At 71.4% G+C, this 109971-nt stretch carries 103 protein-coding genes, 1 tRNA gene and 1 pseudogene (2 of these 105 cut by a window edge); 51 read left to right on the top strand and 54 right to left on the bottom strand.

The annotated features are described in order from the left end of the window. From rpmF to GWK16_RS00775, 6 genes and pseudogenes are all read left to right on the top strand, one after another. Positions 1 to 169, top strand: partial view of a 50S ribosomal protein L32 gene (rpmF, locus tag GWK16_RS00800; protein WP_170052077.1) — the 3' portion only. The gene continues 32 nt to the left of window position 1, outside the view; 169 of the gene's 201 nt are visible here — the last part of the coding sequence; the start codon falls outside the window, past its left edge; its stop codon occupies positions 167 to 169. Between the two features lie 32 nt (positions 170 to 201). Next, on the top strand, positions 202 to 1260 hold the full coding sequence (gene plsX, locus GWK16_RS00795) for a phosphate acyltransferase PlsX (protein ID WP_277613546.1): 1059 nt from the start codon (positions 202 to 204) through the stop codon (positions 1258 to 1260). 16 nt (positions 1261 to 1276) lie between these two features. Further along, entirely contained in the window at positions 1277 to 2257 is a 981-nt protein-coding gene (locus GWK16_RS00790) for a beta-ketoacyl-ACP synthase III (protein ID WP_170052076.1), read from the top strand. A 69-nt stretch (positions 2258 to 2326) separates the two neighbouring features. Beyond that, positions 2327 to 2635 carry an integration host factor subunit alpha gene (locus GWK16_RS00785; RefSeq protein WP_209442159.1) on the top strand — a complete coding sequence of 103 codons (309 nt, stop codon included), beginning with the start codon at positions 2327 to 2329 and terminating at the stop codon, positions 2633 to 2635. Next, positions 2632 to 2991: pseudogene (locus tag GWK16_RS00780) on the top strand (MerR family transcriptional regulator); the annotation flags it as partial. The gene GWK16_RS00785 and the pseudogene GWK16_RS00780, both read left to right, overlap by 4 nt. A gap of 112 nt (positions 2992 to 3103) precedes the next feature. Continuing rightward, a tRNA-Pro gene (locus GWK16_RS00775) sits at positions 3104 to 3180 on the top strand. A 22-nt stretch (positions 3181 to 3202) separates the two neighbouring features. Here the strand turns inward: GWK16_RS00775 and GWK16_RS00770 are convergent. After that, a complete protein-coding gene (locus tag GWK16_RS00770) occupies positions 3203 to 3400 on the bottom strand; it encodes a DUF1127 domain-containing protein (protein ID WP_170052074.1) in 198 nt (65 codons plus the stop codon). Continuing rightward, complete coding sequence (locus GWK16_RS00765) at positions 3397 to 3792, bottom strand: tautomerase family protein (RefSeq protein ID WP_170052073.1); 396 nt, start codon at positions 3790 to 3792, stop codon at positions 3397 to 3399. Before GWK16_RS00765 ends, GWK16_RS00770 begins: the two co-directional genes overlap by 4 nt. A gap of 81 nt (positions 3793 to 3873) precedes the next feature. Here GWK16_RS00765 and GWK16_RS00760 point away from each other — a divergent pair, with 81 nt between their 5' ends. Then, entirely contained in the window at positions 3874 to 4794 is a 921-nt protein-coding gene (locus GWK16_RS00760; RefSeq protein ID WP_211187010.1) for a LysR family transcriptional regulator, read from the top strand. Here the strand turns inward: GWK16_RS00760 and GWK16_RS00755 are convergent. The 6 genes from GWK16_RS00755 to GWK16_RS00730 form a co-directional block, all read right to left on the bottom strand. Further along, the gene (locus GWK16_RS00755) at positions 4770 to 5711 is read right to left on the bottom strand and encodes a dimethyl sulfoxide reductase anchor subunit family protein (RefSeq protein ID WP_170052072.1); all 942 of its coding nucleotides are present in this window, start codon (positions 5709 to 5711) and stop codon (positions 4770 to 4772) included. The genes GWK16_RS00760 and GWK16_RS00755 overlap by 25 nt on opposite strands. After that, positions 5708 to 6451, bottom strand: coding sequence for a 4Fe-4S dicluster domain-containing protein (locus GWK16_RS00750; RefSeq protein ID WP_170052071.1), 744 nt, complete (start codon positions 6449 to 6451; stop codon positions 5708 to 5710). The genes GWK16_RS00755 and GWK16_RS00750 overlap by 4 nt, the downstream gene beginning before the upstream one ends. After that, positions 6448 to 9330, bottom strand: a complete 2883-nt coding sequence (locus GWK16_RS00745; protein WP_211187008.1) for a molybdopterin-dependent oxidoreductase — start codon at positions 9328 to 9330, stop codon at positions 6448 to 6450. Before GWK16_RS00745 ends, GWK16_RS00750 begins: the two co-directional genes overlap by 4 nt. Before the next feature lie 75 nt (positions 9331 to 9405). Further along, the gene (locus GWK16_RS00740) at positions 9406 to 9561 is read right to left on the bottom strand and encodes a hypothetical protein (RefSeq protein WP_170052069.1); all 156 of its coding nucleotides are present in this window, start codon (positions 9559 to 9561) and stop codon (positions 9406 to 9408) included. 70 nt (positions 9562 to 9631) lie between these two features. Next, positions 9632 to 11188 carry an ABC transporter substrate-binding protein gene (locus GWK16_RS00735; RefSeq protein WP_170052068.1) on the bottom strand — a complete coding sequence of 519 codons (1557 nt, stop codon included), beginning with the start codon at positions 11186 to 11188 and terminating at the stop codon, positions 9632 to 9634. Further along, positions 11185 to 11877 carry a phosphoribosyltransferase gene (locus GWK16_RS00730; RefSeq protein ID WP_170052067.1) on the bottom strand — a complete coding sequence of 231 codons (693 nt, stop codon included), beginning with the start codon at positions 11875 to 11877 and terminating at the stop codon, positions 11185 to 11187. The genes GWK16_RS00735 and GWK16_RS00730 overlap by 4 nt, the downstream gene beginning before the upstream one ends. A 68-nt stretch (positions 11878 to 11945) precedes the next feature. On the opposite strand from GWK16_RS00730, the gene GWK16_RS00725 reads away from it, so the two are divergent. Next, a complete protein-coding gene (locus GWK16_RS00725) occupies positions 11946 to 13130 on the top strand; it encodes a M20 aminoacylase family protein (RefSeq protein WP_248291070.1) in 1185 nt (394 codons plus the stop codon). Then, on the top strand, positions 13127 to 14047 hold the full coding sequence (locus tag GWK16_RS00720) for a nucleoside hydrolase (protein WP_170052066.1): 921 nt from the start codon (positions 13127 to 13129) through the stop codon (positions 14045 to 14047). Before GWK16_RS00725 ends, GWK16_RS00720 begins: the two co-directional genes overlap by 4 nt. 46 nt (positions 14048 to 14093) lie before the next feature. Here GWK16_RS00720 and GWK16_RS00715 read toward each other — a convergent pair whose 3' ends face one another. Then, the gene (locus GWK16_RS00715; RefSeq protein ID WP_170052065.1) at positions 14094 to 14297 is read right to left on the bottom strand and encodes a Flp family type IVb pilin; all 204 of its coding nucleotides are present in this window, start codon (positions 14295 to 14297) and stop codon (positions 14094 to 14096) included. A gap of 246 nt (positions 14298 to 14543) precedes the next feature. On the opposite strand from GWK16_RS00715, the gene GWK16_RS00710 reads away from it, so the two are divergent. The 4 genes from GWK16_RS00710 (at position 14544) to GWK16_RS00695 (ending at position 18278) form a co-directional block, all read left to right on the top strand. After that, entirely contained in the window at positions 14544 to 15518 is a 975-nt protein-coding gene (locus GWK16_RS00710) for a Bug family tripartite tricarboxylate transporter substrate binding protein (protein WP_170052064.1), read from the top strand. Between the two features lie 92 nt (positions 15519 to 15610). Beyond that, positions 15611 to 16516, top strand: a complete 906-nt coding sequence (locus GWK16_RS00705; RefSeq protein WP_170052063.1) for a polysaccharide deacetylase family protein — start codon at positions 15611 to 15613, stop codon at positions 16514 to 16516. Next, positions 16513 to 17415 (top strand): polysaccharide deacetylase family protein, encoded by a 903-nt coding sequence (locus GWK16_RS00700; RefSeq protein WP_170052062.1) that lies wholly within the window; start codon positions 16513 to 16515, stop codon positions 17413 to 17415. Before GWK16_RS00705 ends, GWK16_RS00700 begins: the two co-directional genes overlap by 4 nt. Next, complete coding sequence (locus tag GWK16_RS00695; RefSeq protein WP_170052061.1) at positions 17412 to 18278, top strand: HpcH/HpaI aldolase/citrate lyase family protein; 867 nt, start codon at positions 17412 to 17414, stop codon at positions 18276 to 18278. The genes GWK16_RS00700 and GWK16_RS00695 overlap by 4 nt, the downstream gene beginning before the upstream one ends. On the opposite strand, the gene GWK16_RS00690 is transcribed toward GWK16_RS00695, so the two are convergent. Continuing rightward, entirely contained in the window at positions 18275 to 19042 is a 768-nt protein-coding gene (locus GWK16_RS00690) for an SDR family oxidoreductase (RefSeq protein WP_168041275.1), read from the bottom strand. The genes GWK16_RS00695 and GWK16_RS00690 overlap by 4 nt on opposite strands. 50 nt (positions 19043 to 19092) lie before the next feature. Between GWK16_RS00690 and GWK16_RS00685 the strand changes: the two genes are divergently transcribed. Continuing rightward, the gene (locus tag GWK16_RS00685; protein WP_170052060.1) at positions 19093 to 20034 is read left to right on the top strand and encodes a 2-hydroxyacid dehydrogenase; all 942 of its coding nucleotides are present in this window, start codon (positions 19093 to 19095) and stop codon (positions 20032 to 20034) included. A gap of 23 nt (positions 20035 to 20057) precedes the next feature. On the opposite strand, the gene GWK16_RS00680 is transcribed toward GWK16_RS00685, so the two are convergent. The 5 genes from GWK16_RS00680 to GWK16_RS00660 all read right to left on the bottom strand — a co-directional run bounded on the left by GWK16_RS00680 (position 20058) and on the right by GWK16_RS00660 (position 24344). After that, on the bottom strand, positions 20058 to 20744 hold the full coding sequence (locus GWK16_RS00680) for a glutathione S-transferase family protein (protein ID WP_170052059.1): 687 nt from the start codon (positions 20742 to 20744) through the stop codon (positions 20058 to 20060). Further along, positions 20744 to 21454 (bottom strand): glutathione binding-like protein, encoded by a 711-nt coding sequence (locus GWK16_RS00675; protein WP_170052058.1) that lies wholly within the window; start codon positions 21452 to 21454, stop codon positions 20744 to 20746. Before GWK16_RS00675 ends, GWK16_RS00680 begins: the two co-directional genes overlap by 1 nt. Further along, on the bottom strand, positions 21451 to 22002 hold the full coding sequence (locus GWK16_RS00670) for a TetR/AcrR family transcriptional regulator (protein ID WP_338144410.1): 552 nt from the start codon (positions 22000 to 22002) through the stop codon (positions 21451 to 21453). The genes GWK16_RS00675 and GWK16_RS00670 overlap by 4 nt, the downstream gene beginning before the upstream one ends. Before the next feature lie 117 nt (positions 22003 to 22119). Further along, positions 22120 to 23367, bottom strand: coding sequence for a CaiB/BaiF CoA transferase family protein (locus tag GWK16_RS00665; protein ID WP_170052057.1), 1248 nt, complete (start codon positions 23365 to 23367; stop codon positions 22120 to 22122). Between the two features lie 8 nt (positions 23368 to 23375). Beyond that, on the bottom strand, positions 23376 to 24344 hold the full coding sequence (locus tag GWK16_RS00660; RefSeq protein WP_170052056.1) for a Bug family tripartite tricarboxylate transporter substrate binding protein: 969 nt from the start codon (positions 24342 to 24344) through the stop codon (positions 23376 to 23378). Positions 24345 to 24515: 171 nt separating this feature from the next. Here GWK16_RS00660 and GWK16_RS00655 point away from each other — a divergent pair, with 171 nt between their 5' ends. Together GWK16_RS00655 and GWK16_RS00650 are read left to right on the top strand one after the other, a co-directional pair. Next, positions 24516 to 24947 carry a hypothetical protein gene (locus GWK16_RS00655; RefSeq protein ID WP_211187006.1) on the top strand — a complete coding sequence of 144 codons (432 nt, stop codon included), beginning with the start codon at positions 24516 to 24518 and terminating at the stop codon, positions 24945 to 24947. 109 nt (positions 24948 to 25056) lie between these two features. Further along, on the top strand, positions 25057 to 25620 hold the full coding sequence (locus GWK16_RS00650; protein WP_170052054.1) for a hypothetical protein: 564 nt from the start codon (positions 25057 to 25059) through the stop codon (positions 25618 to 25620). Between the two features lie 12 nt (positions 25621 to 25632). Here GWK16_RS00650 and bcp read toward each other — a convergent pair whose 3' ends face one another. Continuing rightward, the gene (gene bcp / locus GWK16_RS00645; protein ID WP_170052053.1) at positions 25633 to 26100 is read right to left on the bottom strand and encodes a thioredoxin-dependent thiol peroxidase; all 468 of its coding nucleotides are present in this window, start codon (positions 26098 to 26100) and stop codon (positions 25633 to 25635) included. Next, positions 26097 to 29087, bottom strand: a complete 2991-nt coding sequence (locus tag GWK16_RS00640; RefSeq protein ID WP_170052052.1) for a bifunctional [glutamine synthetase] adenylyltransferase/[glutamine synthetase]-adenylyl-L-tyrosine phosphorylase — start codon at positions 29085 to 29087, stop codon at positions 26097 to 26099. Before GWK16_RS00640 ends, bcp begins: the two co-directional genes overlap by 4 nt. A 50-nt stretch (positions 29088 to 29137) precedes the next feature. Between GWK16_RS00640 and GWK16_RS00635 the strand changes: the two genes are divergently transcribed. The 3 genes from GWK16_RS00635 to GWK16_RS00625 all read left to right on the top strand — a co-directional run bounded on the left by GWK16_RS00635 (position 29138) and on the right by GWK16_RS00625 (position 34040). Beyond that, positions 29138 to 32299 carry an AsmA-like C-terminal region-containing protein gene (locus GWK16_RS00635; RefSeq protein ID WP_170052051.1) on the top strand — a complete coding sequence of 1054 codons (3162 nt, stop codon included), beginning with the start codon at positions 29138 to 29140 and terminating at the stop codon, positions 32297 to 32299. Positions 32300 to 32355: 56 nt separating this feature from the next. Then, positions 32356 to 33657: an aspartate aminotransferase family protein gene (locus GWK16_RS00630; protein ID WP_170052050.1), complete on the top strand. Its 1302-nt coding sequence runs from the start codon at positions 32356 to 32358 to the stop codon at positions 33655 to 33657. A 71-nt stretch (positions 33658 to 33728) separates the two neighbouring features. After that, entirely contained in the window at positions 33729 to 34040 is a 312-nt protein-coding gene (locus tag GWK16_RS00625) for a chorismate mutase (RefSeq protein WP_168041288.1), read from the top strand. 30 nt (positions 34041 to 34070) lie between these two features. Here GWK16_RS00625 and upp read toward each other — a convergent pair whose 3' ends face one another. Beyond that, the gene (gene upp, locus GWK16_RS00620) at positions 34071 to 34703 is read right to left on the bottom strand and encodes a uracil phosphoribosyltransferase (protein WP_170052049.1); all 633 of its coding nucleotides are present in this window, start codon (positions 34701 to 34703) and stop codon (positions 34071 to 34073) included. A 150-nt stretch (positions 34704 to 34853) separates the two neighbouring features. Between upp and GWK16_RS00615 the strand changes: the two genes are divergently transcribed. Continuing rightward, positions 34854 to 36095 carry a nucleotide sugar dehydrogenase gene (locus GWK16_RS00615; RefSeq protein WP_170052048.1) on the top strand — a complete coding sequence of 414 codons (1242 nt, stop codon included), beginning with the start codon at positions 34854 to 34856 and terminating at the stop codon, positions 36093 to 36095. Positions 36096 to 36105: 10 nt separating this feature from the next. Here the strand turns inward: GWK16_RS00615 and GWK16_RS00610 are convergent, their stop codons facing one another. From GWK16_RS00610 to GWK16_RS00600, 3 genes are read right to left on the bottom strand one after another with little or no spacing between them, the layout of a single operon-like run. Then, on the bottom strand, positions 36106 to 37749 hold the full coding sequence (locus GWK16_RS00610) for a caspase family protein (RefSeq protein ID WP_170052047.1): 1644 nt from the start codon (positions 37747 to 37749) through the stop codon (positions 36106 to 36108). A gap of 29 nt (positions 37750 to 37778) precedes the next feature. Continuing rightward, on the bottom strand, positions 37779 to 40199 hold the full coding sequence (locus GWK16_RS00605) for a glycosyltransferase family 2 protein (RefSeq protein ID WP_170052046.1): 2421 nt from the start codon (positions 40197 to 40199) through the stop codon (positions 37779 to 37781). Next, complete coding sequence (locus GWK16_RS00600; protein WP_170052045.1) at positions 40200 to 41834, bottom strand: thiamine pyrophosphate-binding protein; 1635 nt, start codon at positions 41832 to 41834, stop codon at positions 40200 to 40202. 161 nt (positions 41835 to 41995) lie between these two features. Here GWK16_RS00600 and GWK16_RS00595 point away from each other — a divergent pair, with 161 nt between their 5' ends. The 3 genes from GWK16_RS00595 (at position 41996) to GWK16_RS00585 (ending at position 45030) form a co-directional block, all read left to right on the top strand. Beyond that, positions 41996 to 42979 carry a Bug family tripartite tricarboxylate transporter substrate binding protein gene (locus tag GWK16_RS00595; RefSeq protein WP_170052044.1) on the top strand — a complete coding sequence of 328 codons (984 nt, stop codon included), beginning with the start codon at positions 41996 to 41998 and terminating at the stop codon, positions 42977 to 42979. Positions 42980 to 43010: 31 nt separating this feature from the next. After that, positions 43011 to 43985, top strand: coding sequence for a Bug family tripartite tricarboxylate transporter substrate binding protein (locus GWK16_RS00590; protein ID WP_170052043.1), 975 nt, complete (start codon positions 43011 to 43013; stop codon positions 43983 to 43985). A 70-nt stretch (positions 43986 to 44055) separates the two neighbouring features. Beyond that, positions 44056 to 45030 carry a Bug family tripartite tricarboxylate transporter substrate binding protein gene (locus GWK16_RS00585; RefSeq protein ID WP_170052042.1) on the top strand — a complete coding sequence of 325 codons (975 nt, stop codon included), beginning with the start codon at positions 44056 to 44058 and terminating at the stop codon, positions 45028 to 45030. A 70-nt stretch (positions 45031 to 45100) separates the two neighbouring features. Here the strand turns inward: GWK16_RS00585 and GWK16_RS00580 are convergent, their stop codons facing one another. After that, entirely contained in the window at positions 45101 to 47143 is a 2043-nt protein-coding gene (locus GWK16_RS00580) for a hypothetical protein (protein ID WP_170052041.1), read from the bottom strand. A 47-nt stretch (positions 47144 to 47190) separates the two neighbouring features. Further along, positions 47191 to 47778: a LysE family translocator gene (locus GWK16_RS00575; protein WP_170052040.1), complete on the bottom strand. Its 588-nt coding sequence runs from the start codon at positions 47776 to 47778 to the stop codon at positions 47191 to 47193. A 96-nt stretch (positions 47779 to 47874) separates the two neighbouring features. Between GWK16_RS00575 and GWK16_RS00570 the strand changes: the two genes are divergently transcribed. Next, positions 47875 to 48342, top strand: a complete 468-nt coding sequence (locus tag GWK16_RS00570) for a RidA family protein (RefSeq protein ID WP_170052039.1) — start codon at positions 47875 to 47877, stop codon at positions 48340 to 48342. A gap of 137 nt (positions 48343 to 48479) precedes the next feature. After that, positions 48480 to 50420: an AsmA family protein gene (locus GWK16_RS00565; protein ID WP_170052038.1), complete on the top strand. Its 1941-nt coding sequence runs from the start codon at positions 48480 to 48482 to the stop codon at positions 50418 to 50420. 20 nt (positions 50421 to 50440) lie between these two features. Here GWK16_RS00565 and GWK16_RS00560 read toward each other — a convergent pair whose 3' ends face one another. Further along, a complete protein-coding gene (locus GWK16_RS00560) occupies positions 50441 to 51895 on the bottom strand; it encodes an N-acyl-D-amino-acid deacylase family protein (protein WP_170052037.1) in 1455 nt (484 codons plus the stop codon). A 159-nt stretch (positions 51896 to 52054) separates the two neighbouring features. Here GWK16_RS00560 and GWK16_RS00555 point away from each other — a divergent pair, with 159 nt between their 5' ends. Then, positions 52055 to 53302 (top strand): ABC transporter substrate-binding protein, encoded by a 1248-nt coding sequence (locus GWK16_RS00555; protein ID WP_170052036.1) that lies wholly within the window; start codon positions 52055 to 52057, stop codon positions 53300 to 53302. Between the two features lie 180 nt (positions 53303 to 53482). Beyond that, a complete protein-coding gene (locus tag GWK16_RS00550) occupies positions 53483 to 55903 on the top strand; it encodes a recombinase (protein WP_248291069.1) in 2421 nt (806 codons plus the stop codon). On the opposite strand, the gene GWK16_RS00545 is transcribed toward GWK16_RS00550, so the two are convergent. The 6 genes from GWK16_RS00545 to GWK16_RS00520 form a co-directional block, all read right to left on the bottom strand. Further along, complete coding sequence (locus GWK16_RS00545) at positions 55904 to 57100, bottom strand: hypothetical protein (protein ID WP_170052035.1); 1197 nt, start codon at positions 57098 to 57100, stop codon at positions 55904 to 55906. Next, the gene (locus tag GWK16_RS00540; protein WP_170052034.1) at positions 57097 to 58227 is read right to left on the bottom strand and encodes a hypothetical protein; all 1131 of its coding nucleotides are present in this window, start codon (positions 58225 to 58227) and stop codon (positions 57097 to 57099) included. The genes GWK16_RS00545 and GWK16_RS00540 overlap by 4 nt, the downstream gene beginning before the upstream one ends. A 101-nt stretch (positions 58228 to 58328) precedes the next feature. Further along, the gene (locus tag GWK16_RS00535; protein WP_170052033.1) at positions 58329 to 59111 is read right to left on the bottom strand and encodes an enoyl-CoA hydratase/isomerase family protein; all 783 of its coding nucleotides are present in this window, start codon (positions 59109 to 59111) and stop codon (positions 58329 to 58331) included. A 30-nt stretch (positions 59112 to 59141) separates the two neighbouring features. Then, positions 59142 to 60080 (bottom strand): 2-hydroxyacid dehydrogenase, encoded by a 939-nt coding sequence (locus GWK16_RS00530; RefSeq protein WP_170052032.1) that lies wholly within the window; start codon positions 60078 to 60080, stop codon positions 59142 to 59144. Next, entirely contained in the window at positions 60077 to 61366 is a 1290-nt protein-coding gene (eno, locus tag GWK16_RS00525) for a phosphopyruvate hydratase (RefSeq protein WP_170052031.1), read from the bottom strand. The genes GWK16_RS00530 and eno overlap by 4 nt, the downstream gene beginning before the upstream one ends. Further along, positions 61363 to 62370: a phosphotransferase family protein gene (locus tag GWK16_RS00520; protein ID WP_170052030.1), complete on the bottom strand. Its 1008-nt coding sequence runs from the start codon at positions 62368 to 62370 to the stop codon at positions 61363 to 61365. The genes eno and GWK16_RS00520 overlap by 4 nt, the downstream gene beginning before the upstream one ends. A 129-nt stretch (positions 62371 to 62499) precedes the next feature. On the opposite strand from GWK16_RS00520, the gene GWK16_RS00515 reads away from it, so the two are divergent. From GWK16_RS00515 to GWK16_RS00485, 7 genes are all read left to right on the top strand, one after another. After that, positions 62500 to 64089, top strand: a complete 1590-nt coding sequence (locus tag GWK16_RS00515) for an ABC transporter substrate-binding protein (RefSeq protein ID WP_170052029.1) — start codon at positions 62500 to 62502, stop codon at positions 64087 to 64089. 106 nt (positions 64090 to 64195) lie between these two features. Further along, positions 64196 to 65164, top strand: a complete 969-nt coding sequence (locus GWK16_RS00510) for a S1C family serine protease (protein WP_170052028.1) — start codon at positions 64196 to 64198, stop codon at positions 65162 to 65164. Next, a complete protein-coding gene (locus GWK16_RS00505) occupies positions 65164 to 65718 on the top strand; it encodes a cupin domain-containing protein (protein ID WP_170052027.1) in 555 nt (184 codons plus the stop codon). Before GWK16_RS00510 ends, GWK16_RS00505 begins: the two co-directional genes overlap by 1 nt. 94 nt (positions 65719 to 65812) lie before the next feature. Continuing rightward, positions 65813 to 67150, top strand: a complete 1338-nt coding sequence (locus tag GWK16_RS00500; RefSeq protein WP_170052026.1) for an ABC transporter substrate-binding protein — start codon at positions 65813 to 65815, stop codon at positions 67148 to 67150. A 70-nt stretch (positions 67151 to 67220) separates the two neighbouring features. Then, positions 67221 to 68135, top strand: a complete 915-nt coding sequence (locus GWK16_RS00495) for a carbohydrate ABC transporter permease (protein WP_248291068.1) — start codon at positions 67221 to 67223, stop codon at positions 68133 to 68135. After that, positions 68132 to 68959, top strand: coding sequence for a carbohydrate ABC transporter permease (locus GWK16_RS00490; RefSeq protein WP_170052025.1), 828 nt, complete (start codon positions 68132 to 68134; stop codon positions 68957 to 68959). The genes GWK16_RS00495 and GWK16_RS00490 overlap by 4 nt, the downstream gene beginning before the upstream one ends. Positions 68960 to 69018: 59 nt before the next feature. Next, on the top strand, positions 69019 to 69339 hold the full coding sequence (locus GWK16_RS00485; RefSeq protein WP_170052024.1) for a hypothetical protein: 321 nt from the start codon (positions 69019 to 69021) through the stop codon (positions 69337 to 69339). On the opposite strand, the gene GWK16_RS00480 is transcribed toward GWK16_RS00485, so the two are convergent. Further along, positions 69340 to 69879, bottom strand: a complete 540-nt coding sequence (locus GWK16_RS00480) for a carboxymuconolactone decarboxylase family protein (protein WP_170052023.1) — start codon at positions 69877 to 69879, stop codon at positions 69340 to 69342. Between the two features lie 125 nt (positions 69880 to 70004). Here GWK16_RS00480 and GWK16_RS00475 point away from each other — a divergent pair, with 125 nt between their 5' ends. Together GWK16_RS00475 and GWK16_RS00470 are read left to right on the top strand one after the other, a co-directional pair. Continuing rightward, the gene (locus GWK16_RS00475; RefSeq protein ID WP_170052022.1) at positions 70005 to 71426 is read left to right on the top strand and encodes a M20 family metallopeptidase; all 1422 of its coding nucleotides are present in this window, start codon (positions 70005 to 70007) and stop codon (positions 71424 to 71426) included. A 4-nt stretch (positions 71427 to 71430) separates the two neighbouring features. Beyond that, positions 71431 to 72135 (top strand): SDR family oxidoreductase, encoded by a 705-nt coding sequence (locus GWK16_RS00470; protein WP_170052021.1) that lies wholly within the window; start codon positions 71431 to 71433, stop codon positions 72133 to 72135. A gap of 57 nt (positions 72136 to 72192) precedes the next feature. Here GWK16_RS00470 and GWK16_RS00465 read toward each other — a convergent pair whose 3' ends face one another. From GWK16_RS00465 to GWK16_RS00455, 3 genes are all read right to left on the bottom strand, one after another. Further along, on the bottom strand, positions 72193 to 73005 hold the full coding sequence (locus GWK16_RS00465) for a DUF169 domain-containing protein (RefSeq protein WP_170052020.1): 813 nt from the start codon (positions 73003 to 73005) through the stop codon (positions 72193 to 72195). A 67-nt stretch (positions 73006 to 73072) separates the two neighbouring features. After that, entirely contained in the window at positions 73073 to 73885 is an 813-nt protein-coding gene (locus GWK16_RS00460; protein WP_170052019.1) for a DUF6065 family protein, read from the bottom strand. Between the two features lie 71 nt (positions 73886 to 73956). Continuing rightward, on the bottom strand, positions 73957 to 74991 hold the full coding sequence (locus tag GWK16_RS00455; protein ID WP_170052018.1) for a hypothetical protein: 1035 nt from the start codon (positions 74989 to 74991) through the stop codon (positions 73957 to 73959). A 595-nt stretch (positions 74992 to 75586) separates the two neighbouring features. Here GWK16_RS00455 and GWK16_RS00450 point away from each other — a divergent pair. Continuing rightward, positions 75587 to 77425, top strand: a complete 1839-nt coding sequence (locus GWK16_RS00450; RefSeq protein WP_170052017.1) for a BTAD domain-containing putative transcriptional regulator — start codon at positions 75587 to 75589, stop codon at positions 77423 to 77425. 2 nt (positions 77426 to 77427) lie between these two features. Here GWK16_RS00450 and GWK16_RS00445 read toward each other — a convergent pair whose 3' ends face one another. From GWK16_RS00445 to GWK16_RS00425, 5 genes are all read right to left on the bottom strand, one after another. Continuing rightward, complete coding sequence (locus tag GWK16_RS00445; protein ID WP_170052016.1) at positions 77428 to 77901, bottom strand: MOSC domain-containing protein; 474 nt, start codon at positions 77899 to 77901, stop codon at positions 77428 to 77430. After that, on the bottom strand, positions 77898 to 78737 hold the full coding sequence (locus tag GWK16_RS00440; RefSeq protein WP_170052015.1) for an alpha/beta hydrolase: 840 nt from the start codon (positions 78735 to 78737) through the stop codon (positions 77898 to 77900). The genes GWK16_RS00445 and GWK16_RS00440 overlap by 4 nt, the downstream gene beginning before the upstream one ends. Then, positions 78734 to 79705: a D-2-hydroxyacid dehydrogenase family protein gene (locus GWK16_RS00435; RefSeq protein WP_170052014.1), complete on the bottom strand. Its 972-nt coding sequence runs from the start codon at positions 79703 to 79705 to the stop codon at positions 78734 to 78736. The genes GWK16_RS00440 and GWK16_RS00435 overlap by 4 nt, the downstream gene beginning before the upstream one ends. 65 nt (positions 79706 to 79770) lie before the next feature. Beyond that, on the bottom strand, positions 79771 to 80217 hold the full coding sequence (locus GWK16_RS00430; protein WP_170052013.1) for an acyl-CoA thioesterase: 447 nt from the start codon (positions 80215 to 80217) through the stop codon (positions 79771 to 79773). A gap of 2 nt (positions 80218 to 80219) precedes the next feature. After that, positions 80220 to 81125, bottom strand: a complete 906-nt coding sequence (locus GWK16_RS00425) for an ABC transporter substrate-binding protein (RefSeq protein WP_170052012.1) — start codon at positions 81123 to 81125, stop codon at positions 80220 to 80222. A gap of 235 nt (positions 81126 to 81360) precedes the next feature. On the opposite strand from GWK16_RS00425, the gene minC reads away from it, so the two are divergent. From minC to minE, 3 genes are read left to right on the top strand one after another with little or no spacing between them, the layout of a single operon-like run. Then, entirely contained in the window at positions 81361 to 82134 is a 774-nt protein-coding gene (minC, locus tag GWK16_RS00420; protein ID WP_170052011.1) for a septum site-determining protein MinC, read from the top strand. Between the two features lie 36 nt (positions 82135 to 82170). Further along, positions 82171 to 82989 carry a septum site-determining protein MinD gene (gene minD / locus GWK16_RS00415; protein ID WP_170052010.1) on the top strand — a complete coding sequence of 273 codons (819 nt, stop codon included), beginning with the start codon at positions 82171 to 82173 and terminating at the stop codon, positions 82987 to 82989. Beyond that, positions 82986 to 83276, top strand: a complete 291-nt coding sequence (gene minE, locus GWK16_RS00410) for a cell division topological specificity factor MinE (RefSeq protein ID WP_248291067.1) — start codon at positions 82986 to 82988, stop codon at positions 83274 to 83276. Before minD ends, minE begins: the two co-directional genes overlap by 4 nt. Before the next feature lie 19 nt (positions 83277 to 83295). Here minE and GWK16_RS00405 read toward each other — a convergent pair whose 3' ends face one another. After that, positions 83296 to 84705, bottom strand: coding sequence for a phospholipase D-like domain-containing protein (locus GWK16_RS00405; protein ID WP_170052009.1), 1410 nt, complete (start codon positions 84703 to 84705; stop codon positions 83296 to 83298). An 8-nt stretch (positions 84706 to 84713) separates the two neighbouring features. Beyond that, positions 84714 to 85556 (bottom strand): endonuclease/exonuclease/phosphatase family protein, encoded by an 843-nt coding sequence (locus GWK16_RS00400; protein WP_248291066.1) that lies wholly within the window; start codon positions 85554 to 85556, stop codon positions 84714 to 84716. Positions 85557 to 85664: 108 nt separating this feature from the next. Here GWK16_RS00400 and GWK16_RS00395 point away from each other — a divergent pair, with 108 nt between their 5' ends. From GWK16_RS00395 to GWK16_RS00375, 5 genes are read left to right on the top strand one after another with little or no spacing between them, the layout of a single operon-like run. Next, positions 85665 to 87272 carry a gamma-glutamyltransferase family protein gene (locus GWK16_RS00395; RefSeq protein WP_170052008.1) on the top strand — a complete coding sequence of 536 codons (1608 nt, stop codon included), beginning with the start codon at positions 85665 to 85667 and terminating at the stop codon, positions 87270 to 87272. A 47-nt stretch (positions 87273 to 87319) separates the two neighbouring features. Then, a complete protein-coding gene (locus GWK16_RS00390) occupies positions 87320 to 88237 on the top strand; it encodes an ABC transporter permease (RefSeq protein ID WP_170052007.1) in 918 nt (305 codons plus the stop codon). Next, positions 88234 to 89100: an ABC transporter permease gene (locus tag GWK16_RS00385; RefSeq protein WP_170052006.1), complete on the top strand. Its 867-nt coding sequence runs from the start codon at positions 88234 to 88236 to the stop codon at positions 89098 to 89100. Before GWK16_RS00390 ends, GWK16_RS00385 begins: the two co-directional genes overlap by 4 nt. Next, complete coding sequence (locus tag GWK16_RS00380; RefSeq protein ID WP_170052005.1) at positions 89097 to 90074, top strand: ABC transporter ATP-binding protein; 978 nt, start codon at positions 89097 to 89099, stop codon at positions 90072 to 90074. The genes GWK16_RS00385 and GWK16_RS00380 overlap by 4 nt, the downstream gene beginning before the upstream one ends. Continuing rightward, positions 90071 to 91021, top strand: coding sequence for an ABC transporter ATP-binding protein (locus GWK16_RS00375; RefSeq protein WP_170052004.1), 951 nt, complete (start codon positions 90071 to 90073; stop codon positions 91019 to 91021). The genes GWK16_RS00380 and GWK16_RS00375 overlap by 4 nt, the downstream gene beginning before the upstream one ends. 4 nt (positions 91022 to 91025) lie before the next feature. Here GWK16_RS00375 and GWK16_RS00370 read toward each other — a convergent pair whose 3' ends face one another. Continuing rightward, complete coding sequence (locus GWK16_RS00370; RefSeq protein WP_170052003.1) at positions 91026 to 92573, bottom strand: ABC transporter substrate-binding protein; 1548 nt, start codon at positions 92571 to 92573, stop codon at positions 91026 to 91028. A 121-nt stretch (positions 92574 to 92694) separates the two neighbouring features. Between GWK16_RS00370 and pobA the strand changes: the two genes are divergently transcribed. Beyond that, complete coding sequence (gene pobA / locus GWK16_RS00365) at positions 92695 to 93870, top strand: 4-hydroxybenzoate 3-monooxygenase (protein ID WP_170052002.1); 1176 nt, start codon at positions 92695 to 92697, stop codon at positions 93868 to 93870. Here pobA and GWK16_RS00360 read toward each other — a convergent pair. Then, positions 93858 to 94835, bottom strand: coding sequence for a Gfo/Idh/MocA family oxidoreductase (locus GWK16_RS00360; protein WP_170052001.1), 978 nt, complete (start codon positions 94833 to 94835; stop codon positions 93858 to 93860). The two genes, pobA and GWK16_RS00360, sit on opposite strands and share 13 nt — an antisense overlap. A 66-nt stretch (positions 94836 to 94901) precedes the next feature. Next, complete coding sequence (locus GWK16_RS00355; protein ID WP_170052000.1) at positions 94902 to 96116, bottom strand: MFS transporter; 1215 nt, start codon at positions 96114 to 96116, stop codon at positions 94902 to 94904. Positions 96117 to 96238: 122 nt separating this feature from the next. Here GWK16_RS00355 and GWK16_RS00350 point away from each other — a divergent pair, with 122 nt between their 5' ends. Further along, positions 96239 to 97141 carry an NAD(P)-dependent oxidoreductase gene (locus GWK16_RS00350; protein ID WP_170051999.1) on the top strand — a complete coding sequence of 301 codons (903 nt, stop codon included), beginning with the start codon at positions 96239 to 96241 and terminating at the stop codon, positions 97139 to 97141. A 10-nt stretch (positions 97142 to 97151) separates the two neighbouring features. Next, entirely contained in the window at positions 97152 to 98117 is a 966-nt protein-coding gene (locus GWK16_RS00345; RefSeq protein ID WP_170051998.1) for a Bug family tripartite tricarboxylate transporter substrate binding protein, read from the top strand. A gap of 3 nt (positions 98118 to 98120) precedes the next feature. Here the strand turns inward: GWK16_RS00345 and GWK16_RS00340 are convergent, their stop codons facing one another. From GWK16_RS00340 to GWK16_RS00330, 3 genes are read right to left on the bottom strand one after another with little or no spacing between them, the layout of a single operon-like run. Then, positions 98121 to 99629: an amidohydrolase family protein gene (locus tag GWK16_RS00340; protein ID WP_170051997.1), complete on the bottom strand. Its 1509-nt coding sequence runs from the start codon at positions 99627 to 99629 to the stop codon at positions 98121 to 98123. Positions 99630 to 99639: 10 nt separating this feature from the next. Continuing rightward, positions 99640 to 100716 (bottom strand): tartrate dehydrogenase, encoded by a 1077-nt coding sequence (locus GWK16_RS00335; protein WP_170051996.1) that lies wholly within the window; start codon positions 100714 to 100716, stop codon positions 99640 to 99642. 57 nt (positions 100717 to 100773) lie between these two features. After that, the gene (locus GWK16_RS00330; protein ID WP_170051995.1) at positions 100774 to 101493 is read right to left on the bottom strand and encodes a DUF1028 domain-containing protein; all 720 of its coding nucleotides are present in this window, start codon (positions 101491 to 101493) and stop codon (positions 100774 to 100776) included. Positions 101494 to 101599: 106 nt separating this feature from the next. On the opposite strand from GWK16_RS00330, the gene GWK16_RS00325 reads away from it, so the two are divergent. Then, complete coding sequence (locus GWK16_RS00325) at positions 101600 to 102583, top strand: Bug family tripartite tricarboxylate transporter substrate binding protein (RefSeq protein WP_170051994.1); 984 nt, start codon at positions 101600 to 101602, stop codon at positions 102581 to 102583. A gap of 19 nt (positions 102584 to 102602) precedes the next feature. Here GWK16_RS00325 and GWK16_RS00320 read toward each other — a convergent pair whose 3' ends face one another. From GWK16_RS00320 to GWK16_RS00310, 3 genes are read right to left on the bottom strand one after another with little or no spacing between them, the layout of a single operon-like run. Further along, positions 102603 to 103328 carry a haloacid dehalogenase type II gene (locus tag GWK16_RS00320; RefSeq protein WP_170051993.1) on the bottom strand — a complete coding sequence of 242 codons (726 nt, stop codon included), beginning with the start codon at positions 103326 to 103328 and terminating at the stop codon, positions 102603 to 102605. Further along, positions 103325 to 104203 (bottom strand): isocitrate lyase/PEP mutase family protein, encoded by an 879-nt coding sequence (locus tag GWK16_RS00315; protein WP_170051992.1) that lies wholly within the window; start codon positions 104201 to 104203, stop codon positions 103325 to 103327. The genes GWK16_RS00320 and GWK16_RS00315 overlap by 4 nt, the downstream gene beginning before the upstream one ends. Before the next feature lie 10 nt (positions 104204 to 104213). Continuing rightward, positions 104214 to 105185, bottom strand: coding sequence for a Bug family tripartite tricarboxylate transporter substrate binding protein (locus GWK16_RS00310; RefSeq protein WP_170051991.1), 972 nt, complete (start codon positions 105183 to 105185; stop codon positions 104214 to 104216). Positions 105186 to 105292: 107 nt separating this feature from the next. Here GWK16_RS00310 and GWK16_RS00305 point away from each other — a divergent pair, with 107 nt between their 5' ends. After that, positions 105293 to 105670 (top strand): nuclear transport factor 2 family protein, encoded by a 378-nt coding sequence (locus tag GWK16_RS00305; protein WP_168041354.1) that lies wholly within the window; start codon positions 105293 to 105295, stop codon positions 105668 to 105670. A gap of 13 nt (positions 105671 to 105683) precedes the next feature. Here GWK16_RS00305 and GWK16_RS00300 read toward each other — a convergent pair whose 3' ends face one another. The 4 genes from GWK16_RS00300 to GWK16_RS00285 form a co-directional block, all read right to left on the bottom strand. Beyond that, on the bottom strand, positions 105684 to 106097 hold the full coding sequence (locus tag GWK16_RS00300; RefSeq protein WP_170051990.1) for a nuclear transport factor 2 family protein: 414 nt from the start codon (positions 106095 to 106097) through the stop codon (positions 105684 to 105686). Positions 106098 to 106176: 79 nt separating this feature from the next. After that, positions 106177 to 107163 (bottom strand): Bug family tripartite tricarboxylate transporter substrate binding protein, encoded by a 987-nt coding sequence (locus GWK16_RS00295; RefSeq protein ID WP_170051989.1) that lies wholly within the window; start codon positions 107161 to 107163, stop codon positions 106177 to 106179. A gap of 21 nt (positions 107164 to 107184) precedes the next feature. Beyond that, complete coding sequence (locus GWK16_RS00290; RefSeq protein WP_170051988.1) at positions 107185 to 108093, bottom strand: fumarylacetoacetate hydrolase family protein; 909 nt, start codon at positions 108091 to 108093, stop codon at positions 107185 to 107187. Beyond that, positions 108090 to 108971, bottom strand: coding sequence for a TauD/TfdA dioxygenase family protein (locus tag GWK16_RS00285; RefSeq protein ID WP_170051987.1), 882 nt, complete (start codon positions 108969 to 108971; stop codon positions 108090 to 108092). The genes GWK16_RS00290 and GWK16_RS00285 overlap by 4 nt, the downstream gene beginning before the upstream one ends. 105 nt (positions 108972 to 109076) lie before the next feature. Between GWK16_RS00285 and GWK16_RS00280 the strand changes: the two genes are divergently transcribed. Continuing rightward, positions 109077 to 109971 carry the 5' portion of an NAD(P)/FAD-dependent oxidoreductase gene (locus tag GWK16_RS00280; RefSeq protein ID WP_170051986.1) on the top strand. 359 nt of this gene lie beyond the right edge of the window, so 895 of the gene's 1254 nt are visible here — the first part of the coding sequence; it begins with the start codon at positions 109077 to 109079; its stop codon lies off the right edge, out of view.

Genomic DNA, 109971 nt, shown 5'->3' with positions numbered 1-109971 from the left:
CCGCCGCGGCATGCGCCGTAGCCATGAGGCCCTGAGCGCGCCCTCCTACCAGGAGTGCTCCAACTGCGGTGAGCTGAAGCGCCCGCACCATGTCTGCTCCCACTGCGGCCATTACGATGGCCGTGAGGTGGTGGCGGCCGAGCGCGTGGGCCAGACCGTCCGCAGCTGACGCGCGGAGCCGATGCGCACGCGACGGACCCGCTGAACGTGGCGCCGGTGACCCCGCCCTTCGCGCTGGCGATCGACGCCATGGGCGGGGATGCGGCCCCGGACATCGTGCTGGACGGCCTCGAACTGGCCGCGGAGCGTCATCCCGAGGCCCGCTTCCTGCTGGTCGGGGATGAGGCTCTGGTGGCCGGTGGGCTCGCGCGCCGCAAGCGCGCGGCGCGGGCGTGTAGCCTGCGCCACGCGCCGGAGCGCATCTCGGGCGACCTGAAGCCGACCGCGGCGCTGCGCGTGCGCGGATCTTCTATGCGCATGGCGATCGACGCCGTCGCGACCGGCGAAGCCGCGGGCATCGTCTCGGCCGGCAACACCGGCGCGCTGATGGCGCTGTCGAAGATCGTCATCAAGACCATGCCCGAGATCGACCGTCCGGCGCTCGCCGCGATCGGTCCGTCGGCGCGGGGCGACGTCGTGCTGCTCGACCTCGGCGCCAACGTGGTCTGCGACGCGCGCAACCTGGTCGAGTTCGCCGTGATGGGCGACGCCTTCGCGCGCGCCGTGCTCGGCCTGACCAACCCGTCGATCGGCCTGCTCAATGTCGGCTCCGAGGAACTGAAGGGCGACGACCGCGTGCGCAACGCGGCCGAGGTGCTGCGCGACTCGCATATCGGCGCGCAGTTCCGCGGCTTCGTCGAAGGCCACGACATCACCGCCGGCACGACGGACGTGATCGTCACCGACGGCTTCACCGGCAATGTCGCGCTCAAGACCGGCGAGGGCGCGCTGAAGCTGATGCGCGACCTGCTGCGCCAGGTCTTCACCAGTTCCGTGCCGGCGCGGCTCGGCTACCTCCTGGCGCGCCCGGCGCTCGACCGGCTGCGCGAATGGATGGACCCCCGCCGCTACAACGGCGCAATCCTCATCGGCCTCAACGGCGTCGTCGTGAAGTCCCATGGCGGGACGGACGCGCTCGGCTTCGCCCATGCCGTCGACGTTGCCATGGACATGGTGACGCACGGCTTCAACGAGCGTATCCGTGACGGCCTCTCTCGCCTGTCCACCGCGGGCCCGCGCGTCGCCGCCGATCCCCGCTGAAAGCAAGAAGGCCCAGATGGTCCTGCGTGCGACGATCGCCGGCTGCGGCGGCTACCTGCCCGAGCGGCGGCTCTCCAACGACGAACTCGCCGCGCAGTACGGGATCGAGACCTCCGACGCCTGGATCCGCGAACGGACCGGCATCTGCTTCCGCCACATCGCCGCGCCGGAGGAGACCGCCTCCGACATGGGCGCGGCGGCGGCGCGGGAAGCGCTCGCGCAGGCCGGGGTCGATGCGAGCGAGGTCGATGCGATCCTGGTCGCGACCTCGACGCCCGACTCCGCCTTCCCTGCCACCGCGGTGCGCATCCAGGCCAAGATCGGCGCGACCAAGGGCTTCGCCTTCGACATGGCGGCCGCCTGCACCGGCTTCGTCTATGCGCTGGGCGTGGCCGACTCGCTGATCCGCACCGGCCAGGCGCGCTGCGTGCTGGTGATCGGCACCGAGGTCTATTCGCGCATCCTCGACTGGACCGACCGCGGCACCTGCGTGCTGTTCGGCGACGGTGCCGGCGCCGTGCTGCTGCGCGCCGAGGAGAATGGCGGCACCACCGCCGACCGCGGCCTGCTGTCCTGCCACCTGCATTCGGACGGCCGCTTCGCCGACATCCTGCACATCGAAGGCGGGGCGGGTTCGACGGGCGGGGCCGGCCTGCTACGCATGGCGGGCAAGGAGGTCTTCCGCCACGCGGTGACGAAACTCGCCGCCGTGGTCGACGAGGCGCTGGGTGCCAACGGCCTGACGCATGCCGACATCCGCTGGCTGGTGCCGCACCAGGCCAATGCCCGCATCATCGACGCCATGGGCCGCAAGCTGAACCTGCCGTCGGAGCGGGTGGTGGTGACGGTCGACAAGCACGCCAACACCTCGGCCGCCTCCATCCCGCTGGCGCTGAACGAAGCGCGGCGCGACGGGCGCATCCGCGACGGCGATCTGGTCGTCATGGAGGCGATCGGCGGCGGCCTGACCTGGGGTGCGGCGCTCGCCCGCTTCTGATCGCGGTTGACGCCCGCGCCGGTTCCCGGTTTCCTTCGCAAGATCAAGGGGCTGCGGGACCGAATGAGCATGAACACCGTGACGCGCGCGCAGCTGGCGGAGGCCGTCTATGCCAATGTCGGCCTGTCGCGCAACGAAAGCGCGGCGCTGCTCGAGACCGTGCTGGAACGCATGTCCGCCGCGCTCGAGGCCGGCGAGGCGGTGAAGATCTCGGCCTTCGGCACCTTCCTGGTGCGCCAGAAGGGGCAGCGCATCGGGCGCAACCCCAAGACGGGCGTCGAAGTGCCGATCCTGCCGCGCAAGGTTCTGTCCTTCCGTCCGTCGCAGGTGCTGAAGGCGCGGATCAACCACGAGCCGGTCGAGGCGGGCGAGGAATGAGCGAGGACCTCCCGCACGACGAGGGCAAGGCCCGGCTGCGCAAGGCCCCCACCGCCTTCCGCACCATCAGTGAGGTGGCGGACGACCTGCACATCCCGCAGCACGTCCTGCGCTTCTGGGAGACCAAGTTCCCGCAGCTCAAGCCGCTCAAGCGCGGCGGCGGGCGGCGCTACTACCGGCCCGAGGACATCGCGCTGCTGCGGCGGATCTCGGACCTCCTCTACACCCAGGGCTACACGATCAAGGGCGTGCAGCGCCTGCTGCGCGACGGCACGGACGAAGGCCCGCAGGCCGGCGTGACGGGCGAGCTGCCCCTGGGCGATCCGCCGCCGGCGGCAGAGGAGCAGGAGACGGCCGCGCTGCGCCTGGCGCTGGCGGATCTCGAACAGATTGCCCGCGAATTGCGCGCGCTGACGGCCTGAGGGGCTTCAAAGGCGGCGCCGTGGATGCTACACGGCGCGCCTCGGTCGGGCAGTAGCGCAGCCTGGTAGCGCATCAGTCTGGGGGACTGGGGGTCGTGGGTTCGAATCCCGCCTGCCCGACCATCCCATCCCCCATTTGGTCTTCTCAATCCTTCCAGAACGGCTTCGCGCATTCGCGCTGCACGTCGTAGGGCGTCAGGCCCGCGTCGCGCATCTCGCGCGACGTCATCCGCGCCATGTCGTCGCGGTCGCGCAAGCGGGCGAGCCAGCGTTCGGCCGCGGCGCGCCAGGTGCCGGGACGCGCCGGGGCCTGCACCGGGAGGGCAGCCAGATGCGCGCTCATGCCATTGCCTCCGCCGGTGCCATCTGCGCGAGGCCCGCGCCGAACGACCAGTCGACCGGCGTGTTCTCGAGAAGGACGACCATCACGTCGTCCGGACGGATGCCGATGACGCGGGCGCGCCGTGCGATGGCGGCGTAGAGCGCGCGCTTCTTGTCCTCGGAGCGGCCGCGCCGGAACGCCACCTGCACCACCGAGGCGCCCGGCCCGCGATCGACGCCGAAATAGGTGCGGTCGAGGAACAGGCGCCGCGGCGCGTGTTCGGTGATGACCTGGAAACGGTCGTTGTGCGGAACGTCCACCGTCTCGACCAGCGAGTCGTGGACGGCGTCGGCGAAGGCGGCGATGCGCGCCTCCGGCCAGCCCTGCGGAATGTCGATGCGGACGAGGGGCATGGGGTGTCCTCCTTGCTGCATCGAAATCTGTGACATCGAAGGTTCGGCGATAATCAGCTATCCTGGACAAGGATTACTGAAGTGGAGTCCGCAATGGGGCAGTCGGACGACATGGCGGCCTTCCTGCGCATCGTCGACCGCGGCGGGTTCTCGGCCGCCGCGCGGGGGTCGACGCTGACGGCCTCCGCGCTGTCGAAACTGGTGCAGCGGCTCGAGGCCCGGCTCGGCGTGCGGCTGCTGACGCGCACCACGCGGCGCATTGCGCCGACCCCGGAAGGCGAGACCTATGCCGCCCGCGCGCGCGACGTCCTCGCGCTGATCGAGGCCGCGGAGACCGAGGTGACCGCCGGCCGCGGCCGCCCGCGCGGACATCTGCGGGTGAACACCAGCACCGCCTATGCGCGGCACCGGCTGATCCCGATCCTGCCGGATTTCTTCGCTGCCTATCCCGACATCACCATCGACCTGACGGTGACCGACCGGCGCGTCGACCTGATCGCCGAGGGCGTGGACGTGCTGCTGCGCACGGGCGTGCTCGACGACCCGGGCCTGATCGCGCGGAAGATCGCGACCGGACGGCGGCTGATCTGCGCGGCGCCGTCCTACCTCGCGCGACGCGGCATGCCGCTGCGACCGACGGACCTGCTGAACCACGACTGCATCGCGCTGCACGGCCAATCGCGCATGACCGCCTGGCCGTTCCGCGACAGGGAGGGCATCTCCATCCTGTCGGTACGCGGGCCGGCGGCGACCGACAGCGCGGAGGCGCTGCAGGACATGGCGATCGCGGGGATGGGCATCATCCGCGTCAGCGAGTTCATGGTGCGCGACGCCATCGCTGCCGGGCGCTTGGTGACGCTGCTGGATGCCGAACACGCATCCGAGGAAGTGCCGATCTGGGCCGTCACCGCCCCCGGGCGGCACCGGATGCCGCGCATCCGGGCCTTCGTCGATTTCGTCGCCGCGCGGGCGGGCGATCAACCCCGCGCGTCGGCCCCGTAGTAGAGCGCGACGGTGTGCGTCGCCTCGGCGAACATCAGCCAGCGCTCGGCCATCAGCCCGACCATGGCGAGCGCCGCGGCGGCGAAGGCGCAGATCCCCGCCAGCACGCCGCCGGTCACCAAGGCGAGGGCCAGCAGCACCGCCGGCGCGGCGAAGCCCGCGATGCTCGCGATGGTGCGCAGCCGGGCCGCATGGACGCGGGCGATGCGGAAGGCCATCTCGCGCAGCAGGTAGTTCGTCTCGGTGTGTGGCGGGTCGAGCACGCGCACCTTGCCGATGGACCCGAGGCCGGTCGCCGTTTCCATCGTGGAGACAGGCCGGGCGCCGTCGACGCTCGCCCAATAGACTCGCTTCAGCAGGAAGGCCGCCGCGCCGAGCACCGCCGCGATCGCCGCCGGTGCCGCCGCCTGGCCCCAGAAGCCCGCCAGCATCGCGAGCAGCGCCGCGCCGGAGAAGGCGGCGAACAGCAGGTAGCCCGGCGTGACCAGCGGGTGATGCCACTGCCGGATGGTCGGCAGCGAGGCGTAGATCATGCCGGTGCAATAGACGGTGATCGCCGCGCCCAGCGCCGAGAGCAGCCCCATTGCGGTGGCGAGCGCCGTGTGGTCGCCGATGACCGAGAGGAACAGCAGCCCCGCCGGCCCGAAGGTCACGACCGCCGCGACGCCCTCGCGCGACAGCCAGGAGGACCGCCACTGGCTCAGCGCCCGCCAGGCGCGTTCCGGCCGCCCGAGATGCGCCATGGACGACAACAGCCCGAACATGATCAGCACGAGCGCGAGGCCGACGGCCGCCGCGCCGAAGCCGGGGCTCGCGGGCACCCAGCCGAGCGGCCGCAGCAGCCCGGCCCAGAACAGCAGCCCGTAGCCCGCCCCGGACGCCACGGTGAAGAAGACGATGGACGGCGCGGGATTCATCGGGACAGCACCTTGTCGACCCAGCGCAGCAGCGGGTTGGTGATCTGCGATGGCAGGGGGCCGGCGTCCTTCGGCGGGCCGGCATCGGCCTTGGGCGCGCGGCGCGGCGGCAGGTAGCGGTTGACCGGCTTGTAGCCGAGCTCGGGCATCAGCTCGAACCCGCCGCGCTCGGCCACCAGCTTCGACACCGCGCTGTCCGGGTCGCCGAGGTCGCCGAAATGCCGCGCATTGGCCGGGCAGGTGGAGACGCAGGCAGGGACGCGACGCTCTTCCGGGATGTGCTCGTTGTAGATGCGGTCGATGCAGAGCGTGCACTTCTTCATCACGCCCTGATCGTCGTCGAATTCCCGGGCGCCATAGGGGCAGGCCCAGGCGCAGAGCTGGCAGCCGATGCACATGTCGGTGTTGACCAGCACGATGCCGTCCTCGGCGCGCTTGTAGGAGGCACCGGTGGGGCAGACGGTGACGCAGGCGGGTGTCTCGCAATGCAGGCAGGAGCGGGGGAAGTGGACGGTCCGTCCGTCCTCGCCGTCCCCGGCCTCGTAGGAATGGACGCGGTTGAACCAGACGCCTTCCTGCCCGGCGGAATAGGGATGCCGGTCGGGCAGCGGGGCCATGTGGCCGCTGGTGTTCCATTCCTTGCAGTTGGTCGCGCAGGCCTGACAGCCCACGCAGGTATCGAGGTCGATGACGAGGCCGAGCTTCTTGGCCCCCGGCTTGCTCTCGGGCAGGGACGTCACGGCTGCTTCTCCCCGGCGGCGTCGCGCGAGGAGCGCGCACTGGAATCATAGCGCAGGATGTCGGGCGGATCCGGCATGTCCGGCGGCGGATCGAGCATGGTGGGGAAGGGATCGGTGACGCCTTCCTCGCCCGGCGCGCATTTCGTCACCTTCACGCGCAGGTCGTACCACGCGGCCTGGCCGGTGATGGGGTCGGCATTCGCGAGCCGCGGCCCGGTCTGCGCGGGCAGCCATTCGCTGATGACGTGGTTCAGCAGGAAGCCGCGCTGGGCCTCGGCCGCATCGGGCGAGAGCATCCAGGCCCCGGCGCGCTTGCCGATCGCGTTCCATGTCCAGACCGTGTCGCGGTTCACGCCTTCCATCAGGCTGAGCTGCGCCTTCACGCGGCCGGCGCGGCTTTCGACCCAGACCCAGCCATCCTGGGCGAGGCCCTCGGCCGTCGCACGTTCGCGCGACATGTACAGCTTGTTCGACCCGTGGATCTGCCGCAGCCAGGCGTTCATCGATCCCCAGGAATGGTACATCGCCATCGGCCGCTGCGTGACGGCGGATAGCGGAAAGGGCTCGGTGTCGTGCTGCTGCTGTTCAAGCGGCGCGTACCAGAAGGGCAGCGGGTCGCAATAGGTGCGCACGCGCTCGCGGAGGTTCTCCGGCGGCTGCTTTGCGCCGTGGCCCTGCGCGGCGAGGCGGAACTTCTGCAGCGGCTCCGACCAGATCTGCAGCACGATCTGGTTGGACTGCCCCTGCATGCCCATCGCCTTGGAATTGGCGAGATAGGTCGCGTTGGCGTGCTTGAAGTAGGATTCTTCCGGCGCGAGGTGATGGCGCCAGAAGCAGCCATTCTCGATGTAGCGCTGCAACTGGTTCGGGTTGGGCTCGCCCACGCCCTTCTTCGACCCGTCCTCCCCGCGCCATCCCGCCAGCGGACCCACGCCCGGGGTGCGCTGGTGGTTCGTCAGGTAGTCCGGATAATCCTTGAAGCGCGGCGACCCGTCCTCCTTCACGAAGGCCGGCAGCCCCAGCCGCGCGCCGAGCTCGATCAGCACCTCCTGGAAGGGCCGCACGTCGCGGTCGGGCTTGATCACCGGCTGGCGGATGGCGTCCCCCGGGCCGTGCGAGGACCCGATCGGGCGGTCGAGGATGCTGATTGCATCCCAGCGTTCCAGATACGTCGTGTCCGGCAGGATCAGGTCGGCGTAGGGGACCGTCTCGGAGAAATACGCATCCGAGTAGATGACGTGCGGGATGACGTAGTCGCCGTTCTCGTCCTGCGCCGTCAGGCAGCGGATGCTCTCCAGCGGGTTCATGGCGCTGTTCCAGGCCATGTTCGCCATGAACATGAAGAGCGTGTTGATCCTGTACGGGTCGCCCTTCTCGGCATTGCCGATCACGGTATGCATCATCCCGTGCAGGCCGAGCGGCGCTTCCCAGGAGAAGGAATGGTCGATGCGCAGCGGCGTGCCGTCATCCTCGACCAGCAGGTCGTCCGGCCCGTGGGTGAAGGACAGGATATTGCCCGCGAGCGGCGTGTTGGGCTTCGCCCCCTTGCCGGCGGGGCCGGGCCCCGGCGGGATCGGGCGGGGGAATGGCGACTTGTAGCGCCAGGAACCGGGCGTATCGACCGCGCCGAGCAGCATCTGCAGGATGTGCAGCGCGCGGCAGGTGTGGAAGCCGTTGGAATGCGCGCTGATGCCGCGCATCGCGTGGAAGGCGACCGGCCGGCCGACCATCGTGTCGTGCTTGCGGCCCCAGACATCGGTCCAGGGGATGTCGAGGGTCAGCGGCTGGTTGAAGGCGATGTCGGCCACTTCCGCCGCGAGGCGCCGGATGCGGTCGGCGCCGATGCCGCAGCGCTCCGCGACCGCCTCGGGCGCATACTCCGCGCCGAGGTAACGTTCCGCCATCAGGTGGAAGACGGGCTGCGCCTTGCGGCCGTCGGGCAGGGCGAACTCGCCGACCAGCACGGGCGAGAGGTCCGCGGTTTCCGCCGCGATGGCGCCCCGCGCGCGGTCCCAGGCGAGCGGCTTGCCGTCCGCGTCGCGCGCGAACAGCCCGTCATCGGCCCCGCCCGGATTGCGCACGACCAGCCAGGGCGCGTTGGTGTAGCGCACCAGGAACTCGCCATCGACGCGGTCGGTGCGCAGCAGCTCGTGGATCAGCGCCATGACGAACAGCCCGTCCGTGCCCGGACGGATGCCGACCCACTCATCGGCCACGGCGGAATAGCCGGTGCGGACCGGGTTCACCGAGACGACCTTCGATCCGCGCTTCTTCAGCGCCGCGAGCCCGGTCTTGATCGGGTTGGAATCATGGTCCTCGGCGACGCCGAAAATCATCAGGTACTTCGCGTGGTCCCAATCGGGCTCGCCGAATTCCCAGAAGGACCCGCCGATGGTGTAGAGCCCGCCGGCCGCCATGTTCACCGAGCAGAAGCCGCCATGCGCGGCGAAGTTCGGCGTGCCGAACTGCGCGGCCCAGAATCCGGTCAGCGACTGGGACTGGTCGCGGCCGGTGAAGAAGGCGAGCTTCTTCGGGTCGGTCTCCCGCACATGCTTCAGCCAGCCGGTGGCGATGTCCATCGCCTCGTCCCAGGAGATCTCGGCGAATTCGCCCGACCCGCGCGGCCCGACGCGCTTCAGCGGCGCCTGGAGCCGCGCCGGGGAATACTGCGTCATGATCCCGGCGCTGCCCTTGCCGCAGAGCACGCCCTTGTTCACCGGATGGTCCGGATTGCCCTCGATGTAACGGACGCGGCCGTCCTTGAGGTGCACGCGGATGCCGCAGCGGCAGGCGCACATGTAGCAGGTGGTGGTCTTCACCTCGTCGCCGATCGGCGCCGAGTAGTCGATCCTGTCCGTGCGGGCGCCGTCGTCCGGCATTGTCTTCCCCCGAAATCCAGGTCCGGAGTAGCGCATGCTCCGCCGCCGAGGCAAAGGGGGTGCGGCTGCGCCGCGTCAGCGGTCCGACGCGCGGACCGCATTGCGCGGTCCGCCACCGCCCCCGCCCATGGCGCCGCCGGCCGCCGTTACCGCGCGGATCCGCCGGCGGCCCGGCATCTCCAGCGCCGGACCGCCGATCGACAGGCCGCAGGCGACGGCGCGCAGCGACAAGGCCGCGGGGTGCTCCTTGTTGCGGTCCAGAAAGGTCTCGGCAGCCCGGGCCCTACTTGCAGATGTCCGTTCAGGGTGCCCGGCGCGCCGAGAAGGCCAGCGTCATCTCGTCCGTCCGCGCCTCATAGGTCACGCCGCGGCGCATCGCCCAGGTGTTCACCTGGAAATACAGCGGGATCAGCGCCGTCTCGTCGCGGAGGGCCCGGCGCGTCGCCTCCTGAGTCAGCCGCTCGCGCTCGGCATTGTCCATGGTCGTGCGGGCGCGCTGGATGATGGCGTCGATCTCGGCATTGCCGAACCGGCCGCGATTGGCAGTGCCGAGGCCGATCGTCGTGTCCCAGGAATGGACCTGGGTCTCGAGCATGCCCAGCACCTCGGGGTTGGGCGAGAAGCCGGCGAGGTTCACCGAGTAGCGCAACTGCGCCGCTTCGGTCAGCCAGACGCCGCGCGGCTTGACCTCGACGCTCGCCTGCAGGCCGGCGCGGGTCCACATCTGGGCGATGGCCTGGACCACCTGCTCATCGTTCACGTAGCGGTCGTTGGGCCCGTTGACCTGCACGGCGAAGCCGCGGGGGTAGCCAGCCTCGGCCAACAGGCGCCGCGCGCCCTCGAGATCGAAGCGCGGCGGCGTCAGGTCGGGGGAGGTGCCGAAATAGCCCTGCGGGCCGAGGTCCCCGGCGGCGATGGCCTGGCCCTGCAGGACGCGGCTGACCAGCGCCTCGCGATTGATCGCGATGGACAGCGCCCGGCGCACGCGGGCGTCGCGCAGCGGGTTGCGCAGCGGCGCGCCCTCGGGCGCGCGGACATGCGGGCTGTCTTCGCGTCCGGAATCCAACGTCAGGAAGATCAGCCGGTTCGACGGGCTTTCCGCGGTGGCGAAGCGCGCATCGGCCTTGAGGCGGGTGAACTGGTCCGGTGGGATGATCTCGATCAGGTCGACGTCGCCGGCCTGCAGCGCCGCGACGCGGGCGCCGGCATTGGCGATGGGGCGGAATTCGACGGTCGCGAAGGCGGGCGGCGGGCCGGCGAAGGCGTCGTTGCGCGCATAGCGCACCGGCTGGCCCGGCTGCCAGGACACCAGGCGATAGGGCCCGCTGCCGATCATGGCCGAGCCGTCGTTGAAGGCGGCCGTCGTCAGGCCCTCCCGCTTCGGCACGATCATCACCAGGGCGAGCTGGTTCAGCAGCAGCGGGAAGGGGCCGTTGGTGCGCAGCCGGACCGTGTGCGGGCCGACCGATTCCACCGCCGCGACGGGCCGCGTCGCGTAGCGGAAGGAGGACGGGCTGTTCGGCACGTCGCCCGCGCGGGCGATGGTGAAGGCGATGTCCTCGAACGTCACGGGCCGCCCGTCGGCGAAGCGGGCGTTGGGATCGAGCTCCAGCTCCCAGGTGGTGTCGTCCACCACGCGCCAGGACCGCGCGATGGCCGGCCGCAGCACCTGGCGGTCGTCCTGCTCGGCCAGCGGCTGGAAGACGTGCCGCGCGAAGGCGATGTTGGTGATCAGGCTGGCGTAATGCGGGTCGAGGCTGGTCGGCCCGGCCTCCACGGCGATGCGCAGTTCGGGGCGATCCTGCGCCGCGGCGGGCAGCGCGAGGGCGGTGAAGGCGGCGAGCAGCAGGCGCTTCATGCGGCGTCCCTCCTGGGGAACAGCGGGCAGAGGTCGAGGGGCGCGGTCTCCGGCCGCGGCATCCAGCCGCCCGGCGCCCGCGCGAACAGGGGCGTGGCGAAGGCCGCGCGCACCGGGAGGTCGGCAGGCCAGGCTTCGCGCCAGCGATCCGCCTGAGCCATGGCGACGAGCAGCGCGGCCGGCCGCGCGCCGGCGCGTTCCAGCAGCGCGACGCCGGCCAGCGCCGAGGACCCGGTCGAGATGACGTCGTCCACCAGCAGCACGCGCCGTCCGTCGAGCCGGTGCTTCACGCGCGGATCGAGCCAGAGCCGCCGTTCCCCCGGCGCCGTGGACGACGAGGCCGGCACCGACAGCGCCTCCTCATACCAGCGCTTGCGCGACCAGCCGGGTGCGACCCAGTTCGCCTGCCCGAGCCCCTCCGCGACGAGCGGCGCGAAGACCTGGCCGAGGGTGGGCATGCCCACGACGACCTCGGCGCCGAGGTCACGCGCGGCATCCGCCATCCAGTCGCCGATTCGCTTCGCCACGGCGATCGCCGCCTGGTTGGCGATGAAGCCCGCGACGGCGACCTCGCCATAGTCGCGCAGCGGCAGCGTCAGCCGGGACCCGTCCGGCATCGGCGCGGGATAGCGATCGGTGAAGGGACCCTCGGCGCCGCCGGGCGCATCGAAGGACTGCCAGAACTCCATGGTGCGGCCCGTGGTGGAAACGCCGCCAAGGTGGCAAATTCGCCGCAGCGCAGCAACGGAGCGCCCACATGCCCACCCCCGAGGACCTCGCCCCGCTCGCGGCCGAAATGACCGCATGGCGCCGCGACTTCCACCGCCACCCCGAACTCGGCTTCGAGGAACGGCGCACCGCCGGCATCGTCGCGGCCCTGCTGAAGGACTGGGGCATCTCGGTCGAGGAAGGCATCGGGGAGACCGGCGTGGTCGGCACCCTGACCGGCACGCGGGGGCCGGGCGGCAACCGCGCCGTCGCGCTGCGCGCCGACATGGACGCGCTGGCGATGCCCGAGGCGACCGGCGCGGCCTATGCCAGCACCGTGCCCGGGAAGATGCATGCCTGCGGGCATGACGGGCACACCGCGATGCTGCTGGGCGCGGCACGCTGGCTGGCCGCGAACCGCGACCGCTTCGGCGGCACCGTGCATTTCGTCTTCCAGCCGGCCGAGGAATCCCTCGGCGGCGCGGGGCGCATGGTGAAGGACGGGCTGTTCGAACGTTTCCCCGCCGATGCGGTGTACGGCATGCACAACCTGCCGGGCCTGCCGGTCGGCACCGTGGCGGTGCCGAAGGGGGCGGTGCTGGCGAGTTCGGACACCTGGGAGGTGACCTTCCGCGGTGCGGGGGTGCATGGCGCGCGGCCGCATCTCGGCACCGATGCGCCGCTGGCCGCCGCGCAGTTCATCGCCGCGTTGCCGATGATCGTCGCGCGCGAGATCGACCCGCTGCAGGCGGCGGTGCTGTCGGTCGGCCACATGGCCGCCGGCGTGCGCAACGCGCCGAACGTGATCCCGTCGGAGGTCTTCCTCTGCGGCACCGCGCGTGCCTTCTCCGAGGCGGTGCGCTCGCACCTCGAAGCCCGCATGGCCGCCGTCGCGCGCGGCGTCGCCGCGACCTGCCGCGTCGAGGCCGAGCCGCGCTACCTCCGCCGCATCTCCCCCACCATCAACCGTGCCGAACAGGCCGCCGTCGCGGTCAGGGCCGCACGCGCCGCGGTCGGCGATGCGCGCACGATGGACGACCATCCGCCGCTGACGCCCGGGGAGGATTTCTCCGAGTTCCTCGCCGTCCGCCCCGGCGCCTATGTCTGGCTCGGCACCGGGGATCCCGCGCATCCCGAGGGCTTCCACCACAACCCGCATTTCGACTTCAACGACGCCGCCCTGCCGCATGGCGCGGCCTTCTGGTGCGCCCTGGTGGAACAGGAACTCGGATGACCCGCCGCGTCTGCCTGATCGACACCGATCCGGGTACCGACGATGCGGTGGCGCTGTGGCTTGCCCTGGCGAGCCCGGAGATCGACCTGCGCCTTGTGACGGTGGCGGGCGGAAATGTCGGGCTGGGCCACACCCTGCGGAACGCGCGCGCCATCGTCGGGCTGAGCGGGCGCGACGTGCCGGTGGTCGCGGGGGCGGAGGGACCGCTGCTCGGCGCCTTCCGGTCGGAGACGCAGGTGCATGGCGCGGATGGCCTCGCCGGCGTCGCGCTGCCGGAAGGGCCGCCGCCAGCGCCGGGCATCGCCGCGGATGCGATCCGCGCGCTGCTGCGCGCGGAGGCGCGCGTGACGCTCATCGGCATCGGGCCGGCGACGAATCTTGCGCTCGCGCTCGCGACCGAACCCGCGCTGGCGGCGAAGGTCGAGGAAATCGTGCTGATGACCGGCGCCTGGGCGGAGGGCAACATCACGCCCTCCGCCGAGTTCAACGCTTGGTCGGACCCGGAATCGCTCGCGATGCTGCTCGGCAGCGGGCGTCCGGTGACGCTGGCGACGCTGGAACTGACGGGCCAGGCGCTGGTGACGCCGGACCGCATCGCGGCGTTGCGCGCGGCGGGCGGCAGGCGCTGCCTGGACGCCGCGGCGCGCATCATGGGCGGCGTGCCGCCGTCGCGCCGCTTCGGCCATCGCGGCCATCCGCTGCACGATCCCTGCGCCATCGCCTGGCTGCTGGCACCGCAGCTGTTCACGACGCGCGAGGTGCATGTGCATGTCGAATGCGCGGGCGTCGCGCGCGGGCGGACGGTGGTCGACCGCTGGGACCGCAGCGGGCAGGCGCCCAACGCCAGGCTGCTCGAGACGCTGGACGCCGACGGGTTCTTCGCCCTGCTGACGGAGCGCCTGGCCGCGCTGCCATGACCCGATGATGCAGGCGCGCTCCGGCGCGCCTGCTCACCCGGCGGTTTCAGCGCGTCGACGTGCTGGATTGCAACGACGCCTGCGTGGACGACATCTGCGTGCCGACATTCGAGAAGGCGTTCGTCAGGGCTCCTCCGAACGAGGAGATGGCGGCGCCTACCACGATGACGACACCGACGGCCAGGATGGCGTATTCGGCAGCGGAGACGCCTTTCTTGTCGCGAAGGGTCGCGACGAAGCGGTGCAGCATTGTGGACCTCGCACGGTACGGCCTTCCGGCCACGGGTTGTCGTTCAACGCTTCAACCACGCCCCGTGCCTCCTGCCCGATCGGATCGGGGCCTGATGCCGCCGCCGCGATGCCGTGGTGTCGCGTGGCCATTTTGCGCAACAATGATTGAGAGATGCCTAAACCGGGCCCGGCGCGGCACGATTGCTTGCGGCCGAACGTTTCGCACGTTAGGCGTCGATCTCCGACGAGAGAGAAGTGGAACGCCATGAACCGCAGGCAGGCCTTGACCATTGCCGCCGCATCCCTCGCCGCGCCCGGCATTGCGCGGGCCCAGGACAACTGGCCCTCCCGCCCCGTCACCCTGCTGGTCCCCTTCGCGGCGGGCGGGTCGAACGACGTGGTGGCGCGCCTCGTCGCGCCGGCGCTCGAACAGAAGTTCGGCCAGCCCTTCATCATCGACAACCGGCCCGGCGGCGGTGGGTCGCTCGGCATGGGCATGGTCGTGCGCGCGCGGCCCGATGCGCAGACTCTGCTGATCTCATCGGCCTCGAACCACGTCTTTCACCCGCTGGTCTCCGGTGAGCTCGGCTACAACGTGCAGGAGGCGCTGGTCGGCGTGTCCATGCTGACCGACGTGCCGACCGTGCTCGCGGCCAATCCGCGCGTCGGCGTGTCGAATGTGCAGGACCTGATCGCCAAGGTGCGCGCGACGCGGGGCGGGATGTCCTTCGGCTCGTCCGGCGTCGGCACCTCGAACCATCTGGCGGGCGAGCTGTTCCGCATGCGCACGGGGCTCGATCTGACGCATGTGCCCTATCGCGGCGGCGGGCCGGCGCTGACGGACCTGGTCTCGGGGACCATCCCGATCGCCTTCATGAACCTGCCGACCGTCGCACCGGCCGCCCAGGACGGGCGGGTGACGATCCTCGCCGTCTGCACGGCCGACCGCGTGTCCATCCGTCCCGACCTGGCGACGGTGATGGAACAGGGCGTCCCGGACTTCGCGGTGCGGTCCTGGACCGGGCTCTTCGCGCCCAAGGGCACGCCGGACGCGATCGTGACGCGCCTCGGCGCCGCGGTGCGGGAGGCGCTAGCGTCCCCGCAGGTCAATGCGCGCCTGATCGCCATCGCGAGCGAGCCGATCATCATGACCCCGCAGGAGACCGACGCCTTCGTGCGCCAGGAGTACGATCGCTGGGCCCCGGTGGTGCGGGCGGCCAACATCTCGGCCAACGGCTGACGCGCTGCGGGCGGTCTGCGCGCCGCCCGCCCCCGCATTGACGGAGCCTGCCGCCTGACGCAGCGTCCGCGCGACGCATGGAGGGACGTGCGATGAGGCTTCCGGGACACGGGCGCTACGCCCACAGCGCCATCCCGCAACGACCGACCTATGAATGGCCGAACGGGGCGCGGCTCGCTGTCGTGGTCTGCAACAACATCGAGGCCTTCGCCTATCGCGCGGGCCTCGGGTCCGACAGCACCGGCGCCGCCGCGCCGCAGGGGCAGCGCAACTACGCCTGGCGTGACTACGGCAACCGCGTCGGGCTGTGGAACATGCTCGAGATGCTCGACGAGCTCGACATCCCCTGCGCGCACAACGTCAACGGCGCGGTGCTCGATGCGTGTCCCGAGATCGCCCCGGCGCTGAAGGCGCGCGGCGACGAGTTCATCGGCCATGGCCGCACCAATGCCGAACGCCAGGACGGGATGTGGGAGGAGGACGAGCGGCGCCTGATCGCCGAGAGCCGCGACGCCATCATCCGCCATGCCGGCGTGGCGCCGCAGGGCTGGCTCGGGCCCTACATCGCGCAATCGGCGGTGACGTTGGACCTGCTGAAGGAGGAAGGCTTCTCCTACGTCATGGACTGGCCGGCGGACGACCAGCCCTTCTGGATGACGACGCGGGCCGGGCCGATGCTATCGGTGCCCTATTCCATCGAGCTGAACGACAGCCCGGCGCTGGTCTTCCGTCAGCATTCCGGGCGCGAGTTCGCGCAGATGATCATCGACCAGTTCGACGAGATGCTGGAGCAGTCCCGGCGGCGCCCGCTGGTCTGCTCGGTGGTGCTGCATCCCTTCATCGTCGGCCAGCCCTTCCGCCTGCGCCCGCTGCGCGACGCGCTGCGGCACATCCTGTCGCATCGCGACCGGCTGTGGCTGGCGCGGCCGGGGGAGATCGCGCGCTACGTCGCCTCCCTGCCGCGCGGCATCGTGCCGGGGTCGGAGGCGCTGCCGTGAGCGACGAGGAAGCAGGCCGCGCCCGCGACTTCATCGGCTATGGCCGCAACCCGCCCGACCCGCGCTGGCCGGGCGGGGCGCACGTCGTCTGCAACTTCGTCATCAACTACGAGGAAGGCGGCGAGGCGAGCGTCCCGGACGGCGACCCGAACAGCGAGAACGCGCTGACCGAGGGCAGCACGGCGCCGGTGAAGGGCCGGGACCTCGCCGCGGAATCCATGTTCGCCTATGGCAGCCGCGCGGGCTTCTGGCGGCTGCACCGCATCTTCACGGCGCGCGGTATGCCCTGCACGGTCTTCGCGGTGGCGCGCGCCCTGCAACGTAATCCGGAGGCCTGCGCCGCCATGCGGGAAGCCGGCTGGGACGTGGCCGCCCATGGCCTGCGCTGGGAGATGCACAACGCCTTCGACAAGGCGACCGAGCGCGAGCGCATCGCCCAGGCCACCGCGGTCATCACGCGCTGCATCGGGGAGCGCCCCGCCGGCTGGTACACGCGCTACGCGCCGTCGCTGAACACCCGGCGCCTGCTGATCGAGGCCGGCTACGAGTACGACAGCGACGCCTATGACGACGAGCTGCCCTATTGGGTGAAATGCGCCGGGCGGGATGCGCTGGTCGTGCCCTATTCGCTCGTCCACAACGACGTGCGCTTCCCGCGCATGGGCATGTCCTCGGGCAGCGAGTATTTCGAGTACATGCGCGACGCCATCGAATGCGTGCTGCGGGAGGATCCGCCGCGCATGCTGTCCTTCGGGCTGCACAACCGCATCATCGCCCATCCGGGACGGGCGATGGGCCTCGCGAGGCTGCTCGACTGGATCGGCAACCATCCGCGCGTCGCGGTGATGCGCCGCGTCGACATCGCGCGCCATTGGCGCAAGGAACATCCCGCCCCATGACCCGCGACCTGCCGACCTGGCGATCCCTGCTCTATGTCCCGGCGAGTGCGGAGAAGTTCGTCGCCAAGGCGCATGAGCGCGGCGCGGATGCGGTGATCCTGGACCTCGAGGACGGGGTCGCGCCGGATGCGAAGGATGCCGCGCGGGCGGGGTTGCCGGCCTCGGTCGCGAGCGTGCGGCGGAACGGCGCGGCCGTGCTGGTGCGCATCAACCGGCCGTTGCGGATGGCGGTGCAGGACATTGCGGCGGCTGTCGCCGCCGGGGCGGATGCGCTGGTCTGCACCAAGATCATGGGCGTGGATCATGTCCGGATGCTGTCGGAACTGACGGCGGAGTCCGAGGCCGAGGCCGGGCGCCCGATCGGTTCGGTGCGCTTCGTCGCGCTGATCGAGGATGCGGCGGCGCTCGCCCATGCCCAGGCGATCGCGGCGGCCGATCCGCGCGTGGTGGCCCTCGGTGTCGGTGGGGAGGACCTCGCGACCGACCTTGGCGCGGAGCCGACGCCGGATGCGCTCGACCTGCCGAAGCGGCTCGGCGTCATCGCGGCGCGCGCGGCGGGCGTGCTGCCGCTGGGCTTTATCGGCACGGTGGCGGGGCTGAAGGACCTCGAAGGCTATCGCGCCATGCTGCGTCGCTCGCGCGCCATCGGCTTTGCCTGTGCCTCCTGCGTCCATCCCTCCCAGGTGCCGATCATCAACGAGGAATACGGCGCGCGGCCCGAGGAGGTGGACCGCGCGACGCGTCTGGTCGCGGCCTTCGAGGCGGCGCTCGCCGAAGGCAAGGGCGCCGTCGCCTTCGAAGGCGAGATGATCGACAAGCCGATCGTCGAGCGCGCCCGCCGCCTGATCGCCCGCGCCGTCTAGACGACGGCGGTCATCCCCCCGTCCACGTACAGCAGATGCCCGTGGACGAAATCCGAGGCCGGCGCGGCGAGGAACACCGTCGCGCCGACCAGTTCCTCGACCTTGCCCCAGCGCCCCGCCGGCACGCGCTTGCACAGCCAGTCGGTGAAGGTGGGGTCCTGCACCAGGGCGCTGGTCAGTTCCGTGTCGTAGTAGCCGGGTGCCACGCCGTTCACGTTCACCCCATGCTTCGCCCATTCGGCACAGAGCGTGCGCGTCAGCATCCGCAGCGCGCCCTTGCTCGACGCATAGGGCGCGATGGTCGGGCGACCGAGTTCGCTCTGCACCGAGCAGATGGTGATGATCTTGCCGCGCCCGCGATGGACCATGCGCTTGCCCGCGGCCTGGCAGCAGAACCAGACGCCGTCGACATTCACCGACATCACCTTGCGCCAGGTCTCCGGCGGCATGTCGACCGACGGCGCGCGCAGGTTGATCCCCGCATTGGCGACGAGGATGTGCAGAGGGCCATGCGCCTGCTCGATGCCGGCGATGCCGGCCTCGACGGCGTCGGGGTCGGTCACGTCGAAGGCGGCGATCTCGGTCTTGAGGCCGTGGCTCGCGAGGGTGCGCTGCGCGTTGGCGAGCCGGCCCGTGTCGCGGCCGTTCAGCACGACTTTCGCGCCCGCCTCGGCCAGGCCCTTGGCGAGGGCATAGCCGATCCCCTGGCTCGATCCGGTGACCAGGGCGAGCCGCCCGGTCAGGTCGAACAGCGCATGCGACATCCCCGCTTCCTCCTGTAGGATCGCCGGAAGGCTAGGGGGGAGCGACGCGGATGGACAAGCCTGGGCTGCTGGTTGTCGGCGTGCTGCCCGACTGGGACCTCGAGGCGCTGGCGCAGCGCTTCACGCTGCACCTGCTGTACGAGGCCCCCGACCGGGCCAGCTTCCTCGCGCAGCACGGCCCGTCGATCCGCGCCATCGCGACCAAGGGAGAACTCGGCGCCGATACGGCGATGATGGATACCTGCCCCCAGGCGAAGATCATCGCGTGCTACGGCGTGGGCGTGGATGCGATCGACCTCGCCGCTGCCCGCGCGCGCGGCGTCGCGGTGACCAACACGCCCGGCGTGCTGACCGAGGAAGTGGCCGACATGGCCTTCGCGCTGCTGCTCGCCACCGCGCGCGCCATCCCGGAGGGCGATGCCTATGTCCGGACCGGCACCTGGCCGCAGCAGGGGCCGATGCGGCTGACGACGCGCGTCTGGGGCAAGCGGCTCGGCATCGTGGGGCTGGGGCGGATCGGGCAGGCGATCGCGCGGCGTGCGGAAGGCTTCGGCATGGCCATCGCCTATTCGGGGCGCACCAGGAAGGACGTGCCCTTCACCTTCCACCCGAGCCCGGCCGCGCTCGCGCCGCATGTCGACATCCTGGTGGTCTCGGCCGCCGGCGGCGCGGCGACGATGGGCCTGGTGGACCGCGCGGCGATCGAGGCGCTGCCGCATGGGACGATCTTCGTGAACGTCTCGCGCGGGACGGTGGTGGATGAAGCGGCCCTGATCGCGGCGCTGCAATCGGGGCGCATCGCCGCCGCCGGGCTCGACGTCTTCCTCAACGAGCCGGCGATCGACCCGGTCTTCGCGACCTTCCCGAACGTGGTGCTGTCGCCGCACCAGGCCTCGGGCACGGTCGAGACGCGCAAGGACATGGGTGCCCTGATGCGCGCCAACCTCGAGGCGCATTTCGACGGGCGCCCCTTGCCGACCCCGGTCGGCTGAGGGGCGCGCCGCCGTATCTCAGGTCAGGCGCCGAAGCAGGGTGCGCGGCGGGCGATGCCGCCATGGAGGTCGAGCATCCGTTCGCGCCAGGCGAACAGCGTGTCGTCGGGTTCCAGCACCCGCAGCGGGCTGACGCTGCGGGCCCACATGAAGCTGCCGAAGACGATGTAGTCGGCGTAGTCCGGCTCGGTGCCGCCGAGGAAGTCCCGCCCTTTCAGCGCCTGGCGCAGTGGCTGCAGCGTGGCGCGGAAGGCCGGCAGGCGCGCCTCGCGGTCGGCCGTCACGTCCGCGAGCGGCATGCCGAAGCGCTTCTCGCGGCTTTCGATGAAGTACGCGCGTTCCTCGCCGAGCAGCGCGGGGATGTCCGAGACGATCAGCCGGACGAGCCCACCCTGCAGCACGGTGTCGTTCCACGCCGCGACGAAAAGGAAAGGCGCCGGCGCGCCGTGCAGCAGCGACGGCGCCTCCGGATAGGCCTCGTCGAGATACTGCGCGATGGCCCAGGAATCCGGCACGGCACGCTCGCCATCGACCAGCACGGGCACCTTGTCGTGCCCGGCGAAGGCGAGGCGGTCGGTCTCGGTGAAGCGCCAGGGCACGCTGTCGAAGTCGAGGCCCTTGTGCGCGAGCGCCATCCGCGCGCGCCAGCAGAAGGGCGAGAAGACGCGCGCCGGATCGGTGCCGCAGAGCTCGAAAAGCTGCCGCGCCATCAGCGGGTCCCCACCGTCGCGGCGGTCTGGCCGAACAGCAGCGCGGCGGAGGCGGCGCTGACGGTCGGCGCGCTGTTCACCTCCTTCGCGCGGGCATAGGCACGCTCGGTCGCCGGGCGCGCGCGGATCGCGTCGAACCAGCGCTTCAGGTGGGGGAAGTCCTCGAGCTTCTGGCCCTGGCGCTCATGCGGGACGATCCAGGGATAGGTCGCCATGTCGGCGATGGAGTAGTCCTCGCCCGCCATGAAGGCGCGGTCCGCGAGGCGCTTGTTCAGCACGCCGTAGAGCCGGTTGGTCTCGTTGACGTAGCGGTCGATGGCATAGGGGATCTTCTCGGGCGCGTATTGGGAGAAATGGTGGTTCTGCCCCGCCATCGGCCCGAGGCCACCCATCTGCCAGAACAGCCACTGCAGCACCTCGGCGCGCGCATGGACCTGCGCGGCGGCGGGGATGAAGCGGCCGATCTTGTCCGCGAGGTAGAGCAGGATCGCCCCGCTCTCGAACAGCGAAACCGGCGCCGATCCATCGGCCGGCGCGTGGTCCACGATCGCCGGGATGCGGTTGTTCGGCGCGATGGCGAGGAAGTCCGGCTTGAACTGGTCGCCGGTCGAGATGTTCACCGGGATGATGCGGTAGGGCAGCCCCGCTTCCTCCAGGAACATCGTCACCTTGTGGCCGTTCGGCGTGGTCCAGTAGTGCAGGTCGATCACGGGGCGGTCTCCGCAGCGAGGGGATCGAGAAGGGTCAGGGCCTGGCGCACGGCGCCGCGCAGCAGCGCGGGCTCGGGCCGCGCGCGCGCCAGGACGCGCAGCCCCATCACGGTGGTCAGGAACAGGCGCGCGAGGTCGCGGGCGGGCGCGCGGCGCGCGATCGTCCCGTCCTGCTGGCCGCGTTCCATGCAGCGGTGGAAGAAGGCTTCGAGCTCGCCGAGGCGCTCGGCGACGACGGCGCCGACCTCCTCGTCATGCGGCGCGACTTCGAGCGCGGTGTTCACCAGCATGCAGCCGCGGCGATCGATCAGGGAGCGCTCGACGCTTTCCTCGAGGAACGCCTCGATGGCGCGGCGCGGCGGGTGGACCGCCTCCTGCCGCGCGATGCGTTCGCGCATGTTGGCGTCGAGGTAACGGTCCAGGCAGCGGGTGAAGAGCGCCCGTTTGTCGCCGAAGGCGTTGTAGAGGCTCGCCGCGCCAAGCCCCATGCAGGTGCCGAGGTCGCGCACCGAGGTCGCGGCATAGCCGTGTTCCCAGAAGCGGGTGATCGCGGCGTCGAGGGCAGCGTCCTCGTCGAAAGCGCGCGGGCGGGACAGGGAGCGGCTCCATGCATTCCGTATCGTGCGATACGGAAGTTATGGAGCGGTCGCTCCAATAGCAAGATCCTATTCGGCGGCCTGCTTCGCCGGCGCCTCCCGCACCACGCCGAGGCCGCGCAGGCGGGCGAGTTCGGCTGCGCCGAGCACAGGGGCGAGGATCTCGTCATTGTGCTCGCCGATCCGTGGCGCCGGGCGCGCCAGCACGCCCGGCGTCCCCGAGAGACGCGGCACCAGCCCGTGCATCGGCAGCCAGCCGCCGGGCATGTCGGCGTCGGGGACCTCGATCAGCGCCTCGCGCTCGATGGCGTAGCGGTCGCGTTCGAGCATGGCGGTGTCCATGATCGGGCCGATCGTCACGCCCGCCTTGTCGAAATGCGCGAGGTTCTCCTCGAGCGTCCGCTCGCCGATCCAGCCGCCGATGATGGCGTCGAGCTCCTGCCAATGCTGCAGCCGCGCCGGGTTGTTGGCGAAGCGTGGGTCGGAGATCATGTCCTCCCGCCCGATGGAGCGGAACAGCTTCTCGGTCATGCCCTGCGTCGAGGCCGAGAGGCAGACCCAGCCGCCATCCTTAGTGCGGTAGGCGTTGCGCGGGGAAGTGTTGGTCGAGCGGCTGCCCGTGCGCGGCTTGCGCTTTCGGGTGATGCGCCAGTTCGCCACCTGCGGCTCCAGCACGCTGAACAGGGGTTCGAACAGCGACACGTCGAGCACCTGGCCGCCGCCGCCGGCTTCCGCGTGGCGCAGCGCGATCATCGCGACCGAGGCGCCATACAACCCCGCATAGGCATCGCCCATGAACATCGGCGGCAGCACCGGTTCGCGGTCGTCGAAGCCGTTGACGGCCGCGAAGCCGGAATAGCCCTCGACCAGCGTGCCGAAGCCGGGCTTGTGCCGGAACGGCCCGTCCTGGCCCCAGCCCGAGATGCGCACGATCACCAGCGCCGGATTGATTTCCAGCAGCACCGAAGGCGGCAGGCCCATCGCCTCCAGCACGCCGGGGCGGAAGGATTCCACGAAGATCGCGGCGTCCTTCACCAGCGCCTTGACCACCGCGATGCCCTCGGCGCGCTTGAGATCCAGCGCGACCGACTTCTTGTTGCGGCAGATCGTCTTCCACGAGGTCTCGATGCCGCCGACGCGCCAGGCGCGCAGCGTGTCGCCCTCGGGTGGTTCGACCTTCACCACCTCGGCCCCATGGTCGGAGAAGACCTTGGTCAGCACGTTGCCGGCGACGAGGCGCGAGAGGTCCACCACCCGCACGCCGTCCATGGCGCCGCGCGCGGCGGGGTCGAAGTGCTTGCGCTGGATGCCGGTCATGGCGGTCCTCAGTCGATGCGGATGTTCGCGAGCTGCGCGACCTCGCGCCAGCGGGCGATGTCGGCGCGCAGCATGGCGGTGAATTCCGCGGGCGTCGCGGGGGAGGGGCGGGCGCCCTCGCCCTGGTAGAGCCGCGCCATGTCGGGGTCGCGCAGCGCTGCGTTGGCCTCGGTGTTCAGCCGTTCCAGCAGCGGCGCCGGCAGACCGTGCGGCGCGAACAACCCCCACCAGATCGAGATGTCGTAGTCGAGCCCGCTCTCGGTCACGAGCGGCGCGGGCGGCGAGCCGTCGGGGATGCCCGGCGCGCTGTAGGCGAGCAGCCGCACGCGCCCGTCCCGCACCACGCCGGCCGCGCTCGGCAGGGTTGTGATCATCAGCTGGATGTGTCCCGCGACGAGGTCCGTCACGGCCGGGCCGGTGCCGCGATACGGCACGTGGTTCATCCGCACGCCGGCGCGCTGGCAGAAATACTCGGTGACGAAGTGGTTGATGCCGCCCGGCCCCGAGGTGCCGTAGTCGATCCGCCCGGGACGTTCCTTCGCGAGGTTCACCAGGTCCCGCACGCTGCGCACCGGCAGGTCGTTGTTGACGATGACGATGAAGGGCGAACGCCCCAGCCAGGCGACCGGCGTGAAGTTCTCGAGCACGCCCCAGGGGACGCGCTGGGAGACCGAGGTTGTCGCGAAGGAGGAGGAGGAGACCATCAGCGTGTAGCCATCGGCAGGGGATTGCGCGACCGAGGTCGCGCCGATCGCCCCGCCGGCGCCGGGCCGGTTCTCGATGATCACCGGCTGGCCGAGCCGCTGCTGCAGCCGTTCGGCGAGCGGGCGGGCCACCACGTCGTTCGACCCGCCGGGCGGGAATGGCACCATGATCTTCACGGGGCGGTTCGGCCAGGCACCCTGGGCGCGCACCGCGGGCGCGGCCAGCGCAAGCCCCGCGGCGAGGGTCGCACGGCGGCCCATCGTGATGGTCATGGTCTCACTCCCGGTCGTTTCCTCGGTCGAGTGTCGCGCAACCCGTCATGCGCCGGAAGCCGGGGACGTCAGCACCGCGTTAACCCGCGCCTGTCACACCACGGAGCAGACCAGGAGGGTCCGCCGCCGATGGAGTCGGACAGGCCATTCCGGGAATGGCCGCTGGAACAATTGGCCGAACAGGCCGTGCTGCACCGCGCCGATGCGCGGGTCCTGGCAGGGCTGGCCGCCGAGGCCGCACGTCGGCCCGGCGTGCGCGCCAAGGCGGTCCACGCCCGGATCCGGCAGTTGCAGGATGGAGCTGCGCCGGCAGCCAGTGCCGGCGTGCCCGAGCTCCGCGAGATGCTGGCCGCCGCGGCGGGGGAGATCGCCCGCCTGCGTGCCCGGCTCGCGGCGGCCACGGCCGAGGAAGCGGCGTCCGGTCCGCACCGCCGCGTCTATCTGACCCCCGACGCACCTGCCTGGCTGATTGCGGAAGTGCGCCGGGCCTTCCGCCGGCGCTATCATCCGGATGCCCAGCCCGACACGTCGCGGCGGAGTCGGGCGGAGGAGGTCTTCAAGCGCGCGGAAGAAGTGTTCGTGGCAATCGAGCGCACCAAGTAGTTGTAATTGCTCGGATCATTTCCCGCGATCACGCAACCGCGAGTTTCTTGAATGGAGACGTAACCCCGGTTACGTTCGATTTTCGAGAGCGGGGACCAGAATAGACCCCATGAGTACGGGAACGATTCCCCTTCCGAACCGGAAGGCGATCCAGAGCTGGCCTTCGGCGCGGCTGCTGGAACTCGCGGAGGCGAACGTCGCCGATCGCGACCTGCTGGAATTCATCCAGGTCGAGCTGAAGCGTCGCGACGTCGAGGTCGCGCACGCGGCGGCCCAGCGCATCGCGGACCTTCTCACCCGCGGTGCCGCGACCGCAGCCGCCGCCCCGGCCGATGACGATGACGAGGATGCCGTCGCGCAGCGGGACCTTCGGATCGGCGCGCTGAAGGCGCGGATCGAGGCCCTGGAACAGCGCGTGCGCGAGTCCGAGATGCGGGCGACGGCGGCCGAGCGCACCCTGTCGATGGAAGCGCTGCCGGCGCGCGGCAGCGGCCTGCTGCGCCGGGTGCATCTCGCGGATACGGCGCCGGCCTGGCTGATCGACGCGGCGCGGCGCGCGTTCCGCCTGCGTTTTCATCCCGACCGTTTCGCTGACCCGCTGATGAAGTCGCGGGCCGAGGAAACCTTCAAGGAGGCCGAGGAGGTCTTCCGCCAGATCTCCGGCGGAAGCTGACCCGCGCGGCGCTCACAGCGCCGCGGCGGCCTCCAGCACCTGTGCCGCGTGGGCCTCTGGCTTCACCTTGCGCCAGATCCTGACGATCTTGCCGTCGGCGCCGACCAGGAAGCTGCTCCGCTCCATGCCCATGTAGGTCTTGCCGTACATGGATTTCTCGACCCAGACGCCATAGGCCTCGGCGACCTTGTGGTCCTCGTCCGAGGCGAGCGGGAACTCGAGGCCGAACTTCTGGGCGAACTTGTCGATCGGCGGGATCGGATCCGGGCTGACGCCGATCACCTCGAGGCCGAGCTTCCCGAGCTGCGGCAGGGCCTCCTGCACGCCGCAGGCCTGCTTCGTGCAGCCCGGCGTATTTGCCTTCGGGTAGAAGTACAGCAGGTAGGGCCTGCCCTTCAGCGCGGCGGAGGACACCTCCCGCCCGCCCGAGGCCTTCATCGTGAACGCGGGCGCCTTCTTGCCCTCGGCCAGTTCGGTCATGCGCGATCCTCGTTGATGTCGGGGCGGCCGAGGCGCCGTTCGAACACCGCGCGGACCTCGTTCGCCCGCCGGGCCATCTGTGCCTGGAGTGCAGGGAGGTCAACCGGCGCTTCGTTCGGCGTCAGGCGGCGGCAGACATTCAGCAAGGCCGCGGCGACGCTGTCGGGCAGCACCTCTTCCTTCCAGCGACCCACCGTGAGGCGCAGGAGGCCGCTCACGGTGCGCCACAGCCGCTCGGCGGCAATCAGCCCCGCAGCCTCGTCGGCCTCCAGCACGCCGGCCTCGGCCAGGCGTGCGAGGGCAAGGCGCGTCGTCGTCGCAAGGGCGCCCGGGTACTGGCGGGCATGGGCGATCTGCAGCGCCTGGGCGACGAACTCCACCTCGACGAGCCCGCCGCGGCCGAGCTTCACGTCCCACGGCCCGTCGGGCGGCAGGTCCCGCAGCATCCGCGCGCGCATCGCGACCGCGTCCGGGATCGCCTTTTCCGCCGCGTCGGGGCGCAGCAGGGCGGCACGGATCGCCGCCTCGATCTTGCGCTTGAGGCCCGGCGGTCCTGCCACCACCCGGGCCCGGGTCAGCGCCATGCGCTCCCAGGTCCAGGATTCCTCCGCATGGTAGCGCTGGAAGGAGGACAGCGAGACGGCGACGGGCCCCTTCGAGCCAGAAGGCCGCAGCCGCATGTCGACTTCGTAGAGCCGGCCCTCGGCCCCCGGCGCGTTGATCGCGCCGATGACCTGATGCGCGAGGCGCGCGAAATACTGGCTGACGGGCAGGGGGCGGGGGGCGGGCTGGCCGCGCTTCGCCTTGCCTTCGCTCATCTCCGCCTCGGCGGCGTGATCGTAGATCAGCACCAGGTCGAGATCGGATCCCGGCAGCATCTCCCGCCCGCCGAGCTTGCCGAGCGCAACCACGGCGAGAGCGCCGCCCTTGACCTTCCCGTGCCGCTCCGCGAAGGCAGCGGTGACATGCGGCAGCAGGGAGGAAATGGCGGCGTCGGCCAGCGCGGAGCGCGCCTCGCCCGCCGCATCCACGTCGATCGACCCTTCCAGGGCCGCGGCGTCGATCTCGAACTTGCCCTCCTGGACCAGGCGGCGGGCGGCCTCGAAGGCTTCCTCGATGTGGCGCGCGTCCTTCAACTGGGCGGGCAGGGTCTGGGCGGCGTTGCCGATCGTTCCGCTGGCGCCGACCAGCAACCCTTCCAGCGCCGCGGTGTGGCTGGCCAGGAAGTCGGCGAGCTGCGGCGCGGCGCCCAGGATGCCCGCGAGCCGGTCGAGCAGGGCGGGATTGCGCGACAGCAGGCTCAGCACCTGCACCCCGGCGGCCAGCCGTCCGAGCACCCCGTCGAGCCGGGCCAGCGCCGCATCGGGGTCCCGCTGCTTCGCGAAGGCCCCGAGCAGCGCGGGCATCAGCGCGGTGAGGATCTCGCGCGCCCGCTCGCTGCGCGTCGCGCGGGTATGGCCGTGGTGCCAGCCGCGGATCAGCGCCGCGACGCCCGAGGGGTTCATGTAGCCCATGGACCGCAGCGTCGCGATCGTTGCCGGGTCGTCCTCGACGCCGGTGAAGACGAGGCTGCCCTTGATCTCCTCCGAGGCCAGCGTCGGCTCCGCCTCGAACATCCGGCCGTAATGGCGCTCGACCTTCACCATGTGGCCGGTGAAAGCGGCGCGGAAGGCGTCGGCGTCCTTGAAGCCGAGGAAGGAGGCGATGCGCGCCACCCCCTCGGCGTCTTCCGGCATGCGGTGGGTCTGCCGGTCGGCGACCATCTGCAGCCGGTGCTCGAGGTTGCGCAGGAACACATAGGCGTCGGCGAGGTCGGCCGCGGCCCTTCGGTCGATCTTGCCCGCCGCGGCGAGGGAGGACAGCGCGCCCAGCGTCGTCGGGTCGCGCAGGCCGGGGTCGCGTCCGCCCCAGATCAGCTGCAGCACCTGGGCGGTGAACTCGATCTCGCGGATGCCGCCACGGCCGAGCTTCACATCGTGGCCTTCCACCTCGATGGTCGCATTCGCGCCCTTGGCGCCCTTGTGGGCGTGGATCTGGCGCTTGATGGAATGGATGTCGGCGACCGCGGCGAAGTCGAGGTGCCGGCGCCAGACGAAGGGGCGGATCTCGCGCAGGAAGGATTCGCCGGCGGCCCGGTCCCCGGCCACCGGGCGTGCCTTGATCATGGCGGCGCGTTCCCAGTTCTGCCCCATGCTTTCGTAATAGGTGATGGCCGCCGGGATCGAGACGGCAAGCGGCGTCGCGGCGGGGTCGGGCCGCAGCCGAAGGTCGGTGCGGAAAACATAGCCCTCGGCCGTGCGTTCCTCGAGCAGCCGAACCAGGTCGCGGGCGATCCGGACATAGACCGCCTGGGCCTGGTCGGCGTGGTAGGCTGCCGCCGTCGGCTCGAACAACACCATGAGGTCCACATCGGACGAGTAGTTCAGTTCCCGCCCGCCGAGCTTGCCCATCCCGAGCACGACGAGGCCGGAATTCCGCCCGACGATGCGCGGATCCGCCCGGCTGGCGCCGGAAAGCCGGAGTTCGCCCCGCTCGGCCGCATGGCGCAGCAGGTGCGCGCAGGCCGCGTCGATGGACGCCTCCGCCAGGTCCGACAGCGCCCCGGTCACCCGGTCGAGCGGCCAGAGCCCGGTGATGTCGCCGAAGGCCGCTGTGAGCGCCCCCTGCCGCTTGGCCTGGCGCAGCAGCGTCGCGAGCGCGGGGCGGGGCGTTTCGGGATCGATGCGGCCGAGCGGATCGATGGCGCGGGCGAAGGCCTCGTCCGGGCCGCGCTCGGCCATCAGCAGCAGCGTGGCCGACTCCCGCGCCGCCAGGTCCGCGAGGTAGGGGCTGTGCCCGCCCAGCGCGTCGAGCAGCGCGGCGCCCGCGGCGGTCGCCGCGAAGGCGGCCTCGGCCGCGCCGCGTTCGGCGAAGGTTTCCCGCGCCACGGTGGCCGCGGCGGGATCGAAGGGGCGGGGCAGGCGCTCGGGCGCGAAACAAGCCGGCATGACGGGGCAGGGAAGCGGTGAGGCGCGCCGCCGGTCAAGCCGGGCGGTATGTGAGCCGCTGCCTGCGGCTCATCCTGGCAGGCGTCGTGCTGGCGGCGGCCGGGGTGACCGCGCTGGCCTGGCGGTTCGAACAGGGGCCCCTGCCGATCCCTTGGCTGGCGCAGCGGGCCGAGGCGGTGCTGAACGCCCCCGGTGGCGCGACGCGCCTCGAGATCGGCGGCGCCTCGGTCACCTGGGCAGGGTGGCGGGAGGGCCACCGTTCGCCCCTGGGCCTGTTCCTGCAACGCGTCCGGCTCGTCGAGCCGGATGGATCGGTCCGCGCGGAGCTGCCGGATGCGATGGTCTCCCTGTCCGTCACCTCGCTGCTGCGGGGGCAGGTGGCGCTGCGGGGAATGGAGCTGCGCGGCCTGGAACTGCGTGCGGTCCGCGCGGCCGATGGCGCGTTCCGGCTCGATCTCGGCACGCTTGGCGGTGAGGCCGCGGGAGAAGCCGGGTCACCCGTCGCGGAGGGCGACGGAGCGCTCCTGACGATGCTGGCGGAGCTCATGCAGCCGCCGACCGAAGGCTCGCCGGTCGGCGCGCTGCAATCGCTGCGGCTGCTCGATGCGCGGCTCACCGTGGCCGACGCGCAGCTCGGCCGGGTCTGGAGCGCGGAACTCGGCTGGCTGGCGATGACCCGGCGGCACGGCGGCGGGATCGATCTCGCGGGCAGCGGTGTCTTCACCCTTGGGGGGGAGCAGGTGCCGTTGGTCATCTCGGGCATGGTCGAGGGCACCGCCTTTCGCGGCCATGCGGCGCTGACCCTGCCGGCGATCCGTCCGGCGGCGCTGGCACGGGCGTCGCCTGCCCTGGGCGCGCTGGCCGCGCTCGATGCCCAGGCCTCGGCGACCCTTGCCGTGCGGCTCGAAGGCCTGCGGATCCCCTCGGAGGCCGAGGCGCGGCTGCGGGTCGGCCCTGGCGTGATCGATCTCGGCGACCGCGGCCGGATTCCGCTGCGCGGGCTGGAGGCCGACGCGGCCCTCGCGGACGGGCGCCTGCAGGTCGACAGCGTCGTGCTGCGGACCGCGGCCCCGCCGGGCGCGATCGCGCCGGCCCCCACCATCACCGGCACCGGCCGGGCGCAGCAGACGGAGGCCGGCTGGCGGGGTGAAGCGACCCTCCGGGTCGACCAGGTGGCCTTCGCCGATCTTGGGCACTACTGGCCGACAGGCATCGCGCATGGCGCCCGCGAATGGATCGCGGACAACATCACCGGGGGCGTCGTGCGCGGCGGCGAATGGCGCCTGGGCCTGGAGGGCGATCCGGCCTCCGGCCGGATCGCCGTCACCTCCCTGGAAGGCAGCGCGACAGCGGAGGACGCGGAGGTCCATTGGCTTCGGCCCATTCCGCCCGCACAGCAGGTGCGCGGCGTGGCGCGCTTCGGCCGGGATGCGATCGAGCTGGAGGTCCGCGGCGGGCGACAGGCCGGCGGCGCCATCGGGGTGCGCGACGGTCGCATCCGCTTCGCCTTCGACACCGAGCCCGAATCGGCCGAGATCACGCTGCAGCTCGACGGATCGCTGCCCGATGTCTGGACGCTGCTGCGGCATCCGCGCCTGCATCTGTTCGATTCACGCCCGCCACCGGTGCCCGCGATCTTCGGGACGCTGCGCGAGGCGCGGCTGCAGCTCGCCTTCCCGCTGATCTCGGACCTGCCGGTCGAGCGCCTGCGGGTCAGCGCGACCGGACGGGCCACCGAGGTTCGCGTGCCGCGCGCCCTGCTGGGCAAGGACCTCGAGCGCGGGGCCTTCGAGTTCTCCGCCGATACCGAGGGGCTGCGCATCAACGGCACGGGCGTGCTGGCGGGCATTCCGCTGCGCATCCAGCAGGAGGCCGATTTCCGCCCCGGCAACGCCAACCAGGTGGTGGCGCGGGAGGTCGTGACGGGCCGCGCCGATGCGCGGCAGATCGCCGGGCTGGGGCTCGACCCACGGCCCTTCGTCGAAGGCCAGGTCGGCATCGATTCACGCAGCGAGACGCGCCGCAACGGGCAGACCCGGGTCCGGTTGCGCACCGACTTCACCCAGTCGCGGCTGGCCGTCGATGCGCTGTCCTGGGCCAAGCCGCCCGGCGTCACCTCGGCCGGGGAGGCGATGCTGATCCTGCAGAACGGCACGCTGCAGCGGATCGAGGGCATCCGCGTCACCGCCCCCGACGCGCTGCTGCGGGGCACCGCCGGCGAGACACGCGACAACATTCCGGGCCGGATCGAGATCCAGCAGGCCCAGTTCGGCCGCAACCGCATGACGGGGGAGATCTTTCCGCCCCGCTCGGGGTCGGCCGGCTGGCAACTGGCGCTGCGCGGGCCGGTGCTGGACCTGGCGCCGGTGCTCGCCGCGCCGCCGCCGCCGCCGGCCGCCGGGGGGGAGGAGGGCGGCGGGCAGAGCGTGTCCGTCGAGGCCCGCTTCGACCGGATGCTGCTGCGCGAGGACCGCGCCTTAACGGGCGTCACCGCCTCCGCGCGCGTCAACGGCCAGGGCGTGGTCAACGCCGCGGAGGTGCGCGGCCGCGTCGATGGCGGCGGGGACTTCGACATGCGCATCACGCCCGAGGGCGGCGGGCGGCGCTTCCTGCTGACCAGCGAGGATGGCGGCGCGCTGCTGCGCGCCTTCGGCGTGCTGCGTACCATCCAGGGCGGGCGACTGACGGTCGATGCCACCTATCCGCATTCGCGTGCCGGGGCCCCGCTGACGGGTGCGGCGGAACTCGAGAACTTCGCGGTGCGCGACGCGCCTGCGCTGGCGAAGCTGCTGCAGGCCATGACGGTCTACGGGGTGTTCGACGCGCTGTCGGCCCAGGGTCTCGCCTTCGCGTCGCTGACCGCGCCCTTCACGCTGACGCGGGAATCGCTGGTGCTGAACGACGCGCGGGCCTTCTCGGTGTCGCTCGGCATCACCGCCAAGGGGCGCATCGACCGGCTGCGCGAGACGATCGACATGGAGGGCACCATCGTGCCGGCCTATGTCTTCAACTCGCTGCTCGGGCGCATCCCGATCCTGGGGCGGGTGTTCAGCCCCGAGCGCGGCGGCGGTCTGTTCGCCGCGACCTATCGCATGCGCGGGCCGCTCGCGGACCCGAACATCTCGGTCAATCCGCTTGCCGCCCTCACACCCGGTTTCCTGCGCGGCGTGTTCGGCCTGGGACAGGACGCGGCGCCGACGACGCCGCGATAGGGTGACGCGCCGCCCCTTGCGTCCTAGCCTGCCCCGCGGATCGCAAGGAGCAGCCCATGACCGGCATCGCGAAGAGCCCCGAGGAACTCGCGCTGATGGAGGCCGCGAAGCGCGTGCTGCCCGCGGGCGGCTTCGGCAACTTCCCCGCCGACATCGTGATCCGTTCCGGCAAGGGCGGTCACGTGCAGGACGTCTCGGGCAACGACTACATCGACTACCTGCTCGGCTCCGGGCCGATGTTCATCGGCCACGACCATCCGGCGGTGACCGAGGCGGTGCTCGCGCAGATCCCCAAGGGCACCACCTTCTTCGCCAACAACGAGCACGGCATCCGCCTTGCCGAGGCGATCGTCGACGCGGTGCCCTGCGCCGAGCAGGTGCGCTTCCTCACCTCCGGCACCGAGGCCGATTTCTACGCCATGCGCCTCGCGCGCGCGTATCGCGGCCGCCCGAAGATCGTGAAGTTCGAGGGCGGCTACCACGGCATGTCCGACTGGGCGCTGATGAGCCTCGCACCCAAGCGCCTCGCGAACTTCCCCGAGGCGGTGCCCGACAGCCCGGGCATTCCGGACGCGCTGCGCAACGACGTGCTGGTCGCCCCCTACAACGACATCGAGGCCGCGGTGCGACTGATCGAGGCGCACCAGGACGAGATCGGCGGCGTCATCATGGAGCCGCTGCAGCGGCTGATCCCGCCCAAGCCGGGCTTCCTGCAGGCGGTGCGCGAGGTGACCGCGCGGCTCGGCATCCCGCTGATCTTCGACGAGGTGGTGACCGGCTTCCGATTCGCCTACGGCGGCGCGCAGGAATACTACGGCGTGACGCCGGACATCTGCACCATGGGCAAGATCGTGGGCGGTGGCTTCCCGCTCTCGGCGATCGGCGGCAAGCGCGAGATCATGGCCCTGTTCGACAAGGCCGCGGTGGGCGAGGAACGGTTCCTCACGCAGATCGGCACGCTGTCGGGCAATCCGGTCGCCGCCGTCGCGGGGCTCGCGACGCTCGAGGTGCTGCGCGCGCCGGGCACCTACGAGAAGGTCTTCGCCACCGGCCGGTCGCTGATGGACGGCATCGTGACGCTGATCGCCGAGGCCGGCATCCCGGCGCAATGCGTGGGCGAGCCGGTGCTGTTCGACGTCGTCTATGCCGAGGGCGACCTGCGCGACTACCGCAGCATGCTGCGCCAGGACGCCGCGATGCAGAAGCACGTCAACACCGTGCTGCGCGCCCGTGGCATCCTGAAGGGGGACAGCAAGTACTACGTCTCGACCGCGCATACCGCGGCCGACATCGCGCAGACCCTCGACGCCTTCCGCGCGGCGCTCGCGAGCCTGCCGGCGACGCGCAAGGTCGCCTGACGTCTTGACGGAAGGGCCTGCGCGCTTCAGCAGGCCCTTCCCAGACGAGACGCCACACGGGGGAGACCAGCATGGCGGACAGCCAGGACGCGGCGCGGCAGGAACTGCTCGCGATGCGCAAGACCATCGACAACATCGACGCGGCGATGATCCACATGCTCGCCGAGCGCTTCCGCTGCACCCAGCGGGTCGGGGCGCTGAAGGCGAAGCACGACATGCCGCCCGCCGACCCGAAGCGGGAGGAACAGCAGGTCGCGCGCCTGCGCGCGCTGGCGAAGGAAGCCGACCTCGATCCCGAATTCGCCGAGAAGTACCTCGCCTTCGTGATCCGCGAGGTGATCCGCCATCACGAGGCCTTCGCGCGCACCCGGCACGAGGGCTGACGCCCCCGGCCGGCCTTCAGGAACGCGCCGTCACTTCGTTCCCCACATCCGGTCCCCCGCGTCGCCGAGGCCGGGCCGGATGTAGCTGTGGTCGTCGAGCTGCCGGTCGATCGCCGCGGTCCAGACCGGCACGTCCGGGTGATGGGCGTGGAAATGCGCGAGGCCCTCGGGCACTGCGAGCAGGCTGACGAAACGGATCTCCCTGCACCCACGCGCCTTGAAGCGATCGACCGCGGCAACCGCGGAATGGCCTGTCGCGAACATCGGGTCGAGGATCAGCACCAGGCGGTCGGCCACGTCGGGCGGCGCCTTGAAGTAGTACTCCACGGCCTGCAGCGTCGCCGGGTCGCGATAGAGCCCCACATGGGCCACGCGCGCGGCCGGCACCAGCGCCAGCATCCCGTCCAGCATGCCGAGCCCCGCGCGCAGCACCGGCGCGAGCACCAGTTTCCGCCCCGCGATGCGCGGGGCCATCATCGGTTCGAGCGGCGTCTCGATCGGGGTGCTCTCGAGCGGCAGGTCCCGCGTCACCTCGTAGCAGAGCAGCATCGAGATCTCGCCCAGCAGCCGGCGGAAGTCGCTCGATGGGCAGGTGGCGTCCCGCATCAGGGTGAGCTTGTGCTGCACCAGCGGGTGGGAGACGTGATGGACCTGTCCCGTCATGCGCCGATGCGATCCTCTCTGCGCGGTTCCATGGGGCGCAGGCGCGCCCGCGGGCCGTCTTTCGCGCAAAGCCGGCCGGCCCGCCAGAGGCTGCTACAGTAGAAACCAATAGGTTGAATTTTATGTATCGTAATTTTACCATCGCGGGCGATGCCCGATACCGGCCTCCTTCCCGAAGCGCTGTTCCAGCCTGCCGACGCCGGCGGCCGCGTCGTCGTCATCGGTCTGGGCTATGTCGGGCGGCCGCTCGCGCTGGAAGCGGCGGCGAGCGGTTTCGAGGTGACGGGCTTCGACCTGGATCCGGTCGCCGTCGCCGCCTGTGGCGAGACGATCCGCGCCACCTCCCGTGCGCGGGACCTGCCACCCGCCTCGACCTGGCTGATCTGCGTGCCCACGCCGCTCGATGCCGAGGGACGGCCGGACCTGTCCGCCGTCGCCGCCGCACTGGAGACCTGCCGTGCCCATGCGCCGCACGGCGCCCTGGTCTGCCTGGTCTCGACCTGCCAGCCCGGCGCGACCAACGGGCTCTGCCGCCGCATCCTCGAACGCTATGGGCGCCAGGTCGGGCGCGACATCTTCCTCGCGGTTTCGCCCGAGCGCGAGAATCCGGGTGACCCGATGGGCGGGCCGCGGCGCATCCCCCGCCTGCTCGGCGCGCCTGACCCCGTGTCCCTGGCTCGGGCGCGCGCCTTCTGGGAACGGATCACGGACCGCGTCATCACCGTTTCCGCCCCCGAAGTGGCGGAATGCGCGAAGCTGCTCGAGAACACCTATCGCCTGGTGAACGTCGCGCTGATGGATGAGCTCCATCGCGCCTTCGCCGCCTTCGGGGTGGCGACGCGGGAGGTGGTGGCGGCCGCCGCCACCAAGCCCTTCGGCTTCCAGCCTTTCTGGCCGGGGCTGGGCGCCGGCGGGCACTGCATTCCGGTCGACCCGGCGTACCTCCAGATGGAAGCGCGGCGGGCCGGGGCGGCCGCTTCGCTGCTCGACGCGGCGCTCGCGGCGAACCGGGGGCGGCCGGCGCGGGTGCTCGGCGCGGTGGCACAGGCGATGGACGGGCGGCTCGCCGGGCGGCGCATCCGCGTCGCGGGCGTGACCTACAAGCCCGGAGTGGCGGACCTGCGCGGTGCGGCGCCCGTCGCGCTGCTGCAGGGGCTCTCGGCCTGCGGGGTGGATGTGTCCTGGTGCGACCCGCTGATCCGCGAGGTGCCGGAGGACCTGGCGCGCTGGCCGCGCGCGGCGACCTTCGCCGAGGGCGTGCCGGAGGCGATCGTGCTCGGCACGCCACACCGCGACTTCGACCTCGCGCGCCTGGCCGAGGCCGCGCCGCTGGTCTTCGACCCCTTCGGCGTGCTGCCGCAGGACCCCGGAGGCCGGGTGCGCGTGGTCTGATCCGTGACGGTCAGCGCGGCGGCGCGGTCAGCCGAGACGGCAGGACGACGGTGTTGCCGACCGCATAGACGACGCAGGTGCCGACCAGCCTTTCGCGCTGCGCCATCGTGCGGCACGCGGCGAGCGCCTTCTGGGTCGCGTCCTGGTCGTCGCGCGCACGCGTCGCGACGGTGACGCGGCCCTGGGGATGCAGCGCCATCGCCTTGGCCCCGGGCTGCGACGCATAGGTCATGACCTCCGCCATCTCGGGCCGGCGCCGGGCGGCGATCGCGGGCACGCGCTCGGGGTCGTAGGCGCCGGCGTATTGCAGGCGGGACATGTCGCGCCGGCGGTTCGCGAGTTCGGGCGGCACGACGGTGTCGTTCACCGCGACCAGGATGCAGGGCGTGCCGAAGGTCAGCTGGCAACGCTCGAGCATCACCACCTCGGCATCCTCGGCGGTGGCGAAGCCCTGCACGCGGAAGGCCGTCGCGCGTTCCGGGTTGACCGCCAGCGCGCGGTTCCCGGGGGAGGCGACATAGCCATCCGCCGTGGTGCGCGCATTGGCGGGCGCGAGGCTGGGGATCCGTGACGCCAGCGCCGCCGCCGTCAGCCGCGGTACCGCGGCCGCGACCGGCTCGGACGGGCGCACCGGCGCTGCGACGGGCGGCACCGGCGCGACCGCGGCCGCGACCGCGGGGGCCGGTTCCATCGCCTGCAGGCGTGCGCGCGCCAGCGGCGCGAAGGTGCCGCTGGGAAAGCGTTCGAGATAGGCGCGGTAGTCCGCCGCCGTGTTGCCCGCCCGCACCGTTTCCCAGAACAGGAGCTCGGCGCGGTCGTCGCGCGGCGCGGCAGGGGCGGGTGGGGCCGGTGTCGGGGGCACGTTGATGGCGGCGGGGATGAAGTAGAAGGCGCCCTCCATCGCCGAATGTTCCCACGGCACCTGGCGGCCGCCGGTGGCCTCGCGCACGTCGCGCCGCACCTCGGCCATCATGGCCCGCAATTCGAGGCCGGGCGTCGAGATCTTGCGCAGCAGCGCGGCGGTGAAGGGGCTGTTCTGGCCGGCGCCGTCCTCGGCGACCTCGCCCGGCGCGGTGGCGAAGGCGATCAGCGTGCCGACCGCGGCGCGCACAGGCGTCAGCCCCGGCCCCGTGGCGATGCCGCGCGTCGCGCTCGCGAGCCGCAGGCGGAAGGGATTGTCGCGGCAGCCATCGAGCAGGACGATCGACACGCGCGCGCTTTCGAGCTGCGCGAGGATGCTGTCGAGGTCGAGCGCCTCGAACCGCAGGTCGCGGTCGGTGCGGATGTCGGTCGAGACGGGCAGCAGCCAGTTCCGTCCGCCGAATTCCAGCGCGTGGCCGGCGTAGAAGAACAGCGCGGCCTCCGCGCCGACCGCCCGCTGGCCGAGCCGCCGGACCGCCTGTTCCATGGCGAGCCGGTCGGGATCGATCACCAGATCGGTCTCGAAGCCCATGCCGCGCAGCAGTTCCGCCAGCGCGCGCGCATCGTTGGGCGGATTGGCGAGCGGCGGGATGGCACGATAGGCGCCGACGCCCATGACGAGGGCCACGCGCGCGCCCGGCTGCGCGACCGCCGGGGCGGCGAGCACCAGCAGCGCGGCGAGGGCGACGATCAGGTGGCGCAGGCAGCCCCGCATGACGGCCGGTCCATACACGATCGAATCATCCTGCGCATTGCGTTCGGTCACGCGCCCTGAAGCACTTCGTGGCGCAGGAGCTTCAGCAGGGCCGCGAGGCGCGGTGCGAGAAGCAGCGACTGTCCGTAGCGGTGGCGTCGCGCGCGATCCTCCGCAGCCTCCGGCGGTGGCGTCTCCCCGGGCCGCAGCAGCGGCAGGGACCGGTGCTCCGCCTCGGTGAACAGGGTGGCGAGACCTGGCGCGTCCAGCACCGGCACGCTCCCGGCCAGCAACGCGCGGACCAGGCCCTCGCGATCCGTCGCCGCCATCGTCGCGGGTCCGGCCGGCATCGCGGCCGCGTCGACGGCGGAGATCGTGCCGCAGGGCGGCGTCAGCGCCGGCAGGACGATGGCGCGGTCCTGCAGCAGCGCGCTGCGCCGCGCCGCACGCGACGGCACGACAATGTCGAGCCCGCGTGCCGTCGCGGCATTCGCGTAGGCGTCCCGGTCGTCCTCGATCAGCCAGCCCACGACGGGGCCGAGGAAGCCGCCGTCACGCAGGGGCGCGACCCAATCGGCGCCGTCATGGGCGCGCAGCAGCCGCACCACCAGATCGGCGCCCGGGGCTGCGCCCGGCAGGTCGCCGCGGATCTCGAGGGCGACGCCTTCGGCGGCCAGGGCGGCGCGGGCGTCCTCGCGCGCCGCCGCGACCGTGGTCTCGGCGCACCAGGCATCGATGAGCAACAGCCGTACGGGGCGGCCATGCTGGGTCATCGCGCCGCGCAACCGCGCACGGATCGCGTCCTGGCGAGCGGGCGGGGGCGCGGGTGCGGCGACGCGGTCGCGCACGGCGACCTGCTCGTCGGCCAGCGCGGTCCGCGCCGCCGTGCGCTGCGCCGCGTGGATGCGATAGAAGGCCGCTGGCCAGGGCACCTGCAGGATGCGCGGTCGTTCCGCCGCCGCGCGCAGCCAGAGCTCGTAGTCGAAGACGGCGGACAGCGACGTGTCGAGCCGCCCGCCCAGCTTTTCCCAGAAGCGGCGCGCGACCAGCGCCTCGGGCTGGAGGAAGAAGCGGCCTTCCGCCCAGCGGCCGAACACGTCGCCGAGCGCCTCGGTCGTGAAGCCGTCCGGCCCGTCCGCGAGCGGCGTCTGGTGGCCGAGGATGCGCCGCCCGCGATGGGGCAGGGAGGAGCCGTGGACGATGTCCACCTCCGGTGCCCGCGCGAAGGCGGCGCCGAGGCGATGCAGCGCGCCGGGCGCGAGCAGGTCGTCGGCGTTGATCCAGCCGAGCAGGTCGGCGTCGCTGCCGGCGAAGCCCTTGCAGATCGCCTCGGCGGGGCCGTTGTCGGGCTCGCTGATGACGTGGTGCAGGTGGTGGCTGTGGCGGGCGATCAGCGCCGCCGTACCGTCGGTCGATCCTGCGTCGACGATGACGTGCTCCACCGCCGGATAGCCCTGGGCGGCGACGGAGAGGATCGTCTCCTCGAGCCAGGGGCCGGGATTGAAGCAGGGCGTCACGAGGCGGATGCGCGGCCATGACGCGCCCGCGGGCAGCAGCGCCTCGAAGCCGGCGGGCGGGCGGGCGAAGGGCCAGGGCAGTTCGCCGAAGCTTGGCCAGGCAGCGCCGGCCATCGCGGCCTCATCCGCCGCGGGCAGGGGGGCGAGGATGGCGGCGGCGGCGTCCGGATCGCCCGCTGCCAGCGCCGCGTAGCCGGCATTGAACCGCGCGGCGGGATCGGCGGGCGCTAGGTGGTGCGCGAGCGCGAAGGCGATGCCCGCGCGCGCCGGGCGATGGGTCGCGAGGTGCAGCAGCCCGCCCTCGTTCGGCGCAGCCTCCCCGATGGCGGCGAGCAGCCGGGCGCGCTGGTTGTCTCCGGCCGCGATCGCCGCGGCGCCGAGGGTTCGCAGCAGGTCGCCCCGCCCCGCTTCCTCCACGAGGCGTGCGAGTTCGGCCAGCGCCTCCTCCGGCATCGCCGCGATGGCGCCGGCGGCGGCCTCGGCCATCTCGGCGAGCAGAGCCGTGTCCGCGCCCTCGTTCAGGCTGCGGCGATAGGCAGGCAGGGCGGCGTCGAGGAAGCTGCGCCGCATCAGCGGTCGGGGGCTGGCGCGCCAGGCGTGGCGCAGCACGTCGACGGCGGCCTCCACAGCACCGATGCGGCGCAGCGTGTCGCCGGTCATGCCGAGCAGGTCGGTCAGCACGGGGTCGGTCGCCGCGGCGCCATAGGCCGGGGCGGCGACCGCGCGCGCCGCCGCCGGGCGCGCGAGCCGCGCATGCAGCAGCGCGATCTTCAGCCGGTGCGCCGTGTCGCCCGGCGCCTCGTCGAGCGCGGCCTCGGCCAGTGCGACGGCCTCGGCCTCCTGCCCGGCATCGGCGGCGGCGCGGGCGGCGGTGAGCAACGCCTCCGGCCAGGGCGGGCCGAGCCGGGCGACGAGCAGCCGCCGCGCGCCCTCGGGCAGTCGTCCCGACAGGTGCGGCGGCAGTGGCGCCATCTACTCCGCCGCGCGCATGGTCGGGGCGGGCAGTACCGCGGCGAGCGAGGTGCGCACGACGATCGCCACCGGACCCGGCGCGGCGAGCGCGGCTTCCAGCGCCGGCAGGTCCGCATTGCTGTCCACCCGCGTGACCGGCACGCGGAAGGACGAGCACCAGGTGACGAAATCCGGGTTCTCCAGCGTGGTGCCGGAGACGCGGCCGGGATGCGCCATTTCCTGGTGGATGCGGATCGAGGCATAGGTGCCGTTGTCCGACAGCAGCAGCTTGAGCGGCGCGCGCCGGGCCACGGCGACCGCGAATTCGGCCGCCGTCATCAGCGCGCCGCCGTCGCCCACGGCGGCGATCACCTGCCGGTTCGGGTAGCGCAGCGCGGCCGCCACGCCCGCCGGCACGCCGAACCCCATCGCGCCCGAGAGCGGCGCCACCAGCCGCTGCGGCGGCGTCCAGGCCACCTTGCGGTAGAACGGCGCGCCGAAGGTGCCGGCATCGAGGGTCACGATCGCGTCCGGCGCGGCGATCTCGCCGATGCGGCGCGCCACCTCGGCGAAGGCGACGCCGTCATTGTGGTTGGCCGGACGCACGCCGGTGTCGGCGACATGGATGGCGCGCAGGCGGGCGTTCCAGGCCTCGCGCGCCGCCGGGGCCGCGGGCTGTTCCGCGCCGAGGGCGGCGATCAGCGCCTGCGCATCGGCGGCGAGCGCCATCTCGGCCGGGAAGAGCCAGCCGAGGAAGCGCGGCTCGGCGCAGACATGCACCAGACGCTGCCCCGGCGCGGGCCAGGTCCACCCCTGGGTCGTGATGTCGGTCAGCCGCGTCCCGAGCGCGAGAACGAGGTCGCTTTCCGCGAAGGCCGCGCGCTGCGCGTCGGGATTCCGCAGGCCCAGGTCGCCGGCATAGAGCGGATGATTGTTCGGGAAGAGGTCCTGCCGGCGGAAGGAGACCGCGACGGGCAGGTTCCACGCCTCGGCGAAGGCTTGCAGCGCTTCCCGCCCGCCCGGCCGGTCGAAGGCGTGGCCGGCCAGCAGGATCGGCCGTTCCGCCGTGCGCAGCATCGCCGCGAGGCGCGCGACCTCCGCCGGCGCCGGGATAGCGGGGACGGGGATGGTCGCCGGCATCACCGGCGCCGCGCAGGGCTCGGCCAGCACGTCCTCGGGCAGGGAGATCACGACAGGGCCTGGCACGCCCTGCATCGCCATGGCGTAGCCGCGCGCGATCAGTTCGGGGACCTGGTTCGGCTCGGTCGCCTCGCCGACCCATTTCGCGATGCCGCCGAACATCCGCGCGTAGTCGATCTCCTGGAAGGCGTTGCGGCGCAGGTCGCGCTTCTCCACCTGGCCGACCAGCAGGATCAGCGGCACGGCGTCCTGCTCGGCCGTGTGCACGGCGATCGAGGCGTTGCAGGCGCCGGGCCCGCGGGAGACCAGCACCACGCCCGGCCGCCCGGTCATCTTCGCATCGGCCACCGCCATGAAGCCTGCCCCGCCTTCGGAGCGGCAGGTGACGAGGTCAATCCTGGGATGAGCGTGCAGCGCATCGAGCAGCGCGATGTAGGACTCACCCGGAACGCAGAAGGCGCGGTCGATCCCCTGGTCTGCGAGGAATGCGATCAGGCGCTCGGCGGCAGTGGGCATCGGGCAACGTTTCCTTGTGGCTTGCCTCTCCGATAGCGCGGGACCGGTCGGTGATCCATGGCAGGCGTGCCAATTCGTGCGTATCGCGTTATGTCTCGTGGCGAAGCATGGCGCCGATCGCCCGCCGGGGGCGACGAGCAGCCAGCCCCAGGGAGTGTCCTTTGAAGCCCACACGCCGCTCGACCCTTGCCCTCGCCGTGGCTGCCGCCGCCGCGCCCTCCGTCCTGCGGGCGCAGTCGGCGGGCGAATGGCGCCCGACCCGGCCGATCCGGCTGGTGGTCCCCTTCGCCCCCAGCGGGTCCAACGACATCGTCGGGCGCATCCTGGCGGAACCGGTCGGCCAGATCCTCGGCCAGGCGTTCGTGGTGGAGAACCGCGCCGGCGCCGGCAGCGTGATCGGCACGGAGGCCGTCGCCCGCGCCGCGCCGGATGGCTATACGGTGCTCATCAACAGCGCGCACGCGACCGTGCCCGCCATCGTCGCGCGGGTGCCCTACCACGCCGTCAACGACTTCGCGGGCGTCGCGGTGGCGGGATTCTCGCCGCACGTGCTCGTGGTGAACCCGAACCTGCCGGTGCGGAACGCGCAGGAACTCGTGGCGCTGCTGAAGGCCAATCCGGGCCGCTACAACTTCGCCTCGGCCGGAATCGGCAGCGGCGTGCACCTCGCCGGGGAGCTGTTTCGCAGCACCTCCGACGTGCAGGTGGAAATGGTCCACTACCGGGGCGGCGGGCCCGCCGTGGCGGCGCTGATGTCGGGCGAGGCCCAGTTCGGCACGCCGACCATGGCCTCCTCGATCGGGCAGATCCGGCAGGGGGGCGTGCGGGCGCTCGCCGTCGCGGCCGCGCAGCGCAGCCCGGCACTGCCCGACGTGCCGAGCGCGGTCGAGGCCGGCATCCCGCGCTTCATCTTCGAGGAGTTCTTCCCCATCCTCGCCCCCGCCGGCACGCCGCCGAATGTCCTGAGCGCGCTCGGCGCCGCCTTCCGCACCGCGATCCAGCAGAACGCCGGGAAGCTCAGCGAGATGGCGGGCGTCGCGCCGCGCCCCGGCTACGAGACGCCGGAGCAGGTGATGACGCTCGTGCGCGAGGGCGTCGACCAGTACACGGCCATCCTGCGCGCCGCCGGCGTCCAGCCAGAATAGGCGCGGATCGTTCGACAGGGAGGAAACAACAATGAACATCACGCGCCGCCCGCTGTTGCTGGCGGGCCTGTTCGCGCCTGCCATCGCCCGAGCCCAGGCGGCCTGGCGGCCGGACCGGCCGGTCCGCATCGTCGTGCCCTTCGCGCCGGGCGGGGCGACCGACGTCGTCGCGCGCGTGCTGTCCGAGACGCTGGCCGGCCAGCTCGGCCAGCCGGTCGTGATCGAGAACCGCGCGGGCGGCGCCGCGGGGCTGATCGGTACCGAGTCCGTGGCGAAGGCCGCGCCGGACGGGCATACGCTGCTGCTGCATTCGAACGCGCATGTGGTCGCGCCGAGCCTCGTGGCGCGCATGCCCTACGACCCGATCGCGGATTTCGCCGCGGTCGCGCACAACGGCCGCGTGCCGCAGGTGCTGGTGGTGAACAACCGGCTGCCGGCGAGCGACATGGCCGGCCTGATCACTTGGCTGCGGGCCAATTCGGGCAGGATCAACTTCGCCTCGGCCGGCATCGGCAGCGGCAACCATCTGGCGTCTGAGGTGTTCCGCGCCGCGCTGCCGGGCATCGAGATGCAGATGGTGCAGTATCGCGGCGGTGGGCCGGCCATGGCGGCGGTGATCTCGGGCGACGCGCACATGGCGATCGATCCCATCGCATCGGCCGTCAGCCACATTCGCGCCGGCACGGTGCGCGCGATCGCGGTCGCCGGACCGACGCGCGCGGCGATCCTGCCGGACACACCCTCGGCCACCGAGGCCGGACTGCCGGCCTGGTCCATCGCCGCCTGGTTCGCGACCTTCGCCCCCGCGCGCACGCCGCCCGCGGCCATCGCGACGCTGAACGCGGCCTTCAACGCGACGTCGGAGCGACTGGCCGCGCGGCTCGGCGAACTCGGCGTCGAGCCGCAGCCGCAATACGCCACGCCGGACTCGGTCATGGCCTTCGTGCGGGAGGACATGGTCCGCAGCGCCGCCATCCTGCGCGCCGCCGGCGTGCAGCCCGAATGATGCGGCCGTCCCACCCCGAGGAGCGGTCGCCGCACGAGCCGCCACGGCCAGTCGAGGAGATGCCGCGTCCATGATGAACCGTCGCACCCTGCTCGCCGCCGCGGGCAGCCTCCCGCTCGCGGCGCCGGCGCTGGGGCAGTCGCCCTGGCCGAACAAGCCGGTGCGCGTGATCGTGGGCTTCCCGCCGGGCGGGTCGCTCGACGTCATGACGCGGCTCGCCTGCGAGCAGATGCAGTCCCGCTTCGGCCAGGCCTTCGTGGTCGAGACCCGCTCCGGCGCCTCGGGCAACATCGGGGCGGAGGCGATCGCGCGCGCGACGCCGGACGGCTACACCATCGGCACCATCAGCATGCACAACCTGCTGATCAACCCGCTGCTGTTCACGCGGCTCCCCTATGACGCACGCAAGGACTTCGCCTGGATCAGCGCGATGTGGGACCTGCCCAATGTCGCGGTGGTGCCGGCCCAGCACGTGCCCGCGCGCACCGTTGCGGAATTCGTCACCTGGGCGAAGGCCCGGCTGAACGGGGTCAGCTACGGGTCCTCGGGCGTCGGCACCACGATCCATCTGTCGGGTGCCTACCTCATGGCGCAGGCCGGCATCCGGGCAGAGCACGTGACCTTCCGCGGCGCGGCGCAGACCATCCCGGCGATGCTGTCCGGCGACATCCAGATCGCCGTCGACAACCTCGCCTCCTACGTGCCGGTGATCCAGGAAGGGCGGATGCGGCCACTGGCGGTCACGACGCGGGAACGCTGGCCGGGCCTGCCGGAGGTGCCGACCATGGCCGAGGCCGGCTTCGCGGGCCTGTCCTACGGGCCGTGGCATCTCTGGGCGGCGCCGGCGGGCACGCCGCGGGCGATGATCGACCGGCTGTCGCAGGAAATCCGCACCGCCTTCGCCGACCAGGCGCTGCAGCAGCGCGCGATCGGGATGGGGGCGCGCCTGCTCGGGACGACGCCGGAGCAACTCGCGGAACGGCTCGAGCGGGAACGCCCGATCTGGGCGGAGATGGTGCGGATCTCCGGGGCGCAGCCAGAGTAGGGACGCGGAGGGGCGCCGCCCCTCCGGACCTCCCCGCCAAAGGCCGAAGGGCCTTTGGCAACCGTGACCTTCAGGCGCCGCGCTGGAGCAGGGCGATGACGGCGCGCTGCCAGGTCTCCCAGGCCTGGTCCATCGCCGCGCCGGCCTGTTCGGCCTCGCGGCTCGCGGCGTTCAGGCGCCGGCGGGCTTCCTGCAGCTCGCCGCCGGTGCGGTCCTCGGCGGCCTTGCGCGCGCGGTCCAGCGCCTGGTCGGCCGTGCGGTAGGCGCGGGCCTTCATCCGCGCATCGTCGAGCAGCCCGCGCAGTTCCTGCATCGCGGTGACGACGCCCGCGAGGTCCTCCTTGCCCGGCGTGCCGTCCGCAACGCGCCCCAGGATCTCCTGCAGCCGCTCGAGCGTTCCGGGACCGCCGGGCAGGCGGCGGAGGTTCTGCTCGATGTCGAATTGCTGCCAGCGCAGCAGCACGGGTTCGCCGAGGCCGGTGTCCCACAGCGGCACGTCCTGGCGGACCGCGCGTTCGAAGGGCAGGCGGAGGGTCTGGGTCGTGCCGTCCAGCGCCGCTTCGAAGCGCAGGCCGTAATCGCCTTCGGAAACGGTCGTGAAGCGCGGCGTCGCCCCGGGGCGCCGCGGCACGTCGATGACGAGCGTGCCCCGCGCCCCGCGTGGGTCGACGGCGATCGCCGTCTCCTCGGTCCGGGCAAGGTCGATCGTGACGAAGCCACGGCGCAGCTGGATGCGCGTCACCCGCTCGGTGGTCGAGGAGGACTGGCTGTATTGCACGTCGCGATCGCGCGCGAAGGCGAGGATGCGCCCGTCGCCGGCCGGCATGGCGCGGACTTCCGCGTCGCCCAGGAAGACGCCGGCCTCGGGGCCTTCGAGCCCGTAGACCGTCGCCAAACCATCGGGCAGCGTGCTCTGCGTCGCGTTGCGGATGCGCACGGCGTTCAGCGGGTTCCGAGCCGAGAGATCCTGGATCCACCAGATGCGCTCGGCCGGCAGGCGAACGTCGATGAAGGGAACGTTCGCGGTCTCGCCGCTGCGGATGGTGACGGGTTCGGCGAGCACGAAGGCGACGCGTCCGGCCGACGCCTCGGCCGTCGCGGTGGTGGCAGGCTGGGCGGGCGCGCCGCCGGCGACGCGGCTGCGCGCGTCGGCAGGCTCGGCGAGACGGGCGGCCTGCGGCGCGGCGGCGCCGAATTCCGCGGCGGCGCGTGGCGCGGGCGCGGCCATGACCGGCGGCGGCGGCGGCGGCGGGCGGGCCCCGGTGTCGGGCCGCACCTGCACCGCGCCGGCGACGCGTACCGGCAGTTCCGGCCGCGGCACGGTGATCGGTTCGTAGATCGGCTGGCGGAAGGCCGCGGCGTCACCCGAGACGAGGGCAAGGCGGATGCGGTCCCAGTCGCTGCCGGAGGCATTCTCGACGACCGCCCAGCCCTGCAGCCGCGCCGGGGCGGTGCCGGCGGCGGCGCCCATCGGCGGCACCAGCAGCCGGTAGGACGGCTTCCACAGCGGCGCGCCGGCGACATAGAGCACCGCCACCTGGCGCGCCCGGTCTGCGCGCAGGCGAATCTCGATGGCCCGCTCATCCTCCGCGCGGGCCGCGGCCAGCGCCTCGGCCGCGCGGGCGACGCGGGCCGCGAGGCCGGTGTCGGTCAGCTTCACCTCATCGCCTTCGCGCAGCAGCACGGTGACGAGGCCGCGCTCCGTGATGAGGGACAGGCGCAGGCCGGCCGTCACCTCGCTCGCATCGGCGATGCGGCCGCGGGCGCCGCCGGCCTCGGCTTCCTGTCCGCGCAGGCCGGCGAACAGGCGCGCGCGCGATTCGAAATCCTCGGGGCGCAGCGGCAGGCCCCGGAAGGCCTCGCCGGCGAGGTCGCGCGCGGGCAGGCGGAGGCCCTCCACCGTGCCGGCGGTGTCGACCACGATCAGGCTGCGCAGCAGGTCGTCCACGTCCTCGGTCGGCGCACGGAAGGTGACGCTGTCCTGCGGCCCGACCTCGCCGGCGCGCTCGATCTGCGCAAGCCCGGCGGAGGAGAGCGTCACGCTGCGCACCGGCAATTCGTTCCCAAGGGCGGTGGAGGCCATCAGGACGAAGGCCAGGGTCAGGCGGCGCATGGGCATCTCCTCTCCGCAGGGGGACGGAGGGTAGGGGGGCACGCCGCCTAGAGGAAGGTCGGAACGATCGAGGCGACCATCAGGGCCGCCATCACGATGTTGAAAGTCCGGAGCGTCCCGGGCGTGCGCAGCAGGCGCGCCGCCCCGGCGCCGAGCCAGGCCCAGACCAGCGTGCAGGGCAGGCAGACCAGCGCGAAGGCGGCCGCGATCCGCAACGTTTCGGCGAAGGTGTCGCCGGCCGGGGTGGTGAAGGCGGGGATGGCGGCGAGCGCGATCATCCAGGCCTTGGGGTTCACCCATTGGAACAGGGCCGCGCCCGTGAAGCCGAGGGGTGGCCGGGACGGACCCTCGCCGGGCGCGCCGGCGCGGGCGATCTTCCAGGCGAGGACCAGGAGCCACGCTCCGCCGCCCCATTTCAGCAGCGCATGGAGGGCCGGCCAGGCGGTGAAGGGCGCGGCCAGGCCGAGGCCCACGATGACCAGCATGGCCGCGAAGCCGAAGGTGATGCCGAGCATGTGCGGCAGCGTGGCCCGCACGCCGTTGTTCGCCGCCGACGCCGCGACCATCAACACGTTCGGCCCCGGCGTGACGGAGGTCGCGACGGCGAAGGCGAACAGTGGCAGGAGCGTTTCCATCCGCCGATGCTATGTCAGTAATGCTGACCTTAATATGCGGCCTTGCCGGACCGCCCATGCGCGTGTCGCATGGGATGGTCGAATGAGGAGGATGCGATGTCGACTGAAACGCCCGAGCAGCGGCTGGCCGCGCTGGGACTGACCCTGCCGCCGGTGCCGCAGCCGATCGGGACCTACGTGCCGTACCGGGTGGAAGGCGGCTTCGTCTACACCTCGGGCCAGGGGCCGCGGCGGCCCGACGGCGTGAAGGTGCGCGGCAAGGTGCCCTCCGAGATGAGCGTCGAGGAGGCCTATGGCTACGCGCGCATGATCGGGCTGGGCCTGCTGGCGACCGCGGCTGCGGGGGCGGGGGGCCTTGCGCGGCTGAAGGCGGTGAAGGTGCTCGGCATGGTGAACAGCGACATCGACTTCGAGGATCATCCGAAGGTGATCAACGGCTGTTCCGACCTGTTCGTCGCGGTGCTGGGCGAGCATGGCCGGCATGCCCGTTCGGCGGTGGGCATGATGTCGCTGCCCGGCCGCATTCCGGTGGAGATCGAGGCGATCTTCCGCATCATCGACTAGCCGCGCATGGAACGGGGCCGCGCCGGCGTCGCCTGGGTGGCGCCGGTCACGGCTTCGTGTCTGCGCCGATCGTCCGTGCCTGAACGTTAACAGGTCGGCGACCCCTGATTCGGCAGGGCGCCGGTGAGGTTCGGACGTTGCGCAGCTTTGCCCGATGGACGATCGGCATGGTCGCGGCCGTGGTCCTGCTGACCGCGGGCGCTGCCGGCGTGCTGTGGATGACCGCCCGCCCGATGGCCGAGGCGCGCCTGTCCGCGGCCGTCGGGCGAACCGTCACGCTGGGCGGCATGTCGATCGAGCCGTCCTTCGGCCGGACGCGCATCACCTTCACGGAGGTCCGGATCGCCAACCCCGAAGGATGGCCCGCCGATCCGCCCTTCGCGCAGGCGGCGCGCGCGATCGTCGAGGTGGACGTTGCCGAGACGTGGCGGACCGGCGCCCTGATCCTGCCGTCGGTCACGGTGGAAGCCCCGGCCGTCACGGCGCTGTCGCGGGGCGAAGGCGACAACAACTACACCTTCGCCCTGCCGACGCCGCCCGGGGAGGCCGCGGCGGTGGAACCGGCGCCGCCCTCGCGGCTGCGCATCGGGGCGTTGCGGGTGCAGGGCGGCCGGGCGCGTGTCGCGATCGAACATCTGCGCGCCGCCTTCGACATCGGCTTCGAGACGCGCGACGACGAGTCCGGCGTGCCGACCATCGTCGCGGAGGCGCGCGGCACCTATGCGGCGCAGCCCCTGACGGCGTCGTTGACGGGTGGCGCCCTTCTGGCCTTGGGCGAAGCGACCGTGCCTTGGCCGGTCGACCTCTCCCTGACGAACGGGCCGACCCGTGCCCGCCTGACCGGAACGCTGCGGGATGCGCTGGCGCTGGCCGGCGCGGACCTGACCTTGGAACTGGCCGGGCCGGACATGGCCTTGCTCACGCCGCTGACAGGCGTGCCGATCCCCCGCACCCCGCGATACCAGGTGCGCGGCAAGCTGAGCTACGCCGAGGCGCGCGTGCGGTTCACCGATATCGCGGGCCGGGTCGGGAACAGCGACCTCGGCGGCACGATCACCATCGACCCGCGCGGCCAGCGGCCGGATGTGACGGCCGAACTGCGGTCACGCCGTGTCGATCTTGCGGACCTGACCGGCTTCATTGGTGGGCGGCCGGGGCGCGGTACGCCGACGCGGCAGACGCAGCAGGCCTCCCGCGTGTTGCCGGATGCACCGGTCAACATCCCGAAGCTGGAGATGGCGAATGTCCATCTCACCTATCGCGCCCAGCAGGTCATCGGGGGCTCCGCGCCGGTGGACAATCTCCGGGCGGAACTCGAGCTCATCGACGGGACGATCACGCTGCGTCCGGTCGCCTTCGGCGTCGGCCGCGGCGAGGTGGTGGGCAACATCGTGCTGACCCCGCGGGACGGGGCGGCGCTGCACCTGGAAGGGCAGGTGGATTTCCGCCGCGTCGACATCTCGCGGATCATGCAGTTCATCGGGTCCGAGGGCGGAGGCAGCCTGACGGGCCGCGCGCAGATCAATGCGACGGGCCGGTCGACCGCCGAACTGCTGGCCCGGGGCGACGGGTCGCTGCTGCTCGTGACCTCCGGCGGCAGCCTCTCGGCGGTCCTCGTGGATCTGTCCGGGCTGCGGCTCGGCAACGCGATCTTCTCGGCCTTCGGCCTCCCGTCGCGCACGCGCATCGAGTGCTTCGTCAGCGACTTCCGGCTGGAGCGCGGCGTCCTGCGCTCACGCGTGCTGCTGCTCGAGACAGCCGATGCGTTGCTGAGCGGCGAGGGTTCGATCCGGCTCGATCAGGAACGGCTGGACATGCGGGTCCGCAGCCAGCCGAAGCGCCTGACGATCGCGGCGCTGCCGACGGACCTCCTGGTGACGGGCACCTTGAAGGATCCGGTGATCACGCCCGAGATCGTGGAACTCGGCATCCGGGGCGGGATCGCGGCGGCGCTGGGCTTCGCCTCGGTCCCGCTCGCGATCCTGCCGACGATCGAACTCGGGATCGGCGACGATACGCGTTGCAACGACACGCTGCGCCGGGCCCAGGGCGGGCGGCGCGGCGCCGGGTCCCGGTAGCGGGGCCCGGCGGAGGCCGCTCAGACCCGGTTGCGCGTGACGAGCCGGCCAGGCTTTTCGCCGGTCGCGCCCTTGCCCGCGACGAAGGTGGGCACGCCATTCGCCCAGACTTCCTCGATGCCCGCGCTCTCCTGCTTCGGCACCTCGAAGGTCGCCTTGTCGATCACGGTATCGGCGTCGAACAGGACCAGGTCCGCATAGGCGCCTTCGCGGATCACGCCGCGGTCGATCATGCCGAACAGGGAAGCGGTGCGACCCGTCATCTTGTGGATGGCGGTCTCAAGGCTGAACAGCCGGAGCTCCCGTGCATACAGCCCGAGGACGCGCGGGAAGGTGCCCCACAGGCGCGGATGCGGATGCGCATCGTGCGGGATGCCGTCCGAGCCGATGACCGAGGACGGATGCGCCATGATCCGCCGCACGTCCTCCTCGTCCATCTGCCAGGTCACCTGGCCGGCCGGGAGCAGGCGCTGGGCCGCCATCCGGATGTCGGTGTTCCAGCCGCGCGCGATGTCCGAGAGGTACTTGCCCGCCATCTCGGGGTGCGGGACCGACCAGGTGATCATCACCTTCACATCGTCGCGCAGCCGGTCCGGCATCAGCACGGTGGACCCCGCCGGGTAGGGATACATGTCGAAGAAGACGTCCTGGGTCTCGGCGAAGGCGTCGATCAGCGCCAGCGTCTGCGTCGAGCGGCCGTAATTCTCGGGCATCGAGCATTTGTGATGGCTGATCCAGACCGGCACGCCGACCCGCTTGCCGATCTTCGCCGTCTCCTCGATCGAGGCGCAGACGCGGTCGGCCTCGTCGCGCATGTGGGTGACGTAGATGCCGCCATAGGCGCGCAGCGGCTCGGCGACCGCGATCACCTCCTCGGTCGGCGCATGCATGTTCAGCGGGTAGTAGAGGCCGGTGGAGAAGCCCGAGGCGCCTTCGGCGAGCGAGTTGCGCACCTTGAGGCGCATGGTCTCGATCTCGGAATCCTTGGCCGGGCGCATGACGTCGCCGTTCATCACGTCGACGCGCATCGTCTGGTGGCCGACCAGGGCGTAGGTGTTCACCTCCGACCCGCGCTTCTTCAGTTCATGGGCGTAGTCGCCGAAGCTGTCGAAGCGCCACCAGCCATCCTCCCCGATCAGGTCGAGCGGCGCCGGCGGGCGGGAGGCGAAGCGGGCCGGGGCGAGCGAGACGCCGCAGTTGCCGACGACGACGGTCGTGACGCCCTGGCTGATCTTGCAGGTCATGCATTCGGCGCCGCACATCACCGCGCGGTCGTCATGCGTGTGGGCGTCGATGAAACCGGGGGCCAGCGCCTTGCCCTTCGCGATCACCTCGCGGTCGGCGCTGTAGCCGCCGAGGTCGCCGACCGCGACGATGCGGTCGCCGGTGACACCGACGTCGCCGCGCTGCCGCGGCGCCCCCGTGCCGTCGAAGATCGTCGCATCGCGGATGATGAGGTCGCAGCGCAGCGCCATGGTCGCTCGGTCCCGAACAGGAAGAGTGGATCCGCCGATCATGGACCGGGCGGGCGCGCGGCGGAACCCCGCCCCCTTGCATCGGCGCCCCGCGCCCGGCCAGCATGCGGCCCGCAGAAGCAAGGGGCAGCAAGCCCCGGCGCGAGCAGAGGAACGTTCATGACCGCATTCAACCGCCGCCAGATCCTGGCAGGGGGCGCCGCTGCCGGTGCAGCCGCGATCGCGCCGACCGGCCGTGTCTGGGCTCAGGCGCGGGACCAGGTGATCCGCATCGGCGTGCTGGCCGACTTCTCGGGGCCCTACCGGTCGACCTCCGGGCCGACCAGCCTTGCGGCGGCGCAGCAGGCGGTCGAGGACCTCGGCGTCGCGCAGCGCGGCGTGCGCGTGGAGGTGATCCAGGGCGATCACCAGAACCGTCCCGATGTCGCGCTCGCGCTCGCCCGCCGCTGGGTCGACCAGGACGGCGTGGACATGATCTGCGAGACGAACAATTCCGCCGTCGCGCTCGCCGTCGCGAACCTGGTGAAGGAGAAGGACAAGATCCAGCTCACCTCCGGCGCGGCGAGCTCCGCGCTGACCGGCGCGCAGTGCAGCACGCACACCATCCAGTGGACCTACGACACCTGGATGTTCGCCAACGTGGTCGGCGGCGCCTCGGTCCGGGCGGGCGGCGATTCCTGGTACTTCATCACCGCCGACTACGCCTTCGGCCACCAGCTGGAACGCGACACCGGGCAGTTCGTCCAGAAGGCCGGCGGGCGGGTGCTGGGCAGCGCCCGCTATCCCTTCCCCGGGACGTCGGACTTCTCCTCCTTCCTGCTGCAGGCGCAGGCGAGCCGGGCGAAGGTCGTGGGCCTCGGCATGGCGGCGGCCGACATGGTGAACTGCGTCAAGCAGGCGCACGAATTCGGGCTGACGCGGCGCGGCCAGCAGCTCGCCGGCATGATCATGTTCGTGCAGGACATCCGCGGCATCGGGCTCGAGGCCGCGCAGGGCATGCTGCTCAGCGAGGTCTACTACCACGACCTCAACGATCGCACGCGCGGCCTCGCGCAGCGCATCCAGCGCCGCACGCCCGACAACATGCCGAGCCAGGAGCACGCGGGGACCTATTCCTGCTGCGTCCACTACCTGAAGGCGGTGATGGAGGTCGGCGCCGCGCGGGCCAAGGCGAGCGGCATCGACGTCGTCAACGTCATGAAGCGCATGCCGACCGACGACGACGCCTTCGGCCCGGGCCGCGTGCGCGAGGACGGGCGCAAGATCCACCCCGCCTACCTCTTCGAGGTGAAGAAGCCCGAGGAGAGCCGCGGCCTGTGGGACTTCTACAAGCTCCGCGCCACCGTGCCGGCCGAGGAGGCCTTCCGTCCGCTCTCCGAAGGCGGCTGCCCCCTGGTCCGAGGCTGAGTTCCACGCGGGGCAGGCGCGAACCCGGCCTACCCCCGCGATTCCCGCACGACAACCACCCCTAGCGGTTGCTGGGCCTGGGATACACAACATCTAGTGGCGGCGAAGTGGCATTCCTGATACCAGATGCCTTGTCGGCGCGACGCGGAGGGGCGGCGCGGTCGGAAGGGGAATGTCGCGATGGATGGAATGCAGGCCGGTGCCCGTCTGGCACCGAACGGGATCGTGCGGCCGCTGCCCGGGGGCGCCTTCGGGGAAGCACCGCTGACGCCGCGCCCGCTCGATGCCGGCATGGGCCTGGCCGTCGCACGCCGCACCGTCTTCCGCCCTTACGATGCCGAATGCTTCGGCCGCGTCGCCGACCGTGTCGCGGAAGGGAACATGTCGTTGCTCGGCCGTCCGCTGGGCGCGCGGGAGGTCGCGGAACGCGCCCGCCTGCGCAACGCCATCGCGACCGGCGCGCTGATCACCTCCGGTCGCCACCTGCAGCATGGCGACGCGCAGCAGGCCAGCCGCAACATGGAGGTCTTCACCAATTGCGCGACGGCGATCGCCTCCTTCGCCAAGTTCTACCTGCTGCTGAACGGATCGGGCGTCGGGCGCGCCTATGACGACGCGCTGGTGGCGGTCGACTGGGCGCAGGCGCCGGACGTGCTGCTGCACCTCTCGCCCGACCATGCCGACTTCCCCCATGACCGTGCGTCGCTGCACCGCTTCGGCACGGAGTTCGGCCTGCTGCCCTGGGGCACCGGCGAAGCGGCGTTCCACGAGGCCGCCGTACGCCGCTTCATCGCGGAGGAATGGCTCGCTTCGACTGCCGATGCGCCGGCCGGCGCGATCGTGCACGCCATCGAGGACAGCCGCGAAGGCTGGGCCAAGGCGATCGAGCGGCTGGAAAGCCTCGCCTTCGAAGGCGCGCGCGGCCGCACGCTGGTGCTGGACTTCTCCGCCATCCGCCCGCGCGGCGCGCCGATCGGCGGCATGCAGGGGCGGCCGGCCTCAGGGCCTCTGTCGCTGATGCGCGCCTTCATGGCGATCCGCCGGGATGTCATCGCCCCGGCGCGCGACGGGCGCCTCGCCGAACCCTGGGAACAGGCGATGCTGGTGGACCACCATCTCTCGGTCGAGGTGCAGGTCGGAGGCGCCCGCCGCGCCGCGCGCATGGCGACCAAGAACTGGCGCGACCCGGGCATCATCCGCTTCATCCGTGCCAAGTCGGAAGGCGGGCTCTGGACGGCGAACAATTCCGTCATGGTCGATGCCGCCTTCTGGCGCGGCGTGCAGGCGGCCCGCGCCGGGTCCGCGCGCGCCGAGGACAAGCGCGCGCTGGAGGTCTTCGAGGACGTCACCCGCTGCGCCTTCGTCAACGGCGAGCCCGGCTTCATCAACGGCGACATGCTGGAGGACCACCGCACCGGCCGCGCGCGGGAGAAGCCCGTGCACCATGACGGCCGCGACGTGCGCTCGGCGCGCTACCAGGTGGACCATGCCTCGGCGCTGCTGGCGGATCTCGCGGCGCGCGCGGCCGAGGCGCATTTCCCCTGCACCACCAACCCCTGCGGCGAGATCGTCCTGCACGTCACGGGCGGCTATTGCGTCATCGCCGATTTCGCGCCGTTGCTGGCTTGCCCGGTCGATCCGGCGACAGTGCTGCCCGGTGTGATGCCCGACGCCATGGCCGCGGACTGGGACGACCGCGTGGAGGACGCCGTGCGCCTCGGCGTGCGCTTCCTGATGCGGGCGAATTCCATGGACGCGCTCTATGCCGAGGAAGTGCGGCGGACCAACCGCATGGGCATCGGGCCGACCGGGCTGCACGAATGGGCCTGGGCCCGCTTCGGCCTCGGCTTCGACGACCTGCTCGACGAGGCGAAGTCCGCGCCGTTCTGGGAAGCCCTGGCGCGCTTCTCGGAGGCCGCGAAGGAGGAAGCCGACGCCTATGCCGAGGAACTCGGCCGCGTGCGGCCCTTCACCGTCACGACGGTGAAGCCCGCGGGCACGACGTCCAAACTTTTCGGCCTGACCGAGGGCGCGCATCTGCCGGCCCGCCGCCAATACCTGCGCTGGGTGCAGTTCAAGGGCACCAAGGGCGAGTCCGGGAACTGGCTGCCGGATTCCGATCCGCTGCTCGCGGACTACGAGGCGCGCGGCTATCCGGTGCGCACGCTGCGATCCTTCCCCGGCATGAGCATCGTCGGCTTCCCGACGCTGCCGCTGATCCAGCGGCTCGGCCTCGGCGACCGGCTCAAGACCGCGCCGGAGGCGAGCCCGGAGGAGCAGTATCGCTGGCTGTCCCTGATGGAGCGCCACTGGATCGGCGCCGAGCGGGGCAACCAGATCTCCTACACGCTCAAGGTCTATACCGACCGGCACGACCTCGAGGCCTTCCGCGACATCCTGCTGACGCACCAGCCGCAGGTGCGCTGCTGCGCCGTGCTGCCCTCCGCGCCCGATGCAGCGCTCGGGTACGAATACCTGCCCGAGGAGGAGGTCGATGAAGCCGAGTTCCAGGCCATCGTCGCCGCCATCCGCGACCCCGCGCTGCATGAGGCGCTGGACATGGCGCATCTGGCCTGCGCCGGCGGCGTCTGCCCGATCTGATCAGCCGTCGAGCAGGCGCAGCGCCGCCTCGGGACCTGCCAGGATCTCGGTGAGCCTGGCGAGGTCCGCCGGGTTCGCGCCCGGCGCGGCGCGCAGCGCGCCGAAGGCATCGGTCACGCGGCGCAGCGCGGCGTCGTAGGCGGTCGCGCCGCCCAGGGCGCGCCCGGCCTGTTCCAGCCGGCGGATCGATCGCGCCGTGCGCTCGATCTGCATCATCGCGCCGTCGTCGATGCGCCCGGCGTTGCGGGCCATGGGCTCGATCAGGCCCTGCGTCGTCGCGTCGACGAAGGCGGCGCGGCAGGCCTCGTCCACCTGGCGGCGCAGCGCGGCGACGCGCTGGCGGCGTTCGGGGCGACGCACCATCGGGGAGGCATCGAGGTCCTCGATGGCCTCGGCGAAGGCTTCCGCGAGGCGGGCGGCGCCGGCGGCATCGCCCGCCGGCAGGTCGGGCGTGCAGCCCTCGAGCCAGCGGTCGAGCACGCGTTCCGCGCTGCCCGGCGGCGCGGCAGGAGAGGCCGCGGCGGCGGCCGCGACGGTGCCGGGCCGCGCGGCCTTGAGCAGGATGGTGGCGATCATCGCTTCGATGACCATCGGTTCCTCACCGGCGGCGGCGGCGATGGCGTCGCGGACCATCGGCTCGGGCGGGCCCTCGGCGGCGAGGGCGAGCGCGGCCCAGAGCGCATCGGCATGGCGCCAGACGCCGGCCGCCAGCGCGGCGCAATGGCGGAAATCGGCCGGGCCGAGGCCGCTCGCCTCCCATTGCGGCGGCATCGCCACGGTCGCCGCCGCGGCGGTGCGCCACAGCCGCCGTCCGGCGCGCTCGATGGCGGCGGCATCGGCGAAGGTCGCGCCGGCGAAGGCTTCCTCGATGGCGGCGGCCTCGGCGCCCAGCGCCGCCTGCACCGCGGTCCCGATCGGCAGCAGGGCGCTGCGCGGCAGCGTGCCCTCCTTCCGGTTCCAGGCGCGCGGATCGACGATGGCGCCGTCGAGCGGCAGGAAGAGCAGCCGCGCGAAGGAGATCGGCCGTGGCGGCCGCAGCCGGCGCAGGCGCGGCCGCGCGGCGTCGAGCAGCCGGTCGGCCTCCCGCCGGTCCGTCATGCGGTCGAAGACCGCGACGACACGGGCCAGCGCCTCGTCCGAGGCCGCGGCGACGGCGTGCGTCAGCCGACGCTGCTCGGCGGCGTTCGCCGCGGTCATTCGGCGCGCGCCCTCAGGCGCTCGTTGCGCGCGACGATCTCGATCATGCGGCCGCTTCGCCAGTCCTCATTGGCGCGGACCAGGCGGCGCAATCGGGTCGGGCGATCCCAATCCTCGGTGACGCCGAGCCAGTCCTCGACCTCCCGCGGCATGACGGGGGCGAGGAGGGCCATTTCCCACAGCGCGCCGGCACGGCTGTCGGGCTCGGCGTCGCGCCACAACTCGCAGATCACCTGCCAGCCATCGAGCAGCCAATCCGGCCGCGTGGCGCGCCGGCCGAGCGGTGCGGCGTCCTCCCGCCAGGCGCGCAGCAGCGTCGGGGTGTCCGACAGCAGCCCGTCGAGGTCGCGGAAGGCGGCGTCCGCGCAATGCAGCGTCAGCTTCGCCGCGTCGGTGACGAGCACGGCCGCGTGCTGTTCGCCCGGATCGGGGCTCTGGGCGATCCAGAGCTCGATCTCCTCGACCATGCGGCGCAGGCCGGCGACCAGGGCGCGGGTGCGCGAGACGGTGCGGTCGCCCGGCACGCCGACGCCGCAGAAGGCGGCGGCCAGCGCCTCGAGCCAGGCGGCGACGATTTCGGCGCTGACGCCGATGCGCGGGGCGAAGCGCGCCACGGCGCGGCGGGCGCGTGTCTCGATGTTCTGGGGCGTGTCGGATTGCGGGGGAATGGCGGCTTCCTCCCGCGTCTCGGTGCGGCGGATCAGGTCGAGCAGCAGCAGGAAGTTCGCGCGCATCCGGGCGGCGGATTCGGCGCCGCGCGCCTCGGCGACGGCGGCTGCGGCGGCACGGCCGGCCAAGCCCTCGGCCGCGACGGCGCGCGCCGTCTCCCGCACCAGGGAGGGTGTCACCGCCGTCTGGTCCGACAGCCGCTGCCACAGGCGCCGGTCATGCAGCGTGGGCGAGCAGACCTCGGGCATCGCGGCCCAGGGGACGATGTAGAAGCCGCGCCCACCGGCGGGGTTCGAGATGACGAGTTCGAGCCCCGATCGCGTCTCGGTCGGGCGGATGCGCGCGCCGAGCAGGAAGGGCGTGGTGAAGGGCACCGTCACGCCGCGGTCGAGGAAGGTCGCCGGCTGGTAGGCCGCCGTGCCGAAGCGCTCGAGCAGGTCGTGGCGGATCGCGGTCATCCGGCGCGCATCCTGGCGCGCCGGAGGTAAAGGAGCGGTGAGTGGCGGCCGGCATTCGCCGGCCTGGGCTTCGCGGCCTCGGCCCTGGTGGGCCGTCGTCGCTACCGCCCCTGGAACACCGGCTTGCGCTTGGCGAGGAAGGCCTCGGCCGCGTTGCGGAAGTCCTCGGTATAGGCGAAGGAGCCCTCGCGCTCTCGGTCGGCCGCGCTGATCGGCTGTGCGCCGCGCAGCTTCTGCATTGCGTATTTGTGGAAGCGCGCCGAGAGCGGCGAGCCCTGCGCGATGCGCTCGGCCAGGGCGGTCGCTTCCGCATGCACCGTGCCGTCGGGCACCAGGCGCGACAGCAGGCCCTTCCCGAAGGCTTCCTCGCCCTTGAAGACGCGGCCCTCGATCAGGATCTCGGCGGTCACGGCATAGCCGCAGATCTGCAGGATCGGGTCGATCTCCTCGAAGGCGTAGTAGATGCCGAGGTTGCGCGCGGGGATGCCGATCCGCGTGGCCTCCGACCCGATGCGGAAGTCGCACATGGTCGCGATGCCGCAGCCGCCGCCCATGGTCCAGCCGGAACAGGCGGCGATGGTGGGGTGGATGCAGGTGCGGATGGCGTGGAAGGCGTTGTGCAACTCGCTGCCGTAAACCGCCTCGCGTTCCGGCGTGCCGCGTTCCCGCGAGAAGGCCGAGATGTCGGCCCCGGCGCAGAAGGCTTCGGTGCCGGCGCCGCGCACGATCACCGCACGCAGCGATTCGTCGGCCGAGAGCGCGTCGAACGCCTCCCCCAGCGCGATCCACATCGGCAGGTCGAGGCAGTTGCGCTTGTCCGCGCGGTCGATGAGGACGGTGGCGACGACGCCCTCGCGGGACGTCTTGATCAAGTCGTGCGGCATGGCGCGCCCCTTTGGAAAGGTTTGGGTCGCTCAGGCGACCCGGTGCAGCAGCGGCTCTCTGGCCGCGAGGCGCCGGACATTCTCCGCCGCGATGGCGAAGGACCGGTCGAAGGTGCCCGTGGTCAGCCAGGCGATGTGCGGGGTGACGACGACGTTGGGCAGGCTGAACAGCGGATCGCGCGGATCGGCCGGTTCCTGGGCGAAGACGTCGAGACCGGCGGCGGCGAGGTGGCCCGATCGCAGCGCCTCGGTCAGCGCCACCTGGTCGACCAGGCCGCCGCGCGCTGTGTTCACCAGCACCGCGCCCTTCTTCATCCGCGCGATCGCGCCGGCGTCGATCAGGCCGCGGGTTTCCGGTGTCTCGGGGATGTGCAGGGAGACAATGTCGGCTTCCGACAGCAGGCCGGCGAGGGTGCGGTAGGAGCCCTCTGCATCCTCCTTCGGCGTGCGCGCGGTGTAGAGCAGCCGGCAGCCCAACGCCGCGAGCACCGGGGCGAGCAGGGCAGGGATGGCGCCATAGCCGACGAGGCCCACGGTCCGCCCGCCCAGTTCGAACAGGCTGTCCTGCAGTTCCGGCGGCTGCGACCAGCCCTGGCCGGCGCGCGTCGCGGCATCGAAATGCGCGACGCGTCGCAGCGCGGCAAGCATCAGCAGCAGCGTCAGTTCCGCCACCGCCCGGGAATTGGTGCCGGGCAGGTTGCACACCGCGATGCCGCGTGCCTTCGCCGCCTCGACGTCGATGGTGTTCACGCCGACGCCGATCTTCTGGATCAGGCGCAGCCGGGGCGCTGCGGCGATGTCGGCGGCCGAGAGCGGGCGCAGCACGTGCCAGATCGCCTCGGCCTCGGGCAGGGCGCGGGCGAAGGCGGCGTCGTCGGTGTCCGACACCACCGTGAGATCGAGGCCGGGCAGGTGCGACAGCCGCTCCGCGAGCCCGGGCCCGGCACGGTAATGCAGCAGGACCTTCATCGCCGCGAACGGCCGAGCACCGACCCGCCGGCGAAGCGCGCCCGCGCGCCGAGGCCTTCCTCGATGCGCAGCGCCTCGTTCCACTTCGCCATGCGTTCGGAGCGCGCGAAGGACCCGACCTTCAACTGCCCGACGCCCCAGCCGAGGGCGAGGTGGACGATGGTGACGTCCTCCGTTTCGCCGGACCGGGCGGAGACGATGCCGGCATAGCCGACCTCCTTCGCCGCTTCCCAGGCCGCCTTGGTCTCGGTCAGCGTGCCGCGCTGGTTGGGCTTGATCAGCACGGTGTTGGCCGCGCCGACCTTCGCCGCTGCCCGCACGCGCGCGGCGTCGGTGACGAGGAAGTCGTCGCCCACCACCTGCACGCGGTCGCCGACTTCCTTGGTGAAGGCGGCGAAGCCATCCCAGTCGTCTTCGGCCAGCGGATCCTCGATGGAGGCGATCGGATAGGCCTTGAGCCAGTCGAGCAGCATCCGGATCATGCCGTCGGTGTCGAGCTCGCGGCCTTCGAGCCCGAGGCGGTACTTCCCGCCCTTGCCGAAATCAGTCGAGGCAATGTCGAGTGCGATCGCGACCTGTTCGCCCGGCTTGAAGCCGGCGCGCTCGATCGCCGCCACGAGGGTTTCGAGCGCCTGTTCGTTGGCGTCGAAGGCCGGCCACCAGCCGCCTTCGTCGGCGACGCCCTGCAGCTTGCCGCGGTCCTTCATGATGGCGCCGGCGGCGCGGTAGACCTCGGCCGTCCAGTCCAGCGCCTCGGCGAAATTCGTCGCCGCGGGGCAGATCACCAGGAAGTCCTGGATGTCGACGCGCCGCCCGGCATGGGCGCCGCCGCCGAGGATCTGGATCTGCGGCAGCGGCAGCAGCGTCGCCTGGTCGCCGCCGAGATGCTTCCACAGCAGCATCCCGTTCGCATGCGCCGCGGCGTGTGCTGCGGCCATGGAAACCGACAGCGTCGCGTTGGCCCCGAGCCGCGACTTGTTCGGCGTGCCGTCGAGCGCGATGAGCTTCGCGTCCAGCCCCGCCTGGTCGGCCGCATCCATGCCGAGGATCGCGGGCGCGATCACCTCGTTCACCGCGGCGACCGCGCCCTTCACGTCATAGCCGCCGAAGGCGGTGCCGCCGTCGCGGCGGTCGAGCGCCTCGCCGCTGCCGGTGCTGGCGCCCGCGGGCGCGATGGCGAGGCCGCGCGCGCCGCCGGCCAGACGCAACTCGGCCTCGACCGTCGGTCGGCCGCGGCTGTCCCAGACGCGGCGGCCGCGCACGCCCGCGATGATCGTCGAACTCATGAAGCGATCTCGTCCTCCCAGGCCTGGCGCACCGTCCTCAGCCGGTCCGGCGGCGCCAGCAGCAGCGCGCGCGCCACGCGGCGCACGCGGTCCTTGTCCTTCTCCTCGGTCAGGTACTCCACCGGGCTCTTGCCGTCCACGCGCGCGAGGAACAGGCCGGGCAGCAGGCTCGCGGCGCGCGATTCCACCACGGCCGGCGCTTCCCAGCCGACCCCCACCAGATACGCCGTCGCAAGCGCGTCGAAGCAGGCAAGGAAGCCCTGGGCAGCGCCTGGGTTCCACAAGCATTTCAGCAGCAGGTGGTTGAGGCAGAAGGCGAGGTCGAAGGCCGGGTCGCCCCACCACGCGCATTCCGCATCCAGGAAGACCGGTCCTTCGGGTCCGACGAGAATGTTCTTCGGACTGACATCGCCATGGACCAGCGTGCGCTTGGTCGCTGCCGTCCGCGCAGCGAGCGCCTTCAGCTGGAACGCGAGGTCCGGATGCGCCGCCGCCGTGGCGACGAGGTAGGGCTCGAGCCGGATGGCGTAGAACAGGCTGTCGGTGGGGAAATCGGCGGCGAGTTCGGGGCGTTCGGCCATGCGCGACTGGATGCGCGCCAGGCGCCGCCCGACCTCCGCGGCGAAGCCTGCATCGGTGTCCCCGTCGCGCAGGCGCGTCTTCCAGACCGGATAATCCTCCGGCGGCAGCCATTGCATGGCGAGCGTGCCGGTGGCCTCGTTCTGGCCGAGCAGTTCCGGCACGGCGGTGGGTGCGGCTTCCCGCGCCCGCGAGAGCCACCGGGCCTCGTAGCGGTTGCGCACGACCGGCGCGCGCCAATCCGCGGCCACCTTCAGCTTCGCGAGCGCGCGCTTGACGCAGACATCGCGGCCATCGGGCAACACGACGTGCCAGATGTCCGAGGACACGCCGCCGGACAACGGCACGCCATGCGCCGCCGCCCCTGAGGCAAGCAGCCCCATGGCGCGCAGGCCCTCCTGCATTTCTCCCGGGATGTCTTTCATCTTGATGCGAGCCTAGCGCAGTCCGGCGACATGACCAGAGAGGGCAATTTCCGGGCTGTGCAGGTCGGACGCGGCTGCTAGCGTCTCGGGACTGGGAGAATAGCCGGCCACAAGAACACCGGAGGCAGCATGTCCGTCAGTCGTCGTTCCGTCCTCGCCCTCACTGCCGCGGGCATCGCCGCGCCGCGCCTCGCCGGCGCGCAGGGGGCGAATGTCCTGCGGTTCATTCCGCAGATCGACCTCGCCTTCCTCGATCCGCACTTCACCACCGCCTATGTCACGCGCGGCCATGGGCACATGGTCTTCGACATGCTCTACGGGTCGGACGCGTCGTTCAATCCGCACCCGCAGATGGTGCAGGGCCACACCGTCGAGAATGACGGCAAGCTGTGGAACCTGACGTTGCGGCCGAACCTGTATTGGCATGACGGCGAGAGGGTCACGGCGCGCGACTGCGTCGCGTCCATCCGGCGCTGGGCGAAGCGCGATGCCCTGGGTGGCGCGCTGATGGAGCGCACCGACGAGCTCAGCGCGCCCGACGACCGCACCATTCGTTTCGTGCTGAAGCGGCCGTTCCCGCTGCTGCCTGCGGCGCTCGGGAAGGTCACCTCGCCGATGCCGGCGATGATGCCCGAGCGCCTGGCCAACACCGATCCCTTCACGCAGGTCACCGAGATGGTCGGCAGCGGCCCCTTCCGCTTCGTCGCCGGCGAGCGCGTGGCCGGGTCGCGCAATGTCTACGTGAAGTTCGACCGCTACGTCCCGCGCGAGGACGGGCCGATGGAATGGAATGCCGGGCCCAAGCGTGTCTTCATCGAGCGGGTCGAGTGGACCACCATTCCCGACGCCGCGACGAAGGTCGCCGCCCTCGCGCAGGGCGAGCAGGATTGGTGGGAGAATCCCACCCACGACCTGCTGCCCCTGCTGCGGCGCAACCGCCAGGTGAAGATCGAGGTCACCAACCATACCGGTTCGGTCGACATGATGCGGCCGAATCACCTGCAGCCGCCGTTCAACAATCCGGCGATCCGCCGCGCCATGCTGCATGCCTTCAGCCAGGCGGACTTCATGCAGGCGATCGTCGGCAACGACGCCGCGATGTACCACGTCCCGCATGGCGTCTTCTGTCCCGGCACGCCGATGGCGAGCGAGGCCGGACTCGAGCCCCTGACGGGCGCCCGGGACCTCAACAAGGTCAAGGAGATGCTGAAGCAGGCCGGCTACGCGAACGAGAAGGTCGCGCTGCTCGCCGCCGTCGACTACGCGCAGTTCAAGGCGATCGGGGAAGTCATGGCCGATGTCATGACCCGGATCGGGATGAACGTGGACTATGTCGCGACCGACTGGGGGACCATGCTGTCCCGGCGCAACAATCGCGGCCCGGTCGACCAGGGCGGCTGGTCCTGCTTCAACACCGGCTGGGAAGGCGTGGACCACATGGACCCGTCCAACCACTACGCCATCCGGGGGAACGGCAACGACCGCGCGGGCTGGCCGGGCTGGTGCGTCAGCCCGAAGCTCGAGGAACTGCGAGAGGCCTGGTTCGAGGCGCCGACCCTCGCCGCCCAGCAGGAGATCTGCCGCCAGATCCAGGTCCAGTGCATGGTCGACGTGCCCTCGATCCCGCTGGGCCAGTATCTGCAGCCCATTGCCTATCGCGGGAATGTCACTGGGGTTCAGAAGGGGTTTCCCACTTTCTGGAACGTCCGGAAGGGCTGAGGGACGGGGAGTTCAGCCGCGCCGGGGCCGGCCCGCCATGCGCGCCCCGGCGGACCGTGCTAGAAGCGGGCAGCCGACCTCTATCGCGGAGCGCCTACGGACCAGCATGGCCAAGGACGAGTGGGACATCCCGGAGCATCTGCAGCCCGACCCGACCGATTACGACTTCGACCTCGGCGCCGCCCTGGGCGCCATCGTCGGGCTGCGCACGACGGTGCCGGCGGATGCCTTCACGGCCCGGGTCCTGGGGACCGAGCGCGAGGGCAGCGGCGTGGTCATCCGCGACGGCCTCGTCCTGACGATCGGCTACCTGGTCACCGAGGCCGAGACGATCTGGATCACCGCCGCCGATGGCCGCGCCGTGCCGGGTCATACGCTCGCCGTGGACCAGGAGACGGGCTTCGGCCTGGTGCAGGCGCTGGGCCGGCTGGGCGTCGCACCCCTCGAGTTCGGGGACAGCGAGACGGCACGGATCGGGGCGCCGATGGTGCTGGCGGCCGCGGGTGGCCGCGGCAACGCCGTCGGCTGCAAGCTCGTCGCGCGCCAGCCCTTCGCGGGCTACTGGGAATATCTGCTCGAGGACGCCCTGTTCACCGCGCCGGCGCACCCGTCCTGGGGTGGGGCGGGGCTGATCGGACCGGATGGCAAGCTGCTCGGCATCGGGTCGCTGATCCTGCAACAGGGGGAGGAGGGCCGGCGGCTCGACCTCAACATGGTGGTGCCGGTGCACCGGCTGTCGCCGATCCTCGATGACCTGCTTGCCTATGGCCGGGTCAACCGCCCCGCCCGGCCCTGGCTCGGGCTCTATGCCACCGAGGATGACGAGGGGGTGGCGATCGCTTCGCTCGCGCCCGGAGGGCCGGCCGAGAACTCGGGGGTCCGCACCGGGGATCGTGTCCTGTCCGTGGACGGCGCCGCGGTGACCGACCTCGCCGAGCTCTGGCGGGCCGTCTGGGCCTGCGGCGAGGCCGGCGCGACGGTGAAGATGAAGCTCGGCCGGTCCCGCGGGACGCGCGACGTGGCCGTGATATCCAGCGACCGCACGAGTTTCCTCAAGCATCCCAGGATGCACTGATGAGCCGCGTCCTCGTCGTGCCGCCCGGGCAGGGCGAGCAGCACTGGCAGCCCCAGCCGGCCAACGGTTGGATCGAGGTGCTGACGGCGCCGCGCCTTCCCGGCGCGCCCGCCGGTTTCTCGGCCGGGCTCCAGGAACTGCCGCCGCTCGGCAAGATCCGGGAGCATGCGCACCCCGCGCAGACCGAGATCTTCTGGATTGTGCAGGGTCAGGCCCTGGCGCGGCTGGACGGGACCGTGCGGCGCATCACCGCCGGCACCTTCATGGTTGCCCCGCCGCACGCACGGCACGGCTTCATCAATGACGGCGACGTGCCCTACCGGATGCTGTGGATGCTGATCCCGGCCGGGCTCGAGGATTTCTTCATCGCCATCGGTCGTCCGAAGGGCCCCGGCCTGCCCGACCCGACCCCCTATCCGCGGCCGACGGAAACGGGGTCGATCGAACTCGCCACGGTGTTCGAGACGCTGGATCCGCCGCCCGAGGCGCCCTGGGACACCGCGCCGATCACCGATCCGTCCGTGCTCGAGCCGCTGCGCCGCATCGCCACCTGAACTCCGGCTTGCGGCGCGCGACGCTTCCGTCGAGGATCGCGCCCGGGACCAAAGGGGTGGCCGCGCAATGCCGCCCCGATCCGGAGGAAACGACATGACCCGTGGCATCAGCCGCCGCCAGGCGCTCGCAGCCGGCTCCGCCCTGCTCGCGGCGCCGGCGATCGTCGAACAGGCCAATGCGCAGAGCGCCTTCGACTGGAAGCGATTCCGCGGCGAGCGGATCGAGGTCACGGTCCAGCTTTCGCCCCGCGGGCAGCTGCTGCAGCGCGGCAACCAGGAATTCGAGGAGCTGACCGGCATCCGCTGCGGCATCGAGGTCGTTCCCGAACAGCAGCACCGCCAGAAGATCATCGTCGAATACGCCTCCGGCCGGCCGTCCTTCGATGTCGCGGAACTCAGCCTGCACGTGAACAAGCGGCAGGTCGGCAAGGCACGCTGGAACACCGATATCCGGCCGCTGATCCAGGATGCGAATCTCACCTCGCCCGATTTCGACTTCGCCGATTTCGGCGCGGGCATGGTGCAGTACGCGACGCAGTCGGACGGGCGGATGGACAGCCTTCCGGCCTTCGCCGACTACTTCGTGCTGTACTACAACAAGGACCTGCTGGCGGCGCGGAACGTGCCGGTCCCCACGACCTGGGACGAGATGTACGAGGCGGCGAAGCGCCTGGCCGATCCTGGTCGCCAGATCACCGGGCATGTCGGCCGCGGCCTCAAGAACGCGAACATGGTGCTGTGGTCGTCCTACCTGCTCGGCACCAACCAGCGGGACATGATCGACGGCAACCGGCAGCTCATCACCGACACGCCGGACGCGATCTGGGCCGGCGAGATGTACAAGAAGTTCCTTCGCGACGTCTCGCCGCCAGGTTCGATTGGCTTCAACTGGAACGAGTGCCAGACGACCTTCATGCAGGGTCGCGCGGCGATGTGGGTGGACGGCATCGGCTTCGCCGCGCCGCTCGAGGATCGCGCGCGGTCGCGCGTCGCGGGCAAGGTCGGCTACGCGCTGGTGCCGAAGGGACCGGGCGCCAACCACCATTGCGCGCTGTTCGGCGCGGGCTATGGCATTCCGGAAGCGTCGCGCAAGAAGGGGCCGGCCTGGTACTGGATCCAGTGGGCGCTCAACAAGCAGAACCAGCTGCGCTTCCTGACCACCGGCGCCGGCGTGCCGGCCCGCTCCTCGCCCTTCAGCAACGAGGAAGCGATCGCCTCAAGCACCTTCCCGCGTGAATTCTTCCAGACGCTGTCCGCGAGCGCCCGGATCGCCCGCGCGGGCCTGCCGGAGATCGTGCCGGTGACGCAGTTCCGCGACGTGCTCGGCACCGCGCTGACCAACACGATCAGCGGCGCCGACGTCGCGACCGAGCTGCGCCGCGCGACCGCCGAGTTCCGCCCCGTGCTCGAGCAGAGCGAGCGCGAGAGCTGAAACCCGCCGGGACGGAGGCCGCCGTCGCGGCCCCGCGCCCTGCATGTTGAACGCGGCGGAGGACTGACCCTTGGCGAGCGACATCGCCCTATCGCAGGCAGCGGCGGCGGAAACGAAGCGCCGTCGCAATTATGCGCGCCACTATGCCTGGTTCGTGGTGCCCGCGGCCGTCGTCGTGATGGCCGTGATCATCTTTCCCTGGGTGTTCACCCTCTATGTCTCCGCCTTCAACTGGCACCTGGGCGGGGAACGCGAATGGGTCGGCTTCGGCAACTACGTGCAGCTGTTCACCGACAGCCGCTTCGGCTGGGCGGTGGCGCGCACGCTGTTCTACACGGGGCTCGCGGTCGTGCTGCCGATGATCTTCGGTCTGGCCGCGGCACTCGCCTTCCATCGCAAGTTCCCGCTGCGGGGGCTGGCGCGCACGGTGTTCATCCTGCCGATGATGGCCACGCCCGTCGCCGTCGCGCTGGTCTGGACCATGATGTTCCACCCGCAGCTCGGCGTGCTGAACTGGCTGCTGAGCCAGGTCGGCCTGCCGCCGAGCCTCTGGGTCTACAGCGCGGAGACGGTGATCCCGACGCTCGTGCTGGTCGAGGTCTGGCACTGGACGCCGCTGGTGATGCTGCTGATCCTGGGCGGCCTCGCCTCCCTGCCGACCGATCCCTATGAGGCGGCGAAGATCGACGGGGCCAATGCCTGGCAGGCCTTCCGGCACATCACGATGCCGCTGCTCGCGCCCTTCGTCGTGGTGGCGCTGATCATCCGCACGATCGACGCGCTGAAGGCGTTCGACACCATCTACGTCATCACCCAGGGCGGTCCCGGCCAGGCGAGCGAGACGATCAACATCTTCCTCTACCTGCAGGCCTTCGCCTTCTACAACGTCGGCTACGCCAGCGCCGTGGTGGTGGTGTTCTTCGCGATCATCATGCTCCTCGCCGCGCTGCTGCTCTGGACCCGCCAGCGGGTGAAGGCGACATGAGGAAGCTGAAGCGTTACCTGTCGAACGCCGCCTTCGGCGTGTCGGTGCTGCTGCTGGTCTCGCCGGCGGCGCTGGTGTTCCTGTGGATGCTGTCGCTGTCGCTGAAGAACGAGCTCGACAACACCGCCTTCCCGCCGATCTTCGTCCCGGACCCGCCGACCCTCGACAACTACCGGGAGGTCTTCGCGCGCAACGACTTCCTGCTGTTCGCCTGGAACAGCGTGGTGGTGTCCTTCTCGGCGACGGGCCTCGCACTCGCGATCGGGGTGCCGGCCGGCTACGGCATCGCGAAGATGAAGGCGATGCGGGCGGCGGCGCTGATCCTGATCGCGCGCATCACGCCGGGCCTGTCCTACCTGATCCCGCTGTTCCTGCTGTTCCAGTGGCTCGAGCTGACCGGGACGCTGGTGCCGATCGTCATCACCCACCTCGTCATCACCGTGCCGATCGTGGTGTGGGTGATGATCTCCTTCTTCGAGGGATTGCCGGCGGAGCTCGAGGAGGCGGCGCTGGTCGACGGCGCGACGATCTGGCAGGCCTTCCGCTACGTGGCGATGCCGCTGGCGCGGCCGGGCATCACGGTCGCGACCATCCTTGCCTTCATCTTCTCGTGGAACAATTTCGTCTTCGCGATGGTGCTGGCGGGGCGGGAGACGCGCACCTTGCCGGTCGCGGTCAACAACATGCTGACCTTCGAGCAGATCTCCTGGGGACCGCTGTCCGCCGCGGCGCTGCTGGTGACGGCGCCGGTGCTGATCCTGACGCTGCTCGCCCAGAAGCAGATCGTCGCCGGATTGACCGCGGGGGGCGTGAAGGGAGCCTGAGCGCCGGCCTTTTCCCGCGGGCTCAATCTGCCTATTGTCTAATGGACAAGGAGGCCCCCATGAGCCTGCGCCGTATTCCGCCCGCCGTCCGCTTCATGGTTTTGCATGGGCTGGTGGGCTTCGGCCTATCCGCGATCTTCGTGGTGGCTGTGCTCTGGGCCGACCCGGGCGGGGTGGGCGGCCTGATCCTGAAGCATGGCGGCCTGCCGGTGATCGCCATGCTGTGGTTCTTCAGCGGCCTGACCTTCGGCTCGGTGCAGATCGGCACGGCGATCATGCTGCAGGACGGTCAGGACCAGGGCAGTGGTGGCCGTCGGATGCGCCTGCCGCCGGCGCTGCGCCCGGTCCCGGTCGCCGTTCCTGCCCGTCGCCGCGGCTGATCAGGCCTCCGTCCTGGCTTCCTCCTCGATGCCGAGGGCCGAGGAGAAGCGGTTGAAGAAGCCGGTCAGCGTGATGCGCAGCGTCAGTTCGACGATCTGCGCTTCGGTGAAATGCTCGCGGAGCGCCTGGAACAGGCGTTCGGGCACGCGGTGGCTGTTGTCCCAGGCCGCGACGGAATAGGCGATCACCGCGCGGTCGCGATCGGTCAGCGACGGGTGGTCGCGGCCTTCCGGCAGGCCTTCCACGACCGCGGGCGGGATGCCCTCCACCGCCAGGAAGGGCTGGTGATGGCCGATGCAATAGTCGCAGGCGTTCAGCTTCGACACCACGACGATCGCCAGTTCCAGGCAGCGGCGCGGGAGCGTTCCGGCGGCGCGCAGTTCCATCAGCATCGGCATCAGGTGGCGCAGCGCCGCCGGCACATGGGCGAAGACCTCCAGCTGCCCCTCGAAGGGGCCGTAGGTGGTCACGTAGCGCTGCCAGACGGCACCGAGCTCGGCCGGGAGGTCGTCGGGGCGGACGGGCGTCACGCGGGGCATGGCGGACTCCTCCTGGGCCGGTGATGCTGCGGCGCGGCGCGGGCGGCGTCCAGGGGCGGGTGCTGGACGCGTGCGCCGCGCGGCGCGAGAGTGCGCGCCTTCATTCGCCCGCGAAGGACCCCGTCATGCAGAACACCGAAGAGATCTGGCGCTACGTCGACGCCAAGGCCGAGGATGCGATCGGGCTCGCCGATCGAGTCTGGGGCATGCCCGAGCTCTGCTATGCCGAGGTCCGGTCCTGCGCCGAGCACACCGCGATGCTCGAGCAGCATGGATTCCGCGTGACCAAGGACGTCGCCGGCATCCCGACCGCCGTGATGGGCGAGGCGGGGGAGGGCGGCCCGGTGATCGCCATCCTCGGCGAATACGATGCGCTGCCGGGCCTGTCGCAGGAAGCGGGCGTCGCCGAGCACAAGCCCCTGCCGGGCGACGGGTCGGGCCATGGCTGCGGGCACAACCTGCTCGGCGCGGCCTCGCTGCTCGCAGCCTCGGCCGTGAAGGACTGGATCGAGAAGAACGGCATCAAGGCGCGCGTGCGCTACTACGGCTGCCCGGCCGAGGAAGGCGGCGCCGCCAAGGGCTTCATGGTGCGTTCGGGCGCCTTCGACGACGTGGATATGGCGATCTGCTGGCACCCGGCCGCCTTCACCGGGGTGAACGAGGCGGTCTCGCTCGCGAATACGCGCATCGACTTCTCCTTCACCGGCCGTGCCTCGCACGCCGCGGCGGCGCCGGAGCTCGGGCGCTCGGCGCTCGACGCGGTCGAGCTGATGAATGTCGGCGTGAACTACATGCGCGAGCACATGCCCTCGGACGCGCGCATCCACTATGCCTATCTCGACGCCGGCGGCATCGCGCCGAACGTGGTGCAGGGCACCGCGAAGGTGCGCTACCTGATCCGTGCCAAGGACCTGGTGGGGCTGAACCAGCTCGTCGCGCGCGTGCGCAAGATCGCCGACGGCGCGGCGCTGATGACCGAGACGACGGTCAGCACCAAGGTGGTCAGCGCGGTGTCGAACCTGCTTGCCAACACGCCGCTCGAGCAGGCGATGCACGAGAACATGCAGCGCCTCGGTCCGCCGCAGTTCGACGAGGATGACCGCGCCTTCGCGCGCGAGATCCAGAAGACGCTGTCGGACGAGGACATCGCGGCCGCCTTCCGCCGCCACGGCCTGAAGGTCGAGCGCGACAAGGCGCTGTGCGACATCATCGTCCCGCTGGATGCGCATGGCAGCGGCGGGGTCGGTTCGACCGATGTCGGCGACGTGTCCTGGGCGGTGCCGACGGTCCAGGCGCGCGGGGCGACCTATGCCATCGGCACGCCGGGCCATTCCTGGCAGCTGACGGCGCAGGGCAAGTCCGGCATCGCCCACAAGGGCCTGGTGCATGTCGCGAAGATCATGGCCGGGACCGCGGTCGACGCCATCGTGAAGCCCGAGCTGCTGGAAGCGGCCAAGGCCGACCACAAGGCGCGCACGGATGCGCACCCCTATGTCTGCCCGCTGCCGCCCGACGTGAATCCGCCGATCAAGATGTCGGGGGATTGATCCGGTGGCGGAGGTGAAGGTCGCACTCGTCACGGCCGGCGGCAGCGGCATGGGCGCTGCCGCCGCGCGGCGGCTCGCGGCGGATGGATTCGCGGTCGGCATCCTCTCCTCCTCCGGGAAGGGGGAGGCGTTGGCGGCCGAGCTGGGCGGACTCGGCGTGACGGGATCGAACCAGTCCAACGACGACCTGCAGCGACTGGTCGATGCGGCGACGGCCCGCTGGGGCCGGATCGACGTGCTGGTGAACAGCGCGGGGCACGGGCCGCGCGGTCCGGTACTCGACCTGACGGACGAGGATTGGCACCGCGGCCTCGACGTGTACCTGATGAACGTGATCCGGCCGACGCGGCTCGTCGCGCCGGTGATGGTGGCGCAGAAGGGAGGCGCCATCATCAACATCTCGACCTTCGCGGCTTTCGAGCCGGATCCGGCCTTCCCGACCTCGGGCGTGTTCCGGGCAGGGCTCGCGGCCTATGCGAAGCTGTTCGCGGACAAGTACGCCGCGGACAACGTCCGGATGAACAACGTGTTGCCCGGCTTCATCGACAGCCTGCCGGTGCGGCAGGAACGCCTGCCGGCGATTCCGATGGGCCGGTACGGCCATGTCGAGGAGGTTGCCGCGACGGTGGCCTTCCTGTCCTCGCCGGGCGGCGGCTACATCACGGGCCAGAACATCCGCGTCGACGGCGGCATCACCCGTTCGGTCTGACGAATCGATCCTCGCGCGAGGAGCGGTCTGGAGGGGCGACGCCCCTCCAGGATTCCGTCAGGACTTGTCCGCGTAGGACTTCGCCATCCCTTCCGCCGGATCCGCCTGCGGGCCATAGGGCATGATCGGATAGCGCAGCCCGGCCTTCGACAGGCCGAGCAGCCCCTCGACAGCGATGGCGAGGTCGCCCGGCGGCAGCGCCATGAGCATCTCGTCATCCGCGACGCCGCCGTAGCGGCGTTCGGCGTAGCAGGGGATCGAGAGCGACGGCGCGCGGTCGCGCAGCGCGCGGCCCCAGGAATCGGCGCAGGCGCTCTCCCCGGTGATGGAGAATTCGAAGCGCTTGTAGTTCTTCCACTGCAGCCCGTTGACGAAGAGGATCATCTGCGCCGGGTTCGCATAGAACAGGCAGATGTCGGGCGGATCGAGCCGCGCGCTGCGCAGCGGGGACACGACCACGCCGGCATAGCGCGGCGGGACGCGCGGCATCTCGGCCTGGTGTTTCTTCGCCGCCTCGCGATTCTCGAACCACACGCCTTCGAACTTGCGGCCCGAGAGGTAGAGTTCCGAGGGCTCGTTCAGCCCGATGACGCCGCCGCAGTTCGAGAAGCCCGGCACGTTGTCATGCGTGATGCCGAGCGTGAATCCGGCGATGCGCGCCTGGGTGACGAGCTGGCAGGTCGAGAACTTCCGGCCCGCGGCCGGGCGGCGAAGGCCCGGGACCTTCGCCATCTCCTCATCGCTTTCGAACAGCTTCATGCCGATCGGCAGGGTGCGCAGGCGCAGCAGCTCGGTCAGCTGGCGCCCGAGATCGGCGACGGCCTTGCCGTCGAGCGGGCGTGATTCCGCGATGGGTGGTGCATCATTCATGGGGCGATCCTCCTCGGTGTCGGCCGGGATGATGCGCCCTTGCGCGGCGAAGTCCAGGAAGGGGACCTCAGCCCGTCTCGTTCGCCTCGCGGGCCGCTGCCATGGCGGCGAAGGGACAGCCGGCATTGCGCCGGGCGCGACGCACATCGGCGGCGTAGCGGCCGGCCTGGTGTTCCTCGGCGCTCGCCGGGATCACCACGCTTTCGCGATAGGCGTCCCATTCCGCATCGCCCCACTGCGTGAAGGCGTCGGAGACGGTGGCGGAATTCAGGATCGGATCCGCATAGGCGAATTGCGGAATCGGGATCACCTGCAGGATCGGCCGCAGCTGATTGATCTCGATCGGCGTGTCGGTGCGGGTGATGCGGATGTTGGTGAAGAGCGGCCCGAACCACTTGTCGAATTCGACGATGCCTTCGAACTGCTCATAGGCGGCGGGGCGCGGCAGGTTCACCGGCGACCGTGTCAGCACCGACCAGCCTGGCGCGGTCCGGACGAACAGGCCGGTCCACATCTGCACCACGCCGGCCTCGGGCAGGCCGGTGAGGAAGGGCGGCGAGTAGCCGCGAATGTCCTCGGGCACTTCCTCGTCGAAGCGAGCGCGGAAATGGGGGTACTGCACCGCGCCGAGGCCGAGGGGCATCCACTCGTTCTCGAGCTCGTCGCAGGTCCAGAGCACTTCGTGCCCGTCCCACATCAGCATGAAATTGAGCGGGGAGGTGATGTGCCACCCGTACCCGGTGGCCGTCGTGACCGCGTCGCAGAAGCGATAGGCGCGGGTGGGAAGCCCGCCGAGCCCTGACCTGTCTGCCCGCGTCGGCGCCGGGATCCCGGGGATCAGGCGGTGGAAGGCAACGACGGGGGTACGGTCCTGGGTCATTCTCGGGTCCTGAAGGCGGCGCGGATCCTACAGGGGCAGGGGCTCCGCGGGGGAGCCTCCTGCGCCGTGGATCAGCGGCAGCCGGCGCCCATCCGGACGACGCCCTTGTCGATGATGAAGGCCTTCGGCGTACGGCAGCCTGCACCGAGACGGACGGTGCCCTTGTCGGCGACAGAAGCCTTCGGGGTGCGGCAACCAGCGCCGACGCGCACCGCGCCGCTGTCCGCGACGGAGGCCTTCGGCGTGCGGCAGCCGGCACCGACGCGCACCGCGCCGCTGTCCGCGACGGAGGCCTTCGGGGTGCGGCAGCCGGCGCCGACGCGGACCGCGCCGCTGTCCGCGACGGACGCCTTGGGGCTGCGGCAGCCGGCGCCGACGCGGACCGCGCCGCTGTCCGCGACGGAGGCCTTCGGCGTGCGGCAGCCGGCGCCGACGCGCACCACGCCGCTATCGGCGACAGAGGCCTTGGGGGTGCGGCAGCCAGCGCCGATGCGCACCGCGCCGCTGTCGGCGACGGAGGCCTTCGGCGTGCGGCAGCCAGCGCCGACACGCACCGCGCCGCTATCCGCGACCGAGGCCTTCGGGGTACGGCAGCCAGCGCCGACGCGCACCGCACCGCTATCGGCGACAGACGCCTTCGGGGTGCGGCAACCAGCGCCGACGCGGACCGCGCCGCTGTCGGCGACGGAGGCCTTCGGGGTACGGCAGCCAGCGCCGACGCGCACCGCACCACTATCGGCGACAGAGGCCTTCGGGGTGCGGCAGCCGGCGCCGACGCGCACCGCGCCGCTGTCGGCGACAGAGGCCTTCGGGGTGCGGCAGCCAGCGCCGACGCGCACCGCGCCGCTGTCGGCGACAGAAGCCTTCGGGGAGCGGCAACCGGCGCCGACGCGCACCGCGCCGCTGTCGGCGACAGAGGCCTTGGGGGTGCGGCAGCCAGCGCCGACGCGCACTGCGCGGCTGTCCGCGACGGAGGCCTTGGGGGTGCGGCAGCCGGCGCCGACGCGCACCACGCCGCTATCGGCGACAGAGGCCTTGGGGGTGCGGCAGCCGGCACCCAGGCGCACGATACCCTTGTCGGCGACGGAGGCGAGGGTCTTGGGCATGTAATCCGGCTCCTGGGTTAGGTCTCAGGGTTGAACTCAGTGGCCCAACCGTGAACCAGGAGATTGCGGATGACAAGGAAACATTCCTACTTGATGTATTTTTTTTTCCTAGTAAGATATTGATATAGGAAAACGGTCAGAGTTCTTTCCAGCGACGTAGTTAAAGACCAGCAACATGACCTAGACGAACGCTGGTTTCATGCGGCAATAACGTCTATAACGCGAAATTAACGGAGTCGGACACAACCACAGGATTAATTCGTGGGGAGAACATAACCGGTGAGGCACATCCGGGACGGATCCCCCGCGCTGCGCAGCGAAGAGGCGCTACCCTTCGCGGCCCGAAACGATAACCGCGGCGGCGCGGCGGCACGGATTTGGTCGCAATCGCCATTCCCGTTAGCATCCCGTGAGAATGTCTGAACTCTCATCCGCCTCAGAACAGGACCAAAGACCTTCCTTCGAAGGTTTAGCCGACGCCGCAGGGCGTGGTCCCGCCCGGCTTCGTATCGCCATGCTCGGCCGCATGGATGTGCGCGCGATCACAGGTGAACCTCTCCTGCCCCGGTCCCGCAAGACCCGGGCGGTCCTCGCCGTGCTGGCGCTGGAGGCGCCGGCAGCGATATCCCGCCAGCGCCTGGCCGATCTGCTGTGGAGCCGCCGCGGCGAGGAACAGTCCCGCGGATCGCTGCGCCAGGCCCTTCATGAACTGCAGGAGTGCCTCGGCGACTGGGGCAAGGGCCTCCTCACCGCCACCCGGGAAACCGTCTCGCTCGATACCCGAGCCATCTGGGTCGACGCGCGGGAGGTCCCGGGGATGGCGCGGGATCGCGTCGAGGCTCTCAACCTGCTGCTGTCCGAGTTCCTTTCGGATCTCGACGGCCTCGATGCCGCCTTCGATGCCTGGCTGCAGCAGCAGCGCCGCCGGCTGCGGGAATTGGCCCTCGATGTGGCGAGCGCCCGCCTGGCGGCGGCGACGACGCCCCTGGCCCGTGCCCAGGAGGCCCGCCGCGTCCTCACGATCGACGCCGCGCAGGAGCCGGTCTGGCGCATCCTGATCCGATCCGAGGCCGAGGCCGGCGATCGCGGCGCGGCATTCGCCGCGTGGGAGGATTGCCGCCGCATCTTCGCCGAGCGGTTCCGCAGCGCGCCATCGCCTGAGACCGCCGCGCTGGCCGAATCCCTCCGTGGCGAAGTCCCGCCCCCCGTCCTGATGCCGCATCGGCGCAGTGCAGGGCGGGGCGCGCGCCTGGGTGTCATGCCCTTTCGGGTGCTCGGCAACGAGTCGGATGAGGAGGTCTCGCTCGGTCTGGCCGGCGAAATCACGGCCTCGCTCGCCCGGTTTCGCTGGCTCGTGCTCGTGGACAGCGCATCCGTCGCGGCGGCGCGGCGTTCGGAAGGGCAGACGGAACAGCTCGATCTCGATTTCAGCTTGTCCGGCAGCATCCAGCGCGGTGGCGATCGCGTTCGCGTCACGCTGCAACTGACGGACCACCGACCGCCCGAGGCCGTTGTGTGGACCGAACGCTTCGACCGGGAGGCGGCGGACATCCTGAAGCTGCAGGATGAGATCGCGGCCGAAGTCGTCGCGCGGGTCGACCCCGAGATCCTGTTGATCGAGGCGAACCGCGCCGCGGCCCGTCCCCAGGTCGACATCACCGCCTACGACCTGCTGCTGCGCGCCATCCCCGCCATCTACCGGCTCGACCGCCAGGCCTACGAAGCCGCGGGCGCGATGCTCGAGGAAGCGACGCGCCTGGATCCCGACTACGCGCCCGCCTTCGCCTGGCACGCGTACTGGTACCTGTTCCTCGTCGGACAGGGCTGGGCACGCGCGGATGAGGATGTGCTGGCGAAGAGCGAGGAACTGGCTGCCCGGGCGGTGTCACTGGATCCCTCCGATGCCCATGCGCTCGCGATCCTGGGGCATGTGCGGGCCTTCCTGCATCACCAGATCCCCGAGGCGGTGTCGCTGTACGAACGGGCGCTGGCGCTCAACCCCAACCTGCCGCTCGCCTGGGTCTTCTCCGCACTCGCCCTGTCCTACCGCGGCGAGCACGAGGAGGCGCTGCACCGCTGGGAACGATACAAGCGCCTCGCGCCGTTCCACCCGCACGCGTTCTTCTTCGACGCGACGCGGCTGGTGCCGCTGCTGCTGCTCGGCCGGCACGAGGATGTCGATTCCGCGGCGCGCCAGGTGACCGCGCTGCACACCGGCTTCACCTTCCCCTACAAGGTGTGGCTCTCTGCGCTGGGCCATTTGGGGCGGCTGAACGAGGCGGCGAAGGTCCGCGCGAAGCTGCTGGCGATGGAGGCCGACTTCACCCTCGCGAAGGCGCGCGAACGCGCACCCTTCAACACGGTCCCACGTGACGGCCGGCCCGCCGATATCGAGCACTACCTCGCCGGGCTGCGGAAGGCCGGCCTGACCTGAGGTCACACCGGCCGAATGGTATCTCCCGGCCGGATCGTCCCGCCCCTGCGGATGATGCAGTTCAGGCCGCTGCGGTTGATCAGCGGCTTGAACACCTTCTTGCCGAGCAGATCCTCGAGGTACTGGCAGGGCACGTTGAGCCGCCCGCCGTAGAGCACGACCTCGCCGACCTGGAACTCGCGCCCGACCAGGTGGTTCAGCGGCACGCCGGCGGTCGTCAGGTTGCGGCGCGTCTCGTGCGGCGGAAGATCGATGCCGTGGTCCCGGGCCAGCGCGTCGAGCGTCTCCATCTCGATCAGCGTCACCTGGCGGTCGGCGGCGGGCTTGTGGCTGTAGGTGCCTTTGGCCGTGGCGTAGCGGTCGCCCTCGATGCCGACACTCTCGACAAGGCGCGCGGCATCCAGTTCCACCATCGGCGCGGAGGCCTCCGGCGCGATGTGGATGGCGAGCAGGACGCCGGTGAAGTCGTGGCTCATCGCAGCAGCTCCGCCGCGGCGCGGGTCAGCGCGCCGTCGATGTTCCAGAGGGATTCCAGCACGCGGAAATGGTCCGCGCCGGGGATCGGGATGAGTGGTCCCGGCGCCTGCGCCTCCGCGCGGATGCGGTGGAAGACGCGCGACTGGCGGCGGAGCTCCGGCAGTTCCGCCCCGCCATAGACGATCGCGATGGGCTTCTGCACCACCGGGCGGCGGATGGGCGAGAGGTCGGCGACCTCCTGCTCCGTCAGCCGCAGCTTCTCGTCGAGATAGGTGTCGCGGATCGGGGCGAGTTCGTAGATGCCCGACATGGCGACGGCGGCCGTCACCGCCGGATGCTCGGCGGCGAGCGCCGCGAGGTGCCCGCCGGCCGACCAGCCCGAGACGACGATCGGCCCCGCGATGCCGTGCGCCGGCCCGTTCGCGGCCAGCCAGTCGAGCGCGCGGCTGACCTGCCAGGTGATGGCCGTCAGCGAGGCGTCGGGGGCGAGGGTGTAGCCCGGCAGCGCCGCCGACCAGCCCATCGCGAGCGCCCCTTGGGCGAGGATCGCGAAATCCTCCCGCCGGTTGCGCTGCCAGTAGCCGCCATGGATGAAGACCAGGCAGGGCGCGGCGGGATCGGCGCCGGGATAGAGGTCCCACTTCTCCCGCTCCGCCTCGCCATAGGGCAGGTCGAGATGCCCGGCACGGGCAGCGCGGAATTCCGCCGAGAGCGCGTTGCGCGCGGCGATCTGCTGCGCGCTGTCGGGCACCATGCCGGTGTTGTTGTAGGCGTCGTCGCGTTCCTTCTGGGCCCAGTAGCGCCAGCCCTCGGCGAAGGCGTAGGGCGTGCTCATGGCGCGATGACCCGCACCGGCGCGCCGGCGTTGAAAGCCTCGATCGCCTCCACGGCGCCCTGGTAGTAGGCGCGGTAGTTCTGCTGCGTGACGTAGCCGAGATGCGGTGTGAGGAAGGTGTTGGGCGCGGCGAGGATCGGGTGGTCCGGCGGCAGCGGCTCGGTGTCGTAGACGTCGAGGCCGGCGCCGGCGATGCGCCCCTCCTTCAGCGCGGCGATCAGCGCGTCCTGGTCGATCAGCGGCCCGCGCGAGGTGTTCACGATGTAGGCCGTGCGCTTCATCCGGCCGAGATCCTCCGCACCCACGATGCCGCGCGAGCGGTCCGACAGGATCAGGTGCAGCGTGACGACATCGGCCTCGGCAAACAGCGTCGCCTTGTCCACGCGCGTCGCGCCGATCTCGGTGGCGCGTTCCTCGGTCAGGTTCTGGCTCCAGGCCACGACCTTCATGCCGAAGGCCTGGCCGACCCTGGCCACCCGCGCGCCGAGCTTGCCGAGGCCGACCACGCCGAGCGTCCGCCCCTCGAGCCCCCAGCCCACCGAGGTCTGCCACCGGCCCGCGCGCAGCGCTTCCTGCTGGCGCGGCAGGTCGCGCATCAACCCGGTGATCAGGCCCCAGGTGATGTCGACCGTCGGATCGCCGAAGGAGGGCGTGCCGCAGAAGACGATGCCCTTCTCGGCGCAGGCGGCCGCGTCGATGGAACGGTTGCGCGCCGCGGTGGTGATGAGCAGGCGCAGGTTCGGCAGGCGCTCGATCAGGGCGCGCGGGAAGGGGGTGCGCTCGCGCATCGCAAGGATCGCGTCGAAGGGGGCCAGGCGCTGCACCAGCGCCTCGCGGTCGGTGATGGTGTCGCGGAAGACGGTGACCTCGACGCCCTTCAGCCGGTCCCAGGGCCCGAGCGACAGCGCGACGCCCTGGTAGTCGTCGAGGATGGCGAGGCGCTTCAGCGGCGCGGTGGCCTGGCTCATGGGGTGGTCTCCTGAATCGTCCTGGCGGCTAGATCGCGCCGGGCCGGGGGTTCCGCAAGCCGGGCTCAGCCGGCGGCCGGCAGGGTGATGCCGGCCAGCGCCTCCCGCAGCACCGGCGGCAGCGGCGTCGGCTGCTTCTGCGTCGCGCGGTCGACATAGACATGGACGAAGTGGCCTTCCGCGGCGGCGACGTCCTCGTCATTGCGGAAGATTGCGATCTCGTAGCGGACCGAGGTGTTGCCGGCGCGGCCGCAGCGCAGCGCGGTGGTGATCTCGTCGGGGAAGGCGATGGGGGCGAAGTAGCGGCACTGGGTCTCGACCACCAGGCCGATCACCGGCGCGGTCGGGATGTGCAGGAAGCCGCTGTCGATGAGGAAGCGCGCCACCACCGTGTCGAACCACGAATAGTAGGTGACGTTGTTCACGTGCCCGTAGACGTCGTTGTCCATCCAGCGCGTCGGGATGGGCAGGAAGAAGCGGTAGTCGGCACGCGTGCCGCGGGTCTTGGACATGCTCAGGCTCCGAGGGCGCGGGCGACGATGGCTTCGTCCACGCAGACGTCGAATGCGGGCGATCCTTGCAGGATGCCGGCGGTCTGCATCGCGCCGCGCAGCTGTTCGAAGGCCGCGCGCGGGAAATGCGGCGTCGGGGACCACAGCGCGAGGCCCTGGTAGCGGGCGAGGGCGGTGGTCAGCGCCGCGCGCGGCACATCGGGGAAGAGCGGTGCGACGGTCGCCGCGATGTCCTCCAGCGGGGCCTCGGCGATCCAGGCGAGCGCCGCGGCCATGGCGCGGATCATCGCCTCGAACTCGGCGGAACGTTCCTCGATGCGCTGCTCCGTCGCGTAGAAGGCGGTGTAGGCGGACGGGCCGCGATCGGCGGCGCGGTGCCAGACGGCCGCGCCCTGCGCCTCGGCCAGCGCGGCATGCGGTTCGAAGACCTGCGCGACGTCGAGGTCGCCCGCCAGGACCGCGGCGGCGTTCTCCGCCATCGACCGGTCGGTGACGCGCTTCAGCGTCGCGGGATCGATCCCCTCCCGCCGCAGGTCGTCCTGCAGGCACCACCAGGGCGTCGGCACCTCGCTGACCGTTCCGAACCGCAGCCGCGGCAGGTCGGCCAGGCGGAAGCCGGGGTTCGGGCGGCGGCCCACCAGCAGGAAGGGGTCCTTCATCACCACCGCGCAGAAGGACCGCAGCGGGCAGGACGGGTCCCGGTCCCGCAGCAGCATCGGCCGCATCGGCCCGGACCAGGCGATGTCGGCGCGGCCGGCGATGAGGTTCTCCGCCGCCTTGGTGGGGTCGCCGGCCGTCATGCGGCGCACCTCGACGCCCTGGGCGGCAAACAGGCCGCGGGCCTCGGCCACATAGAAGGGCGCGTAGAAGACCGCGCGGAACGGCTCGTTGAGGATGATGGGCTGCACGAAGGTCCCCCCGTCAGGCGCGGCATCCTGCGCAACGCATGGCGGGCGCACCAGCCCCGCCGATTCGCCGCTGGCGTCGTCTGCGAACTTCGCGGCATAACCCCCTGCCCGGAAAGGACCCCGCTTCGGCGGCCTTCGCTGGGACTCGGCATAACGCTATATCTGGTGTGCGTCGGCACCTTGGGCCACAATCCCTATGGTTCCGGCCCCTTCAGATCGACCCTTCGGGAGCCCCATGTCCGCCGCGCCTCGGCCCGAATCCTCTCCCCGTCTGGAGCCGTTCCGCCTGCGCGGCGCGAACTTCAACCTGCTCGTCCTGCGGCTGCTCGACCCGCGGCCCGAGGTGGTGGTCCCCGCGATCGGCGACCAGTTCCGCCGCGCCCCCGGCTTCCTGCGCTTCGCCCCGGTCGTGCTCGGCCTCAGCGACCTGGACGTGCCGGCCAACACGGTTGATTTCGAAGGGCTGGTGAGGGGGCTGCGCGAGCTGACGATCGTGCCGATCGGCACGACCGGCGGGACGCCGGAACTGCGCAATGCCGCCATGGCCTTCGGCCTGCCGCCGATCCGCGGCGCGGGCGGGCGGGAGACCGACGAGCCGCTGCCCGAGGCCGCGCCGGCGCCGGCCGCCGTAACGCCGGCCGAACCCGCCGCCCCTCCGCCGCCGCCCCCGGGCATGCAGCGCCCGACGATGATCGTCGAGCAGCCGGTCCGCGCCGGGCAGCGCATCTGGGCGCAGGGCGGCGACCTGATCGTGACCTCGACCGTGAATGCGGGCGCCGAGGTGATCGCGGACGGCAACATCCACGTCTATGGCGCGCTGCGCGGCCGCGCGATCGCCGGCGGCGGCAACAACACCGAGGCGCGGGTCTTCGCACAGAACTTTGACCCCGAGCTCATCTCCATCGCGGGCTACTACGCGGTGCGCGAGGGGCTCACGGGGGCGCCGATCGGCAAGGCGGTGCAGGTGCGGCTGACGGGCGAGCGCATGCGCTTCGACCCGATCGGCTGAGCGCATCGCGCAGGGGATTACGAGGAGGCAGGGGACATGGCACAGGTCGTCGTCGTCACTTCGGGCAAGGGGGGCGTGGGCAAGACCACGTCGTCCGCCGCCTTCGCCACGGGCCTCGCGCAGCGGGGCAAGAAGACCGTCGTCATCGACTTCGACGTCGGTCTGCGCAACCTCGACCTCATCATGGGCGTCGAGCGGCGCGTCGTGTTCGACATCGTCAACGTCATCAGCGGGGAGGCGCGGCTCAACCAGGCGCTGATCCGCGACAAGCGCGTGGACACCCTGTCGATCCTTCCGGCCAGCCAGACGCGGGACAAGGACGCGCTGACCAAGGAAGGCGTCGCGAGGATCATCGAGGAACTGGCGAAGGACTTCGACTACATCCTCTGCGACAGCCCCGCCGGCATCGAGAAGGGCGCGCTGCTCGCGCTGTACTTCGCCGACCAGGCGGTCGTTGTGACGAACCCGGAGGTGTCCTCGGTCCGTGACTCCGACCGCATCCTCGGCGTGCTGCAGTCACGCTCGAAGCGCGCGGAGGAGAAGAAGGACCCGGTGAAGGAGCATCTGCTCGTCACCCGCTTCGACCCCGTCCGCGTCGAGCGTGGCGAGATGCTGAAGCTCGAGGACATCCAGGAGATCCTCTCGATCCCGCTGCTCGGCGTGATCCCGGAGAGCGAGAGCGTGCTCAAGGCGTCCAACACCGGCACGCCGGTCATCATGGATGCCGAGAGCCAGGCCGGCCAGGCCTATGCCGACGCCGTGGCGCGCTTCCTGGGCGAGGAGAAGCCCCACCGCTTCATCGAGGCCGAGAAGAAGGGCCTGTTCAAGCGGCTGTTCGGCGGGAGGGCCGCATGATGTCCTGGATCGACTTCTTCCGAGGCAAGCGCAAGGAGGAGAGCAGTGCCTCCGCCGCCAAGGAACGCCTGCAGATCGTCCTGGCGCATGAGCGCATCGGCCGCACGCGGGAGGACTTCCTTCCGAAGCTCCAGCAGGAGCTCGTCGCCGTGGTCGCGCGCTATGTCGCGATCGACCCGGGCAAGGTGAACGTGAACCTCGACCGCGGCGGGGACATGTCCACCCTTGCGATCGAGATCGAACTGCCCGCGCCGGCGGCGATGCGCATGGCGGCCGGCGCGCGCTGATCCCCCAGGCTGCTGCCGGTCACAGCTTCGATTCGATCGGCAGCCAGCGCAGCACCCACGCCAGGGCGCGCAGGGACGCGGGAGCCAGGGGCTCCCGCCGCAGCGTCACGGTGTCCCCGCCCGCCTCGCCCTGCCATTCCAGGGCCCCGTCCGCCGCCAGGCCGACGCGCCAGCTGCAGGACGGGCTCACCAGACGGGCGTGCTCGGCCCGGATGCGTTCGGCAACGCGCGCATCCTCGATGAAGGTGCCCATCTCGGTATTCAGGGCAATCGATCGCTGGTCGAGGTTGAAGGACCCGACGAAGGACAGCCTGCCATCGACGACGAAGGCCTTGGTGTGCAGGCTGGCCCCGCGGGAACCGAAGACGCTGATGCCTTCCTCCTCGCCGCCGGGCTTGAGCTCGTGCAGTTCCACGCCCGCCGCGAGCAGGCGTTCGCGGTAGCGCGCATACCCGCCGTGAACGGCGGCGACATCCGTCGCGGCGAGGGAATTGGTGACGATCGAGACGCGCACGCCGCGGCGGGCCATCGCCTCGATCTGCGCAGCACCTTCCGGGCCCGGGACGAAGTAGGGCGAGATGATGAGCGCCTCGCGCTCCGCACCGAGCAGCGCCCCATGGACCGCGCCGGCCAGGCAGTCCCGGGGCTGCGCGGTGCCGACCGCCTTGCCGGGCGGATCGGCCGCCACGCGCACGGCATCCGGCGGCAGCGCCAGGAAGCTGGCGTGTTCGGACCCGGCGAGCAGGCGGGTGACCAGCGGCGCGCCGGCGAGGCGATCGAAATAGGGCCGCGCCTCCGGCGATATCCAGGCGCGTTCGAGCCGCCGTGACAGCTTGCGCAGTGCGCGGCGCCGGTAGGCGGCCCGGCTGATCCGTCGCAGCGGCCGCGACAGCTGGTGCGACCAGTAGGATTCGAACATCCGTTGCATGGCTTCCACCGGCGGGCCGCGCAGCGCGAGGTCCAGGTCGCGGAAGTTGAAGTGGCCCGAGGCGTCGAAATACGGATCGCCGATGTTCCGCCCGCCGGCGATGGCGCAGTCGCCGTCCACGATCCACGCCTTGTTGTGCATCCGGCGATCCAGGTGCCAGCCGCCGAACAGCATCTCGAGCAGCAGCCCCGGAGGGCCGAGGCGCCGCCAGGACACCGCGTTGAACAGCCGGACTTGGATCCGGGGGTGGGAGTCCATGGCGGCGAGCACGCGCTCGGCGCCCATGGCGTACATGTCGTCCAGCAGCAGCCGGACGGCGACCCCCCGGTCGGCGGCCTGGATGACCTCGCGCGCCAGCAGCGTGCCGGTCAGGTCCCCGTGCCAGACGTAGTATTGCAGGTCGGCGGTGCGCGTCGCGGATCGCAGCGTCGCGACGCGGGCGGCGAAAGCGGTCAGCCCATCGGCGACGAGTGCGACACCGGCCTGCGACGAATCCGACACGGCACGGCTCAGGCTGCCGCGGCCATGGCCGAGGACGGAGCGGCGGACAGGTCCAGCCGCGCGGTCAGCGGCAGGTGGTCGGACGCGATGCGGGCGAGCGGCGACGCATGGGCCGCGAGCCCGGTCAGCAGGCCATGCGGGCGGCACAGGATGCGATCGAGGCTGAGGATGGGCAGGCGCGCCGGAAAGGTCGCGGGCGTGACGTCCACCGGCCCGAAATCCCGGTCCAGGGCGCGCAGCGAGGACCGTGGTCCGGGTCGCCATTCATTCAGATCGCCGAGCAGCAGTGTCGGCACCTCCTCCGCCTGGGCCAGCCGTTCCAGCAGGGCCGCGACCTGCTGCGCCCGATGCCGCCGGAGCAGACCGAGATGCGCGTTGACCACGCGCAGCCGACCCGCCGGCAGCTGGAGGTCAACCATCGCGGCGCCCCGAGGTTCTCCACCGGGCAGGCGCAGCCGGTGCGCCTCGACCAGGCGGCCATTGCGGACGAGCAGGGCGTTGCCATGCCAGCCATGGCCGCCGGCCGCCATGCCCAGCGGTACCAGCTGAAGCCCCGTGTCGCGTTCCAGCGCGATCAGGTCGAGCAGGCCTTCCCGGCGGCCGAACCGGCGGTCGGCCTCCTGGAGCGCCAGGACGTCCGCATCCAGTTCGCGGATGACCGCGGCAATTCGTCCCGGATCGAAACGACCATCGGCGCCGACGCACTTGTGAACGTTGTAGGTTGCAATGCGCAGCGCGCCGGGTGGCGGTTCCGCCGGCTGGAAGGGGCCTGTCGGCAGGCGCATCAAGCGTGCCGCGAGCAGGTCGGTGAAGGATCGGGCGCGGTCCAGGGCAATCTGCCGGCGGGTCATGCGAATCGACCAGGGTTGGCGCCGGCGGTACGCACGGCATTATGCCTCTACATGGGGGCTGCGCGGTCCGCGGTCCAGCAGTTCCCGCACGATGGAAGGAAGCGACCCTTGGCATATGACGGCATCCGGGCCCATCGCCCGCTGATCATGGGCCGCCGCGGCGCGGTCGCGACGAACCATCCGGTGGCGACGGCCGCGGGCCTCGACGTGCTGAGGGCCGGCGGGACGGCGGCCGATGCCGCGGTTGCGGTCTCGCTCGCGCTGGGCGTGGTGGAGCCGCATATGAGCGGCCTCGGCGGGGATGGCTTCTATCACCACTGGTCGGCATCGACCGGGCGGGCCGAGACCTATGCCGGCACCGGCCAGGCGCCGCGCGCCGCGACGGTCGATCGCTACCGGGCCGAAGGGGGCGTGCCGAACCGCGGCCCGCTGTCGGTCCAGACGCCGGGCAAGGTCGCCGGGCTCGCCGCGCTGCACGCGGCCCATGGCGGCCGCCCCTGGGGCAGCCTGTTCGGTGCGGCCATCGAGGCCGCGGACGACGGCTTCGCCGCGACCCATGCGCTGCGACATTTCGTGGGCGAGAACCGCGCGCACCTCGCCGCCGATCCCACCAGCCGGGCCATCTGGCTGCCGGACGGCCAGCCGCCCGCGGTCGGGGAGCTGGTGGTGCAGCCGGCGCTGGCGGCGACGCTGCGGCGCCTCGCCGCCGCAGGACCTGAGGAGATCTTCGCCGGCGCCGTCGCGCGCGACCTCGCCGCCGATCTCAGCGATATCGGATCGATCGTCGCCGGGGAGGACCTCGCCGCCGTCGAGGCGCGCATCGCCCCGCCCATCGGCATCGCCTGGCGCGGCTTCGAGGTCCGGCAGACGCCGCAGCCCTCCATGGGCTTCGCCATGCTGCAGATGCTGCGCATCGTCGAGGGCTTCGACCTCGCCGCGCTCGGCTGGGGCAGCGCCGCGCTGGTGCATCTGATGGTCGAAGCGAAGAAGCGCGCCTTCCTGGACCGCGAGGCCGAGGCCGGGCGCGACCAGCCGGACTTCGCGGCGCTGCTCTCCGATGCCCGCGCCAAGGCGCATGCCGCGGCGATCGGTGACCGCGCCGCGCACCTGCCGGTCCGCGCCATGGCCGAGGCCGACACCACCTATTTCTGCGCCGTCGATGCCGAGGGGAATGCCGTCTCGGCGATCCAGTCGATCAACGGGGCCTTCGGGTCGGGCGTGACGGCGCCGCGCACCGGCATCCTGCTCAACAACCGCATGTCCTACTGGCATCTCGAGGAAGGCCACGCGAACCGCCTCGCTCCCGGCCGTCGGGTGCGCCATACCATGAACGCGCCGATGGTGATGAAGGACGGCAAGCCCTGGATGGTCTTCGGCACGCCGGGCGCGGACAACCAGGTGCAGGTGAACTTCCAGGTGCTGGTCGCCGCGGCCGTCTTCGGGATGGACCCGCAGCAGGCGCTCGAGGCGCCGCGCTGGACCTCCTCCCAGCCCGGCCAGGAGTCCAACTACCCGCATGGTGGCGGCGAGGTGCTGACCATTGAGCGCGGCGTGGGCGAGGGCACCGTCGCCGGGCTGCGCGAACGCGGCCATGACGTGAAGGTCGTTCCGGATCTCGAGGGCGCCTGCAGCGTCGAGGCGATCCGCGTGCTGGACAACGGCATACGCATGGCCGGATCGGATCCGCGACGGGACGGCTGGGCAGCGGCGTATTGATGCGGGGCTTGCGGGGCGAGCGACGGCCTGCCTAGGCTGACCGCGGGATGCTTCGCTTCTTTCTCCGCCGCTTCGCGGTTGCGGTGCTCGTCGCGTTGACGGTGCTGACGCTCGCCTTCCTGCTGACGCGGGTCTCGGGCGACCTTGCCGTTTCCATCGCCGGGCCGAACGCGACCCAGGCGGATGTGGAAGCGATCCGCGAGGCCTATGGCCTCAACCGGCCGCTCTACGTGCAGTATTTCGATTGGCTCGGCCGCGCGGTGCAGGGCGATTTCGGGCAGAGCTACTTCTTCCGCGATCGCGTGGCGAACCTGATCGCCGCGCGCATGCCGGTGACGGTGACGCTGGGGCTCGTCGGGCTCGCCATCGCGCTGGTGGTCTCGCTGCCGCTCGGCATCCTCGCCGCGGTGCGGGAAGGGACCTGGATCGACCGGCTGGTCGGGCTGGTGGCGATGATCGGGCAGGCCATGCCGTCCTTCTGGCTCGGCCTGGTGCTGATGATCGTCTTCGGGCTGCAACTCGGCTGGGTGCCGATCTCGGGCGTGGAGACCTGGGACGGCTACATCCTGCCTGGGATCGTGCTCGCCTTCTCGGCCATCCCGTCGCTGACGCGGCTGACGCGCTCCGGGATGATCGAGGCGCTGGCCTCGGACTACATCCGCACGGCGCGCGCGAAGGGGCTGACGCGGCTGTCCATCCTGGTGAAGCACGGCTTCCGCAACGCGGCGATCCCGGTCGTGTCCATCGCGGCGGTGCAACTCGGCTTCATGCTGGGCGGGTCGATCGTCATCGAGACGGTCTTCGCCCTGCACGGCGTCGGCTTCCTCGCCTGGGAGAGCATCAGCAAGAACGACTTCCCGGTCGTGCAGGCGGTCGTGCTGGTCCTCGCGCTGATCTACATCGCGTTGACGTTGTTTGCTGACCTGCTGAACGCGGTGCTCGACCCGCGGCTGAGGACGGCATGAGCGCCGCCGTCATACCCGCCGGTCGAGGCGCGCGGCTGCTGCGCAACCCCGGCTTCGTGGTCGGTGCCGCGATCGTCGGCTTCTGTGCCATCGTCGCGATCCTCGCGCCCTGGATCGTGCCCTACGATCCCTTTGCCATCGACCTCGATCGCCGGCTGGTGCCGCCCTCCTTCATGGAAGGGGGCGATCCGCGGAACTTCCTCGGCACCGACCAGCTGGGGCGGGACTATTTCTCGCGGCTGATCTACGGCGCGCGCATCTCGATGGTGATCGGGGTGCTGACGGTGATCACCTCGGGGCTGATCGGCATCACGATGGGGGTGTTGGGCGGCTTCTACGGCGGCAAGATCGACGACGCGGTGGTCTTCGCCATCACCACGCGCCTGTCGATCCCGGCGGTGCTGGTAGCCCTCGCGGTCGCGGCGCTGCGCGGCAGTTCCTTCATTCTCGTCGTTCTGGTGCTCGGGCTGCTGCTGTGGGACCGCTTCGCGGTGGTGGCGCGGTCGACCACGATGCAGATCCGCAACCTCGACTACGTCTCGGCGGCCTGGTGCGCCGGCGCGTCGCGCTGGTGGGTGCTGACGCGGGAGGTGCTGCCGAACATCGCGACGCACCTCGCCGTCGTCGCGACGCTGGAGATGGCGCTGGCGATCCTGCTCGAGGCCGCGTTGTCCTTCCTCGGCCTGGGCGTGCCGGCGCCGCTGCCCTCCTGGGGGCTGATGATCAGCGAGGCCAAGGAATACATGTTCTTCAGCCCCTGGGTGATCATGATCCCCGGCGCGGCGCTGTTCGTCCTGGTCATGGGCGTGAACCTGCTGGGCGATGCGCTGCGCGACATGATGGGCACGGACCTGTCGCGATGAGCGCGCTGCTCGAGGTCGCGGACCTGCGCGTGACGATCGGCAGCACCGCCGCGGTGCGCGGCGCCTCGCTGACCGTCAACAAGGGCGAGACGCATTGCCTGGTGGGCGAGAGCGGCTGCGGCAAGTCGATCACCGCCCTGTCGGTGATGGGCCTGCTGCCGCGTGGCGCGGTGCGGGAGACGACGGCGCTGCGCTTCGCCGGCGAGGAGATCGGCCGCTACGGCGAACGCCAGATGGAACGCCTGCGCGGCGACCGCATGGCGATGATCTTCCAGGAACCGATGACCAGCCTGAACCCGGCCTATACGGTCGGGTCCCAGATGACCGAGGTGCTGCGCCGGCACCGCGGCACGCCGCGCGCCCAGGCGGTGGACCGGGCGGCGGAACTGCTCGCGCGCGTCGGTATCACGGCGCCGGGGCTGCGGCTGGGGCAGTATCCGCACCAGCTCTCGGGCGGCCTGCGCCAGCGGGTGATGATCGCGATGGCGCTGATGTGCGACCCGGAACTGCTCATCGCGGACGAACCGACCACCGCGCTCGACGTGACCGTGCAGGCGCAGATCCTGCGGCTGCTCGCGGGGCTGCAGAAGGACCTCGGCCTTGGCATCCTGTTGATCACCCATGACCTCGGCGTCGTCGCGCGCGTCGCGGACCGCGTCTCCGTCATGTATGCAGGGGAGGTGGTCGAGAGCGCGCCGACGGCCGCGCTCTTCGCCGCGCCCGAGCATCCCTACACGCGCGGGCTTCTGACCTGCGTCCCGGTGCCCGGCAAGGTGAAGCGCGACGAGCCGCTGGGCAGCATTCCGGGCGTCGTGCCGCGCATCCAGCCGGGCTTCGCGGGCTGCGGTTTCCGCGACCGCTGCGCGCAGGCGAACGCGGCATGCGCCGGGACCATCCCACGGCGGGAGGCCGCCGCGGGGCATGAGGTGCTTTGCACCCTGCCGCCGGGCTGGGGCGGGGCGGCCGCGGCATGAGCGCGCCGGCGATCGAGGTCCGCGGCCTGCGGCGCGTCTTCCGCGTGCGGCAGGGCCTGTTCGCCTCACCGCGCGAGGTTGTCGCGGTGGACGATGTCTCGTTTTCCGTGCCCGCGGGCAGCGTGCTCGGCGTGGTGGGGGAAAGCGGCTGCGGCAAGTCCACCCTGGCGCGGCTGATCCTCGGCCTGCTCGAACCCAGCGCCGGCGACGTACTGGTGGACGGGCAGCGTCTGGGCGGGATGGACCGCCGCGCGCGGGCCAGGCTGATCCAGCCGGTCTTCCAGGATCCCTTCGCCTCGCTGAACCCCAAGCGGCGCATCCGCGACATCGTCGCCATGCCGCTGATCGCCCAGGGCGATGTCGCGCGCGCGGATATCGACAGGCGGGTGGGAGAGGCTCTCGACCGCGTCGGCCTGTCACGCGAGCAGGGGACGCGCTTCCCGGCGCAGTTGTCGGGCGGGCAGCGGCAACGGGTCGCGATCGCGCGCGCGCTGGTGCTGCGCCCGCGCATCGTGGTCTGCGACGAACCGACCAGCGCGCTCGACGTCTCCGTGCAGGCGCAGATCCTGAACCTGCTGGCGGAACTGCGGCGCGACCTCGGGCTCACCTACCTGTTCATCAGTCACAACCTCGCGGTGGTCGAGCACATCGCGAGCGAGGTGGCGGTGATGTATCTCGGCCGCATCGTGGAGCGGTCGGAGAGCGAGCGGTTGTTCGCCGCGCCGCGGCATCCCTATACCCGCGCGCTGCTGGCCTCGGTGCTGACGCCCGAACCAGGGCTCGGCGTTCCGGATGTCGGTTTGGGGGATACCATGCCGGACCCGGCGAACATCCCGCCGGGCTGCCGCTTCCATCCGCGGTGCCCGGTCGCGATCGCGAAGTGTTCGACCGAAGCGCCGAGGCCCACGGCGGATGCCGCGGGCCTCGTGGAATGTCACCTCGCCTGACGGATCACTTCCACTTGGCGAGGTAGAAGCGCGGCAACTCGTCCGGGAAGGTGGGGAATTCGAGTTCCTTCCGGAAGCCGAAGACCGAGACGTAGGTGTGCAGCGGCAGCCAGTAGGCCTGCTCCGTCGCGCGGCGGATCGCCGCGTCATAGGCGCGCTTGCGCACCGCCTCGTCGGCCGTCGAACCGCCTTCCTCGAGAAGCCGGATCATCTCCGGATCGCGGGCATAGTCCTGCGCCCCGCCCGAGAAGTAGTTGGGCATGATCGCCGAGACGTCGTTGATCGAGTAGGAGCCCCAGGACCCCATCTCCATCGCGAGCTCGCCGCGCATCGACCGCTGGATCTGGGCGGCCACCTGCATGAGGTTGAGGTTGGCCCGGATGCCGACGGCGCGGAGGTAGTTCTGCACCGCCTCCGACCATTGCCGCGGCTGGACATAGGAGGTGAGCTCGATGTCGAAGCCGTTGGCGAAGCCGGCCTCGGCCAGCAGCGCGCGCGCCTTGGCCGGGTCGTAGTCGTACTTCACCGCGGCATCGGCGTTGCAGCCGAACTGGGACGGGAAGCAGGGCGCGTCCGGCACGCGCGACCCGCCGCCGACCAGGCGCTCGGCAATCGATTTGCGGTCGATGGCGTGCCAGACGGCCTGACGCACCCTGAGGTTCGTCATCGGGTTGCCCGCCCCGCTGCGACCCGATGCATCGAGGTTGAGGTAGCCGACGCGCATCGATTCCTGCCGCGTCGACTGCAGGTACGGCATGCGGTTGACGTTGGCGGCCTGGTCCGGGTTCATGTTCCAGATCCAGTCGACGCGCTGGCCGAGCAGTTCGGTCAGTTCCGTCGCCGCATCGCCGATGTAGCGCGCCGTCAGCTTCTGGATCGCCGGCCGACCCTTGGGGCCGCCCTGGTAGTAGCCGTCAAAGCGCTCCCACTCGACGCCGGTCGCGACGTCCACCTTGGTGAAGCGATAGGGGCCGGTGCCGATCGGCGCGCGGGAGAAGCCGTCGGGTCCGACGCGCTCGCGATACGCCTTGGGCCAGATCGGCATGACCAGCGCAGCGTATTCCAGCGCCGCCGGTGTCGGCCGCTTCATGTGCAGCCGCACGGTCCAGTCGCCGGTCTTCTCCGCGCCCTGGATCCAGGCGTAGTTGGACGGCGTCGCGACGCGCGTGTTCGGGTCGGCGATGGTGTTGATGGTGTAGACCACGTCGTCCGGCCCGAAATCGCTGCCGTCGTGGAACTTCACGCCCTGACGCAGCGTGAAGTCGAGCGTCTTGGTGTCCACCCAGCGCCATTCGGTCGCGAGTGCGGGGACGATGCGGAAGGTCTCCGGGTCGCGATGGACGAGGCCATCCATCGCCTGGTGCGCGATGATCAGCCCGGTGCGCTGGCTGTTGAAATACGGATCGACGTTCGGCACCGCGTCGCGGAAGGCGATCCGCAGCGTGTTGGCGCTGCGTTGCGCCGCGGCCGGCTGCATGAGGATGGTGGGAAGGGCGAGGGCCCCGGCCGCGCCGGCAATGCCCTGACCCAGAAGGCGACGCCCGATCGTCATTGTCCTGTCTCCCTGCTGGTTGGAGGGGAGCCTAGGGACAGGCGGGGGCAGCCGGCAAGCCTGCGTGCTTGCGCGCCGCGCGGCTTCGCCCGCATATCGGCGGATGGGGGAGGGCACGGCCATGCGGACACAGGTCGGCATCATCGGGGCCGGGCCGGCCGGGCTGCTGCTGGCGCAGATGCTGCACCGGCGCGGCATCGACAGCGTCGTCCTCGAGGCCCGGTCCCGCGACTATGTGGAAGGCCGCATCCGGGCCGGGCTGCTCGAACAGGGCGCGGTCGACACGCTGACCGAGGCCGGCGTCGCCGATCGCCTGCACCGCGAGGGCCTGGTCCATCAGGGCCTCGCCCTGCGCTTCGGGGGGCGTGAGGAGCGGATCGACCTCGCGGGCCTGACCGGCGGCAAGGTGGTGACGATCTACGGCCAGCAGGAAGCGGTGAAGGACATGATCGCGCGGCGCCTGGCCGACGGCCTGCCGCTGCATTTCGAGGCCGCGGACGTCGCCGTGCACGACATCGCCTCGCACCGCCCGCGCATCACCTGGCGGCAGGACGGGCAGGAGCATGCGCTCGACTGCGACGTGATCGCCGGCTGCGACGGCTTCCACGGCATCTGCCGCGCAGCCATCCCTCCGGCCGACCTGACGGTCTACGACCGCATCTACCCCTTCGCCTGGCTCGGCATCCTGTCGCGGTCGCGGCCGATGTCGGAGGAGCTGATCTACGCGCGCCACGCGCAGGGTTTCGCACTCGCGACCATGCGCAGCGCGACCGTCAGCCGGCTGTACCTGCAATGCGCGCCGGAGGAGGACCTGTCGCAATGGCCCGACGAGCGCATCTGGGTCGAACTCGCCACGCGGCTCGGCGCGCGGGAGGGGGAGCTCGAGGTCGGGCCGATCCTGCAGAAGGGCGTCACCGCCATGCGCTCCTTCGTCACGGAGCCGATGCGCCACGGGCGGCTGTTCCTCGCCGGCGATGCCGCGCACATCGTCCCGCCGACAGGGGCGAAGGGGATGAACCTCGCGATTGCCGATGTGCGCGTGCTGGTGCGGGCGCTGGAAGCCTTCTTCGCCGGGCGGGGTGAGGCGCTGATGGATGCCTACTCCGCCACCTGCCTCGACCGCGTGTGGAAGGTGCAGCGCTTCTCCTGGTGGATGACGCAGTTGCTGCACCGCTACAACGGCGAGGACGCCTTCGAGGAGCGCGTCCGCATGGCGGAGCTCGACTACCTCGCCGGTTCCGTCGCCGCGCGGACCACTCTCGCCGAGAACTACGTCGGGCTGCCCTACGCGGACTGAGCGAGGATCGCCTCGACGACCTCCTGCACCTCGAGCGCCTCGCGCAGCGTGGCCAGGTGGTGCGTCTCCCCGCGCGTCATGGCGGCCACGCCGTCGAGCTGCTTCTTCAGCACCAACGGGCGCATGCGCTCATTGGGCAGGGCGTCGGGGGCGGCGGACCAGACGCCGTCGGCGCCGCGGCGTTCGGCGAAGGACCAGTCGCGCAGGCGGATCGCGCCGGCCGGGCCTTCCAGCACCCAGGCATTGTGGTCGTCGGCCAGCGTGGTGCCGACGCCGCCCGAGAGCGCGACCGGCACGCCGCCCGCGGTCAGCCGGGCCGCGATGGCGGTCTCGGACCGGCCGGGCGCGGCAAAGGTCGCGCGCGCCGCTTCCAGTGCCATCGGGCCGAGCTGCCGGCGGGTGAGGAAGAGGAAGTGGGAGACGACCTCCCGCGTGAAGCCGCCCTGCTGCGGCTTGTCGAGCCAGGTATGGGCATCGCGCTGCCAGGACCGCGGCCAGGCGGCGAAGGCGGTTGTGATGGACAGTTCGCGCGGCGCGCCGACCGCGCCGTCGGCCCGCCAGGCGTTCAGCTGCGCGACGGCGGGGGAGGAGGCCATCGGGAAGTTCACCGCGGCGCGCGCGCCGGAAGCCTCGGCGGCCGCGACGAAGGCGCGCGCTTCCTCGGTGCTGACCGAAAGCGGCTTCTCCAGGAAGGCCGCCTTGCCGGCCGCGAAGGCCGCCTTGGCATGGGCCAGGTGGAAGGCGGGCGGGGAGGCGACGTAGAGGCAGTCGCAGGCCGCGATCACCGCCTCGGCCGAGGCGAGCATCGGCACGCCCGGCACCGCTGCCGCGAGCCGCGCCGCGGCCTCCGGCGCCGGATCCCACACGCCGACGATGCGGACTTGGTCATGCCCTGCGGCGAAGCGCGCGAGGCGCTCGCCCATGATGCCGAAGCCGACGATGCCGAGGCCGATACGTTCCGCCATCTTCCCGATCCTTCCGCGCTGCGCGGCGCCTGTATCGCCGCCCGCGCAGCCGCGGTCCATCCTCCGTCAGCGCCGCAGCGATACGCCCACCAGCGCGGCCACGACCGCCAGCAGCAGCGCGACCAGCACCATCGGCAGCGACCAGGATCCGCTGAGCGTGACCAGCGCCGAGAAGGCCGAGGGTCCCGCGACGTAGCCGAGGAAGACGAAGAGCGTCGTCCCCGAGGTCACGTCGCTGACCCGGTCGGGGGGCGCGACGCGCGCCACCTCGGCGAGCGAGATCCCGTTCCAGGATGCGCCGACGAAGCCCGCCAGCGCGCAGAGCGCGCCCAGCACCCAGCCCGGCGCCCCCGCCGGCAGCAGCGCCAGCGCGACGACGGACCCCGCCGCGACGAAGGCCTGCACCACGAGGTTGCGCGTCGCCCGCCCCGTCCGGTCGGCGAGCCAGCCGAGCAGGATGCGCGCCACCACGCCCGCGACCTGCATGGCCGCGAAGGTGCCGCCGGCTTCCACCAGGGACATGCCGCGCGTCTCGACCAGCCAGGTGACGGTGAAGGAGAACAGGCAGCCCTGGCAGACCGCGAAGGCGACCGACAGCGCGGTCAGCCGCGGCAGCAGCGGATCGATCCGAAGTGCCGCCACCGGCGCGGCGATCGTGTGCGGGGAGAGCACGTCCCGCAGCCCGATGCGGCGCGCGGGATCGCGCTCGACGTCGAGGGACTCGCGGAGCGGCTGGATGGCGGCGGCCGCGACGACCGCGGTCGCGACCGCGACCAGCAGCGCGGCGCCCCAGCCTGCATAGGCCGCCACGGGTGCTGCGATCAGCCCTGCCAGCGCCCCGCCCAGCGGCGCACCGGCCTGCTTGACCGAGAAGATCAGCGTCCGGTGGTCCTTCGGCGCGGTCGCCGCGAGGATGCGGCTGCCTGCCGGCGGCGTCGGTCCGTAGCCGATGCCCAGCATCAGCGAGGCCAGCATCAGCGCCGGCAGCGCGCCCATCGCCGCGACCAGCAGCGCCGCCGCGGCGATCCCGGTGCCGAGCTGCAGCGTCCGCACCGGGCCGAGCCGCGCGAGGAACGGCCCGCCGAGCAGCAAGAACAGCACCGTCCCGAAGGCGACCAGGGAGGAGAGGTTCCCGATGCGCTCCGGCGCCAGGCCCGCGCTCGCCATGATCAGCGGCGCGACGACCGGCAGCGTCTGGGTCAGGAAGGAGGCGACCGATTGCATCAGCAGCGTCGCGCCGAGCGCGGCGATCCAGGATGCGGCGGTGGCGGGCTTCGGCATGCGGCTCTCCGTCCGCCAGCATGACGCAGGCGCCGGCGGCATGGGAGATGCGATCCGGCGCGTCTTGCCATCCCCCGCGCCGCGCCCGAGCATCGCGCCATCATTGAAGGGGGAAACGCCCGATGTCCCAGGGTGGAACGCAGGTCGGCTTCATCGGCCTCGGCATGATGGGCCTGCCCATGGCCCGCAGCATGATCGCGCGCGGCTTCCGCGTGCTCGGCTGCGATACGTCCGAGGCCGCGCGCGCCGCGCTGGCCGAGGGCGCGCCGGCGGGTGCTGCGACCTTCGCGCCGGATCCGGCCGCGGTCGCCGCGGCGACGGACATCGTGGTGCTGATGCTGCCCAACAGCCGCATCGTCGCGCAGGTGATGGAAGGCCCGAACGGCCTGCTGTCCGCGTTGCGCCCGGGCATGCTGGTGATCGACATGAGCTCCTCCGAACCCGGCGAGACGCGGCGGCTCGCGGGCCTCGTCGCCGAACGCGGCGCGATGATGGTCGATGCGCCGGTCTCGGGCAGCGTGGCCAAGGCGAAGACCGGCACGCTCGCCATCATGGTTGGCGGCGACGATGCCGCCTTCGCCAAGGCCGAGCCGGTGCTGAAGGGCATGGGCGAGGCGATCATCCGCACCGGCGCCGTCGGGTCCGCCCATGCGATGAAGGCGCTGAACAACTTCGTCTACGCCGCGGGCCTGCTTGCCACCGCCGAAGCGCTGCGCATGGGCGAGGCGCTCGGCCTCGACCTCGGCATCCTGACCGACGTGATGAACGCCTCCTCCGGCCGCAACATCGCGACCGAGACCAAGTCGAAGCAGGAGATCATCACCGGCCGCTATGCCGGCGGCTTCATGCTCGGCCTGATGCGCAAGGACCTCGATACGGCGGGCAGCATCTCGGAGGCGACGGGCGTCGCCGCGCCCTCGCTGCAGCTGTGCCGGCAGCTGTGGGCGGAGGCGGTCGGGATGCTTGGCCCCAATGTCGACAACACGCAGATCCACCTTTTCCTGAACCGCTGGGCGCCGCGCTGAGGACATGCCGATGAGCATCATCCATCGCCGCACCCTGATCGCCTGGGGCGGTGCGCTCCTCGCCGCGCCCGCCTTCGCCCAAGGCAACTGGCCGGACCGGCCGATCCGCCTCGTCGTTGCCTTCCCGGCCGGGAGCGTGACGGACACGCTGATGCGCCACCTGTCGGAGCCACTGTCGCGCGAGCTTGGCCAGCCGGTCATCGTCGACAACCGCCCCGGCGGCAGCGGGGTCGTCGGCACCGAGAGCGCGGCGCGCTCCGCCCCCGACGGGCACACCTGGTGCGTGCTGTCGGTGACCAACGGGGCGCTCAACACCTACACGATCCGGCGCCTGTCCTACGATCCGATCCGCGACTTCGCGCCGATCGGTTTCGTGGCGGAGACGGCCTATATCCTGGTCGTGCCGGCGTCCTCCCCGGCGCGCGACCTGCGCGGCTTCATCGAACATGCCAAGGCCGCGCGCACGCCGCTCACCTTCAGCCACGGCAACTCCTCGTCGCTGATCGCCTCGGCGACGCTGGCGCGGCTCGCGGGCGTCGAGATGACCGCGGTGCCCTATCGCGGTGGGCCGGAGGCGCTGACCGACGTCATCGCCGGGCGCATCGACAGCACCTTCACCGACTTCGCCGCGGGCATGCCGCAGATCCGCGAGGGCAAGATCCGCGCGCTGGCGGTGACGCTGCCGCAGCCCTTCTCGCTGGCGCCGGAGATCCCGACCGTCGCATCCGTGCTGCCGGACTTCGCCTTCGACGTCTGGTTCGGCATCTCGGTGCCGGCGGCCACGCCCGCGCCGATCATCGCGCGCGCCAACGCGGCGCTGAACAAGGTGCTGGGCGATGCGGAGCTGAAGGAACGCCTCGCGCGGCTCGGCTACGCGCCGCGCGGCAGCAGCCCGCAGGAATTCCAGGACTTCCTGCGCAACCAGATCGCCGTGCTGACCCAGCGCGCCCGCGAAGCGGGGCTGGAACAGCAGTAGCCGTCAGTCCGGCGCGTCGCAGGGATAGCGCCGGACGTGATAGCGCTGCGCGGCGAAGGCCGGGCAGAAGGAGGCGACGACGGGGGCGAGGCGCTCGAAGAGCCCCTTCCGCTCCGCGTTCAGCGCCTCGAGCCGCTCGACGGCCGCCTCGGCCTCCAGCGCCAACTTGCCGAGGTCGATGGTCAGCAGCCGGCGGTCCTTCACCACGAAGCGGCCGCCGATCATGACGTGGCGGAGGCTGCTGCCGTCCTCGACATGCACCATCTGGTTCACCGACCAATGGTGCGGGATCCAGTTGATGGACCCGAGGTCGAGGAAGACGATGTCGGCCTTCATCCCCGGCGCGATGGCGCCGATGTCCTTGAAGCCGAGCGCCCTGGCGGATCCTTGGGTCGCGGCGGCGTAGACCTCCTCGACCGAGGCCCAGGCGCGCGGATCGGGCGTGCGGACCTTCGACATGACCGAGGCTGCGCGCATCGCCTCGTACATGTTCTGGTGGTCGGAGGATGACGCGCCATCCGTCCCGATGCCGACCGTCACGCCGAGGTCGAGCGCCCGGCGCAGCGGGAACATCCCGTTGCCGAGCTTCATGTTGCTGCCGGGATTGTGCGCGACCGCCCCGCCGGCATCGCGCAGGCGCTTGAGGTCGTCGTCGTCCAGCCAGATCCCGTGCGCTGCCGTGAAGTCCGCCCCCACCAGGCCGAGCGCATACATGTGCGCGAGCAGCGTCTTGCCGTAGCGGCGGATGCCGGTCAGCGCCTGCACCTTGCTCTCGCCGACATGGGAATGCAGCCCGACGCCGAAGTCGCGCGCGAGATCGCGGCAGCCGCAGAGGAAGGCGTCCGAGCAATGGTGCGGGATGGTCGGCGCCACCGCGGCGCGGATGTCCTTCGACGCCCAGCGCCAGTTGGCGAGCGCTCCACGCATGGCATCGAGCGTCTTCTGGTAGTGCGGCAGCCGCATCCCGTCGACCGTGGCACGCAGGTCTTCCGGCAGCGCGTCACGCAGGCCGGGGATGGCATCGTAGACCGTTGTGTCGGCGACCATCGGGGCGATGACTGCGCGCATGCCGATGCCGGCATAGGCTTCGGCCACCGCGTCGAGGCCCTCGGCGGTCGGCAGCGGCACCTCGGCATGGAGATCGTAGGCCGCAGTGCAGCCCTTCATCAGCATCTCGGCGGCGTTGATCTGCGCCGAGAGCTTCTTGTCCTGCAGCGCCCGGCCGCCGCCGATCCAGGGCGCCGCGGCGAGCAGGAGTTCCAGCGTCCAGCGATCGCCCATCCCGCGCGCGAGCGCGCCATGGCCATGGGTATGCGCGTTGATCAGGCCGGGATGCAGCAGGAAGCCCTCGGCATCCACGATGCGCGCGCCGTCCGGCGCGGCGAGGCCGGCGCCGACCGCGCGGATCGCGCCGTCCTCGATGAGGATGTCGGTCGGTTCGGCGCGGCGCTTGGCCGGATCGGCCAGGCGCCCGCCGCGGATCAGGGTGACGCCCGGTTCGATCTCGGCCATGCCGGTCTCCTCAGATGTTCGCGCCCTTGAGCGCGGCGATCACTGCATCCGTCACCTGGGCCGTCGTCGCCGTGCCGCCAAGGTCGGGCGTCAGCACGTCGCCGCGCGCGGTCACGGCTTCCACCGCGCGCATCAGGCGCTGGGCGGCGGGGGCTTCGCCGAGGTGCTCGAGCATCATCGACGCCGTCCAGAAGGACCCCAGCGGATTGGCGATGCCCTTGCCCGTGATGTCGAAGGCGGAGCCGTGGATCGGCTCGAACATCGACGGCCGGCGACGCTGCGGGTCGATGTTGCCGGTCGCGCCGATGCCAAGCGAACCCGCGAGCGCCGAGGCGAGGTCCGACAGAATGTCGGCATGCAGGTTGGTCGCGACGATGGTGTCGACCGTGCCGGGCTTCATCACCATGCGCGCGGTCATGGCGTCGACCAGCATCTTCTCGACCGTCAGGGCCGGGTATTGCGCGGTGACCTCGGCGCAGACCTCGTCCCACATCACCATGCCGTGGCGCTGGGCGTTGGACTTGGTCACCACCGTGAGGTGCTTGCGTGGGCGCGACATCGCGATCTCGCAGGCATGGCGGCAGATGCGCGCCACGCCGTCGCGGGTGAAGACGGCGACGTCCATCGCGACCTCGATCGGCAGGCCGCGATGGGCGCGGCCGCCGACGCCGGCATACTCGCCTTCCGAGTTCTCGCGCACGATCACCCAGTCGATCTGCTTGCCGAGATCCTCGCGCAGCGGCCCGCGCACGCCGGGCAGAAGGCGGGTCGGGCGGACATTCGCGTACTGGTCGAAGCCCTGGCAGATGGCCAGGCGCAGTTCCCACAGGGTGATGTGGTCGGGGATATCCGGCGCGCCGACGGCGCCGAAGAAGATCGCGTCGAAGCCCTCGAGCTGCTTCAGGCCATCATCCGGCATCATCTTGCCGGTGCTGCGGTACATCGCGCTGCCCCAGTCGAAGGTCTGGAAGGCGAAGGAGAAGCCGCCCTGCGCCTCGGCCACGGCCTCCAGCACGCGGCAGCCCGCGGCTATGACCTCGGGCCCGATCCCGTCGCCCCCGATGGCGGCGATCCTGTGCTGGCGCATGGCAGTTCCTCCTGTGCTCGCGCCTGACTGCCGCCGCGGCGGCGCCGGCGCAAGCCCTCAGCGGCGGAAGCGGATGTCGAGCCCCCGGGCCCGCCAGCCGGCCTCGATCGCGTCCATGTCGGTCAGCCCCGCCGGATTGGCCTTGGACGGGCGGGTGTGCTGGCTGGGTTCGGCCTGGACGCGCCAAAGCGCCAGCAGGCGGGAGAGTTCCGTCAGGGGCTCGGCGTGGTCGTCCACGCGCAGGTTGATATCGGGGAAGTCCTCGGTCGTGGTGACCACCAGCGCGGCCGACTGCTTGCCGCGGCGGTCGCCGCCCTCCGCCTGGCCGGCGTGCAGCGCGGTCATCAGGCGTTCGGGCAGGGGCAGGTCGCCACGCCGCGCGAAGACCTCGGCGGTCGCGGCGATGACGGCCTCGCCCGCCAGCATGTTGCCCGCGACGCTGAAGCCGTCGCCGGCGACGCTGCCGCACCAGTCGACGCAATTCGCCCCGGTATGCGCGGCGGTGCGGCCGAAGCGGTCGACCACATGGATCTGCCGCAGCCCGCGCCCCTCGTCGCCGGCCAGCGCGCTGTCCAGCGCCAGTTGCGGCGTCAGCCCCCGTGCCAGCCCGTCCAGCACCACCGGGCCGAGGTAGCGGTTGCTCATCGATTGGGTGGACACCGCCCCCACGCCCGAGAGCAGGAAGGGGCAGGCGGCGCCGACCGCGAGGTTGCAGGTGGTGACCGCGACGGCGAACGCGCCGGCTGCGGCGTCATGGGCGACGATGGACCAGGTCATGCGGCGACTCCTCGGCGACGCGTCCATCCTGCACCGGACGGGAATGGTTGACAGCCGGCCACCCCCGCGCAGATGTGGGCGCAAACGCACGGGAGGATCCGAACCGATGGCCATCACCCTTCGCCGGCGCGCGCTCGGCGCCACCGCCTTCGCCGCAGCCCTGCCGGGCATCGGCCGCGCCCAGGGCGCCTGGCCGGACCGGCCGGTGCGGCTCGTCGTGCCCTTCGGGGCGGGCGGGGCGGTCGACACGCTGTCGCGCACCGTGGCCAACGCCTTCCCGCAGCACGCCAACGGCCAGCCCATGGTGGTCGAGAACCGCTCGGGTGCCGGGGGCACCATCGCCGGCGCCGTCGTCGCGCAGAGCCGCCCCGACGGCTACACGCTGATGATGGCCGACCTCGGCGCCAACGCCATCGGCAAGATGCTGCAGCCGAGCCTCGGCTACGACCCGATGACGGCCTTCACGCCGATCATCCACCTGGTGAACCTGCCGCTCGTGATCGTCACAAGGCCGGGGCTCGAGGCCGCGACCCTGCCGGAGCTGATCGATCTGGCGAAGCGCAGGAACGGGGAGATGACCTACGCCTCCCCGGGCGTCGGCCATGCCAGCCACCTCAGCGCCGAATTGCTGGCGCGGCGCGCGGGCATCCGCTGGACGGCGGTCCATTACCGCTCCGGCGCCGACGTGATGCGCAGCGTGATCGCGGGCGAGACGGACTGGACCTTCCCCTCGGTCTCCACCTCGCTGCCCTTCATCCGCGAGAACCGGGTGAAGACCATCGCCGTCAGCACCGCCAACCCCGTGCCGCTGCTGCCCGGCGTGCCGCCGGTCGCGGCGACCTATGCGGGGTTCAACTCGGCGACCTGGCACGGCGTGGTGGGCCCCGCGGGAATGGCGCCCGAACTCGTGAATCAGGCCAATGCGGCCCTGCGCGCCATCATCACGACGCCTGCCATCAAGGAGCAGACGGAGCGCGTGCAGGCGGCGGAGATCGTCGCCGGCACGCCGGCCGACTTCGCCGCCTTCATCAAGGCGGAGGCGGAGAAGTGGGAACCCGTGATCCGCGAGGGCAACATCCGCGCGGAGTGACCCCCCGCGCGGACAGGCGTCAGCAGCCGAGGCGGTCGGCGAGGTCCTCGAAGGAGTTCGCCACGACCTCCCAGTCCTGCTCGGCACGGGTGTCGGTCGCCTGGTGGGGGCCGTGCTCGGTCGGGCGCAGGACGAAGGCGGTCTTGAGCCCCGTCTTCCGCGCCGCAGCGAGGTCGCCGTTGTGCGCGGCGACCAGCGCGACCTGCTCCGGCTTCAGGCCGAGGATCTCGGCCGTCCGGAGATACGCCTCGGGCTGCGGCTTGTAGGCCTGCGCGGCCTCGGCGCCGAGCACGGCGTCCCACGGAATCCCCGCCCGCTTGGCCATGTTGGCCAGCAGCAGGATGTTCCCGTTCGACAGCGGCGCGAGGAAGTGGCGCGCCTTCAGCCGGATCAGGCCCGGGATGGTGTCGGGCCAGGGATCGAGGCGGTGCCAGGCGCGGTTGAGCCAGTCGAGCTCCTCCGCCGCGATGCCCGCCGCGTCGATGCCGTGGTCGCGCAGCACGCCGTCGAGGTTCTCCCGGTGCAGCACGTCGAGCCGGGTGAAGGGACGGCGGCCCGAACGGACCTCCTCCATCGCCGGCTGGTAGCGCTTGCGCCAAGCATCCGCGAAGGCGTGCGGGTCCACATCCGCCTTGCCGTGGCGCGCGAGGAAGGTCCTCGCGTCGCGTGCGATGCCGCTGCGCCAGTCCACGACGGTCCCAAAGACGTCGAAGACCAGCGCCTTCACGCCCGGGAGCGCGCTCATTCCGCGGCCTTCGGGGGCTGCTGGGCCCAGCGCGTCTCGAAGTCCCACACCTCGGGGAAGCCCATCAGTTCGGTCATGCGCTTGAAGCCGTAGGATTCGCCGATGGCGAGGCTGTCGCCGGTCTGCTTCAGGTGCCCATAGGCGCGCTCGAGCGCCGCGGCGACGGCGAGGAAGCCGATCGCGGGGTAGATCGCGATGGCGTAGCCGATCTCCTTCAGCTTGTCGGCTGGCAGGATCGGCGTGCGGCCGCCTTCCACCATGTTGGCGAGCAGCGGCTTGTCGATGGCCTTGCCGATCGCGCGCATCTCCTCCTCGCTCTCGGGGCTTTCGATGAAGACGATGTCGGCGCCGGCCTCGCCCATCATCCGCCCGCGGCGGATCGCTTCCTCGAGCCCGAGGGTGGTGCGGGCATCGGTGCGGGCGACGATCAGGAAGTCGGGGCTCTTGCGCGCCTCGGCGGCGACCTTGATCTTCAGCACCATCTCCTCGGCGGGGATGACGCGGCGGCCGGGCGTGTGGCCGCACTTCTTCGGCATCTCCTGGTCCTCGAGCTGGATACCCGAGATGCCGGCGGCCTCGTAGCCCATCACGGTGTGACGGACGTTGAGCAGGCCACCATAGCCGGTGTCGGCGTCGGCGATCATCGGCGTCTTCACGCCGCGGGCCATCTGGCCCATGCGCGCGACCATGTCGCTGTAGGTCGCGATGCCGGCATCCGCGACGCCGAGATGCGACGCGACCGTGCCGAAGCCGGTGCCGTAGAGGCAGTCGAAGCCCATGCCGTCGGCCACCTTGGCCGAGATCATGTCGAAGATCCCGGGGGCCACGATGAACTTCTTCTGCGCGAAGGCCTGTCGAAGGGCGGGATTGGCCATGCTCGTGATCCTACTGCTGCGGACGGATGTGGCCGGCCTGCGCGGCGGCGGCCCAGATGCGGTCGTCGCGCTGCATCGCTTCGAGCAGCGCGGGGGCCGGACGGAAATCGCGCTCGACGCCCATGCCGACCAGGCGCTGGCGGAACGCGGCGTCGTCGAAGACGCGCTGCATCGTCTCGGTGATGCGGGCGGCGAGTGCGGGATCCATGCGCGGCGGGGCGAGCATCGCGACCCAGCCCGACAGGTCGAAGTCGGCGATGCCCTGCTCCTGCACGGTCGGCACGTCGGGGAAGGCGGCGGTGCGCTCGGCGGTGGAGACCGCGAGGACCCGCACCTTGCCCGTCTGCATATGCGGCGCGGCGCTCACCGTGCTGGTCCAGCCGGTCGGCAGGTGGCCCGCCACGATGTCGTTCATCAGCTGCCCGCCGGAGCGATAGGCGACATCCGGCATTTCCACGCCCACGCGGCGCGCGAGTTCCTGTCCGACGAAGGAGGACAGCGCCTCGGTGCTGCCGGTGCCGACGCGGCCCGGATTGCGCTTCGCGTGCTCGATCATGCCGCGCAGGCTGTCGAAGGGCTGGTTGGTGCCGGAGACCAGCACCATGGTGTTGCGCGACAGCATGGCGATCGGCGTGAAGTCGCGGATCGGGTCATAGGGCAGGGAGGGCAGGTGGTAGCGGTTCATCACATGGGTCGAGACCACCACCAGCAGCGTGTAGCCGTCCGGTTCCGCCCGCGCGACCACCTCGGACCCGACGACGCCGGCCGCGCCGGCACGGTTCTCCACGACGAAGGGCTGCGGGAAGACCGGGCGCAGCGCCTCGCTGATCGCGCGGGACAGCAGGTCGGTCCCGCCGGCGGCCGCATAGGGGACGATCACCCGGACGGGACGCGACGGCCAGCCCGCCGTCTGGGCCGAGACCGTGGCCGGCGCCGCCAGGGCAGCGGCGGAGAGCAGGAGCGGTCGACGACCGAGCATCATGGCGTTTCGTCCCTTCGTTGTGCCGTTCACATGCCCCGCAACGCCGCCCCTGTAAACCGGCGCCGCGGCGCGCAATGATCGGCCCGACGACCACCCGGGAGGATCCCATGCCAGCCAGCGACATTGCCGCCATCGAAGCGGTGCTCCAGACCTATTTCGACGGATTGCACGAAGGTGACACGGCCAAGCTCGACGCCGCCTTCCACCCCTGCGCGCATCTCTATTCCGACAAGGACGGGGTGGTGCAGGACCTGCCGCGCGAACAGTGGTTCGAGTGGGTGAAGAGCCGCCCGAACCCCAAGGCCAAGGGGCTGGCGCGGGAGGACCGCATCCTGATGCTCGACCAGTCGGGGCCGGAGACGGCGCTGGCCAAGGTCGCCTGCCAGATCCCGCCCCGCTACTTCACGGACTACCTCGTCTTCCTCAAGACCCAGCAGGGCTGGAAGATCGTCAGCAAGGTGTTCCGCACCGACGTGCGGGAGTAGGCGCTGCCGCGGGTCAGGCGGCGCAGGCGGCGGCGATGGCCGTGGTGTCGTAGAACTCGCGGAACTCCACCACCTGGCCGTCGCGCAGGCGCAGCACGTCGACCTTGTCGAGCTGCTGCTCCTCGCCGGTCTGGTGGAAGCGTGCGCGCACCGTCGCGGTGACGGCGACCCAGTCGCCATCGGCGATGATGCGCCCGACGCGGTAGTCCACGATGCGGCAGGCGGCGGCGAGGGCGGCGAAGTAGGCTTCGACGCCCGCGCGGCCGAGGCGTTCGCCGCTCCACGGCGCGCCGGAGGTCGCCTCGCCGGACACCCAGCGGATTTCGGGGGCCATGGCGTCCAGCACCGCGGGCAGGTCGCCCGCGAGATAGGCGGCGTAGATCGCCTCTACCCGCGCGCGGTTCCGCGCCGTCGCATCCTCGGCCATCGCATGAACCTCCCGTCGTTCTGGCGCCGGAAGGTCGCGCGCGGCGATGGCCGGGATCAAGGGAATTCGCGGGACGGGATCAGTCCACCCGCGCCCCGGTCGCGCGGACCACGGGCACCCATTTCTCGATCTCGGAGGCGATGAAGGCCCGCGTCGCATCCGGCGTCATGCCCTGGGGGATGGTGTTGCCCAGGGCGATGAGGCGGTCGCGGACGTCGGGCTGCTTCAGCACCTCGGCGATCTGCTCATAGAGGAACTGGCGGATGACCATCGGCGTGCCGAGCGTGGTCGACCACGGCGTCCAGGTCGTCGCCTGGAAGGCGGGCAAGCCGGCCTCGGCGGCGGTCGGCACGTCGGGGATCATCGGGGACCGTTCGGGCGTCGCGATGACCAGGCCGCGCACCTGTCCGGTGCGGATGGGTTCCGTGACGAAGGAGATGGTGTCGGCCTGGAAGGCGGTGCGCCCCGCCAGCAGGTCCTGGAAGGCCGCCGCCGAGCCGCGATAGGGCACGTGCTGCGCCTGTACGCCCATCAGGTGCAGCATCAGCGCCGCCGCGATGTGTCCGGTGGTGCCATTGCCCGAGGACCCATAGTCGAAGCGGCCCGGATTGGCCGCGACCTGCTGGCGGAACTCGGCCAGGGTGCGGGCCGGGAAATTGTTGTTCACCACCAGCACGATCGCCGAATGGCTGCTGATGGTGATGTGGTCCACGCCAGTCAGCGGATGCACCCGCAGCCGGTCACCGTAGAGCCCCACATTCAGCGTGTGCGATCCCAGCGCGCCGACCAGCAGCGTGTAGCCGTCGGGCGGCGTCTGGGCGACCGTCTCGAAGGCAACGGTGCCGCCGCCGGAGGGCCGGTTCTCGACCACGAATTGCTGCCCGAGCCGCTGCGACAGCGCAGTCGCGACCAGGCGCGCATTGATGTCGGCATTGCCGCCCGGGGCGAGGGCAACGACGATGCGGACCGGCCGGTTCGGGTAGTCGGTGCCCGGCGCCCGCGGCTGGGCGAGCGCGGGCAGTGCCGCGAGCGCCAGGGCGGCGCCGAGGATCATCCTCCGGATCATGACGAGTTCCTCCCGTGGTTCTTATGCGATCGAGTGTTCGAGGATGCCGACGCGCTCGACTTCCATCCGCAGCCGGTCGCCCGGCTTCAGGTAGCGCGGCGGATCGCGGAAATGCCCCACGCCGGAAGGCGTGCCGGTGGCGATCACGTCGCCGGGCTCGAGCGTCATGTAGCGGCTGAGGAAGGCGATCAGCGCGGGCACCGGGAAGATCAGGTCACGGGTATTGCCGTGCTGCACTTCCTCCCCGTTCAGCCAGCAGCGCAGGTCGAGCGCCCAGGGCTCGCCCACCTCGTCCGCCGTCGCGATGCAGGGGCCCATCGGGCAGAAGCCGTCCATGCCCTTGGCGAAGGAGGTCATGGCGAGCGGCACGTCGAACTGGAATTCCCGCGCGCTGACGTCGTCGAGGACGGTGTAGCCCGCGACGTAGTCGAGCGCCGTCCCTTCGCTGACATCCTTCGCGGTCCGGCCGATGACGACGGCGAGTTCGATCTCCCAGTCCGGCTTCTTCACCGATGGCGGGATGCGCACCGCGGCACCGGGGCCGACGACGGAGGAAGCGGGCTTGAGGAAGATGCGCGGCAGGTCCAGCTTCGGCCCGCCGACCTCCTTCGCATGGTCGCCGTAGTTGCGCCCGATGCCGAGGATCTTGCCCGGCCGCAGCGGCGCCAGCAGCCGCACGGACCCGACCGGACGGCGCAGCGACGCGTTCTCCGCCCGCGCGGCGAAGGCGAGCGCACGGCCGGCGGCGACCATCGCGGCCTCGTCGGCGATCAGCGCGACCATCTCGGCGGGGATCGCGGCCGCGGCGGTGTCGGCCTCGCCCGCCGTGCGCATCGCCGCGGCGAGCGCCGGGCGCAGTTCCACCACGCTGTCGCCGATCATTCCGCCGAGCACGGGGCCGGCGGAGCCCTCGAAAGTGACGAGCCTCATGCCGCCAGCGCCGCGTAGTCGAGGTTCGCCATCACCTGCACCCGCAGGATGAAGCGGTGCTCGTCCGGGCCGTAATCCGCGACGGCATTGTGGGTGGTGCCGATGTTGTCCCACATCAGCACGTCGCCCTCGTCCCACTCATGCGTGTAGAGGTATTTCTCCTGCGCCTGGTGGCGGAACAGGTAGTCGAGCAACGCGTCGCTTTCCGCGCGCTCCATCCCCTCCACGTACATGGCGTAACCGGAATTGGCGTAGAGAACGCGCCGCCCGGTGATCGGGTGGATGCGCACCAGCGGCTGGGAGACCGGCGGCTTCTTCGCCCGCTGCTCCGGCGTCAGCGGCCCGCGGATCGACCCCGGGCGGATGCGCATCATGTCCCAGAACTTCTGGAAGTCGTGGATCGCGGTGCGGCCCTCGATGCGCGCCTTCACCTCGGCCGGCAGGTCGTCATAGGCGGCGTGGACGTTGCGGAACTGCGTGCAGCCCAGCACGCGGCCGTCGCGGCGCGGCACGCGCTTGGCGTGCAGCACGTTCGCGAGCGCGATCTCCTTCGAATAGGACATGTCCGTGTGCCAGCCCTGCCCAGCGTCCGACAGGCCGATCGGCTTGCCGTCCGCGTCCTTCATGTTGGACAGGTGCATCACCTCGGGATGCCCTTCGGCGTGGAACAGGTTGGCGACGTTCACCTCGAGCTCGCCGAAGCGGCTGCCGAAGGCCGACAGCGCCGGCGCATCCAGGTCCTGCTTCGGGAAGCACAGCACGCCATACTGGCCGAGCGCGCGCAGCACTGTCTTGAAGTCGGCCGGCGTGAGGGATTGCGAGAGGTCGATGCCCTCCACGCGCGCGCCCAGCCCGGCATTGTTCGGGGTGATCCGCATCGGACGTTCCTCGTCTTGGTTGCGGGAAGGGTGCGCTGGCCCCGGCAGGCCGTCAACGCGCTCGCGGTCTTCCGCGCCGCCCCGAGCTGCGCCAGCATGGCCGCCATGGACAGCATTCCGGAACAGTCGCGGATCGTCGTGATCGGCGGCGGCATCGTCGGCCTCTGCGTCGCCTGGCACCTGGCCCGGCGCGGCCTCGCCCCGCTGGTGATCGAGGCCCGCAAGCCCAACGCCGCCTATACCGGCAATGCCGGGGCGATCAGCCATGGCTCGGTGGCGCCGCTCGCCATGCCGGGCGTGCTGCGCCAGGTGCCGAAGATGCTGACCGACCCGGCCGGGGCGCTGCATATCCCGCTGCGCTACTGGCTGAAGGCGGCGCCGTGGCTGGCGCGGTTCGTGGCCTCGGCGCGCAGCGCGAAGGTCGAGGCTTCGGCGAGCGCGCTCGCCTCCCTGCTGTTCAGCGCGCCGGAACGCCACCAGGAGATCCTCGCCGCCGAGGGCGCGCTCGACCTCATCCGCCACGAAGGCCAGATGTACCTCTACCGGGACGAGGCGCAGATGGCGAAGGACGCCGCCGGGCTGGAGCTGCGGCGGCGCCACGGCCTGCGGATGGAGGTGCTGGACCGCGCCGCGCTCGCCGCGCTGGAGCCCGAGATCTCCCCCGCCTACACCCGCGCGGTCTTCCTGCCGGACCACGGATCCTGCGTGAACCCGGCGCGCATGGCCTCGGTCATCGCCAGCGGCATCCGCCGCATGGGCGGCGAGATCCGCGAGGCCGAGGTGCGCGCGATCAAGCTCGATGGCCGCCGCGCCGCCGGCGTCGTGACCGATGCCGGGCTGGTGCCGGCGTCCCAGGTGGTGCTCTCGGCGGGCGCCTGGTCGGCGCGGCTGCTCGCGCCGCTCGGCATCAAGGTGCCGCTGGAAACGCAGCGCGGCTACCACGTCATGCTGCCGGATGCGGGGGTGCGACCGGGCCGCATCCTCTCGCCCGCCGACCGCA

The organism is Neoroseomonas marina, from assembly GCF_012927745.1.
Taxonomy (GTDB): Bacteria; Pseudomonadota; Alphaproteobacteria; order Acetobacterales; family Acetobacteraceae; genus Neoroseomonas; species Neoroseomonas marina.
This window is presented reverse-complemented; position numbering and strand designations above follow the sequence as displayed.

Bases quoted from the DNA above. Each gene is read 5' to 3' on its own strand.
- GWK16_RS00465 (WP_170052020.1), bottom strand. From the start codon at position 73,005: ATGAATGATGCACCACCCATCGCGGAATCACGCCCGCTCGACGGCAAG.
- GWK16_RS00615 (WP_170052048.1), top strand. From the start codon at position 34,854: ATGCCCGATACCGGCCTCCTTCCCGAAGCGCTGTTCCAGCCTGCCGAC.
- GWK16_RS00690 (WP_168041275.1), bottom strand. From the start codon at position 19,042: ATGTCGCATGCGCTGTTCGACCTGACCGGGCGGCTCGCCCTGGTCACC.
- GWK16_RS00680 (WP_170052059.1), bottom strand. From the start codon at position 20,744: ATGGCGCGGCAGCTTTTCGAGCTCTGCGGCACCGATCCGGCGCGCGTC.
- GWK16_RS00755 (WP_170052072.1), bottom strand. From the start codon at position 5,711: ATGAATCCCGCGCCGTCCATCGTCTTCTTCACCGTGGCGTCCGGGGCG.
- GWK16_RS00435 (WP_170052014.1), bottom strand. From the start codon at position 79,705: ATGAGCCAGGCCACCGCGCCGCTGAAGCGCCTCGCCATCCTCGACGAC.
- GWK16_RS00520 (WP_170052030.1), bottom strand. From the start codon at position 62,370: ATGAAAGACATCCCGGGAGAAATGCAGGAGGGCCTGCGCGCCATGGGG.
- pobA (WP_170052002.1), top strand. From the start codon at position 92,695: ATGCGGACACAGGTCGGCATCATCGGGGCCGGGCCGGCCGGGCTGCTG.
- GWK16_RS00530 (WP_170052032.1), bottom strand. From the start codon at position 60,080: ATGAAGGTCCTGCTGCATTACCGTGCCGGGCCCGGGCTCGCGGAGCGG.
- GWK16_RS00605 (WP_170052046.1), bottom strand. From the start codon at position 40,199: ATGGCGCCACTGCCGCCGCACCTGTCGGGACGACTGCCCGAGGGCGCG.
- GWK16_RS00725 (WP_248291070.1), top strand. From the start codon at position 11,946: ATGCCCACCCCCGAGGACCTCGCCCCGCTCGCGGCCGAAATGACCGCA.
- GWK16_RS00625 (WP_168041288.1), top strand. From the start codon at position 33,729: ATGGCGGACAGCCAGGACGCGGCGCGGCAGGAACTGCTCGCGATGCGC.
- GWK16_RS00455 (WP_170052018.1), bottom strand. From the start codon at position 74,991: ATGCCCAAGACCCTCGCCTCCGTCGCCGACAAGGGTATCGTGCGCCTG.
- GWK16_RS00315 (WP_170051992.1), bottom strand. From the start codon at position 104,203: ATGGCCAATCCCGCCCTTCGACAGGCCTTCGCGCAGAAGAAGTTCATC.
- GWK16_RS00385 (WP_170052006.1), top strand. From the start codon at position 88,234: ATGAGCGCCGCCGTCATACCCGCCGGTCGAGGCGCGCGGCTGCTGCGC.
- GWK16_RS00380 (WP_170052005.1), top strand. From the start codon at position 89,097: ATGAGCGCGCTGCTCGAGGTCGCGGACCTGCGCGTGACGATCGGCAGC.
- bcp (WP_170052053.1), bottom strand. From the start codon at position 26,100: ATGACCGAACTGGCCGAGGGCAAGAAGGCGCCCGCGTTCACGATGAAG.
- GWK16_RS00350 (WP_170051999.1), top strand. From the start codon at position 96,239: ATGTCCCAGGGTGGAACGCAGGTCGGCTTCATCGGCCTCGGCATGATG.
- GWK16_RS00770 (WP_170052074.1), bottom strand. From the start codon at position 3,400: ATGAGCGCGCATCTGGCTGCCCTCCCGGTGCAGGCCCCGGCGCGTCCC.
- GWK16_RS00550 (WP_248291069.1), top strand. From the start codon at position 53,483: ATGGATGGAATGCAGGCCGGTGCCCGTCTGGCACCGAACGGGATCGTG.
- GWK16_RS00600 (WP_170052045.1), bottom strand. From the start codon at position 41,834: ATGCCCACTGCCGCCGAGCGCCTGATCGCATTCCTCGCAGACCAGGGG.
- GWK16_RS00730 (WP_170052067.1), bottom strand. From the start codon at position 11,877: ATGGAGTTCTGGCAGTCCTTCGATGCGCCCGGCGGCGCCGAGGGTCCC.
- GWK16_RS00710 (WP_170052064.1), top strand. From the start codon at position 14,544: ATGAACCGCAGGCAGGCCTTGACCATTGCCGCCGCATCCCTCGCCGCG.
- GWK16_RS00555 (WP_170052036.1), top strand. From the start codon at position 52,055: ATGACCGCATTCAACCGCCGCCAGATCCTGGCAGGGGGCGCCGCTGCC.
- GWK16_RS00290 (WP_170051988.1), bottom strand. From the start codon at position 108,093: ATGAGGCTCGTCACTTTCGAGGGCTCCGCCGGCCCCGTGCTCGGCGGA.
- GWK16_RS00485 (WP_170052024.1), top strand. From the start codon at position 69,019: ATGAGCCTGCGCCGTATTCCGCCCGCCGTCCGCTTCATGGTTTTGCAT.
- GWK16_RS00705 (WP_170052063.1), top strand. From the start codon at position 15,611: ATGAGGCTTCCGGGACACGGGCGCTACGCCCACAGCGCCATCCCGCAA.
- GWK16_RS00570 (WP_170052039.1), top strand. From the start codon at position 47,875: ATGTCGACTGAAACGCCCGAGCAGCGGCTGGCCGCGCTGGGACTGACC.
- GWK16_RS00745 (WP_211187008.1), bottom strand. From the start codon at position 9,330: ATGCCGGACGACGGCGCCCGCACGGACAGGATCGACTACTCGGCGCCG.
- GWK16_RS00545 (WP_170052035.1), bottom strand. From the start codon at position 57,100: ATGACCGCGGCGAACGCCGCCGAGCAGCGTCGGCTGACGCACGCCGTC.
- GWK16_RS00300 (WP_170051990.1), bottom strand. From the start codon at position 106,097: ATGGCCGAGGATGCGACGGCGCGGAACCGCGCGCGGGTAGAGGCGATC.
- GWK16_RS00665 (WP_170052057.1), bottom strand. From the start codon at position 23,367: ATGACCGGCATCCAGCGCAAGCACTTCGACCCCGCCGCGCGCGGCGCC.
- GWK16_RS00505 (WP_170052027.1), top strand. From the start codon at position 65,164: ATGAGCCGCGTCCTCGTCGTGCCGCCCGGGCAGGGCGAGCAGCACTGG.
- GWK16_RS00540 (WP_170052034.1), bottom strand. From the start codon at position 58,227: ATGACCGCGATCCGCCACGACCTGCTCGAGCGCTTCGGCACGGCGGCC.
- GWK16_RS00475 (WP_170052022.1), top strand. From the start codon at position 70,005: ATGCAGAACACCGAAGAGATCTGGCGCTACGTCGACGCCAAGGCCGAG.
- GWK16_RS00535 (WP_170052033.1), bottom strand. From the start codon at position 59,111: ATGCCGCACGACTTGATCAAGACGTCCCGCGAGGGCGTCGTCGCCACC.
- GWK16_RS00640 (WP_170052052.1), bottom strand. From the start codon at position 29,087: ATGCCGGCTTGTTTCGCGCCCGAGCGCCTGCCCCGCCCCTTCGATCCC.
- GWK16_RS00790 (WP_170052076.1), top strand. From the start codon at position 1,277: ATGGTCCTGCGTGCGACGATCGCCGGCTGCGGCGGCTACCTGCCCGAG.
- upp (WP_170052049.1), bottom strand. From the start codon at position 34,703: ATGACGGGACAGGTCCATCACGTCTCCCACCCGCTGGTGCAGCACAAG.
- GWK16_RS00460 (WP_170052019.1), bottom strand. From the start codon at position 73,885: ATGACCCAGGACCGTACCCCCGTCGTTGCCTTCCACCGCCTGATCCCC.
- GWK16_RS00390 (WP_170052007.1), top strand. From the start codon at position 87,320: ATGCTTCGCTTCTTTCTCCGCCGCTTCGCGGTTGCGGTGCTCGTCGCG.
- GWK16_RS00575 (WP_170052040.1), bottom strand. From the start codon at position 47,778: ATGGAAACGCTCCTGCCACTGTTCGCCTTCGCCGTCGCGACCTCCGTC.
- GWK16_RS00490 (WP_170052025.1), top strand. From the start codon at position 68,132: ATGAGGAAGCTGAAGCGTTACCTGTCGAACGCCGCCTTCGGCGTGTCG.
- GWK16_RS00695 (WP_170052061.1), top strand. From the start codon at position 17,412: ATGACCCGCGACCTGCCGACCTGGCGATCCCTGCTCTATGTCCCGGCG.
- GWK16_RS00370 (WP_170052003.1), bottom strand. From the start codon at position 92,573: ATGACGATCGGGCGTCGCCTTCTGGGTCAGGGCATTGCCGGCGCGGCC.
- minD (WP_170052010.1), top strand. From the start codon at position 82,171: ATGGCACAGGTCGTCGTCGTCACTTCGGGCAAGGGGGGCGTGGGCAAG.
- GWK16_RS00720 (WP_170052066.1), top strand. From the start codon at position 13,127: ATGACCCGCCGCGTCTGCCTGATCGACACCGATCCGGGTACCGACGAT.
- GWK16_RS00585 (WP_170052042.1), top strand. From the start codon at position 44,056: ATGATGAACCGTCGCACCCTGCTCGCCGCCGCGGGCAGCCTCCCGCTC.
- GWK16_RS00310 (WP_170051991.1), bottom strand. From the start codon at position 105,185: ATGATGCTCGGTCGTCGACCGCTCCTGCTCTCCGCCGCTGCCCTGGCG.
- GWK16_RS00355 (WP_170052000.1), bottom strand. From the start codon at position 96,116: ATGCCGAAGCCCGCCACCGCCGCATCCTGGATCGCCGCGCTCGGCGCG.
- GWK16_RS00515 (WP_170052029.1), top strand. From the start codon at position 62,500: ATGTCCGTCAGTCGTCGTTCCGTCCTCGCCCTCACTGCCGCGGGCATC.
- GWK16_RS00630 (WP_170052050.1), top strand. From the start codon at position 32,356: ATGACCGGCATCGCGAAGAGCCCCGAGGAACTCGCGCTGATGGAGGCC.
- GWK16_RS00340 (WP_170051997.1), bottom strand. From the start codon at position 99,629: ATGGCCGAGATCGAACCGGGCGTCACCCTGATCCGCGGCGGGCGCCTG.
- minC (WP_170052011.1), top strand. From the start codon at position 81,361: ATGTCCGCCGCGCCTCGGCCCGAATCCTCTCCCCGTCTGGAGCCGTTC.
- GWK16_RS00320 (WP_170051993.1), bottom strand. From the start codon at position 103,328: ATGAGCGCGCTCCCGGGCGTGAAGGCGCTGGTCTTCGACGTCTTTGGG.
- GWK16_RS00580 (WP_170052041.1), bottom strand. From the start codon at position 47,143: ATGCGCCGCCTGACCCTGGCCTTCGTCCTGATGGCCTCCACCGCCCTT.
- GWK16_RS00560 (WP_170052037.1), bottom strand. From the start codon at position 51,895: ATGGCGCTGCGCTGCGACCTCATCATCCGCGATGCGACGATCTTCGAC.
- GWK16_RS00480 (WP_170052023.1), bottom strand. From the start codon at position 69,879: ATGCCCCGCGTGACGCCCGTCCGCCCCGACGACCTCCCGGCCGAGCTC.
- GWK16_RS00735 (WP_170052068.1), bottom strand. From the start codon at position 11,188: ATGAAGCGCCTGCTGCTCGCCGCCTTCACCGCCCTCGCGCTGCCCGCC.
- GWK16_RS00345 (WP_170051998.1), top strand. From the start codon at position 97,152: ATGAGCATCATCCATCGCCGCACCCTGATCGCCTGGGGCGGTGCGCTC.
- GWK16_RS00650 (WP_170052054.1), top strand. From the start codon at position 25,057: ATGAGTACGGGAACGATTCCCCTTCCGAACCGGAAGGCGATCCAGAGC.
- GWK16_RS00305 (WP_168041354.1), top strand. From the start codon at position 105,293: ATGCCAGCCAGCGACATTGCCGCCATCGAAGCGGTGCTCCAGACCTAT.
- GWK16_RS00430 (WP_170052013.1), bottom strand. From the start codon at position 80,217: ATGTCCAAGACCCGCGGCACGCGTGCCGACTACCGCTTCTTCCTGCCC.
- GWK16_RS00510 (WP_170052028.1), top strand. From the start codon at position 64,196: ATGGCCAAGGACGAGTGGGACATCCCGGAGCATCTGCAGCCCGACCCG.
- GWK16_RS00360 (WP_170052001.1), bottom strand. From the start codon at position 94,835: ATGGCGGAACGTATCGGCCTCGGCATCGTCGGCTTCGGCATCATGGGC.
- GWK16_RS00590 (WP_170052043.1), top strand. From the start codon at position 43,011: ATGAACATCACGCGCCGCCCGCTGTTGCTGGCGGGCCTGTTCGCGCCT.
- GWK16_RS00335 (WP_170051996.1), bottom strand. From the start codon at position 100,716: ATGCGCCAGCACAGGATCGCCGCCATCGGGGGCGACGGGATCGGGCCC.
- GWK16_RS00375 (WP_170052004.1), top strand. From the start codon at position 90,071: ATGAGCGCGCCGGCGATCGAGGTCCGCGGCCTGCGGCGCGTCTTCCGC.
- GWK16_RS00445 (WP_170052016.1), bottom strand. From the start codon at position 77,901: ATGAGCCACGACTTCACCGGCGTCCTGCTCGCCATCCACATCGCGCCG.
- GWK16_RS00785 (WP_209442159.1), top strand. From the start codon at position 2,327: ATGAACACCGTGACGCGCGCGCAGCTGGCGGAGGCCGTCTATGCCAAT.
- GWK16_RS00715 (WP_170052065.1), bottom strand. From the start codon at position 14,297: ATGCTGCACCGCTTCGTCGCGACCCTTCGCGACAAGAAAGGCGTCTCC.
- minE (WP_248291067.1), top strand. From the start codon at position 82,986: ATGATGTCCTGGATCGACTTCTTCCGAGGCAAGCGCAAGGAGGAGAGC.
- GWK16_RS00285 (WP_170051987.1), bottom strand. From the start codon at position 108,971: ATGCGGATCACCCCGAACAATGCCGGGCTGGGCGCGCGCGTGGAGGGC.
- GWK16_RS00765 (WP_170052073.1), bottom strand. From the start codon at position 3,792: ATGCCCCTCGTCCGCATCGACATTCCGCAGGGCTGGCCGGAGGCGCGC.
- GWK16_RS00330 (WP_170051995.1), bottom strand. From the start codon at position 101,493: ATGACCTGGTCCATCGTCGCCCATGACGCCGCAGCCGGCGCGTTCGCC.
- GWK16_RS00400 (WP_248291066.1), bottom strand. From the start codon at position 85,556: ATGACCCGCCGGCAGATTGCCCTGGACCGCGCCCGATCCTTCACCGAC.
- GWK16_RS00685 (WP_170052060.1), top strand. From the start codon at position 19,093: ATGGACAAGCCTGGGCTGCTGGTTGTCGGCGTGCTGCCCGACTGGGAC.
- GWK16_RS00500 (WP_170052026.1), top strand. From the start codon at position 65,813: ATGACCCGTGGCATCAGCCGCCGCCAGGCGCTCGCAGCCGGCTCCGCC.
- GWK16_RS00325 (WP_170051994.1), top strand. From the start codon at position 101,600: ATGGCCATCACCCTTCGCCGGCGCGCGCTCGGCGCCACCGCCTTCGCC.
- GWK16_RS00660 (WP_170052056.1), bottom strand. From the start codon at position 24,344: ATGACCATCACGATGGGCCGCCGTGCGACCCTCGCCGCGGGGCTTGCG.
- GWK16_RS00440 (WP_170052015.1), bottom strand. From the start codon at position 78,737: ATGAGCACGCCCTACGCCTTCGCCGAGGGCTGGCGCTACTGGGCCCAG.
- eno (WP_170052031.1), bottom strand. From the start codon at position 61,366: ATGAGTTCGACGATCATCGCGGGCGTGCGCGGCCGCCGCGTCTGGGAC.
- GWK16_RS00295 (WP_170051989.1), bottom strand. From the start codon at position 107,163: ATGATCCGGAGGATGATCCTCGGCGCCGCCCTGGCGCTCGCGGCACTG.